This is a genomic window from Actinomadura spongiicola, from assembly GCF_003432485.1.
Lineage (GTDB): Bacteria > Actinomycetota > Actinomycetes > Streptosporangiales > Streptosporangiaceae > Spirillospora > Spirillospora spongiicola.
The window spans coordinates 110,137-223,785 of sequence record NZ_QVNQ01000010.1 but is presented as its reverse complement, the minus strand read 5'-3'; the positions used below and the strand labels follow the sequence as shown (position 1 = coordinate 223,785).

The following is a 113,649-nucleotide window of genomic DNA, read 5'->3' as shown; positions in this document are numbered from 1 at the left end:
TCTAGCTGCTCCCTCATCGTCTCCGCGGTACCGACCTGACGATACAGCGCTTGCTCGTCCACCAGAAACGTGATCGTAGGGGCGTCATCCTTGTCGATGATCTTCTGGCGTTCGAGGCGCGCAGCTACGGCATCTTCGTTGCCGTCGAGAATCGCGGCAGCGTAGGACGGCGATTGCGCCATCCCCGCTATCACGCAGAGCTGGTAGTAGGTCATCTCACTTGCGTCGCCTTCTATCTGTGGCCAGTCGAACCAGATTGGGACCGGGTGCCCGTCCTTGTTCAGGTCCTCCCACAGGCTGATGAGGGCGCCGCCTGCCGCGAGGTGGTCGTCCACGAGTTCCACGAATGTTCGGGTAGCTCGCCTCTTCCCTCCTTCGATCCTGCTTACTTGCGCTCCGCTCAAGTTCGTCAGGTGCGCGATGGTCTCCTGCTTGGTTCCCTGGGCTTCGCGCATTCGCCGTAATTGGCGACCGAAAGCGATGAGTGCGGGGGACTCGCGGGGGCGTTGTCGGCGTCGGGGCACGCTCTTACCTCTTCTTGGCATCTACCCAGTACGGACATCGCTTACCCGCACTGGCCAACCTTGTCGGGCAACACAAATTCTAGTGCGGGTAGTGGCTCAATGTGTGCTGTTCGACACACAACGTGAGGAGTGATCATGGGCCAGGTGACGGCGGAGAACGCGATGGTGGTGAAGCAGGATCTCAGGGTGGTCGGGGAGGTGCGGCGGTTCGTGCGGCTGGTCACCGGACAGTGGGGCATGGACGACTTCGTCCCGTGCCTGGTGGCGAGCGAGCTCGTCACCAACGCACTCCAACACGCGTCCGTGTCGGACGACGACGTGACCCTACGGCTGGGCCGCACCGACGACGGCGCCCTCTGGATGGAAGTCCAGGACACCACTCCCGACGTCCCCCACATGCCGGAAACGGACCCGCTCAGCGAAGCAGGCCGCGGCCTGCTCATCGTTGACCAGTTCTGCCGCTGCTGGGGCGTCCGCCCCCTGGCCGACAACACCGGCAAAGTCGTCTTCGCCGTCATCGACGCGCCTTGAAGACCAGCGGAGGGGCGGTCGGAGGGGGCCGCCTCTCCGCACCTTCACACCCCTCTTCCCACCCCTGCCGAGGACCCGGCGTCCCGTTCCGCTTCCCCCCAGACGGAACGGACGCCACTGGGGAGGAGGTCGCGCGGACGAGATTCCCCCTAACTGCTCGCCCGCGCGACCTCACTCCCGGCAACTGCTGCGAACGCCGTCCGAACTCCACGAACCGGTGACCGAAAGGACCACGTGCGTAACGTGCTCACAAAAGTCTGGGAGCGCTGGCAGCTCGAAGTGTTGCGGATGCGCTTCCCAAGCTGGGACATCGCCCGCATCGACCACGATGTCTGGCGCGTCACCCGACCACCGGTCACCCGCATCATCGTGGGCCGCATCAACACGGCACGAGAAGAAATGGCCTGGCTCGACGACCTCTTCGCCAACGGCCTCCTCCTCCACCACCCCCGCCGCCCCTGAACCACCCCACCCCCACGCCCCACTGGACGGCTTGCCAGAGCGGCGGCACGGCGGCCGTCGCTCCTGCCGCGTCCACGCCGACCCACCCACTGATCCAGCGTCCTCATCCCCGAGGCGTCCGCCGCGATCCGCGTGACCGTCCGGCGATGGTGCGATGCTGAGTCCAAGAAAAGCGCGGCCCACGAAGGATTCGAATGAGCTCACTCGACCGAGCCGAAGCCGCGGTACGGGTAAACGAGGACGGCTGGTATCGGGTCTCGACTGGTGACCTCGTTCCTGACGCTCCCGACTGGACCATGCGCAACTTCGGCACGTTCGATTCGTCCGAGGGAGACCTTTTCATCGGTACGGGCACCACCACCCATGTCGTCGACATCGCCGTCGAGCCATGGAGTGAGCCCCCACCGCTGCGCCTTTCCGGCGGCGGAGGTTGGGCGGAGGTCGCGGAGGTCTCCGTCTCTTTCACGGTCGCGCGGTTACGGATCCTGGACGCCGAGGGCTACCGAGCACTGGCCTTGGACCTTGACGGGGGGGGCGGGCGACTATCAGCTGCGCCTCTACGCTCGGTACCTCAACGTCCGGCATCAACGGCACCTGCTACGGCTCTGGCCGTCGCCCAAGGCGCCGATGTGGACTTACCAGCTCGACGATGAGGCTCAGCCGATCGAGCGTCCCGACCGCACCGGCACCGAAACCCTCCAGGTGACGATGACCGCCGACCAGTTGGACACACTCCGCCTCGAAGTCGAGCAGATGGCGCTCCTGGAAACGTGGTCCGGGGACATCGATGACATCGTGGAGGACTGCCGCCAGATCACCGACGCCACCGAGCCGCTCACCGCAACGTCCGACGACGTGACGGTCGCGCTGACCGTCCGCCAGTGGAAAGTCGTCCTCGCGGTACTGGAACAGCGAGGCCCGGAGGTGCCCAAACAAGACCGCGCACGGTGCATCCGGCAGACCCACAAGGTCATCGACACACAGATACGCCACCGCCTCCCGCCGGGCAGAGTTCTCGGCATCTGAACAGCATGAAGACATCGCCCAGTTCGGCGCTCTATCGCCCGGAAAGGTGTCATGTGGCCGGAGGCTCTCTGCAGCCAGCGGCTCGTCCTCGCCCGCGCCAGGCGCGCTCGTCGAATCCATACGACAAGCGCGCTCTCCACGTACGTGATCACGTGCACTTCAAAAGAAAAGGAAATGCGATGCGCCCGAGCTTCGCGAAAGAAACCCGCACGGATCTGACCAAGGTTCCGAGCGCTTCAGCGAAAATTTCGACGGGAAACCTCGATCCTGCTGAAGCGCCAGGGCCCCCGGAGCGGAGCGTGTAAAGAAGTGCTGGGCGATATCCCCCGGAACGATCTGCAAGATAAATAGGATAGCGGCGGTGTCGTTGCGGTTCTCGTCTCTGGTGAGGCGCGATGTAGTTGTTGATCTCGGCGAGGATCTGAGTCAAGCGTTCGAGCCTGACCACCCGGTTGTTGCGCGTGCCGTCCAGTGCCTCGGCACCGGCATCCTCCAGTTCACTGATGCCATGCGGTGGTAGCGGGCCATGACGATCGCGTCCAGACCGAAGCTGTGGGTTGGAAGCGCGGCGTGGTAGTGAAGAGATAGCGTCGACCCTGGTAAGAATTCATGTCGGCGATTCCATGTATCAGTGGACGCAAGGATCATTGAGAGTCGAGATATCTGCACCCGGGTAGTCGTTGTACTCTTCAACGTTCCATATGGCTGGTGGCAGCAAAACAACTGCTAAGCAGAAAGTGAAAGCACTGACTCCCTTAGTCCAAGTGGAAGACTTTCGCCCGGCGATCAGCGCGGCCGAGGCCAAGAGCGCCGACACTGTCAATGCTGCCAGCGAGCACACTGCTACTGTAAATGGGTAGCCTTTTGTCCATTGCGCTGAGGATGGATCAACTTCACATGCTCGCCATGTAGCACGGGTTGCCCGATCTGCCAGAACATCCATTGCCCAAAGAGTGAAGGCGGCCAGGGCGCTGAAGGTCACCGCGGCTATGCAAAGCCCTCGCGGAATGCGATGATCCCTTTTCTTCCCCTGACTTCGTTCTTTCACGATCTATTATCCTTGATTTGAAACTCAAGCGTGAGTGTGAGCGGCGAGCAGTATGACCTGGTATCTGTTCCGGTAGCCCAATCAAGACCACCCCCTTGGGTGTGCCTCTAGAGGCACACCCAAGGGGAACACCGCAGGCCTTAGTTGCTTCGCCTCGGTGCCGAGTTCCTTCTGCTCACCAAAGCACGTAAGCGAAACCAACCTTGCTGTAGCTCCCGGACGCTAGCCCTTGCCACAGAGGCTTGTATGTATCGTGGTGCGGTGAGTTGTGCTGAGCATAGTAGATTCCGTACTGATCGGAGCCCGTAACCTCAGAAACAATGGATGCATGGGTAAGAATCTTCTTCCCCTTATTCTCCCAGTACATCGTGTCGCCGACGCTCACCTCGTTGTACGACTGCTCCCAGTAAACTCGACCTTGGCCGTTGAAGTGACGATGATGGTTCACTACCGCAGCCCAGGTGAACGAGTCCTTGTGCCAGAGAACTCGGACCCTTCTGTTCTGCCACCAGGCCTCGTCGCTCTTCCGGTCACCATCTATCTCCTTGGCGCCACCGCCATAATGAATTGCTTTGGAGATGAAGTTCGTGCAGTCTTGGGGATATTCGTGCTCCTCTGTTGGTGCGTTATTTGCGGCCCAGATTCCGATATTGTAATTATCGATGGGCCCTAGGCGAGTGGCGCGCTTCTTGGCCTCCGTCTTCTCGCCGCCAACGCTATCGAGGGGGAAAGACTGGCCGCTGCCCAACCCCTGAAGCTGCTTCGCCTGCTCGGTTGTATAGGCGTTGATGCGCTCGCTACCAGTAATATGGCCATCGGCTCCGATCGCCGCCATGAACTGCACGAGTGACGACTGGCCGCCAACCGATGAGCCGGACTTCTCGCTGGCTGGAAGAGCAAAGGTGAAGTCCCCGGTACGTGTGAACTTATTGGTGACACGCTTCTCGGCTAGGGTTCCATGGCCGTTGGAGTATACCGTCGTACCATGCAAGGTCGTACGTACTGTGACGGTCATCTCCTCGGGGGAGTAGCTGACTAAGGTGTCGGCCGGTTTCACCTTGGTGCTGATTTGAGCAGCCTTGCCGGCTGCTCCGTAGGCGCGGGTTGCGAGCAGATGTCCTGCATCGGTGTAGAGAGCGGCCCGGAACGCACTGCCTTGGGGATTGGCTTTGACGGCATGCTCTGCGTCACGATACTTGCCCTCCAACAGTCCCTCGCGGCTTAGCACATATTGGCTCATGCCATCGAGATAGCGCTGCATTCCACCAGGTACTGCCGCAGGGGTGAACACGTTGCTTTCAGTCCATTCGCCAACGCCGTAAGCGCTCCGCGCGCGTACCCGAAACTTATATGACTTGGCGTTGTGCAAACCGGTGACCACGGTACGAAGATTCTTCACGCGTACCGTTCGCACTATATTGCGGTAAAAATCCAGAACCTGAAGTTCGTAGTCTTCGACGACCTTTCGCTCCGCTGGCGGTGAAGCATGTGCAGGCGCATGAGCGCCGAGGTCTTCCGGGGGCGCCCAGACTGCGAGCGCACCGCAATCTCCAGCTCGGGCAGATATTTTAGACACTTTACCCGGGGCGCTGGCAGGAAGATACTCCAGTGTTATCGACATCTCCTTCGGCACGTCGTTAGCGCCGAACGTCACGGGGGCGGGTGTGTTCTTGGCGGTCAAGGCCAAACCGGTCGCGGTGCCTGGACTGTTCTGCCAATGGTTGGCCAGTCCACCGAGATCAATTTTTGCGTCGTGCAGGGGCGACTCCCCGACCGGCTTTGGCAGTGAACTCGTAAGAAGGTCGTGTCCTGTGGGGTTGTCCGGTAGTGACGACCTCACCTGGTGAGCCACAACACTGCCGTCGCCGGGACAGTTGGGCGCACACGACGGTGTGCCAAGGTGCAGCTTCGCCGATACGATCCTGGCTCCGGCGGGCAACGATCTCATGTCAACCTTGAGTAGGGAGATGAGCGCCTCGGTGCCACTACCGCCGATGTGGACTTGGGTATCCGGATTGAGAGGACAAGCCTTACCCGAGCAGGCGTCTGCTGCAGATTTTCCGGTAGCGAGGCTGAGCTTGTCCTTGCCCAGGGTCACAGTCCGGGTTGTGGGCGTGGGTGGGGTGACTGGAACGGTGAACTGCTGCTCAACAAGTGTCTCGTTGCACACCCACTGGACGCACGCTTGCATCTGCCAGCGATAGGTTTTTCCTTCTTTGATGACGTCGTCAGGCAGGCGCATTGAGACGCGTGGGCTTTCGCTGGACGAGGCGACACCTTCGCCGTACGGGCGTGGTCCGATCGGATTTCTGGCTTCGTCATAGAGAAAGAATTTCGCAGTGACAGGCCGCCCGGAAGGGCGTGAGACGACGCCGGACAAGACTGGGTTCTCTGGGTCGATTCGCTTCGTAATTGACTGCGGTGTGAGCCCCATCGGAGCCAGCGGTGCGTCCACGGCGAATTGTTTCCATGCGGACCAGTTGCTGGAGTCCTTTTCATCGGACGCGCGCGCCCGGAATTTGAATACCCCGGGATTGCGTATCCTCCCGGTCACGGATGTTTCCGCTTCCTGTCCGGAGGGGACTCCCTCGACGGTGAAGGTTCGCACCGCCCCGCTGGCTTCATCCAGGAGTTCGAAGGTGTAGTTCAGCGCGTCGCCGTCTGGATCGGTGGCAATCGCTCCGAGCGTTGGCTTATCACTGAATACAACGTGGCCGCTGTCCTCTGACTCTACCGGTTCGACCTTGAGATTCGAGGGTGTCTGCGGTGGTGCTTCGGCAACCGCGGTGCTCGGCACGGCGACGAGCACCAGCAGGCTGGACATGACCACCGCTAACAGGGTTAAGACGCGACGTTTGTTTTTGGGAGGGAGCATGCTTTTCCCGACGCCATCTGGGAGTATTGATGATGCGAATCGACTTATTGTCACGGATCGTCGCTCCTTTTGTTTGGTTGCTGGCTGCTTAGAATCGTCAGTTTGGGTCGCCCCTGCCGTGTGGTTTCTTGGTTTTCTCCTACGACACCTCCTTTTTTTACTTCTGAGATCCGCGGGGTTGCAGGTGTTCGTCACTATGCCGGCAGCGGACGTGTATAACAACTCGCAGAGAACACTGTCTAAACGTTTGCCATCGCCGAGGAAGAGCGCGCGGCCAGTACCTCGACCCAATGCGCTGAGTGCGAAGAATATTCCAAGAAGACGGGTGGTGGACGGTATCTGTCTCGAGGGTGAGTCGGGTATGCACAGTCTGTTAAGGTTTAGCTCGCAAGCGGCATAGCGAAAACGATCACATTTTCAACGTTACAAAGGTTGACTCGGGTGATCAAGGCGTCGGTCCGCCGAAATCGTCACTGATCATGTGACTCGCAGTGGAACAGGCTGTCTATGCTATGGCCGAATCCGGCCAGTACTAGGCGTAAACGAGAACGCCTTGCTAACCGTCTGTTTGGCGTTTCGATCACAAGGACGCCATCGGCCTCGGGTGTGGCGACGACAACCCTTACCGATGACCCATCCCGCCTGGTGACTACCCCGGCCCCTCGCCCTCCCTGCGGACGAGGGGCCGCTCCAGTACGTTTCCAGGGTGACTGGACGAGTTTTCTGGCATGCGGTGCAGGGCCTGATCGAGCAGCACACGGGGCCCTTGGTCAGTGCCCGCCAAGTCACCGAGGGGTTCAACTCTGAAATCTCCGTCGTCATCAACGACAGCACATTCGTCAAGGGCTTGCGCACAGATCATCCTCGCGCCTGGACCCAGGAACGCGAACGCCAGATCAACCCGTACGTCCGGCACGTCACGGCTCCGTTGCGCTGGTCACGGACCGAGGACGGGTGGGACCTCAACGGCTTCGATTTCCTGGACGGTCGCGCCGCGTCCTACAAACCGTCCAGCCCCGACCTGCAACCCATCGCGGCCATGATGATCCAGTGGCCGACAGCACCGGACGGCGTCGAACTGAAGCAGGCTTCGCAACGCTGGTCGGCCTACAGCGACCGACCGGAGTTGTTCGACGGCGCCTGGCTCTCGCACACCGACTGGTCGCCTGGCAACGTCCTCATCACCGGCGACCGCGCATACATGCTCGACTGGGCGTGGCCCACACGCGGAGCCCGCTGGATCGACCCGGCCTGCTGGGTCGTCTGGCTGATCGCTGAGGGGCACCACCCAGCACATGCGGAAGCTCGAGCCGCCAGGGTCCAAGCGTTCGCCGCCGCGCCCGACCTCGCGGTGACGGCCTTCGCAAGGGCACAGGCCGCAATGTGGGAGGACATCGCCGAGAACGCACCCCATCCCGCACTGGATTCCGCTGCGACGACGTGGGTCGGACACCGAACCGCCTAGCGCCGCTTCCACCCGCGGGAGGAGCGTTCGCCTTATCGGCACCATGCACCCGCATCAAGGGCCTCGAATACCAGAACATGATCATCGCGGGAGTCGGGGAGGGCCTCGTCCCGGCCGCGCGGATCACCCGTTTCGCCGCCGAGGACCCGCTGCGCTTCCGCCGCGACCTCCGTACCGCTCGGTCACTGCTGTTCGTCGCCGTCACCCGCGCCCGCGACAACGCCGTCATTTCCTGGCACGGCACGAAAAGCCGCTTCCTCCCCTTGAGCGACGAGTGGACCTGTCAGGAGTTTCCAGTCGGCTGAGGCGGCCGGTTTCCAGGTGCAAATGGCGCTCCACGCGCGGGGTCAGTTGTTGAGGAGGCGCCAGGCGGTGAGGGCGAGTCTGGCTCGGGTCAGGCCGGTGGGGTCGGTGAGGTCGGTGCCCAGAGTCTTGCCGATCTGCTCGACTCGGCGGGCGACGCTGCTGTGGTGCAGGTGGAGGAGGTCGGCGGCCTGGCGTAGGGAGCCGGTGGTGCAGTAGGCGTCCAGTGTTTCCAGGGTTTCTGGGGTGTCGGCGATGAGGGCGATCGCGGCCACGTCGGGGTTGTCGCGCAGGGCGCTGTGGGGGAGTTGGGCGAGCAGCGCCATCGCCCCGAGGTCGTTGTGGTGGACGACGGGTCGGCGGGGTGTGGTGAAGCGGAGGGCGGTGCGGGCCTGTCGCCAGGAGAGGTCGGGGGCGTGGGAGGCGCCGATGCCCGCGTGGACGCCGGGTGGGAAGCGGGACGGGTCGATGGTGGTGGCCAGGATGACGCCCACGTCGTCGAGCGGCGCGGCCTTCACCGGGCGGGCCGGGCAGATCATCCCGGCTACCTCGTCGAGGGGAAGGCGTGACCGGACCGCGGCGACGCGGACCGGCAGGTCGGCGGCGAAGCCCAGCAGGCGCAGCGCGCGGGCCCTGGCGGCCTGGTCGCAATCGGCGGCGATCACCAGTTCGGCGAGGGCGGGGTCGGTCATCGTGGTGCGGGCCGGGCCGTACTTCTCCAGGACCGCCGCGGCGGCGATGGCGAGCCGGTCCAGGAGCACCTCGTCGAGCGGGACGGCAGGGCCGGGGCGTTCCAGCCACACCGTGCCGACCTCCTCGTCGTCGAGGGTGATGGGCGTGGACGTGGAGGCGGGCGGCGCCGGTTCTTGGGGACGGGCGCCGTCGGGTGCGGCGCGGAGTACCCGTCCGGAGCCGTGGATACGGATACCGGCCACGCATTCGGCCAGGCCCGCCGAGGCGCGGGCGAGTGCCGGGAGGTCGACGCGGCGGCGCATCAGAGTGTCGTAGAACGTGACGACGCGGATCGCTCCCTCGGCATAGGAGTCCAGTCCCGACAGGCGTATGGCGAGTGCCTCCATGGCGGCAGGATAAAGGCCGCCGGTCGGCGCGTTACCAGGGCGGGACGCGCGACGCCTGGCGGATGATCGTGGGGGAGCCGGGGGTGAGGATGGGCGTCATGGACCCCGAACTCGAAGCTTTCGTTCCGCTGATACCGAAGGTCGACCTGGCCGACGCGGCCGTCGCGCGGAAGGAACTCGCCGCGCTGGCCGCGGCGGCGTCGGACGTGGTCGCCGCGAATCCCGACGTCGAGGACATGGTGGTCGAGGACCGCACGGTACGGGGTGTGCCGGTGCGGATCTACCGTCCGGACGGCGCGCACGGTGCCGTCATCTGGTTGCGCGGCGGCGGCTGGATCATCGGTGACCTGGACACCGAGCACCGGATGGCGGGCAGCATCGCGAGCGGCTCCGGTGCGGTGGTGATCTCCGTGGACTACCGCAGGTCGCCCGAACATCGGTTCCCGGCCGCCCTGGACGACCTGTACACCGTGCTGACCTGGGCGTCCGAGCACGCGTCCGAACTCGGCGTCACCCCGGACCGGATCGCGGTCGGCGGGCACAGTGCCGGTGCGGGGCTCGCGGCGGCAGGGGCGTTGCGGGCACGTGACCAGCAGGGGCCGCCGATCTGTTTCCAGGTGTTGAACCAGCCTGTGCTGGACGACCGGCAACAGACGTGGTCGCAGCGGAACTTCACCGATACGCCCTGGGTAACGCGCGACAACATCGCTGCGGCGTGGCGGCATTACCTGGGTGCCGAGGCCGCCACGCCGTACGCCGCCCCGGCTCGTGCCGGTGACCTTTCCGGTCTGCCACCGGCCTATGTCGCCACCGCGGAGTTCGATCCGGTGCGTGACGAGGGCATCGCCTATGCGTCCCGCCTGTTGGAGGCGGGTGTGCCGGTCGAACTGCACCAGTGGTCCGGTACGTTTCACGGTTCGCAGGCGATCCCGTCCGGTGTGTCGCAGCGGCAGGTCGCCGAACTCGGCTCCGTCCTGCGCCGTGCCCTGGCCGAGTGATGTCAGGTCGGGGTGGCTCGGGTCAGGAGGCCGTTGACGAAGATGTGGAGGACTTCGGGGTAGATGTCGGAGGCGGCGCGCTCGGGCCACTGGTCGCCGATGGTGCGCAGGGTCGGGTAGCGGGACGGGTCCAGGCGGCTGAGGCTGAACTCGCGGTCGATGTCGGCGAAGTCTTCCCGGCGGTGGGCGGTGTGGGCGCGGACGAGGATTTCGCCGACCGTGTAGTACCAGAGGCTGCGGAAGACGTCGACGGCCTGGAGGTGGGTGCAGCCGTGGTCGACCGCGGCGGCCACGATCGTTTCGATGAACCACAGGGCCGAGTCGCCGAGGCGGCCGAGGAAGCCGTCGGCGGTGAGGACCTCCGCGCCCCAGGGCCAGGCCGTGAGGGCCTCGTGGATCGCCAGCCAGGCGACCACGATCCGTTCGCCGGGGTCGTCGGGCAGGTCGGGGCGCGGGATCTTGTCGACGTGATCGTTTATTAGCTGGACGATCAGGTCGTCCTTGTCCCGGACGTGGTGGTACAGGGTCGTCGGGCCGACGCCGATCTCGGCGGCCAGGCGGCGCATCGTCAGGCTGTCCCAGCCGTCCCGGTCGATGAGGCGGCGGGCGCCCGCCAGGATCTCGGCGCGGGACGTCGCGGGTGGCCGCCCGGTGCGGCCGGACGGCGCTGGCATCAGGTCGGGTTCTCGTTGTCCGGGCACCGTCCCATCATGCTGCCCCTCCGGGCTTGCGTTGGCCCCGGGCTCTCGTGTTGTACTTTAGGAACATGTTCCGAAAGTAGCAGGCTCATGGAGGCCGTTGTGACGAGACACAGTGGGGAGGTCGTCCGGCCGGGGCTCATCCTCGCCACGGTGGCGGTGGTGCAGTTCCTCGTGTCGCTGGACCTGTCGGTGGTGAACGTCGGGCTGCCGGAGATCGGCTCGGCGCTCGGCTTCAGCGCCGTAGGGCTGACCTGGGTGATCCACGCGTACGCGCTGACCTTTGGTGGGCTGCTGCTGCTCGGGGGCAAGGCGGCCGACCGGTACGGGCAGCGGCGGATGTTGATGGGCGGGCTCGGATTGTTCGGGCTCGCGTCGTTGGCCGGTGGGTTCGCCACTGAGCCTTGGCAACTTGTTGCGGCGCGTGCCGCTCAGGGGGTGGGCGCGGCGGCTCTGGCTCCGGCCGCGTTGGCGCTGTTGACCGCGACGTTTCCCACCGGGAAGGCGCGCGTTCGGGCCTTCGGGATCTGGAGCGCTACGAACGCGGCGGGCGGTGCTCTCGGTGTGCTGGTCGGGGGGCTGCTGACCGAGTTCGCGGGCTGGCGGTGGGTGATGTTCGTGAACGCGCCCATGGCGTTGTTCGCCCTGGCCATGGCCTGGCGGGGTGTCGCCGCCGATCCGGTGCGGCGTCGGGCCGGGCGGCCGGACGTGCTCGGTGGGGTGCTCGCCACGGCGGGCATGAGCCTGCTGGTGTTCGGCATCGTCCGCACTGACGAGCATGCGTGGACGTCCGTGGTGACCGTCTCCACCCTGGCCGTCGCGGTGTTGCTGCTGGTGCTGTTCGTTGTCGTTGAACGGACCACCAGCCGTGACCCGCTCGTCCGGCTGGGGCTGTTCGCCAACCGGTCGGTGCTCGGCGCCAACGCCTACATGTTGGTCGTCGGTGGGGGCATGGCGTCGGCGTTCTACTTTCTGTCGCTTTATGTGCAGGGGGTGCTGGGGAACGGGCCAGCCCTCGCCGGGGTCCAGTTCCTGCCGCTGGCCCTCGGGGTGATCGTCGGTTCCGTGGTCGCCATCAAGGTCGGTTACCGGTTCGCGCCCCGGGTGCTGCTGGTGAGCGGCGCGCTGCTGACCGCGGCCGGGTTCGCCTGGTTCGGCCTGATCAGTGTGGACGGTTCATTCCTGGCGGACGTTCTCGGGCCGTCGCTGCTGGTGGGCGTCGGGTTCGGGCTTTGTCTCGGGCCGATCGTGTCCGTTGCCACGGCCGGGGTCGCGTCGCATGAGGCCGGGACCGCGTCCGGGCTGCTCAACAGTTCGCGTCAGATCGGTGCCGCGCTGGGGCTCGCGGCTCTTGGTACCGCGGCTCAGGATCGGGCCGGGTCGGCGGGGACGCCCGGTGCGCTGAACGAGGGCTACGCGTTCGGGCTGACGTTGTGCGCCGGGCTTCTCGTGGCGGCCGCCCTGATCGCCCTTGTCGTTCCGCGCCGCACGGCCGCGCCGGAGCCGGAAGTCGTTGTCGAGCCGCGTCGGCCGCAGTCGGCGGGCATGAAGGGAAGTGCGCGATGACCATCGCCGACGTCGAGCGGCCGGGGATGGTGGGGCTGCTGCGGCCCCATCTCGGGGGTTTCGCCGCCGTGGTGATCTTCCAGGTCGTGGGGGCCGTCGCGGGGCTGGCGCCGCTGCTGGCGGTCGTCGAGCTGGGACGTGAGCTGCTGGCGCCCGGCCCCGTGGACGAGGGGCGTGTCTGGACGGTCGTGGCCTTCGGCGCGGTCGGGCTGTTCGTCCGGCTGGTGTTCACGGCCGCGTCGTCCGGCATCGGGCATCTCCTGGACGACCGGGTGCAGTTGTCGTTCCGGCGGCTGCTGGCCGAGCGGCTCGGGCGGGTCCCGCTCGGGTGGTTCTCCCGGCGCCGGACGGGTGAGCTGGCAAAGGTGGTCGGGGAGGACGTCAGCGCCGTCCACCCGTTCATCGCGCACGCGCCAGGCGAACTCGTCGCCGCGTTCGTGGTGCCGCTGGTGTCGCTCGTCTACCTGTTCACGGTCGACTGGCGGCTCACGCTGATCACGCTGATTCCGGTGGTGCTGGCGGTGGCGCTGGTCCCGCTGATGATGACGAAGTCCCGGCTGCGCGAACAGAAGGAGTTCGACGAGGCCATGGGCCGGATCGCGAGTTCGGCCGTCGAGTTCGTGCAGGGCATCTCCGTGGTCAAGGCGTTCGGCGGGTCCGGGCGCGTCCATCGCCGCTTCATCACGGCCGTCGACGATTTCGTCACCGCCTTCTACCGGATGGTGCGTGGGCTCGCCGGGATCGCGGCGGGGATGCAGCTGGCGCTGTCGCCGCCGTTCGTGCTGCTGGTGGTGCTCGTCGGCGGCACGGTCCTGATCACGTCCGGGGACATGGCCCCGGCCGATCTGCTGCCGTTCCTGCTGCTGGGGCTCGGCCTGACCGCCCCGGTAGCGGCCCTCGGCCACGGCTTCGACGACATGCAGGCCGCGCAGCGGGCGGTCGGCCGCATTCAGGACGTGCTCGCGGTGCAATCGCTGCCTGAGCCCGCGCGTCCGGTCGCGCCGCGAGGGCACCGTGTTGAACTGCGTGACGTTCGGTTCGGGTACGAAGCCGATCACGAGGTGTTGCGCGGCGTCAATCTGGTGCTCGAACCGGGGACGGTGACGGCGGTCGTCGGGCCGTCCGGGAGCGGCAAGTCGACGCTGGTGCAACTGCTGCCCCGGTTCTTCGACCCGACCGGCGGGTCGGTCGTCCTCGGCGGAGTCGACCTCCGTGACATCGGCGGCCGGGAGCTGTACCGGACGGTGTCGTTCGTTTTCCAGGACGTCCACCTGCTGCGTGCGTCGGTCGCCGACAACATCGCGTTGGCGGTGCCGGACGCCGACCGCGACGCCGTGGTCCGCGCCGCGCGGCTGGCGAACATCCATGACCGCGTCCTCGAACTGCCCCGCGGATACGACACGGTGATCGGTGACGAGGCCGGGCTGTCGGGCGGCGAGGCGCAGCGGATCTCGATCGCGCGGGCGCTGCTCGCCGACACACCCGTGCTGGTGCTCGACGAGGCGACCGCGTTCACCGACCCGCAGACCGAACAGGCGGTACGGCACGCCCTGAAGACGCTGGAGGGCGACCGGACGATCCTCGTCATCGCCCACCGCCTGGAGACGATCGCCGACGCCGACACCGTCGTGATGCTGGACGGCGGGTCGATCGTCGAGCGCGGCAGCCCCACCGAACTCCTGGCAAGAGGCGGCAGGTTCGCCGCGTTCTGGCAGGCCCAACGGGCGGCGGTCGCCGATGAGATGGAGGAGTCGCGATGATCCGGACGCTGCTGCGTGTTCTGGGAAACGAGTACGCCGGGCCGGTGCGCCGCACCGTCGTGTTGATGACGGTGACGGCGGTGGCGGAGGGCCTGTCCTACGCCCTGCTGGTCCCGGTTCTGCGGGAACTGTTGGGCGACACGCCCTCGGACGCCTGGCCGTGGCTGATCTGGTTCGGCGCGGCGGTCGCCGTCTACGCGGTGCTGCGCTACGTCAGTGACCTGTCCGGGTTCCGGGCCGGGACGACGCTGCTGCACGGCATGTACTACCGGCTCGGAGATCACCTGGCTCGGCTGCCGCTCGGTTGGTACGGACCCGCACGCGTCGGGCAGGTGTCCAAACTGGCGAGCCGGGGCGTTCTCGACGCCATGGGCGTGATCGCGCATCTGCTGGCGCCGTTCATCTCCGCGTGCGTGACGCCCCTGACGGTCGTGGTCGTGATACTCGCCTTCAACTGGCAGCTGGGGCTCGCCGCGCTGGTCGCCGTCCCGATCGTGGCGGTGATCCAGAGTTGGACGGGACGCGCCATGACCGCCGCCGACGCCGAACGCGCCGAACGCGACCAAGAGGCGACCGGACGGGTCATCGAGTTCCTCCAGGCTCAGCCGGTGCTCCGTACCGGCGGCCGGACCGCCGAACGGTTCCGGCTCCTCGACGACTCGCTGCGGGAACTCCAGCGAGCGTCCCGCCGCACGGTTCTGTCGGCGCTGCCCGGCGTGGTCGGGTCGGCGCTGACGGTGCAGGCCATGTTCACCGTGCTGCTGGCCCTCGGCGCCTACCTCGCGGTCGGTGGGGACGTCGGCGCCGCCGAGATCCTGGCGATCCTGGTGCTGGCGGCCCGCTGCGCCGACCCGCTGCTGTCGCTGTCCGACCTCAGCGGCAAACTGCGCGGGGCACGCTCCGAACTGGCGAGGCTCGACGGGCTGTTGAGCACCGAGCCGCTGCCGGAGCCGTCCGAGCCGGTCGAGCCGCAGAGCCACCACGTGGAGTTCGACTCCGTCACCTTCCGGCATGGCGACCGTACGGTCATCGACGGGGTGACGCTGTCGGTTCCCCAGGGTGGGCGGCTCGCCGTCGTCGGACCGTCCGGGGCGGGCAAGAGCACCTTCCTGCAACTGCTCGCGCGCTTCTACGACGTGGACGCGGGCGGGGTGCGCGTGGGCGGCCTGGACGTGCGCGACATCAGCACCGACGTGTTGATGAAGCAGCTCGCCATCGTGTTCCAGGACGTCTACCTCTTCGACGGCACCATCGAGGAGAACATCCGGCTCGGCCGTCCGGACGCCTCCGACGCCGAGGTGCGGGCCGCCGCGACCGCGGCGCGCCTCGACGAGGTGATCGAACGGTTGCCCGGCGGCTGGGACGCGAACGTCGGCGAGGGCGGTGCGCTCCTGTCGGGCGGCGAGCGCCAGCGCGTCTCGATCGCGCGTGCGCTGCTGAAGGACGCGCCCATCGTGCTGCTGGACGAGGTGACCTCAGCCCTGGACCCGGTGAACGAGGCCGCCGTCCACGACGGCATCGACCGTCTGATGGCCGGCCGGACGGTGGTGATGGTGGCGCACCGGCTGCGGACCGTGCAGCGCGCCGACCACATCGTCTTCCTGGACGGAGGGCGCGTCGTCGAGCAGGGCACCCACGCCGAGCTGCTCCGCCGCGGCGGCCGCTACGCCGACTTCTGGACCGTCTCCATGGCCTCCACCGCGAACGACTGAGCCGGATCGATCTTCCCGGCCGGACGGTTTCCGAGAGCATTATCGTTCATCGTGACGTCGTCCGGCCGGAACGGAGACCAGCCATGGGAGCCCCGCGAACCATTCGCGTCGCCACCTACAACCTGTTCCAGGGCGGACTCGACCGTGACCCCGGCCCCGGACAGGGGAAGGACGACTCCCGCCTTCAGGAACAGGTCGCCATCCTCGGATCCCTTGGCCTGGACCTGATCGGCCTTCAGGAGGCCCAGTGGGGAATCGGCGGGTGGGATCGGGCGCGGGAAATCGCGCGGCGACTCGGTATGTCGTACTGTTTCGTCGGTCCCTCGAACTTCTACAACTTCGACCTCGCCGTGTTCGTGCGGGAAAGCGACGACGTCACCGTCGCGGGGACGGAACATCTGCTCGGCCCGCCGTGGGTCCATGGGCTCACCAACGTCAAGCTGGAAGTCGCCGGACGTCCTGAGCCGCTGCATTTCCTCGTCGGTCATTCGGCTCCGAGCAGCCCGACCACCCGCCTCGCCGAAGCCGAGATGGCGACCGTCCACCGGCATCTGGACGCCATCTACGTGGCGGACTTCAACGCCGCCGCCATCGGCGAGGAACCCGGTGCCACGGGAACCCTCTCGCACAAGGCGGCCCAGAAGTTCGACACCCGTCCCGCCGAGGAACTCGGCGCCGCCGGTTTCCATGACGTCGGCGCGCACTGGGGCGACTCGACGCCGACCGTGGGGTACACCGGACGCGGGCTCGCCTACCGGTGTGACCGGATTCATACGACCCTTCCCACCGAGTGGATCACCGGATACGGCGTCGTCCTGGAAGGCGACGGACTCAGCGACCATCGTGCGGTCTGGGCGGAGTTCACGGTCGGCGACTGACAGACATGGCGGGGGCCGGGTTCGATGAACCCGGCCCCCGCCACAGTGGTCTATGAAAACTGGTGAAGAATAGTCTTGATGGCATCACCAATGGGCGAAGCCCACATGAAAATCTTCACTATTGCAGTCAAGTGTTGAGCCTCTCGCGGAGTAAAATGGGCAGCGCGCAACAAAGCACCACATAGTGATCGCGCCGGGATTCACCCTAGCAGAAAGGGTGCGTCCGAAAAGTCTGTCGCTATCGAGAGAATTCGGGCAAACCTCAGGATTCGGCGGCGTCGTCCCGCTCCGCGAGGCGGGCGCGGACGGCCTCCGCCTCCGGCACGCCGAGATTCTCGTACAACCGGAGGGCCTGCCGGTCGTAGGGCGTGGCCTGGGCGAGGCCGCGGGTTCGGGCCGTGACCTGGCCCATTCCGTCCAGCGCGCGGGCCTCCTGGTAGGTGTCGCCGATCGAACGCGCGGTGCTCAGGGCCTCCTCGTAATGTTCGAGCGCCGACCGGTGTCGACCCGACCGGTGATAGGTCTCCGCGATGTTCAACAGCGCGGCGGTGGCCTCGAAACGTTCGGAGATTTCCCGGGAGACCGACAGGGAATTCTGGAAATGGATGAGGGCTTCGCGCTCCCGTCCGGTCTCCGCGTACCAGCGGCCTATGTTGTTCAGGCAGGCCGCTTCGCAGCGCCGGTCGCCGATCTCCTGGTAGATGGTGAGCGCCTCCCGGTACAGATCGATCACCTCGGCGGTCTGCCCGACCTTGAGGCGAGCGGTGGCGACGTTGTTCAGCCACACGGCCCGGTGTAGGCGGCCCATCTCCATGGCCTCGGCCGCCTTCTCGAAGTACTGGAGGGCGGCGGTGTCGTGCCCGAGCCGGAGTTCGAATTCACCGAGGTTGTTGAGCGCCATCTGCTGCCCCGCGCGATTTCCGGCCTCCTCGTGGAGGGAAAGGGCCTTCCGCAGCGCCTCGTTCGCCTCGGCATAGCGTCCCTGATGCCAGATGATGATCGCTAGATGGCTGAGGACCTCCGCTTCGCCCTGCCGGTCGTCGATCGAACGCCAGAGTTCGAGTGCCTGCTCGTAGTAGCCGAGAGCGACGTCGTAGTCCGAACGATGCCAATGAATCAGACCGAGCTGGTCGAGAACGGTCGCGACGGCTCCGGGAACCGCCGCGTCCCGGGCGACTTCCCGTCCCCTGTTGGCGGCCTCAAGCGCTTCTTCGAGTCGGCCCGCCCGGAGAAGCAACCTGCTCAGATCGGCCAGCGCGTACGTCGTTCCCGTGGTGTCGTCCAACGCGATCCACGCCTGTACCGCCTGTTCGTGGATCGCGACCGCCTCGGGCCAATGCCCCTGCTTTTCGAGATACTCCCCGAGCGCCTTCGCCAGTAAGGCGGCATGGCGGGGGCGGCCGAACTCAGAAGCCACACGCGCGACCCGCAGAACATTGTCGAGTTCGGTGCGCATCCACGCCCGCGCCTGTTCCTCGTCCTCGAAGAACGCCTCCGACACGGTCGGAACCGGACGGGCGCGATAGGGGAACAGCAGCCGGTCCGCGTGCGACGCGGCGACCAGATAGTGATCCAGAAGACGGTCGAGGGCCGCGTCACGAATCGAGGGTGGATCGTGCTCGGCGACCAACCGCCGCGCGTACTCGCGGATGAGGTCGTGGAACCGGTACCGGGCCGGTCGCGTCTCGGCGATCAGATGACGGTCGTGGAGACCGTCCAGCAGCGATTCGGCCTCGGCCGGTTCGGTGTCCAGCAGGATCGCGGCGTCGAACGCGGACAGCTCCATGCCCGGATGCAGGCCGAGGAGCCGGAAGGCGCGGCGGCCGTCGGTGTCGAGATCCAGGTACGACAGCTCGAACGCGACATGCAGCCGACGGTTCTCCGCCCGGATCTCGGTCAGCAACCGCCCACCGGCGCCGAGCCGTTCGGCCAGATCCGACACCGTCCAGCTCGTCCGGTGCCGCAGCCGGTTGCCGATCAACTGGACCGCCAGCGGAAGATGACCGCAGAGCCGGACCACGGTACGGACGGCCGCCGGATCGACGTCCGGGCTCAGCTCGGCCGACTTGATCAGCAGGTCGGCCGCGTCGACGGGATCGAGCACGTCGAGTTGGAGGGTCCGCGCGGCGTCCAGTCCGGCGAGACGGCGCCGACTCGTGACCAGGACGAGACAGCCCGGCGTTCCGGGCAACAGTGGACCCACCTGGTCGTGGCCGAGCGCGTTGTCGAGGATGAGCAGGACGCGGCGTCCGGCCAGCTCGGTCCGCCACAGCGCGGCCCGCCCGTCGAGGTCCTGCGGGATCCGCTCGGGGACCACGCCGATCGCCCGCAACAACCGGTCGAGCGCCGACGCCGGATCGAGCGGCTCGCGTTCCGGATCGTACGCGCACAGGTCGATGAAACTCTGACCGTCGGGATAGCGCGGCGCCAGCGCGTGCGCGAGGTGGATCGCCAGCGTGGACTTGCCGACCCCGGGCATCCCGTCGATGGCCAGGACGGTCACGGCGGTGCCGCCCTCCTCGGCCATCGCCGTGAGCCGCGCGAGTTCCGTCTCCCGGCCGGTGAAGGTGTGCAGGTCGCGGGGAAGGTCGCTGGGCGAGGCGGTCCGCGTCGCCTGCCGCGGCGGCATCAGTGCCGGATCTCCGGTGAGGATCCGCCGGTGCAGTTCGCGCAGCTCGGCGTGGGGGACGGCGCCGAGTTCCACGGCCATCCGTTGCCGGGCGTGCTCGAACACGCGCAGCGCCTCTCCCGACCGTCCGCTGCGGTGCAACGCCAGCATCAGCAGTTCGACGGGCTTCTCCGCGTCCGGGAACCGGTCGACGAGCTCGGTCAGCTCCGGGATCAGCAGCGCGTGGTCGCCGCGGTCGAGCCGCAGCCTCGCCAGTTCGAGCTTGGCGCCGAGGAACTCCTCCTGCATGCCGTGCCGCCGCCGCGCCGCCCACCGCCCGGCGACGCCGCCGAGCGGCTCGGCCCGCCACAGGCGCAGCCCCTCGTCGAGAAGCCGCACCGCCTCGTCCCGCCGACCGCTCTCGGCGATGGCGCGGGCCTGGTCGCGCAGCGACAGGAACCGGTGGTAGTCGATCGAGTCCGGGTCGACGTCGAGGACGTAGGCGCCCGACCGTTGCTCCAGCCGCGCCTCGCCGAGGGCGTGGAGGGTGCGGCGGAGCCTCGTCATGTGCGGGTAGAGGAGGTCTCGCGCCTTGGGCGGCGCGTCACCGTCCCAGACGCGGTCGATCAGCACGTCGATGGTCACCGGTCGGCCAGGGGTCATCAACAGCGCGGCGAGGACGCAGCGTTCTTTCGCCCAGCCCAAGTGCTGACGCTGCCCACCCGACCACACTTCCATCTGACCGAGGATGCGGAATTCCATCCGCACTCCCTAGGGAAGCCGATCTTGACATCTATTATCTTCGCATTGTCAAGTGACTATTTCCACTAGTAAGCACGTTCTGCCCTGGCCACGATGGGTCTCCCGGACGGGGAAACTGCAAGCCTTCCGCAAGGGTTCGGCAAGGTGTGCCGCAAGGACGGCCGCCGATGCTCGGTGTGGGGTCGCGAAGTCGGACAACACTGAGCAGAGGGGCAGTGAAACGGAAATGTCCGAAAATCAATGGCGCCCGGTCCCAATAGGGCTCGGCGCCGAGAAGTGGGCCACCCGACGCGAATGCAAGACCGTGCTGGTGGTCGTCCACACCGTCACCTCGGGCCAGCGGGTCCTGGAGGCCGCGCGGCTCCTGGAGAACGACCTGCGCGTCCAGGTCGTCTTCACCCAGGCGCCGGACGTGTTCGGCGACGGGGTGGCGGACCTGCTCACCTCCATCGGCGCGGCCCAGGTCCCCTGGGAACAGGCCAGGCAGACGCGGTTCGACCTGGCCATGGCCGCGAGCCTCCACGGGCTCCACGAGATCCACGCGCCGCTGATCGTCATGCCGCACGGGGCCGGGCACAACAAGCTCGTCGTCCGCCGCGCGGGACGAGCGGTCGGCGGACGCGCCGCCTACGACCTCGACTCCCAGCGGCTCGTGCACGACGGGGCGCTGGTGCCCACGTCCATCGTCCTCGCCCACAGCGAGGACCTCGGCCATCTGGGCAGATCGTGCCCGGAGGCGGTCCCCGCCGCGGTGGTGTGCGGCGATCCCTGCTACGACACGCTCGTCGCCAGCCTGGCCTGCCGGTCGTCCTACCAGGTGGCGCTGGGCGCGGGCGACGGACGCAAACTCGTCGTCGTCACCTCGACCTGGGGGACGAAGTCGCTCCTCGGACGGAACGCGGAACTGTGGCCGCGGCTCCTGACCGAACTCCCCAAGGACGAGTTCCACGTCGTCACGCTGCTGCACCCGAACGTCTGGTACGGCCACGGGACATGGCAGGTCCGCACCTGGCTCGCCGACCTGCTGAGACGCGGCCTCAGCCTCGTGCCGCCGGAGGCCGACTGGCGGGCCGTGCTCGCCGCCGCCGACTGGGTCATCGGCGACCACGGCTCGGTCACCGCCTACGCGGCCGTCACGGGCGTGCCGGTGCTGCTGGGCAACTTCGCGTCCCGTGACTGCCAGCCGGGCTCCGCCCAGTCCCTGCTCTCCGAGGTCGCGCCGCGCGTCTCCAAACGCGGCTCGCTGCGCCGCCAGCTCCTCCAGGCGGCCGCGGACTTCGACGGCGAACGGTACCGGGCGGTGATCGAGCGGCTCAGCTCCGAGCCGGGCCGGTTCAACCACAACATGCGACAACTGATCTACCGGCGGCTCCGGCTGCGGGTCCCCGCCACCGTGCCGGTCACGCTGCCCGCCGTTCCGCCGTACCTCGCCACCGAGAGGAGGCATCGTGTCTGACGGGCTTGTCGTCACGCACGTGTTCGGGCTGGACCAGGTGCTCTGCCTGACCCGTCCCGGAAACGACACCGCCGACCGGACGGACGGCACTCCGGCGGTGCTGACCATTCCGAGGGGCGGCTGCCCCCACGAGCCGCGGCTGGTGCTGTTCGGCGACCTCGGCGCGTGCGGCGCCGCCAAGCTGGGTTCGCTCCTGTTCAGCGACTCGCACGCCGTCGCGTCGTGCGACGACCGCGATGACGACGGACTGCGTGAGCTGGCCGACGTCCTGACCGGCGGGGCGTTCCGCGTGTCGGTCGGCGTCCAGGAACGGCTCCGTCGACGGCTGCACCGGTATCCGGGGTGCAGCGTCGCCGTGGTCCGGCGCCGCAACGACCACCTGGCCGTGGTCAGGGGCGAATCGACGCTCGTGACGCGCAGCTCGCCCGGCGCGGCCGAGATGTGGGACGCGATCTGCGGGTCGTTCCTCTACTGCTGGTGGGGCGCCGGGCTCCCCCTGGCGGAGCTGCCCCGGGCGGCGCTCGTCGTCGGGCGGTTCACCGTGCCGTCCGGCGGACGTCCAGGGTCCCTGGAAACCGTGGGGCGGGCACAGGTCACGGCGGTGCCCACCGACGCGGCGTCGAGGAGGGCGGCCTCATGACCGTCCGGACCGTGGTGGCCGGTGCCGCCAGCTGCTACACGACCGTGCGCGTGGACGCGTTCCCGCTGTCGTACGAGCCGACGGCACCGCCGACCTGGGCGCACTTCAGCGTGTCCGGGGCCGCCACGCACATCGCGAGGGTTCAGGCCGGTCTGGGATGCGACGTCCGCCTGTGCACCGCCGTCGGGGAGGACGTCGCCGGGCAGGCGATCCGCTCGGAACTGTGCCGCGGGGGCCTGCTCGGAGCCGGAGTCGTCGCCTCGGAGACGTCCTCCCTGGGGATCGTGCTGGTGGACCGGAACGGCCGGAGGATGGGGATGCCGTACCTCGCTCCCGTCGACGGGTTCGCCTACCCCTTTCCCCTGCTGCGCGAACAGGCGCGGGACGCCGACCTGCTGGTTCTGACGAACGCGCGGTTCGTCCGACCGCTGGTCGAGCCCGCCGCCACGCTCGGGATCCCGATCGCGGTCGACGTCCACCTGATCGCCGAGCTGGACGACGAGTACGGCCGACCCTGGCTGGAGCACGCCCGGATCGTCTTCTGTAGCCACGAACGGCTCCCCGGTCCCCGCGCGTGGATCGCGGGAATGTTCGCCCGGTACAAGCGGTGCGAGATGGTCGGCATCGGGCTGGGCCCCGGCGGCGCCATGCTCGGCCTCCGGGACGGAACGCTCATCAGGGTCGCCGCCGCGCCACCACCCCGGATCGTCAACACCTCCGGCGCCGGTGACGCCCTCTTCGGGACGTTCCTCGCGGAATGGCTCCGGGACGGCGACCCGGTGGCGGCGCTCCAGGGCGCCGTCCTGCACGCGGGTTGGAAGATCGGCCACCGAGTGACCGCCACGGCCTCGTTGACGGCGACCCGGTTGGCCGCCCTGCGTGAGCGGACCCCACCGGTTACCCGTGTGGGCCGTTGGGACCGCTGGGACGGTTGACCGGCTGGGAGTCGTCGTCCTGCACGCGGGTTGGAAGATCGGCCACCGAGTGACCGCCACGGCCTCGTTGACGGCGACCCGGTTGGCCGCCCTGCGTGAGCGGACCCCACCGGCCACCCGCGTGGGCCGTTGGGACCGCTGGGACGGTTGACCGGCTAGGGGGCGCGGTCCAGCTCGGTCAGGCGTTCGTCGAGGATTCTGGTCGGGGCTCCGGTCCCGGCCAGGATCGTTCGGGCGGTGGTGTAGAGGTGGCGCGCGTCGTCGGTTCGCCCGTCCTCGCGGGCCAGGTCGCCCAGGACGTGCAGCGCGTCGCCCTCGCCGATGGCCGACCCGATCCGGCGCATCATGGCGAGGCCCTCGTCCACGGCGCCCGTCGCCGCGGCGGTGTCGCCGCCCAGCGCGTGCGCCTGACCGAGCAGGACCAGCGCCCTGGCCCGGTTGTAGGCGTCGGGCTCGGCCGCGAGGAGCGTCGCGGCCCGGGCCAGCGCGTCCACGGCCTCACCCGCGCGTCCGGACCTGATGAGGGCGGTTCCGAGGTCGCACAGCGTGAGCGCCGTACGGCGCTGCTCGCCCTCGGCGCGGAACACCTCAAGCGCGGCCGTGAACTGGGCCGCCGCGGCGTCTACGGCTCCGCGGTCGAGTTCGAGCAGCCCCAACCGGCGGCGCGTGCTCGCGACCCGTACCGGGACGTCGAGTCGCAGCCACAGGTCCAGGGCGGCGGTGAAGTCGTTCGCCGCCTGGTCGAGGTGGCCGAGTTGTCGCAGGGCCAGGCCGGTGCGGTTCAGCATTTTCGCCTCGGCGACGGGATCGTCCGCCGCGCGTGCCGCCGCGAGCCCGACCCGGTCGAAGTCGAGCCTCTCGACGTGGTGGCCGCGATGCATGAACAGGGGCCAGCTCGCGTCGACCAGAAGCCAGACCTGACGGTGTAACCCCTGGTCCAGCGCGTGACGGGCCACCGCGCGGAAGTTGCCGAACTCGTCGTCCAGCCAGTCGAGGGCGTCCGCCGCGTCGTCGAACTCCGGCGGTTCGTGCACGAGGAGGCCGGGGTCGGCGAGCCGCCGGTACGGCGCTACGGCCCGGCTCGCCGCGAGCGTGGCGGTGACGAGCCACTCCGTCAGGCGGCGTAACCCCTCGCGGCGTTCGGGCTCCGGGTCGTGCTCCTCGGCCAACTCGACGGCGTGCAGCCGGACCAGGCTTTGGAAGCGGTACCGATCTCGGGGAAGGTCGTCCAGGAGGTTGGCCTCGACGAGAAGGTCCAGCGCCTCCTCGGCGGCGAGAACCGGGACACCGGCCAGGGAGGCCGCCATCCGGCTGTCGAACGTTCCGCCCGGGTGCAGTCCGAGGAACCGGTACAGGCGTCGCGCCGGGTCGGGGAGGTTCTGGTAGGACAGCATCAGGGTGGCTCTGATCGTCATCTCGTTTCCGGCGTCCTGGGTCGACAGCACCCGGAGCCGCTGCCGTTCGTGGGCGAGGGCCCGCACCAGCCGCGCGAGCGGCCAGCGTGGTCTCGTGGCGAGTCGCGCGGCCGCGATGCTCAACGCCAGCGGCGAGCGGCCGCACTGTTCCACCAGCTCCTCCGCCATGCCGCGTTCGGGACGGACGCGTTCGGCGCCCAGCGAGACGTCGAGGAGTTCGAGCGCCGCGGCATGGCTGAGCGGGTGCAGTTGGACGGCGCGGGCGCCGCGCATCAGCAGACCCGCCAGCCGCCACCGGCTGGTCACCACGACGACGCTGTCGCCCGTGCCCGGCAGGATCGGGCTCACCTGCGCGGCGGAATGGGCGTCGTCCAGGACGATCAGCAGGCGGCGCTCGGCCGTCATGGAACGAAAGAGCGCGGACCGCTCGGCCAGTTCGGCGGGAACGGCTTCCTCGGGGACGCCGAGCGCACGAATGAAGCGGCCGAGCGCCTCCACCGGACGGACGGGACCGGCGGCGGAATGCCCCTGGAGATCCAGGAACAACTGGCCGTCGGGAAAGTTCTCCTTTTCGCCGTGCGCCCAATGCAGCGCGACGGCCGTCTTGCCGATTCCGGCGGGGCCGCTGACGACGACCACATCGTCTTCCGCCGCCCCCTGTCCGAGCGCGGCGAGGGCGCCCGCGCGGTCGACCAGGAGCCCGGCGGCGGGGAGTTGCCGTGGCACGGGCGGTGTGGTCCGACGCTGGTGGAAATGGATATCGCCGAGTACGTCCCGTGTTTGGACGACCGTCCCGGAGACCGGTGTGCTCAGTTCGTTGACGTGCCCACGCGGCTGTCCGGACGCACCGGGATTTCCGATCATTTCCCTGGCAGAGTAGAGAGCACGGACCTCAAATTCTCGGCCGCGAGAACGTAAAAGTCAAGTGCGCACCGCCATTTTCGGCAGTTCCTTACAAATCCACTGAATCGGCACGAACAAATACGGGAATTGATATCTGACGAAAAGGTGTGGCTGGCAATGTCGTACCGCTGCAAGGACGGCGAAACTCACATACTCGTCCACCATCGGACAATAGTGGTTCAGGGGAGGGGGACGGGTCAGGCGTGGGTGAAGGTGTGGGTCTGACCCCGGTCGATGTAGGTGACGTCCCCTGACATGCCGCGCCTGTCGAGTTCGCGGCGGAAGTCGTCCAGCGACGACGTGAAGACGGTGTAGTCGTCGTGATGGATCGGGACGGCGTTCGCCGGACGGATCGCCGCCAACAGGTCCGCGCCCTGCGTCGCGTCCATCGTGACGAGGAGCCCACCGGGCAGTTTGGTGCCGCCCAGGTGCAGGACGGCGAGGTCGATGTCGCGGTTGCGGCGCGCTATCTGGTGGATACCGTCGAACATCAGGGTGTCGCCGGTGATGTAGAGGCGGAACTGCACGTCGCCGGTGGCCGGACTGAACTCCAGCAGGCTGCCCATCACGGGCGGGAGGAGCCTCTGGACGGGGCCGGGGGCGTGGCGGCCCGGCATCGAGATGATGCGCAGCAGCGCCCCGTTCTTGGCCAGCGTGTGCGACTCCCACGTGCGCAGGCCGACGGCGTGACGGAAGCCGTGCCAACCCTGGAGGCGGCGCGCCGCGTGCGGTGTCGTGACGATCGGCAGGCCGCGGTCGAGTTTCGCGCGGGCCACCCGGTCCCAGTGGTCGCCGTGCAGGTGGGACAGGACGACGGCGTCCAGGCGGGGCAGTTCGTCGATGTCGAGGGCCGGGTCCGTCAGCCGCCGCGTCGACAGCCCGAACCCGAGGTAGGCGCGCTGCCCGCGGTGCAGGAAATTGGGGTCGGTCAACAGCGTGAACGGGCCGCAGCGCAGAATCGTCGTCGCGTTGCCGACGAACTGCATCGTGCACTGCCTGAGCGCGAGTTCCGGCGCGGTCTTCATGGTCGTCCCCCCTTCCGGCCGGTGTGATCCCCCCGTCATGCCCGGCGGAATCGGAACGAACCATCGCCGCATGAGGCAGGCTGTTTCATAATTCGTGCATCACAAGTCGCGGCAAGGGAGACCAATCGGTGAGCGAGATCGAGCAGGCTCCACCCGGGGTGGACACCACCGTTCCGAGTGCGGCCCGGTTGTACGACTACTACCTCGGCGGAACCGACAATTACGAGGTCGACCGTAAGGCCGCGGAAATGATCCGTGCGAAGATGCCCGAGTTGGAGGACGCGGCATGGGCGAACCGTGGCTTCCTGCAACGTTCGGTGCGGTGGTTGGCCGAGCAGGGAATCCGGCAGTTCATCGACATCGGCGCCGGACTGCCGACGCGGAACAACACCCATGAGGCGGCGCAGGCGGTCGCCCCCGACGCGCGGGTCCTCTACGCCGACAACGATCCGATGGTGCGGGTGCACGCGGACTCCCTGCTGGCCGGGTCGGCGGGCACCGCGTTCATCACGGCCGACTTCCGTGACCCGGAAGGCCTGCTCGGTCACCCGACGACCCGCGCGACCATCGACTTCGCGGAGCCCGTGGCGCTGCTGGTGGTGGCGCTGACCCACTTCGTCCCGGCGGAGGACGACCCGTGGGGGATCGTCCGGCGCTACATGGCCGAGCTGGTTCCGGGCAGTTACCTCGTGCTGTCCGCGGGCACCGGCGACCGGCAGTCACCCCAGGCGATCGCCGCGATCGAGGGGGTGTACGCCAACGCGAGCGCCAAGGCCCACCTGCGGAACCGGGCGGAGATCGCACGGTTCTTCGAGGGGCTGGAGATCGTCCCGCCGTACGAGGGGGCGGCGGCGGAGCTCGCCTTCGTCGGCGAATGGGGCGCCGAGGACCCGGACGCCGCCGATAGTGATGGATCACGCTGGGGTTATTGCGCAGTGGCGAGGAGGCCATGATGAGAAAGCCGTCCGTCGAGGAACTGGGCGTCGATCCCGAGGCGCTGGAATGGAAGCGGTCCGGGACCGGCGAGAGCGCCGTCGAAGTGGCCTTCGTCGGCGCGTGGACACTGCTGCGCACCACGGGCGGCGACCTCGTCTCGGTGTTCGACGAGCACGAATGGGCGTGCTTCCTGGACGGCGTGAAGAACGGCGAGTTCGATCACGCGGCCTCATGACTCCCCGGTCAGATCTGTGATTCACAAATCCCGAAGGCGTATGCTGATGGCGGTCGTCTCACCAGGCGTCTCTCAAGGGAGGTGGTTCCGTTGAGTGAGGCCTACGGGGCCACCGTCGCCAAGCGGCGGTTGGCGCGCCGCCTGAAGGAACTGCGCGTCGAGGCGGGCTACACGGCCAACCAGGTGTGCGACCGGCTGAACTGGGGCCGGGGCAAGGTCGGCCGCTTCGAGGCCAACAGCTGGGTCCGGCCCGAGCTGAGCGACATCCGCGACCTGGCGCGGGTCTACGAGGGCAGTGAACTCGCCGAACTGGAGGAACTGGCGGCTCAGGCGCGGCAACGGGCCTGGTGGCGCGAGTACCCCGACGTCTTCGACAACGAGTTCCCCGGCTATGAGGGCGACGCGACCCACATCCGGGTGATCATGCCGTTGGTGCTGCCGGGACTGCTCCAGACGTTGCCGTACATGCAGGCGCTGCTCGCGTCCGGGTCGAAGTCGCCCGAATGGCGCGAGCGGGCCCTGCGGGCGCGGCTGAGACGGCAGCAGATCCTGGACAGGGACGACGGAACGGCGCCCCAACTGGTCGCCCTCATCACCGAGGCGTCCCTGATGTACGAGTGGGGCGATCCGGGCGACCGTCGCACGCAGCTCCGACACCTGCTGGCGGCGTCCGCCCGTCCAGGGGTCGAGCTGCGGCTGCTACGACTGGCGGACGGCCTGCACCCGGGCATGTCCACGCTGGTCAACATCTTCCGGTTCCCCGGTGACGAGCCGCCCGTGGTCTTCCTGGAGAACGACGCCGACATCCAGGAGATCGACACCCCCGGCAGTGTGGAGGCGTATGACCAGATCTTCGAGCAGATTCGCGGGGCGGCGCTGAGCCCCGCCGACACGGCGGAACACCTGAAGAAGCTGATCTCTGCAATGGAGTAAGACTTATCTGAAGCTGGAGCGATATGGACCTCTCTCAGGCACGCTGGTTCAAGGCCCGCGCGAGCGCGAGCAGCAACGGTGGCTGCGTCGAGGTCGCCGACCTTGAGACGGCCACCGGGCTGCGCGACAGCAAGACCCCCGAGGCGGGCGCGCACATCATCCCCCGGCCCGTCTTCGCGGCGTTCCTCGACGACGTACGAACCGGACGATACGACCGCTGACCAGGCGATTTTCCGTCCGGGAACGCGCCGCGGACGGTGCTGACCGGGCCGCACACGGGATCCCCCAGGGCTGCATCCCCGGGGGATCCTCACGTGTGCGGCCCTCTCTCAGGCGCCGTCAACGGTACAGCGGCGGCGCCGACCCGTCCGTGATCCGCCGGTACACGCTTCGATCACCAGGGGTGAACGCGTTATGACGGTTATCGGGCGCCCACGTGAACGACTCAATCGAGTACGGACCAGCTTTGTCGTGCATTGGGCTTCCGGAGCTGGAATGTGCGAAGCTTAGATCTGTGATTCACACATAGCGACTCGCGAACCCATCAACTTCATGTCCCGACTGTGATCTGCACAGCTGAGCTCCGCGAGACCTCCGAGGGTGGGCGTCATGACGAAGGCCGCGCCGGTGTGCGGGAACCCCTGGAACCTGGAACACGGCGGCTGCGCGGCCCTCTCCCTGCCCGCGGACGAGTCCATCGCCGCCGTCGCGCGAGCCCAGGTCCGCGGCCTGCTCAACTCGCTCGGCCTCGCCGTCCACAACGTCCACGACCTCGCCGTCATGGTCAGCGAACTGGCGACCAACGTGCTCCAGCACGCCACGGCCGGCCCCGACGTCCCCGGCGCCGAACTGTGGGTGTACCAGCGCGGCGGCGAATGCGGACGCGACGAACTGGTCGTCAAGGCGTTCGACACGGTCCGGCAGTGGCACCCACGCACGCACACGCCCGATGACCTGCTCGAACACGGCCGCGGTCTGCAACTCATCGAGATCCTCGCGAACGGCAGGTGGGGGCACCACCCGTCCCGGTCCCGGCTCAGCTCCCCGTCCGTCCGCGGCAAGGCCACCTGGTTCGCCGTCCCGGTGTCCCGCGCCTCACACGGTCGCCGCCACCCCGCGCCCGTCGACGAGCCACACGCGATGAGAAACCTCCAGGCGCTGCTCGTGCAGCGCGGCGTCGACCGCCTCGCGCCCCGGGAGGAACTCGGCGTCACCGTCCTCTCCAGCCCCGGCGACCTGACGGTGTGGTGCGAGACGTCGACGTTCCGCTGGTGCGCCCGCTCCGGCGAAACCGGCAAACTCCCGGTCACCGACATCACAGAGGTGTGCGAGCAGCTCGTACGCCTCCACGAGGCGATGGACGATCGCGGTTAGAGGAGGGGGTCGTATGGCCTGACCGCAACGAGAGCGGCGGTCAGGCCATACGACACCGTGAATCAACCGATCACGTCGGCGCGCACGCGCCGCGCGGCGATGACCAGGTTCCGCAGGGACACCCACGTCTCCAGGTAGGCGCAGGTCTTGAGACCGCAGTCGGGGTTGACCCAGAGCCGACCGGGTTCTACCGCTCGCAGCGCGCGTCGCGGGTTCTTCTCCATGGCGTGGATCAGTCGGTTACGTCGGCGCGGACGCGCCGCGCGGCGGTGACGAGGTTTCGTAGGGACGCTTCTGTCTCTGGGTAGGCGCGGGTTTTGAGGCCGCAGTCGGGGTTGGCCCAGAGTCGAGCGGGTTCCACCGCCCTCAGCGCGCGCCGCAGGTTCTCCTCCATCTCCTCGGCGGCCGGGACGCGCGGCGAGTGGATGTCGTAGACGCCGGGGCCGATGCCGTTCTCGTACCCGGCGGCGCGCAGGTCGGCGACCAGCTCCATGTGGGAACGCGCCGCCTCGACGCTGGTCACGTCGGCGTCCAGCGCGCCGATCGCGTCGATGATCTCGCCGAACTCCGAGTAGCACATGTGCGTGTGGATCTGCGTGCTGTCGGCGACGCCCGAGGTCGCGAGCCGGAACGCGCCGACCGCCCACCGCAGGTACGCCGGACGGTCGGCGTCGCGCAGCGGGAGCAGTTCGCGGAGCGCGGGCTCGTCGACCTGGATGACGCGGATCCCCGCGGCCTCCAGATCGGCGATCTCGTCCCGCAACGCGAGCGCGACCTGCCGGGCGGTGTCGGCGAGCGGCTGGTCGTCCCGGACGAACGACCAGGCCAGCATGGTCACCGGCCCGGTCAGCATCCCCTTGACCGGTTTGCTCGTCAGCGACTGTGCGTACGTCGCCCACTCCACCGTCATCGGACGTGGCCGCGCCACGTCACTGTGCAGAATCGGCGGACGCACGTACCGCGACCCGTACGACTGCACCCACCCGTGCTCGGTGGCGGCGTATCCGTCGAGTTGTTCGGCGAAGTACTGCACCATGTCGTTGCGTTCGGGTTCACCGTGTACGAGAACGTCCAGGCCGAGGTCCTCCTGAAGCGCGACGACCCGGGCGATCTCGTCCTTCATCAGCCGCGTGTAGGCCTCGTCGGTGATGCGCCCGGCGCGGCGGTCGGCGCGGGCCCGGCGGATCTCGCGGGTCTGCGGGAACGAGCCGATCGTCGTCGTCGCCAGCGGGGGCAGGCCCAGCGCGTCCCGCTGGACGGCGAACCTGGTGGCGCGGTCACCCCGGCGGGTTCCGTCGCCGAGCGCGTCGAGCCGGGCGCGAACGTCCGGGTCGACGCCCGCCGAGGGCGCCGGGATGTCGGCGGACGGCGGGACGTCCTCCCGCAACGCCCGCCCGAGCGCGACGACCTCGCCGACCTTCTGCCGCGCGAACGCGAGCCGCCCCCGGACGTCCGGGTCCAGCGGCGTCTCGGCGTCGAGGTCGATGGGCACGTGCATCAGCGAGCAGGACGTGCCGACGGCCACCCGGTCGACGAGCCCGAGCAGCGCGGCGCAGGTGGCCTTGGCGCGGCGCTGGTCGGTACGCCACACGTTTCGGCCGTCCACGACGCCCGCGACGAGGGTCTTGCGCGGCAGCCCGCCGACCGAGGCCAGCACGTCGAGATTGCCGGGGCCCGCCACGAAGTCGAGCCCGACGGCCTCCACACGGCTCGCGGCCAGCACCCGCAGCGCGTCCGCGCCGATCGTCCCGAAGTACGTGGCGACCATCAGCCGTGGTCTGCTGGTCAGCCGCCCGAGCCGCGCGTACGCCCGCGCGAGCGCGTCGATCTCCTCGTCCGTCCGGTCGGCGACCAGGGCGGGTTCGTCCAGTTGCACCCACTCCGCGCCCGACCCGGCCAACCGCTCCAGCACTTCGGCGTACACGTCGACGAGCCCGTCGAGAAGGTCGAGCGGCCGGAACCCGTTCGGCGCGTCCTCCGCTGGCTTCGCCAGCAGTAGATAGGTGAACGGCCCGACGAGAACGGGCCGCGTCTCGATACCGAGCGCCTTCGCCTCCCGGTACTCGGCCAGGGGCTTGGCCGCGGACCCGTCCGCCAGCCGGAACCGCGTCCCCGGCCCGATCTCGGGGACGATGTAGTGGTAATTCGTGTCGAACCACTTCGTCATTTCCAGCGGTGGCACGTCCTGCACGCCGCGCGCCATCGCGAAGTACCGGTCGAACCCGGTCAGATGCCGGTACCGCTCCGGGACGGCATCGACCAGCACACTCATGTCGAGCATGTGGTCGTAGAACGAGAACGTGTTGGACGGGATCGCGTCGAGGCCCGCCTCGCGCAGGCCCGTCCAGACCGCCGCGCGCAGTTCCGCGCCGGTCTTCGTGAGCGCGTCGGCGTCACCGCGTCCGGCCCAATAGTCCTCGGTGGCGAACTTCAGCTCCCGGCGCGCCCCGATTCGGGGATATCCGAGGATCGTGGTGTTCATGGCGGCATCCCTCGCTCTGCCACGGGCGACCCGCGGGCGCAGGGCACGCTGCACGCGCGCCGCAGACCTTCCCGCGAGGCCGCAGACCACCGCGCGCCGGTCGGCGCACGGGCGGAGGCAGGTCTTCGGACTCGCGGGCATCGCCTCTCCCGAGGCGTCTCCTACTGGCCGTCGCTTCCCAGGCCGTCCGGCCCAGTGCGTATGACGGCGGTCGTTCCCGCTCACCGCTGCGGGGCAGTCCCGGATTTCCACCGGGTTCCCTCTTACGACACTCGTCCCCGAGTGAACCATCCGCGCCCTAAAGTCTACCGGCGCCCCGCAATCGGTTTCCGAACAGCGACGCGATCACGGGGGTCAACCGCTTACGTCGCTCTTGGTTTCTGAGGGCGCCCGCCACGAGATCGAACATGGAGGCGGCTCGTTCCGTAGTCCACCCCTCCGACAGGACGGCCTGACCTAGCTGTGGGTCGAGGGCTCGAAGCCCTGTCGCGGATTCGATGATCTCGCAGATGGCAAGGATCCGTTCGGCGACACTCCTGGCCGCATCCCCTTCGGTCCAGTAGGGCACGGTCATGGACCATTCGCCCGAGATGCAGCTCACCAGGATCTTGGCTGGGCTGTGGTCTATCTCCCACGAAGGTGGGTTTTCCGCGACCGACACGTCCCCGAGAAGCTCTCGCGCCCTGGTGACGACCAGGTCCCAGTTCGGTGGACGAGTAAGGACGTCCGGGCCTTTGGTCCGTGCTTGCAAGACGTCCATGCCCTCCTCCCATGACTGGCCGGGCTTTCCCTCCACGAAATCGATGTCATAACCCATGGAGGCAACTTAGGTGCGACGTCGGACACTCCCTGACGACCTTAGGGCCGTTGGAAAAGAAGTTGTGGGGGGTGGTGGTGGTCGGTCAGGGTGGGCGGTATGGATGTCACGTTTCAGCGGTTGGGCGGGAATCGTTATTTCGCCAACGCGGCCCGCGCCGATGGCGTGACGGTGCAGGTTCCCGGGTACGACCGGACGAGCGCCATCCCGCATGACCTCGCGCATTTCGTCGCCGAGCGGGAGTTCGGCGTGACGCGGGGGTTCTGGGGGAGCGTCGCCGCGGGTGCGTTGTTCACCAATATGGTCGTGGTCTCGGGACGGCAGAAGCCGCACGCGGCCGAGCGGTCCAAGCAGATCATCAAGGCGCATGCGGACGACCTGGGGATCTCCGAGGCGCTCGCCGGGGTGGTCCACGACGCCGTCGAAGAGGATCTCGCGGTTGACGTGGTCTTGGAACGGTTGCGTGGGTACTGGGGGATCATCAGTGCGGCGCCGCTGCCGGTGGTGGCCGCCGACGTGGAGCCCGCGGTCAACGCGCTGCGCCGTGCCGCTGAGCGTTGGGCGGCGGTGCCCGTTGACGAGGGGCTGACCTTGACCTGGCCGTTGCCGGTGGAGAAGGTGCCGGTGCCGTGTGCGGGGAAGGCGCGGACCGGTCGCAGTCGCCGCGGTCGATGATCAGCGGAGGTCGAACTTGACCTCGTCGCCCTTCACCGAGGTGACCGTGATCTCCACCGCGCCGACCCGGGCGCGCCGGCCCACCGCGATCGTCGTCGGGGACGAGCCCTCCACCGAGATGGTCATGCCCTGAGCGGTGATCGTGGAGACGGTGAGGTCGATGTCGTTGACCTCGATGCTCTGATCCGACCCGGTCACGGTCACGTGACACTCGCCGTTCGAGCAGGCGTACGAGCTCGAGACGGTCTGGCAGCCGCTGAGCAACAGCGTGCCACCCAGCGCCACGACGGCCGCAAGCGAAACCCGACGGACCATGAACTCCTCCTCCAATGAGCACAACCTGGAGAAATAGATGATCCGAATCCCTGTCGGGTTCCGTGAGGCGCCTCACCCGGGGACGTCGAGAATGCCGGAGCCTCGGGCGGGTAGGGGAAGGAGGTCCGGATCGGCCCCGGCGCGTGGACGTGCCGGGTCAGGGTTGGAGGAGGAAGAGTCGGCGGTCGACGCGGTCCATCGCGCCGCCGCGGCCGAACACCAGGCCGGTGGCGAAGTCGACGATCTGCTTGGCCTCGGCGTCCGTCACGTCCGACAGGTCCATGAGGACGGGCACGCCCTTGCGGAAGAAGTGCCCGACATAGAGGACCTCGTTGTAGTTCTGCGGGCGCAGCGACTTGACCACCGCCCCAGTCTGCCGGTCCGGCGCCACGGGTCAAGGGGTCCGCGGTGCGCGAATTTCGCGTCGAATGGGTTTCGGCGCTGGTGGGCGCGTTTTTTCGGGGTCTGGAGTTTCCGTTGAGGACCAGCGGGAAATCTGGATGCTAGAGGAACGGAGGCGATTGGCATGGAGGTCGTTCTCGAAATGACCCTGCCGAGGAACGCCGAGAGCGCTCCGCTGGTGCGGCACACGCTCGATGCCTCTCTCCGCGGGCTCGGGGTCGCCTCCGAGATCCGTGCCGATATCGCGCTCGCGCTGGGAGAGGCGTGCGCGAACGTCATCCAGCACGCCGCTAACGGACTGGAGTACGAGGTCCGGGCGCGGATGGACGGGACGCGATGCGTCGTGGAGGTCATCGACGGGGGTGCGGCCGACGAACTCGGCACCGGTGAGCGGCGTGAGCGGGGCGCCGGGTGGGAGGCCCCGCGCGGGGCGCCGCTGGCCGAGCATGGGCGGGGGCTTCAACTGATACGGGCGTTCACGGAGGAACTGCACATCGCCGATCGCGTGCACCACGGCGGCGCGATCGTGCATTTCGAGAAGTCGTTGGCGCGCTGACCGCGACGGCCCGGGCCGCGGGGTGCTCGGCCGGGCCGCCGCGGGACGCCCGTCAGCCGGTGACGGGCAGGTCGCGCTTCACCGGGGTCGGGGCGGGCGCCTTCGGCGGGGCCGCCGCGCGGCCACAGGTGGCGGACGCGATCCGGATCGTGGCGGCGTCGCCCGGCACGGGCAGCCGGAGTTCCATCGCGGTGACGTCGAGACGGCCGTCGGCCCGGCGCTGCTGCTTGTTGAGGGTCAGGGAACCGCGGCCGAGGCCGGGCACGTCCACCGGGACGGTGGTGTTCGGGGGCGGGGAGACGTCCAGGGAACGGCCCGCCAGGGAGGCGCGGGCCAGGCTGGCGCTGCCCCGGCCGCCCCTGCACTCGGCGGAGACGGCGTCGGCCCGCAGCTTCGCGGACGGGACGGCGACCCGCGCGACGGCGGAGCGGGCACGGTCCGCGGCGGCGCTGACGTCCAGGGCGGACGCGTCGACCAGGTCGGTGTGATCCTCGCGGAGCAGGTGCTTGGTGACGTCCCCGGATCTGGACGACACGGCCGGTACCGGGGGTACGTCGAGCGGCCCGGTGACCGTGAGCCCGTACGCGGCCCCCTCGGCGTCGCGCGGGGCGGCGGCCGACGCGGTGGGCGCGGCGGCGACGAGGGCGGTGACCAGCAGGCCGGCGGCGGTGAGCCGTCCGGCGACATGGCTGTGAGACATGGGTGTGTTCTCCGGATTCTTGAGATTCTGAGGAGGAACCGGCGGGGCCGGGGCGTGTGCCGGGTCAGCCGGTGATGAACACCAGGGAGCCGAGCGGGACCCGTGACAGCGCCCTCAGCGCGTCCTCCGGCACCCGGACGCAGCCGTGGGTGACGGCCTTGCCGAACACGGAGGCGTCGGGCCAGCCGTGCAGGGCGACGGTGCCGGGACCGCCGCCGAAGGTGTCGAGGGTCGCCGAGTGCGTGCCGAGCGGCAGCACGATCGGGCTCGGTGTCCTCTTGGCCGGGGCGAGCGTGGCCATGAGGAACGTCCGGCCCGGCGGGGTCGGGGTCTTCGCGCCGCCGATCGCGACCGTCCACCGCCCGGTCTCCTTCGCGGACCGGAACAGCGTGAGCCGCCGGTGCGCGAGATCGACGCGGACCGTGTAGGGCGTGTGCGCGGCGCGCAGCCCGTCACCGGGGATCCAGCCGCTGGATCCGTTGGGCCGGGACGGCAGCAGCACGCGCCGCCAGCCGCCGGAGCTCTCCACCACCGGCACCCAGGTGGGGGCGCCGAGCTGCTCGGTGGGGAGCGTGGCGACGGGTCGTCCGCCCGGACGGTCGAACACGGGAACGGCCCGCTCCGGGTGGACGACGAGGCCGTCGGTGGCGCCGTCCGAGGACGCGTCCCTGGGCGCGCCGGAGACGGTGCCGAACGTCGTGGCCTGGGGGATCCTGGCCGGCGCCGGCGCGCCCGGGGCGGTCTGGCCCCCGGTCGCCGTCCCCGTGGGCGCCGTCCCCCCGGACGCCGTCCCGGCGGGGGTGGTGCCGCAGCCGCCGAGCAGCAGCAGCGCGGCCGTGGCCGCCGGCACCAGGCCGCCGGCGGACCTGCCGGCGCGGCGCGGATCCCGCACAATTCGAGTCGCCATGTGCCCGGATGTTAGTGACCGGGGAAGGGCGCGTATCGGATATGGCGAAAAATTGAACCGGGCGCCCGCGCATAAGGAAATGCAATATTCGCCGAATTTCCCGAAGGCTCGCCTTAAAGGCGGGCTACCGCCAAGAAATCGGATTTTCGGGACGGCTCAGGCGGGCAGCGAAAAGGTGCCGCCCCCGGCACCGGGCCTGGCGGCCGCCTCATGGAACTCCACGAGCCCCCACAGCAGCGCGGCGCGGGCGGACGTCGGCATCGAGGCGAGCACGCGGGTCAGCTCCTCGCGCCGCCGTCGGCGCAGCCGGTCGAGCAGCGCCCGGCCGTCGGCGCTCAGCCGGACGGTGACCTCGCGGCGGTCCCGCCCGTGGTCGCGTGTCAACAGCCCGGACGCCTCCAGCCGGTCGCAGAGCCGGCTCGCCGACGACACCAGCGCCCCCAACTCGCCCGCCAGGTGGCTGACGTTCACCGCCCCGCGCTCCAGGACGAACATCGCGCGAAGCTGCGCGGACGGAACCGGGACGTCCGGCGCGCTGTGGGCACGGGTCCAGATGTCCATCAGGGCGAACGCCGCGTCATCGAGCGCCGCCACGGAATCGGCGGCCTCCTCACCCGGCGTCTCCACCATGCCCCCCACTGTTACATACCGCACCGTCAACGGCATCCCGGGGCCCCCGCGGGCACGGGCCCCGGCCGGGGCGGCGCGTCAGCGGGGAAGTTTCACGACCGACACGAAGAAATCGTCGATCCGGCGGACGACGGAGATGAACCGGTCGAAGTCGACGGGTTTGGTGACGTAGGCGTTGGCGTGCAGGTTGTAGCTGCGCAGGATGTCCTCGTCGGCCTCGGACGTGGTGAGGATGACGACCGGGATGCGCCGCAGATCGTCGTCCGCCTTGATCTCGGCGAGCACCTCCATGCCGCTCTTGCGCGGCAGGTTGAGGTCGAGCAGCACCAGGTCGGGGCGCACGACGTCCGCGTACTCGCCCTCCCGGCGCAGGAACGCCATCGCCTGCTCACCGTCGCTGACGACGTGCAGCATGTTGTTGACCTTGTTGTGCTCGAGCGCCTCGACGGTCATGAGCACGTCGCCGGGGTCGTCCTCGACGAGCAGGACTTCGATCGGGTGCGAGGTTTCAGTCATGTCGGTCTCCGTCCCCGTCGTGGGGTCGCCGGACCAGGAGCGTCCAGTGGAACGTGGTCCCGGGGGCGTCCCCCTGGTCGTCATGGTCGCCGGTGTCGAGCCAGATCCGGCCGCCGTGATACTCGACGATCTTCTTGCAGAGGGCAAGGCCGATGCCGGTGCCCGTGTAGGCGTCCCGCGGATGGAGCCGCTGGAAGATCAGGAAGATCCGGTCGGCGTGCCGGGGCTCGATGCCGATGCCGTTGTCGGCGCAGCGGAACTCCCACTCGTCGCCTACGCGGCGGGCGTCGATGGTGACGCGGGGCGGCACGTCCGGACGGTGGAACTTGATCGCGTTGCCGAGCAGGTTCTGGAAGAGCCGGGTGAGCATGCCGGGGTCGCCGGGGACGCGCGGCAGGTCGCCGACGTCCACCTCGGCGCCCGTCTCCTCCCGGAGGGCCGCCAGGTCGTCCAGGGCGAGGTTCGCGGCCTCGTTCAGGTCGACCGAGTCCGTGAAGTCGGTCTCCCGGCCCACCCGGGAGAAGCCGAGCAGGTCGTTGATGAGGGTCTGCATGCGCTTGGCGCCGTCGACGGCGAAGTCGATGTACTGGCGGCCGCGTTCGTCGAGCTGGTCGCCGTACCGGTGCTCGATCAGCTGGCAGAAGCTCGCGACCTTGCGCAGCGGCTCCTGGAGGTCGTGGGACGCCACGTAGGCGAACTGTTCCAGTTCGGCGTTGGAGCGGCGCAGCTCCTCGGCCTGCGCGTCCAGCAGCCGGGTCTGCTCGACGGTGGCCCGCCACTCGTCGATGATGCGTTCGCGCATCGCGTCGATGATCACCGCGAGTTCGTTGATCTCGGACGGCCCGCCGACGTCCAGCGAGTGCCCGAGGTCGCCCTGCGCCACCGCCCGGACGCGGCTGGTCAGTGACGACACCGGCGCCAGCACGGTGCGCCGGATCAGCAGGGCCAGCCCGAGCGCGGCCAGCACGACCAGCCCGAGCGCGGCGCGCGTCGACCAGATGGCAGTCGTCGACCGGGACCGCAACGTGCTCGACGCCCGGTCGTGCAGCCGGGTGGTGTCGGCCTGCAACATGGTCAGCGCGTTGCGCGACCGGTGGAGCAGGTACCGCGCCTGCCGGGTCTGGTACGGCTGGAGGCCCTGCCCGCCGGGCCCGGCGGCGACACGGTCGGCGAACTCGGCACGCCAGGCCCGCGAGTCCGCCCCGGCGCTGTCGAGGCGGCGCAGGACGTCTCCGCCGCCGGACACCCCGTTCAGGAGCCGCCGTATCCGCGCCGCGGCCACCGCCTCCTGCGCGACCGCCTCGCGGTAGTCGGCGACCGGTGCCCGCCCGCCGTCCAGCGCGTAGTCGCGGATCGCGGTGTCCTGGCGGTTGATCGCCGACGAGAGGCGGTACTCCGCCAGGGCGGCTGGGTCGATCCGGTCGATCAGCACGGTCCGCGCCTTGGTGTGCTCGTGTTGCGCGTAAGCGGTCTGCGTGAAGGCGGCTATCAGGAGCAGCCCGAGGACGATCGAGCCGATCCGGTAGATCTGCCCGAGCCGGATCCGGCTCATGCCCCGCGCCACCGGGACGTCCGCCTCCGGCAGCACGATCGCCGGGCCGTGCCCCCGCTCGGCGGTGCCGGGTGTACGTGGATCGCCCGCGGTCATCAGCCGTCGCCTCTGCTCAGCAGCAGCACCGCCAGATCGTCGGCCAGGACGTCGCCGTTCAGCCGCTCCGCCTCGGCGATGAGACCGTCGACGAGCACGTCGCCGCGCTGCCCGGCGCCGTGCGCGGCCGTGGCCAGCTCCATCAGCCCGGACAGGTCGAGGTAGTCGCCGTCGTCGCCGACATGCCCCTCGATGAGGCCGTCGGTGTAGAGGAGCAGCCCCCAGGAGTCGCCGAGTTCGATGTCGAGGGACGGCCATCGCACGGCGGGGATCAGGCCGAGCGCGGGGCCGCGCGGCTCGTCCGGGACGGCCACCACGCCGTCCGGGCCGAAGAACAGCGGGCGCGGATGCCCCGCCCGGTGCAGCCGCGCGGTGCGCCGGTCCGGCGCGATCGTCATCATGCACACGGTCGTGAAGATCTCCTCGGCCCACCGCTCGTGCCGCAGGACGGCGTCGAGCGTGTCGAGGAGCCGTTCGCCGGTGTGCCCGGCCAGGACGAGGGTCCGCCACGCCATGCGCAGCCGGACGCCGAGGGACGCCTCGTCCGCGCCGTGCCCGCTGACATCGCCGATCACGACGTGCACGGAGCCGTCCGCGGTCTCCACGGTGTCGTGGAAGTCGCCGCCGAGCAGGGCCCGGTAGCGTCCGGGCCGGTACCGGGTGTGGTGCCGCAGCGTCGTGTCGTTGAGGATCGGGACGGGCAGCAGCCCGCGTTCCAGCCGCGCGTTCTCCCGGCTCAGCGCCCGCGCCTCCACGAGCTGCCGCTCCGACTCGTCGGCGCGCTTGCGCTCGATCGCGTAACTGATCGCGCGGGTGAGCAGCGCCCCGTCGACGTCCTGCTTGACCAGGTAGTCCTGCGCGCCCGCGGCGACGGCCTCCACGCCGACGTGCGCGTCGGCGAGCCCGGTCAGCACGAGGACGGCTGTGTTCGGCGCGTGGCTGCGGACCTGCCGCAGCGCGTCCAGGCCCTGCGCGTCGGGCAGCGCCAGGTCGACGATGACGCACTGGATCTCGGGCCGCAGCGCGTCGAGGGCCTCGGCGAGCGTCGTCGCGACGGTGATCCGCACATCGGGCTGCGCCTCGGACAGCAGCTCCTCGAACAGGAACGCGTCGCCCGGGTCGTCCTCGACGAGAAGGAGGTGCGGGGAACCGGCGACACCGAGGAGCCGTTCGGCGCCGCGACTGTGCATCGCGGTCATCTCTCAGCTCCCTTGGCCTGCATCGTGATCGCCCCGGCCAGGCGAGTCCTTGCTTGCCGCCAAGCAAATATACGGGCACCGGGCCGCAGCATCGCACACCAAGTGCCGAACTTTCCCCCGAAATGGAGCCCGCCTCGTTCCCACGGTACTTCTCTCGTTCGTCAGGATCTGAACGGCTCTCGCGTAACGATGGGCCTCCTCGGGCCACTACCCGGTGACGCGAACACCGGACGGACGGAGAAGCAGGCCGTGGCAGACGAAGCCGACGATGAACGACGCTTCACCGCGATCTATGACGCGTGCCGTCAGCGCGTGTGGGCGTACGCCGTCAGCCGCGCCGGGCGGCAGGTCGCCGACGAGGTGGTGAGCGAGACGTTCGCCATCGCGTGGCGGCGCCTCGCCGACATCCCCGATCCGGCGCTGCCGTGGTTGCTCGGCGTCGCGCGGAACGTGCTGCGCGACGGGCACCGGGCGGAGGTGCGGCACGAGGCGTTCGTCGCCGAACTCGGGCGGTGGACGGCTCGGCCCGCCGAGGACATCGCCGAGGACGTGGCGGAACGGTTCGCCGTCCTGCGCGCGATGGCGGCGCTGCCGGACGGCGACAGGGAGATCCTCATCCTCGTCGCCTGGCAGGGGCTGACCCCGCGCGAGGCCGCCCGGGTCGTCGGCTGCTCGCCCGCCGCGCTGCGGGTGCGGCTGCACCGGGCGCGGCGGCGTCTCACCCGGGCCGCCGGAGACGGCGGGCTCGGGGAGAGCGGCGGGGAGCCGGGGACGGGACGCGCTGGGACGCGTCAGCAGGTTCGGACCATGAGTAGGGAGATGTCATGAACGACGTGATGCGAACGCTGCGGAGGGCCCGTCCCGCGGAACTCGACCCGGACGCGCCCGTCGACGAGCGCCTCCGGCATGCCGAGCTGGCGCGCGCCATGGCCGCCGGTCCCGCACCGGACCGGCTCGTGGCGGCGACACGGACGACGCGGAAGCGGTTCCGCCCGATCTGGGGCGTCGGGCTGGCCGGGGCGGTGGCGGCCGGGACGCTGGCCGCGCTGATCCTCGTTCCCGGCGGTGAGGACGAGACCGGGCCGCCGAAGAACGAAGGCCCCGGGCGGACACAGCCCGTCGACGCGCGGACCGTCCTGCTCGCGGCGGCGGACAAGGCGGGTGGAAAGCCCAGCGGCCGGCGGGCGTACTGGTACCAGTCGTCGATCGAGTCGCACACGTCCATGGTGGGCGAGCCGGGTTCCAGCTACGCGGTGATCAGCCGGACCAAGTACGAGACCTGGACCCCGACCGACCCGAAGGGCAAGGTGCTGAACCGCCGCCAGGACCTCGGGACGAAGCCCGCGACGCCCAAGGACGCGGCGGCGTGGCGGCGCGCGGGGTCGCCGACCACCTTCACGGCCTACCTGGTCGCCCCTCCGGGGAGCAAGGCCCGTAAGAAGTTCGAGGGGACGACCGCTCCCGGGCCCGTCGAGATGGAGAGCAGCCGCCTGCACGAGGGCGCGGTGGCCTGGTTCGGCCGGAACATGACAATGAAGGAGCTCCAGGCTCTGCCGTCCGACCCGAAACGGCTCAAGGCCCGGCTGATGCGGTACTACGAGGGGCACGACACCGAAGGGGACCGGCCCATGAACGCCGACCGGTGGCTCTACGAGGTGGCCGGCGGCCTGCTGACGGGATTCCCGGTGAAGCCGGAGGTGCGGGCGGGCGCGTACCGGATGCTGGCGTCGCTCCCGCTGGTGAGGTCGCTCGGCCAGGTCAAGGACCCGGAGGGCAGGCCCGGACACGCCATCGCGATCGACCACAAGGAGGAGAAGGGCGTGGTCCGCGACCAACTGATCATCGATCTCGGCACCGGTGACGCGCTGGCCACCACGCTCACGCTGCTGAAGCCGGCGGCGGGGGTGGACTTCCCGGCGGGAGGGACGCTCGGCTCCGGTGTCACGCTCGCCGCGGAATGGACGGACTCGGTCCCGCGCTGACGACGGAGGGAAGGGACGGTGCCATGGAGGGCGGTGCCGTCCCTTCTTCGGTGCGCGCGGTTAGTGACCGGTATGTGATCAGGGTTTGCGATCAGGCGCTTTTGGGTGTTCGACGGGCGGTTTTCTGGGCGGCCCTGCGCTGCGCGGCGGCCGCTCTGGCTCGGTTGAGGCTTTCTCTGACCTTGGCGGCGCCGCGGGTCGCGGTCGCGGTGTCCTTGACGCGCCCGGCGTAAACCGCGAGCACATCGGCGACGGGCGGCGGCTGCCATTCCTCCTTCGGGGTGATCGGCAGGAGGGGAACCGGTGCGGCGGCGGAGTTCGCGGGCACGGGGACGAGCGCGAGATGCGATTGGCAGTGCGGGCACTGCACCCCCGGATGGGTGTCTCTGCTCATAACAAGAATGATTACCCAAGGGTCTGACAAAACGGGAGACCGACTTTTTACGAAGATCCTTGGGGAGGCGCGCCCGCCACATCACGAGGCGGTTATGAGTGGCCGCCGCTCATGTGGAGGATGCGGACGGCGTCGTGACGGTTGTCGTCGTGCAGGAGTGTCGCGCTTGAGCAGATGAGCGCGACGATGATCGCGATCCAGGCGATGGCGCGTCCGGTGCGAAGACCGTATCCGCAGGTTATCCACATCAAGTGCAGGACCCAGCGTCGCCACGGGACGGGTTCGCTGTGCCGGCGTTTCTCCAGTTCGCTGTACCGGAAGTCGCGGGCGAGACGGCCGCGGCCGGAGTCGGCGGAGGCGCGGGCCAGGTCGCCGTAGAGGGCCGCGAGACGGTCGTCGTCCTCGGGGGAGGGCCCGCCGGTGGCGGGCGGAAGGTCGTCGGCGAGGACCGCGTGCCCCCGGCCGTGGCGCCGCCAGGACCGGCGCGGCGCCGTCGCGAACGGGCAGTCGCCCGTGATGCGCAACGCGTCCGGATGCCGCAGGCCGAGGAAGCCGCACCCGCTGAGATCGACGTCGGACAGCTCGATCCATGCGGCGTCGACCCGCCGCAGGGACGTCACCCGCGCGGCCTGAGAGCCGCTCCCCGAGCGTTCTGGGACGTTCGTGGGGCCGGTCCAGGACGGTTCGGTGAGCCCCTGGAGCGGGCGGGGCAGCGAGCTGACCGACACCCTCCCGTCGAAGACGGCGCCCTCAAGGTCGAGTTCGGCGTGCCTCAACCGGAAGTCGGCCTCCCCGTGGACGACCGCGCCGCGCCCGGTCACCTGCCGTGCCGCCGCGCGGACGCGGAGGCCGCCGTACGCGGTGGCGTCCGTGAGGCCGATCCGGCCGCCCGCGACCAGCGGTCCGAGCCACAGGCCGCGGCGGAACCTGGCCCGTTCCAGGCGCGCGTGCCGGGCGACCTGCACCCGTTTGAAGGAGACGGGGCCGCCGAAGGACGCGGCCTGCATCGCCGCGTCCCGTCCGAACCGGGCGCGGTCGAAGCACGCCGCCCCCAGGAACACCGCGCGCCGGAACGACCCGTCGGCGTCCCAGCCGACCTCGCCGAACAGCGCGTCCCCGATGAAGACGGCCTCCTCGAACGAGGCGTGCCGGTGGAACCGCGCGCCGTGGAACGACACGTTGCGTCCGAACCGCACCCCACGGAACGAGACGTTGCCGAGGAACCGCGCGTCGTAGAACGACGCGCCGCCCAGGAAGCAGGCGCCGTCGAACGAGCTGTCGCCTTCGACGAGGATCCCGCGCAGCGCCGCGCCGGACGGCAGTACCGCCCGGTCGAAGCGCGCCCGGCCGAGGTGAGGCCGCTCGTCCGGGCCGGTGACGGCGCGCAGGACGGCGTCCAATAACCCGGGAGGGACGGTGACACCACGCAGGTCCATCTCGGCGCCCGGACGCAGCGAACCCACGAACCGGTCGAACTCGTCGGGAGCCAGGTGGGCGAGGCAGCCGCCCGATCCCTCCACAGCGCGGCCCGCGCACCCGTGGACGGCTGAACACCGCGGCCAGAACACCGTCGTCATGGCCGGTGGGGAAGGCTCGTGAGGGGTCACGCTCTCGTTGTACACACGGCACCTTCGGGAGTGAAGCCCTCCCGGTGGACACTTCGGTTGCTCCCTGTCCGACACCCTCCTTAAACGCGCGTTCTGGGCGTAGTGTGGGTGCTTGTGCGGGAGTGGAACCGGTGGGTCGCGGATGTCGAAGCCCACCAGGGAGACGCGCCAGACCTCGCCCGCGGGGTCCTTCGCTGGCTTGTGGACGCCGGGATCGTGGTCGCCGATCGGACCGACTGCGTGCTCGGCGACGTCCCCGGAGGGTACGCGCCGGGGCCGTCCGCCCGGACGATCGTGACCGGTGACGCCCTGACCGGTGACGCCCTGACCGGTGACGCCGGCGGGTTTCCGGACGTGTGGCCCAACGGCCTGGAGATCGACGTCGGCCGCAGCGCGTTCTACGGAGACGTCCACGAGGACGACCACGTGACCTGTCCACGATGCGGGGCCTGGTTGCCGTTCGAAGTCGTCCTGCCGGAGGTCGAGGAGTGGCTGGAGGGCGGCCCGGACTCGCTGGTCTGCGCCCGCTGCGGCGCCCGCACCGCCCTCAACGACTGGAACTGGCCGACCCCGTGCGCCTTCGCCGAGTTGGGCCTGCGCTTCTGGAACTGGCCTCCGCTCGCGGACGCGTTCGTGGCCGAACTGACCCGCAGACTGGGCCACCGCCTGGTCAGGGGCGAGTCCGGCTGCTGATCCGCCTCCGCTCCCGACCTCTCCCCCGGGGGTTCGCCGTGGCCTCGCATCCCACTGATCCGGTCGACGTTAGGCCGGGGGAACCTGGGGGATGTTCGAAGTGTCTGATACTTCGGTGAAACACCCAAGTTCGACTGTCGTTCATCTTGCTCAGGGAAAATTACGGTATGACCGTCAATCCAGGACAGATCCCCCATGCGGCCGAGGCGCTGCCCGACGACCGCTTCCTCGACCGGGAGGAGAGCTGGCTCCGCTTCAACCAGCGTGTCCTGGAGTTGGCCGAGGACCCGAAGCTGCCGCTGCTCGAACGCGTCAGGTTCCTGTCCATCTTCGCGAGCAATCTGGACGAGTTCTTCATGGTCCGCGTCGCCGGGCTCGCCCGCCGGATGGCGACCGGGCTCGCCGTCCAGTCCGCCAGCGGCCGCCAGCCGCGCGAGGTGCTCCAGCGGACCGGCGAGGTCGCGCACGAGCTGATGGAACGGCACGCGGCGTGCTTCCGCGACGAGATCCGGCCCGCGCTCGGCGACGAGGGCGTCGACATCCTGCGCTGGGACGAGCTGGCCGAGACGGAACAGGAACGGCTGCGGCGGCTGTTCCGCGACCGGATCTACCCCGTCCTCACCCCGCTCGTCGTCGACTCCGCGCACCCGTTCCCGTACATCTCGGGCCTGTCGCTCAACCTCGCGGTGATCGTCCGCGATCCGGAGACGGACGCGACGATGTTCGCGCGGGTCAAGGTGCCGCCGCTGCTGCCCCGGTTCATCGAGGCGTCCCCCGACCGGTTCACGCCGCTGGAGGACGTCATCGCCGCCCATCTCGGCCAGCTTTTCACCGGGATGGAGGTCGTGGAGCACCACGCGTTCCGCGTCACCCGCAACCAGGACCTGGAGATCGACGAGGACATCAGCGAGGGGCTCCTCCAGGCGTTGGAACGGGAACTGCTGCGCCGCCGGTTCGGCCCGGTCGTCCGGCTGGAGGTCGAGGAGTCGATCTCCAGTGGCGTGCTGGACCTGCTCACGTCCGAGCTGGGCGTGGACGAGGGCCAGATCTACAGCGTCGTCGGGCCGCTCGACCTCGGCGGCCTGGCGTCCATCGCCGACCTCGACCGCCCGGAGTTGAAGTACCCCCCTTTCGTCCCGTCGAAGGAGGCGCTGCCGCAGGATGCGAGCGTCTTCAGCGCGATCCGTGACCGGGACGTGCTCGTTCACCACCCATACGACTCGTTCACCACGACCGTCCAGCGGCTGATCGAGGACGCCGCGGTCGACCCGCGCGTTCTGGCGATCAAGCAGACGCTGTACCGGACCAGCGGCGACTCCCCGATCGTGGACGCGCTGATGAGCGCCGCCGAGGCGGGCAAGCAGGTCGTGGTCGTCGTCGAGCTGAAGGCCAGGTTCGACGAGCGCGCCAACATCGCGTGGGCGCGGAAGCTGGAGACGGCCGGGTGCCACGTCGTGTACGGGTTCGTCGGGCTGAAGACGCACTGCAAGCTGGCGCTGATCGTCCGGCAGGACGGTGACGGCCAACTGCGCCGCTACTGCCACATCGGCACCGGCAACTACCATCCGAAGACCGCGCGACTGTACGAGGACTTCGGGCTCCTCACCGCCGACCCGGAGGTCGGGGAGGACGTCAGCGCGCTGTTCAACCACCTCACCGGCTACTCCCGGCAGGGCTCCTACCACCGGCTGCTCGTGGCGCCGAACAGCCTGCGGGCCGGGCTCGTGCAGCGGATCGAGCACGAGATCGACAACCGGCGGGCCGGGCATCCCGCCCGTATCCGGATCAAGTGCAACTCCCTGGTGGACGAGGTGATCATCGACGCGCTGTACCGGGCGTCGCGGGCCGGGGTGCCGGTGGACGTCTGGGTCCGCGGCATCTGCGCGCTGCGTCCGGGTGTGCCCGGACTCTCCGAGCTGATCCGGGTGCGCAGCGTCCTCGGCCGGTTCCTGGAACATTCCCGGGTGTTCGCGTTCGAGAACGGCGGTGAACCCGAGGTGTGGATCGGCAGCGCCGACCTCATGCACCGCAACCTGGACCGGCGCGTCGAGGCCCTCGTCACCGTGACGGATCGGGCGCAGCGCGGCGACCTGCTCGCCCTGCTGGACCGGGCCATGGACGACGGCACCGACGCCTGGGCGCTCGCCGGGGACGGCACGTGGACGCGGCTCACCGCCCGTCCCGGCGAGACCTTGCAGGACATCCAGACGCATCTCGTGAAGAGCCGCCGGTGGAGGACGGTCGATAACCAATGACGCCCCTGGAAGGGACGGCGGCGTCACAGCCCGCCGTCCGGGCGGCCGGTGTGCTGTTGTGGCGGGACGGCCCGGAGATCGCGGTGATCCACCGCCCCCGCTACGACGACTGGTCGTTCCCCAAAGGCAAGATCGACAAGGGTGAGCACGTGGTGCGGGCGGCCGTCCGCGAGACCGAGGAGGAGACGGGCATCGTCCCCCGCCTCGGCCGCAGGCTGCCCACCACCACCTATCCCGTCCGCGACCGGACGAAACAGGTCCACTACTGGGCGGCCCGCCCCGTCGCGGAAAGCGTGTTCATCCCGAACGAGGAGGTCGACGAGCTCGTCTGGCTGCCGCCCGCCGACGCCGAGGCGAGGCTCAGCTACGGCCACGACGTCGACCTGCTCCACGAGTTCCTGAACGGCCCGATGACCACCTCGCCGTTCGTGATCCTGCGGCACGCGTGCGCGGGGGAGAAGCTCGACTGGCGGGAGGCCGACGAGCTGCGCCCGCTGGACGCCACCGGCCGGACGGAGGCCGCGAACCTCGCCGGCCTTCTACACGCCTACGGCCCCGCCCGCCTCGTCAGCTCCGCGACGGCCCGCTGCGTCGAGACCGTCCTGCCGTACGCGCGCCTCACCCACGAACCCGTCGTCACGGACGCGGCGTTCACCGTCGGCGACACGAGCCCGGATCGGGCCGTCGAGCGGCTTCTCTCCCTGGTCGCGGACGGCGTCCCGACCATCGTGTGCACCCATGGCGAGGTCGTCTCCGCACTCGTCACGGGGCTGTGCAAGGAAATGGGGGAGAAGAGCCCGGACGACCCGAGCCTGCGCAAAGCCGAGTTCTGGGTGGCGCACCTGAGCGGCGGATCAATGGCCGCCCTGGAGCGCCACAGTCTCAGAACGACGGCCCAAGCGTCTGCGACCACGTAGTCGGCAGCAGGTCACGCGCCGCCTCCGCCTCGCATTCCTCCCTGCCGTAGAGGACGCCGAGCGTGAACGCCTCCGCCGGAATCCTGGTGCGCCTTCCCGCCGCCGCGAGATGCTCCATGGCGATCACACCGTCCTGGTATCCGCCGAGCACCTCCTGGATGCGCTTGGCGTCCTTGACCAGCCTCTTCGCCTCCACGCCGAGCACCGGAACCGCCAGCTCCGCCGCGTACCGGGCCCGCTTGGCGGCCTTGCGGGTGTCGTGCCGCGCCAGGTCGGGATCGTCTGACGTCTGGATCCTCGCGTAGTCCTTGGCCATCCGGGTCCAGGCCCGCGTGACGAGACCCGGCAGCTCCTTCCGTGCCTTCCGCTCGCCCGTCCTGGTCACGGGCGGATCGAGGATCAACCTGTCGAGCTCGTCGAGCAGGGCGAAATACCGCGGCTCCTTAAGACTGGCGTTCATCCTTCGGTAGGCCGACCGTTCCTGCCGTTGCAGATCCTCCAAAACGAACGCCGGTGCCTCCGCGAAACGCATCCGCAGAACCTCGCGGTCGCGCACCTCCCCGAGGACGGCGGCCAGCCAGCGCAGCTCCGGGCCCAGCGGGACCGTCCGCTCCGCGTCCAGAACCGACCGGTAGCTGCGCAGCGCGCTCCGCAACCGCCGCACCGCCACCCGCATCCGGTGGACGGCGTCGTCCTCCCCCAACCGCGCCTTCGGATCGAACTCGAAGACGGCCTCGACCTGCGCCGCGAGATAGGCCAGCACCACCTCCCCGGTCGTCACCACCGGGCCCTTCCCGTTGCTGGTGGCCGCCGCGATCCGCGCCCGCGCCGCCGCCCGCGCGGCCACGGCCGGCGACGGTACGACCGCCTGCCCGAGCAGCCGCCCCAGCTTGGACGACGACGCGGCCCTGCGCGCCCCGCCCTTGCGCAGCCGCTTGCCCACCGCCTTCAACAGCTCAGGCGGGCCGCTGCCCAGTTCGACCTCGATCTCCCGCCACTGCTCCGTACGCGTTCCCACCTGCCCCGTCACCAGGTCGTCGGCGATCTCCACCAGCGTGGTGCCGTCCGCGCCGAGCAACCGGACGACCGTCCTCCGCGTCGCCAACGTCGCGACGGGGCGCAGCTCCTCCCCGCGCGTGTACGCCGCGACCAGCCCCGACAGCCGCGCCGGGACGATCAGCGGACGTCCCAGCGGCGCCCGCAGTTCCTGCTTGCTGTCCGGCCCGGCGGGCATCTTCAGGTGCCAGCCCGCGTCCACTCCGCCCCGCCGTCGCCGCAGCGTGATGCCGTGCGCCGCGAGCCGTAGATCCGCGGTGTCGAAGTAGCCGGCGTGCAACTCGTGCACCTCCGGGGCCGCGGCCGACACCACGCCCGGCAATCCGTCCAGTTCCGGTAGGACGAACTCCGCGGCCGCGTCGTACTTCTGCTCAACCTCTAGATGCCTTTCGGCCACGCTCGGCTCCTCCAGTCAGACAACGGCGCACACCCCGTTGACCAGGATTCCACGACCGGGTGAACGACAACAGAAAGCTTTGAGCTCCGTTTAGCATGCGTGAGTGCGCACACTGGTTCTGTGGGACATCGATCACACCATCGTCAACGCGGGCGGCATCAGCGCCGAGATTTACGGGACAGTGTTCCACCGGTTCATCGGCCGTCCGCCATCGACGGTGGCGGCCATGGCCGGGCGCACCGACCTGGCCATCACCGCGGAGACCCTCCGCCGCAACGGCGTCGAACCGACACCCGCCCTGATGTCGTCCTTCACCGAGGCGCTCGCCGACGCGTTCACGGCCCGGCGGAAAGAAATGGCCGACCGCGGCCACGTCCTTCCCGGCGCGCGGGCCGCGCTGAAAGCCCTCTCCACCCGACCCGACGTGATCCAGTCGGCACTCACCGGCAACATGCGCCGGATAGCCATGTGCAAACTCGCGGCATTCGCGCTCATCGACTTCTTCGATCTGGACGCCGGCGCCTACGGCACGGACGGTATCGAACGCCCGCCCCTCGTAAAACTCGCCCAGGAACGCGCCGCCGGAAAATACGACGAAGTGTTCACCGCGTCCAACACCGTCCTGATCGGCGACACGCCCCACGACGTCCGCGCGGGCCACGAGGGCGGCGCCCACGTCGTCGCCGTGGCGACCGGCGCCACCTCCGCCGCCGACCTCCGCCTCTCCGGCGCGGAGGTCGTCCTCCCCGACCTCACCGACACCCCCACGGTCGTCCAGGCCATCCTCCGCGCCTGATCAGCGCCGCTGCCCTTGCGTGCCGAGGACGGCCTGGCAGGTGGTGGTGATGAGGTCGTCCACCTGGGGTGGCGGTGGACGGCCGTCGGCCAGGTGGCGTCGGACGGCGCCGTAGGGGACGTCCACCGTGGCGAAGACGAGTCGTTCCCGGTCGATGTCGGGGTGGCGGGCGGCGAAGGCGGTCAGGGCGTCCGTGGCCCGGGTGTTCAGGTCTTCGGTGAGTTCGGCGGGCCAGGACGCGGCCAGGTCTTGACGCCGGTAGAGGAGCAGCACCGCGGCCTCGTCCATGTGTCGGCGACACCACCGGGGTGTATGCAGCGCAGCAGTTTCAGGGTCGTCGTCGTCCAGGGCCGCGGCGAAGCCCTCCTGGAAGCGGCGCACGGTACGGGTCCAGAGGGTCGCCAGGAGCAGGTCGCGTGAGGGGAACCGGTGGTAGAGGGAGCCGGACGGTGCGCCCAGCCGCCTGGCGATCGCGGAGATCGTGACCGCGCCGGGCCCGGTCTCGGCCGTGATCGCCAGGGCCGCGTCGAGGATCTGGTCCCGGCTGAACTTGGCGGGTCTCCCCACGCGGACTCCCCTCGGGTGGTGCTAGATTCATTCTAGAACGGCTTCTCTAAAAAGGTGGTGCCCATGAGTGCCGACTCGGACGTCGTCGCCCGTTTCTACAGTGCCGCGCAGGCGGACGACGCGGCGGGGATCCTGGAGGTTCTCCATCCGCGGTTCGAGGCGCACACCGCGCCCGGCCTGCCGTGCGGGGCCGGTGGATCATTCCGGGGGCCGCGCGAGACGCTCGCCCGGGTGTGGGGAGCGGTGTTCGCCGAGTACGACACGTCCCCCTATGCGGAGACCTGGCACGAGACGACCGACGGCATGGTCGTGGTCACCGGCCGGTATCGGGGCCAGGCGCGTGCCACCGGACGGGCGTACGAGGCCGAGTTCGTCCACCTGTGGCGGGTGACCGACGGTCGGATCTCCTGGCTGCACCAGTACACCGACACCGTCCCCTGGCACGAGGCGCGGGAACCGGCCGCCTGAGGTCGGATCCGGGGCCGAGCGTCAGACGGGACCCCGGAGAGTGGTCACGCCTGGGAGTTGCGCGATCTCCCTGGGGTGGTGGCGGCTGATGTTGCGTTCCAGAAGCGCCAGCGATTCCTTGACGCCGACCGCGCCGGGCGCCATCTCGGGCAGCCGACCGTCGTCGCGCTTGAGCCGGAGCATGGCCTCGTCCATGGCGGTCTGCGCCGCGAACAGGCACGGGGTGCTGTAGATCGCGACGTTCACGCCGAGTTCGGCCAGCTCCGGCAGCGAAAGACGCGGTGATTTGCCCCCCGCGATCTGGTTGAACAGCAACGGCTTGTCGCCGATGACCTCGCGGACCCGCCGGATCCACTCGACGCTGCGGACACCGTCGATCAGGACGACGTCCGCGTCGGTGTGCGCCAGCGCCTTGGCGCGCAGCAGGACCTCCTCCTCGTCGGTGGCGTCGGTGCGGGCGACCACGACGAGATCACGCCGGGTCTTCAGCACCATGTCGAGCTTGGTCAGGTACTCGTCCAGCGGCAGGATCCGCTTGCCGTCGACGTGGCCGCAGCGTCGAGGCCGCTGCTGGTCCTCCAGGATCACACCGGACGCGCCGATCATTTCGAGGTGTTCGACGACGTGGCAGGCGACCTCCGGGTCACCGTAGCCGTCGTCGATGTCCACCAGCAGATGCGTGCCGGGAAAGGCGAGCCGCAGCCGCTGCACGAACGCCACCATGTCGGGCCAGGCGATGAACCCGATGTCGGGCAGCCCGTAGTGGGACGCCGCGAACCCGAAGCCCGACACGAAGAGCCCGTCGTAGTGCTTCGCGGCGACGGAGGCGGAGAACATGTCGAACACTCCGATCAGCGGAGTGACCCCGTCCGACAGGACCTCTCGTCGTAGCTCGGCTCCGTACTCCACCTTCGCCCTCCACGTCTGCGCCTTACCGTCCGTGCACAGTCACTCACGGTACGGGTAAAGAGGAAGGCGGCCCCGGCGATTCCGAAACTAAAGACGGGAGCCGTCGCCGTCGCGTGACGCCGGACCCTTCAGCCGTCGGTCAGGTGGTACTTCCTCTACCCGTAACCGGCTGACCTGCGGCGATTCGATCGAAGTTGCCCCTGATCAGGCAATAAGATGTTTGCTCACGTTGAGGACGACCACGGAAAGGGGGGCCGCCCTGCACCTGGCCGGGCGGCTCCGTAGCCTCGTCGGGGACCTTCGCGGCCTCGCCGGTGAGGTCGGTGAGCCGCTCGCGTCCAGGATCCGTGCTATCCCGGTAGAGCCGTTCCCCGTCGACTACACCGGTTGACCCCTGAGTAAGACTGGCGCCCCGTCTCCCTCACGAAGAGGGGGACGGGGCGCCGGTGCATCGCAGGGTCAGCGTAGCCCGCTCAAGGCCGCTCGTCCCATCGATCCAGGAGTTTCCGCACCGCGGGCACGTCGCGGTACTGGGCGAATCGTGCGCGGACCACCGCGGCCCGCCTGTCTGTGCGGTCGCTGGCGACGTCGGCCGACAGTTCCAGCATTCGGGCGGCGACGTCGGCCGCCTGTTCGGGCTCGTTGGCATCTGTGAGGGCGACCGCCAGCCACGACAGGTACAGCGACAGTTCGCGGGAGTGTGTGACGTCGTAGCGACTGAGCACGTCGACCAACAACGGGACGGCGCGCAGGGGGCGGCGCAACTCGGTGTATGCCCGCGCCTCCATCACCTGGAGTTCCCCATGATCGACCCAGTACAGATACCCGGGGTCGCCTCCGCCGCCGTCGTCCTGGTCGAGCGCATCGCGTGCTTCGCCCAGCGCGGTCATCGCCTTCTGAGCGTCCTGAGCGCGCGCATGAGCCCACGCGATGCGGTCCCAGGCCAACGCTCGTGCCCGTGGCGGAGCATCCGGCCCGGCGGCCTTGAGCGCCTCGCAGGCCAGTTGAACACCCTGACCCGGGTCGCCGATGTTCGTGGTCTGGTAGGCCAGGGATCCGAGCAGGTTGGAGACGAGCGGCCCGTCTCCGGCCTCGCGTGCCGCGTCGATTCCGAGCCGGTACGTGGTGGCGGCGCGTTCGTGCTGGCCCGCGTCGCTGGCGACCCATCCCGCGATCTGAGCGAACTCGCCGATCACCGAGAGCAGCTTCCGGCCGGTCCGCTCGCCGTGCGCGGTGTTCCGGTAGATCCGTAGTGCGCTGTCCAACTCGCGGAACGCCGGGTTGATCAGGTCCCGCCCGGCGAGGACATCATCGGCGAGTCGCAGCCCATGCACCCGTGCGGCCAGATCCGCCACGATGCTTGAACCCATCTGCCGCCCGGTGACGGCAGCGAGAACCGCTTGCAGGTCTCCCGGGGGCATCTGCTCCGCCGCGCTCGGTTCCGCCTGCTCAGACTCCCGGAACAGTTCGTCTTCGGGAACCTCCAGGGCGGCGGCCCACAGCAGTCGGTAGCGGGGTCCTACCGCATGTTCGCCGGCCTCGTGCCCGCGGATGATTCGCTCGATGTCGCGCAGTTTGGGGAGGCGCGTAGCGATGCGTTCGGGTGCGACATCGCGGAACCTTTCGGCGAGATCTGCGACAACTAGCCCGCGCGCCTTTCGGGTGGCGCGCAGGCGCGCGCCGATACGGGCGTTTTCGGCTGACATGTTGCGATGCACCTCGGCCGGATATCCGCAGATACGAGGCTCGTATCTGCGCCTAGCCGTGATTATCACGCTGACGTGTGGCACCCGCCACAGATTCACTAACAGTGACCGAAGCACCGCCCAGCAGAACGGCCCCGGCCGGCGCGCGAACGCCGGGAGTTCCGGGGCCTAACCGGAAACGAGGTCCGGCTGTGAACACGGTACCGATGCCCGATCCACACCCGCACGCCTACAGCCGTTTGTACCAACTGCGAGAGGCCATGGCGGCCAAGGGCTTCGCGGTCGAGCTGTCCGGCTACGTGCTGACCGTCGTCGCGCCGGTGGACCACGGGCCGCGCTTCATGGAAGAGGTCACCTGTCGGCCTCGCAGGGACGACGGGAACCGGCCGTGGTTTTTCGACTCGCGAGGCAAGCCGATCGTCGAGGCCGACCACATCACCGATGCCATGGTCGCGCTCTCCGGGATGCTGAGGCCGACGCCATGAGGCTCACGCCCGACGAGCAGCGCGAGCACGACCGGGACCTGGGGAAGGCGGTCGCGGCATACATGCGCTGGCTGGACGAGATCGTCCCCGAGTCGCAGTACGGTCCGGACAAGCGTGAGGACACGGACCGGACCGCCCATCTCGACAACATCCTCAACGACGCACTCGCCCGCCGCCGTGAGCGCGTGCGCCGGTCGGGCGCACCGTAGACCGGGGCGGCGCCCGGGTTCTGGGCGCCGTCCATGAGCCCGGACATGATCGCCCGCCCGGACGGCTCCAGCGGCTTGAGGTCGACGGCCATCGGCACCTGCCACAGCTACGGGCCGCCTCCGACGCCATGCCGCCCGATCGCGTGCAGCTTCGCCCAGGTCGGAGCTAGTTAGAGTTTTGACAAGCCGTGGACCCCTAGTTAGATTTCAGGTATGCCGCCACGGATGACGTTGCAGACCCAGCTGGTGCTGCAGGCGCTCCTGCGCAACCCGGCGCGGGAGCTGTACGGCCGGGAGTTGGCCGAGGAGACCGGGCTGATGCCCGGCACCACCCACCCGATCCTGCTACGACTGGAGAAGGAAGGGTGGATCACCTCCCGCAAGGAGGACATCGACCCGCACGTCGAAGGGCGCCCGGCCCGCCGCTACTACCGCTTCACCGCAGGTGGCGCCGCCCAGGCCAGCGCCGCGCTGGCCGTCGCCCGCCGCCCCCGCCGCGCCGCGCTGCGCGACCTGGCCGAAGAAGGCGGGGGAGCCTGATGTCCCCCAACGATCGAGGTGCCATCGTCGCCCTTTTCGGCAGCGTCGTCATCGGCAGCGTCGGTGTCGTCGTCTACGACGGTGTCGTCGGCGGCGTCGGTAGCAGCGTCGTCGGCTTCATGGTCGGCGTTCTTTTCGACAGCAGGTTAGGGAGAATCCCCAGCATCTTCTGTGCGGGGACGGGGCGTCGTCTGTGGGGGTGGTCGGGGCGGCGCCGGAAGGTGGTCGTGCCGGGCGGGCGGCTGGTGCGGGTCGCGGCGGCGTTGATGGCGCCGCAGGCCCGGCGGCGGTGGCTGGAGGACGTCGAGATCACGCTTCACGACTTTGCGCCCGAGCAGCACCGGGCGCTGCTGCGCGACTTCCTGGTTCACGCCCCGGCCGTCATCGTCGTCGGCTGGGCGGCCTGGGCGGGACGGTTGCCGTACGCGCTGGCAGGCATCCGGCGCCGTCCCGCGGGACCGCGCCGATGAGCGCCCGCGTCCCTGCCTCCGCCCCTGTCCACACGGCACCGTCCGGCGGTCCTCCCGATGGCCGTCGGCCCGGTCGACGGGCCTCGTTCGGACTGGCCGCCACCCTGCTGGCCGTCCCGGTCGCGGTGATGCTGCTCAACCCGCGGCTCGCCGTCGTCCTGTACGTCGCCGAGTTCGCGGTGATGCTGCTGATGCTGCTCACCGCGGTCTACGCCCCCTACCCGGTGTGCGAGCGCGCGTTCCGGCTGCTGCGCTGGATGACCGGGCAGCCCGAGCCGGCCCCGCCGACCGTGCCGTCCCCCCGTCCGGCACCTCGCGAGCCGCGGTCCTGACCCCGGGAGGACGCGCCCCCGGGCCGTCCAGAGCAGCGCGCCGGGGTGTCCGGTTTCGGGATTCTTCGTCTGGCGTGGCGGCCCGTTCCTAGAGGCTCGACAACCCTCAGCCGTCGGTCAGGTGGTACTTCATGCCCATGTGGGAGGGGCGGAAGCCGATCTTCTGGTAGAAGCGGATGGCGTCGGGGCGCTGGCGGTCGGTGGTGAGTTGGACGACGCGGCAGCCCCGGGCCCGCGCCCGGTCGATGGCCCAAGTGATCATTTTCTGGCCGAGGCCGATGCCGCGGTGGTCGGCGGCCACGCGGACGCCCTCGATCTGGGCGCGTTCGGCGCCGGTGTAGGTGAGGCCGGGGATGTAGGTCAGTTGCAGCGTGCCCGCGATCCGGCCGGCGACCTCGGCGACGATCACCGTGTTGTTGGGGTCCTTCGCGATCGTCGCGAAGGCGGAGAAGTAGGCGTCCGGAATCTCGTCGCCCGGAGTTTCGCGGGTCGCTCCGAGGGGATCGTCGGCGAGTAGCCGGACGATCTGGGGCAGGTCGTCGACCGTCGCCTCGCGGAAGGTCACTTCTTGATCACGCTGCACGCCTCACAGGCTATCCGGACGCTAACTTGCAAGGTTCACGAACGTCTTGTAGTACTACGGGTTGTAGTACTACGTTGAGTTCAGACGATCCGACCGATGGACTGCGGGTGGTCTCCTAGCCGCGCAGGGAGAAGCCAATGCACAACACCGAGAACGAGGAACACTGGAGCGACCACGCCATCTGTCGCGGTGCCGACCCCGACCTGTTCTTCCCGATCGGCTACTCCGCGCCCGTGCTCAAGGCGCAGGAGGACGCGGCCAAGGCGATCTGCGCCAACTGCCCGGTGAAGGCCGACTGCCTCGCCTGGGCGCTGCGGGTGGGCGAGCCCGACGGCATCTGGGGCGGCACCACGCCCGAGGAGCGCCGCTACCTGCGTCGGACGGCCGACGCCCCCGAGCGGCGGCCCCTCCCCGTCATCGTCGTCCGGGGTGACGCCTCGGAGTCGGAGCACGCGTCCGCCGCCTAGCAGGCACCTTCTGGACGTTCCACGCGTTGACCGTGCAGGGGAACCCAGAACTACGGTGGACTGATATGAGCTATCCCCCCGACAGGCAACGTTCCACAGGGCTGGCCAAGCACGGGGCGCGTGCGCTCTCGGCGGCCGTCCTGATCGGTTTCATGACCGTGGCCATGTGGGTCCTGGAGACGGTCGACTACTCGGCCAACGGGTGGTTGGACCGGTTCGGGATCCAGCCTAGGGACGTCGGCGACCTTCCGGACATCTTCACCGCGCCGTTCATGCACGGCGGGTTCGGGCACCTGATGGCCAACACGATCCCGTTCGTGATCCTCGGGTTCATCGCGGCGGCCCGGGGCGTGCCCAAGTTCCTGGCGGCGAGCTTGATCGTCATCGTGGTCGGCGGGCTCGGCGTGTGGTTCACCGGCTCCGCCAACACCCTCGGATCCAGCATCCTGATCTTCGGCTTCTTCGGTTACCTGCTGGGCCGCGGGATCTTCGAGCGGCGGGTCGCCGACCTCGTCATCGCCGTCGCGGTCGTCGCCGTGTACGGGACGATGCTGCTCGGCGTCCTGCCCGGCGAGCCCGGCATCTCCTGGCAGGGCCACCTGTTCGGGCTGATCGGCGGTGTCCTCGGCGCCTGGTTCCTGCGCCGCCGCGCTAGCTCGGCCTGACGGTCACGTCGGAGACCACGGCGTCGCGCGGCGTCTCCAGGGCGGAGACGAGGACGCGGGCCACCGTGGTCGGGGCGGCGAAGTCGTCCTCGGCATAGGGGTGGCCTTCCTGCGCGCGGACCTTCCGCTGCATCTCGGTGGCCGTCCGCCCCGGGTAGACGGTCGTGACACGCAGGGACGGCTCCTCGGCGCGCAACGAGTCGGCTAGGGCCCGCAGGCCGAACTTGCTCGCCGCGTACGCCGACCACTCCGGGTTGGCGCGCAGGCCCGCGGTCGAGTTGACGAAGACGACGTGTCCTTCGGCGGCGCGCAGAGCGGGCAGGAGCAGGCGGGTCATCTCGGCGGCGGACACCAGGTTCACCGAAAGGTGCTGGATCCACTCGACCGCCTCCATGTCGGCGACCGGCGCGAGGTGCACCATGCCCGCCGCGTGGACGACGCCGTCCAGCCGCGCCGGAAGCCCGGCCGCCGCGAGGGACGCCTCGATGCGCAGCGGCTCCGTCAGGTCCAGCGGGATCGTGGTGACGGACGCGTTCCGCCGCCCGGACATGACCGCGCCCGGATCGATGACCTGGGTGGGGGCGTGCGCGGCGCCGCGCAGCCGCGCGGCCAGCCGGTCGAGGCGTTCGGCGGAACGGCCGGTGAGGACGAGGTCATGCCCGCGTTCGCGGAGCAGCTCGGCGACGGCCGTTCCGATACCGCCGGTCGCCCCCGTGATCAGATACGTGCCCATGGCGTTCCATTCTGGTCGGTCCCCTATCGAAGTGGACGCCGGGGCCCGTCCGCGGGTTCAGATCAATTGGACGCGGGTCGCAGTACGCGCGTCGCGCCCGCGATGAGCGCGGTGGCGAGGACCCAGCCCGTCGTGACGAGCCCGTACGCCACCCACCGGGACCAGTTCACGGCGTCGTACGACAGTTGCTGCCCGAACGTGTCGAGCGGTATCAGCAGGTCCAGCGTGTAGATCAGCGCGTGGAAGGCGGGCAGCTCGTCCTTCGGTTTGACGGGACGCGGTTCCTCGATGGAGAACACGGTCGTCCCGATGGCGAGGAGCGCCGCGAACCAGGCCGCCGCGAGCCACGGCCGGTATCCGTACCCGACCGTCCAGTCGAGGAGCCGGTTGTACACCCGCCCGACCGGGTGCAGGCCGCGGCGCCGGGCGCGGAGCTTGGCGAGCTGCACCTTGCGGGCGAGGTCGTCGTGGCCGATGCCGTGATACCAGGCGGCGAGCTGCTCGTACGGCTGGAGGTGGAACTCGGGGTCGCGGGACACCCAGCTCAGCCGGTCCTTGAACTCCGCGCCGCGCAGCGTCTCGTACGTCATGCCGTTCAGGTAGAGCTCGTCCGGCCATACGTGCGCCCGGTCCATGATCAGGGAGATGCGGGAGTACGACAGCGACACCCGGCCATTGATCTTCTCCGTGGGCATCAGCAGCAGTTCGTCGGCCTGCATGTGGCTGGCGTGCAGCGCCATGCGGGCGGGGTCGCCGGAGTCGAGACGCGCCCGGGAGAACGACAGGATGCCGTTGAACCGGCTGCTGCGCAGCCGCATGGTCCCGACCGCGGTGAAGCCCCGGCTGAACTCGGCGGCGTCCTCGACGACCATGTTCTGCCCGTCGAGGGCGATGCGGCCGGGGTTGCTGAGCGTCGTGCCCTCCATGAACAGCCCGCCGTTGATCCGCGCCCCCACGAGCCGGACCCCGCCAGTGATCCGCGCGTCGCGGACGAACGCGCCGACGTCCACGACGAGACCACCGCTGAAGAAGGCCCACTTGTCCGGGTCGGTCACGGTGATCTCGATGCCGTTCATCCGCAGCCCACCGCTGATCTGGGCGCGCGGCAGCCGTACCTCGCCGTCGACGACCGAGCCCGACAGGCTGACATAGCCGTCGGCGCGGAGGCCGCCGCCGTCGAACCCCGGCATCCGGCAGTCGGAGAACCGGAGCTGGCGGGTCTCGGCGTTGGAGAAGTCGGGTTCCTCGACGAGCCGGCACTGTTCCAGCCGTAGCTCGTGCTCGACCGTCCCGCCTGAGACGTCGATCCGTCCCAGCACGTAGGCGCCGCGCAGGCGGACCGCGGCCACGCAGCCGGGGCGCGCCTCGCCCGCGCCGAGGAGCAGTTGGGTGATGATCTCGGCGCGGATCATCCGTTCGGGGAGCGGCCCGGCGGGACGGTCCTCGCCGAGGACGACGGTGGTGCCGGTCGAGAACGCGGCCCAGAGGCGACGTTCGGCGTTGTTGAGGCCGGGGGGCTGGGGCACGGACCCTCTCTCCAGATGGAGGTCCCCTCCACGATCGACCTCGCGGAGGGGACCTCACGGACGGTCAGAAGAAGCCGCGGCGGCGTCCGGCGGCCTGGAGGAAGCCGTCGAGCTCCTGCTCCCAGTTGGTGTTCTCGACGGTCGCGTAGTCGACGGTGAACCGGCTGAACGCGTCCTGGCCCTCGGTGAACGCGCCACCCCGCTTGTCCAGCTCCAGCACGACCTCCATCGACTGCGGGTACGACACGAACGTCACTTCAAGCTGCTTGATGCCGCGTGCGTACCTGCTCGGCGGATAGAACTCGATCTCCTGGTAGAAGGGCAGTTCCTGGTGGACGCCCCAGATGCGGCCCTTCTCGCAGTCGGCGTTGCGGAACTGGAAGCCGAGGTTGGAGAACGCCGCCAGGATGCGCTCCTGCGCGGGCAGCGGGTGGATGGCGATCGGGTCGAGGTCGCCCGGGTCGAGCGCGCCCGCGACCTCCAGGTCGGTGGCGAGCCCGACCGTGGTGCCGTGCAACGGGTGCCCGTACATGTGCGTGAGAGGCGCCTCCCACGGGATGGGGAACTGGAACGGGATGCTGTACCGGGCGCCGTCGTCGAGCTCGAAGGCTCCCGCCACCTGGAGCTTCGAGTACTCCAGGTTGGTGGTGTACTCGTTGTCGCCGGACTCGATCTCGACTTTGGTGCGCAGCGCGAGGTTGACCGCCTTGATGTCGGAGTCGTGCTGGCCGCCGATGATGGCGATCTCACCGGTGATGACACCACCGGGCGTGGTGTTGGGGTCGTGCAACGTCGTTTCGATCGATGGGCCGCCGATGCCCATCGCCTTGCGGATCTTCTTGAAGACCAAGGTCCGTCCTCCCGTGTCCGAGCACCTCGGGCGCTCTCTCGTCCCATAGACGCTGTTACGGGAGATTACGTTCCTCAATCCGCTTCTGACCTGCGAAACGCCGGGCCGACCGGTGTTCGGTGTCCGGTGTTCAGTGTCCGCCGCCCGCGAGATTGAGGCCGACGACGCCGATGACGATGAACGCCAGCGCGGCGATCCTGAGGGCGGAGACCTGGTCGCCGAGGACGAGCATGCCCAGCGTCGCCGTCCCGACCGCGCCGATGCCGACCCACACCGCGTAGGCGGTGCCGACGTCGAGGTTCTTCAACGCCAGGCTGAGGAGGCCGAAACTGGTCACGGCGAAGACGAGGAAACCGACGGACGGCAGGGGCTCGGTGAAGCCCCTGGCGCCCTTCAGGCACAGGGCCATCGCGACCTCGAAGAGGCCGGCGGCGATGACGAGGATCCAGGCCATGGTGCTCTCCCGGTGAACGAGACGACTGCTGTCACGCGCCGTCTTCGCCTACCGGGTACGACGCACCTCGTCCGGGAGGGCCGACCATGGCCCTCGTCCGCCTCAACGGCCCTGTGCCACGGGGGAATTCCCCCGAACGGTCAGGACCTGCCGAGCGCGCGGTACTCCCAGCCCGCCGCGCGCCACTGCTCGGCGTCGAGGGCGTGGCGTCCGTCCACGATCCGCTTGTGCTTGACGACCTTGGCCAGCGCCTCCGGGTCGATCTCCCGGAAGTCCGACCACTCGGTGAGCAGCACGACGACGTCGGCGTCCTGGGCCACGTCGAACGCGCTGTCGCCGTACCGCAGCTCGGGGAACGCCCGGCGCGCGTTGTCGAGCGCCGCCGGGTCGAAGACCCGTACCCGGCCGCCGAGCCCGTGCATGGTGCGCGCCACGTCCAGCGCCGGCGCGTCCCGGATGTCGTCGGAGTTCGGCTTGAACGCCGCGCCCCAGGCCGCGATCCGCTTGCCGGAGATCCCGCCGAGCATCTCCCGGACCAGGTCGACGGTGCGGGCCCGGCGGCGCCGGTTGATGTCGTCGACCTCGCGCAGGAACGACACCGCCTGCCCGACGCCGATCTCCTCGGCGCGGTGCGCGAACGCGCGGATGTCCTTGGGCAGGCAGCCGCCGCCGAAGCCGAGACCCGGCTTGAGGAACTTGCCGCCGATCCGGTCGTCGAGGGCGAGGGAGTCGGCGAGGTCCTTGATGTCGGCGCCGACCGCCTCGCACACCTCCGCCATGGCGTTGATGTAGGAGATCTTGGTGGCGAGGAAGGAGTTGGCGGCGACCTTCACCAGCTCGGCGGTGGCGAGGTCGGTCCGCACCACCGGGGTGCCGAGGTCAAGGACGGGCTGGTAAGCGGCCCGCAGCTGCTCCTCGGCCCACGCGGACGCGACACCGAACACCAACCGGTCGGGACGCATCGTGTCGTCGACGGCGAAGCCCTCGCGGAGGAACTCGGGGTTCCACGCCAGCTCCACCTCGTCGCCCGCGGGCGCCAGGCTCTGGACCACCTCGGTGAGCCGTTTGGCCGTGCCGACCGGCACCGTCGATTTGCCGACGACCAGCGCGCGGCGGTTCAGGTGGGGCGCCAGGGAACGGAAGGCGGCGTCGACGTAGGTGAGGTCCGCGGCGTCCGAACCCGCCATCTGCGGGGTGCCCACGCAGACGAAATGGACGTCGCCGAACTCGCCGGCCTCCTCGAAGGAGGTGCCGAAACGCAGCCGTCCCGACTCCAGGGCCTTGGTGAGCAACTCCGGAAGTCCGGGCTCGAAGAACGGGACCTCACCGGACGCCAACTTGTCGATCTTGCCCTGGTCGACGTCCACACCGAGTACTTCATAACCGAGCACGGCCATGCAGATGGCGTGCGTGGCGCCGAGGTACCCCGTTCCGATGACGGTCAGCCTCGGAAGCTCCGTCGTGTTCATTGCTCCTCCTTGCACCTTGACGGACGTGCTGGCTTCTGCGGCTTCGGGAGCCGTCATGAACAGGCGCCCTTCTTCGTGAGCTTCCCGTCAGTGACCTTGTTGTCGCAGTCGATGGTGTTGCCGCCCCTGACGTCGTTGATGCCGACGCCGGAGCCACCCGCGAGGGTGATGGTGTTGTTGCGGAAGACGTTGCCCTTGCCCCAGCCGTCGAGGATCTCGTGGGTCTGGAACCCGTCCACCGGTGTCTTGGTGCCCTTGTTGCCTTCGAGCAGGTAGTTGTTGCCCTTGACGTCGACCCAGGAGTCGTTGTGCTTGCTGCCGCCGATCTTCGACCCGTCGAACACGTTGTTCAGGATCTTCCCGCCGGTCGTGCCCTCCTTGATGTCGATCGCCTCGGCGGTCGCGCGGATGACGTTGCCGCGCACCACGTTGTTGTCGCTCTTGTCGGGCTTGCCGCCGGTGATGGATCCCCAGTTGGACTCGGCGGTGCCGAGGTAGATGCCCTCGCCGAACTTCTCCCGCCGCAGCCCCGTGTTGTAGATCTTGTTGTACTGGACGATGTTGCCGGTGGAGAACTTCCGCAGGTGGATGGCCTCGTCGCCGACGTCGTGCACGGTCAGGCCCTGGATGATGGACCCGTTCGTGGTGTCGCCGATCACGCCCTTCTGGCAGTTGCGGACCGTGAAGCCGACGAGCCGCCAGTAGTTGGCCCCGTTCAGGTGGAACCCGTAGCCCTTCTTCACGCCGCCGCCGTCGATGATCGCCTGCGCGTCACCGCACAGGAAGATGGGCTTGGACCGGGTGCCGGACTTCTTCGCGACGAACTTGCCCGCGTAGGTGCCGGGGTTCATCTTGATGACGTCGCCGGGCTTCGCCTGCGCCAGCGCCGCCGAGAGCGACCCGGCGTCGTCGACCGTCTTGGTCGGACTCGGGCACCGGACCTTGCCCCCGCCCTCGGGGACGGGCAGCGACAACCCCTCGGTCGGGGCGGCGCCGCCGGGGTCGTCGCCGCCCCCGTCCTCGTCGCCCTTGTCGTCGCCCTTGTCGGGCTCCACCGGCTCGATCGTCTGGCCGTCGGACGCGTTCTCGGACTTCTTGCCGTCGTCGCCGCCGCTGGTCAACATGAACACCGTCACTCCCACGACGACCGCGCCGACCAGCAGGCCCGCGAGGAACTTGATATCGATCTTGACCGTCATCGGTGGATGGGCTCCTTCTGAGCGTCATGGCGGAGCAGGCGCACGGGGCGCTCCTCGAGCTGGCGCTGCTGCTCGTACGGATGGACGCCGATGCGCCCGATGCGCAGCCCGGCGTTGCGTGACCGGAACACCGAGATGATCACGAGCGTGAACACACCGCCCCAGATGACGTTCATCGGCTTGAAGATCCGCTTGAGCCAGGTCTTGAGGCCCACGGTCTCGTTCCAGTTCATGGTGTTGTTGTCCTTGCTCTGGTAGGAGCCGACGGCACGGTCGAGGTCCGTGGCGCCCCTACCGGAGCCGCTGAAGGTGTTGCCGGTGATGACAGCGCCTTCGACCTTCCCCTTGAGCGTGATCGCGTGCCGTGTCGCGGACTGCACCGTGTTGCCCCTGATGGCGCCGCTGGAGTCGCGGATGTACAGCGCCGTCCGGCTGTCGGTGATGATATTCCCCGAGACCGTGGCGTTCTGGACGCCGTCGCGCAGGACGATGCCCTGCCGGTCGGCGTCCCGCACCTGGTTGCCCGCGATATGGACGCGCATCGCCTTCTCGCGCGCCACAATGCCCATCTGGCCACCGACGACGCGGCTGTTCTGGATGGCGATGTCGTCGCCGCCGAGCACCTCGAACCCGTAGTGCCCGTTGTTCTTGGCGATGCTGCTGCTCACCAGGTTCTGTCCGAACGCCTTCGTCGCCTCACCGGACGCGGAGGGCCCCTCGGCGAACGGCTGCCCGTTCAGCGTGAAGCCGTTGCCGCCGTTGTCGTCGGACGTGCAGTTGGTGATGCGGACGCCCTCGGTGCCGCGCGACAGCACGAACCCGTCGCCGCGGCTGCCGCTGACCTTCGTGTTCTCGATCGTGGCGTTCTTGGCGAACCGGTGCAGCAGCACCCCGTGGACGAGGCTGCCGGTGATGGTGCTGTTGGTGAGCCGGGTCTGGTTCGCCGCCGTGACGAACACGCCGTAGGCGTTGTTCCGGAACGTCGACTGGTCGATCGTCCCGGTCACCAGGCTCGCCGCCGGCACGGAGAAGGTCATGGTGCGGCCCGCCTTGCCCGCGAGGCCGACCTCGACCTCGTCCCGGCCGCCGCGGGTCGGTTCGCGGGTCCCGTTCGGCAGCGCCACCGCCCGCGGCGGCACCGCCGCGACGCTCCGCTCGGCCGTGGAGTCGGGCCGGTCGGAGCCGGTCAGCGCGATGCCGCCCGTCCGGCCGCTCCAGAACCCGAGGTCGGAGATCTCCGCGTGCGTCATGCTGAACGAGCCGCCGATCGCGCGGATGTAGGCGCGGCCGTCCTCGACCCTCGTGTCGGGCTTGTGGGTGCCCTCGTTCCAGCTCGTGATGTGCACCGGGTTCTGCGCCGAACCGTTGATCTTGACGTTGCCGCCGGTGCTGACGATCGAGGTGAACGAGCCGGGCACGCTGCGCATCCGGATGGTCAGCGGCCCGGTGGAGCTCTGCAGGATCAGCTTGCCTCCGCCGGCGACCACGACGTTGACCCGCAGCAGGTACGACCCGTCGCTCTGCTTCTGGAAGTCCTCGCCCGCCAGCTTCGCGAGCTCCGCGACGTAGTACGGCTCGCGCCGCTGCGGGAGCATCAGGGTCCGGCCGTTCGCGGAGTTGAGCATCCGCGGCGAACGCGCCTGCTGGGCCGCCGCGCCGCCGCCCGCGAGGTCGGACTCCTGCTTCGCGCGGATCTGCATGATCCGCATGTCCTCCTGGTCGACGAGCTCGGACTGCTGGCGCGCCGAGGCCGCGGAGACGTCGTTGACGTCCGGCGGCTCGGCCGTCCGCTCGCTGTAGAGGCGGTAGCCGTAGACCCCGCCGCCCGCCAGGCCGAGAACGAGGATGGTCGTGAAGATCCGGCCGCCGCGGCCCTTCTTCCGCTTGGGCGGCGGCGCGTCGTGCGGGAGCGCCGGGACGTTCTGATGTGGCCCGCTGATCTCAGACACCTCCTCGTTCGGGTTGGGGCAGACCCTGTCGCGGCGGCTGCCCGGCGGACCAGGCCCCGTTCGACGGGGCGCCGTTCGACGGGGCGCCGTTCGGGGCGCCGTTGGGCTGGGCCCCGTTCGGTCGTGGAGCGCGCGGCTGGGCGCCGTGCGGTTGGGCCCCGTGCGGTTGTGGACCGTGCTGCGGGTGCGGCTGCGGACGGCGCGGCTGGCCGCCGTTCGCCTGAGCACCGTTCGGGACGCCGTTCGATTGGACGCCGTTCGCGTGTGCGCCGTTCGCCTGTGCGCCCTGCGGGTTCGGACGGCGCGCGGGCACCGGAATCTGCGGCACCGTCACCGTCGTCGACCTGCGCACACCGCCGGAACCGCCGGCCGGACCGCCCACGGATCCGCCCACGGGGGCGGCCGGGGGCCTGGCCCGCTGCCGGTCGCCGCGGTGCGGAAGCCGCCACACCTTGCGCTCCTCCATCGGCATCTGGAGGGCGTAGGGGTGCCGTCCGAGGCGGGCGAAGCGGCGGCGGTTGTTCCGCGACCGGATCATCGAGACGATCACGACGGTGAAGACGCACGCCCAGATGAAGTTCATCGGCTTGAGGTAGCGCCGGGCCTTCATCCACAGGGAGGCGGTGTCCTTCCACCGGTCGGTGTTGTTGTCCTGCTTCTTGATCTTTCCGTCGGAGCGGGACGTGCTGATGGCGCTGGTGCCCGACCCCTCGAAGGTGTTGCTGCGGATCTCGGTGCCGTCGGAGTTCCCGAGCAGGGTGATGGCGTGGGCGTTGGCGCCCTTGATGACGTTCCCGGTGAGCTTCCCGGACGAGTTCCTGAGGTAGATGCCGGTGCGGGCGCCGACGATGGAGTTGCCGGCCAGGCTCGCGTCCTTGACGCCGTCGCGCAGCGAGATGCCCTGCCGGGTCTGCTTGGACAGCCTGTTGCCGGAGATCTGCACCCGGGTTGCGGCCGCCCGCACGACGATGCCCATGTCACCGCCGACGATCTTGGTGTTCTGCACCGACAGCTTGTCCCCGCCGAGCAGCTCGACGCCGTAGTGGCCGTTGTTCTCGGCCCGGCTGTTGTTGATGGAGCTGTCGCCGAAGGTCTCCAGGGACTCACCGGACGCCGAGGGGCCCTCCGCCAGCGCGGTGCCGTTGACGGTGAACCCGTTGTGCCCGTTGTTCAGCGCGGCGGATCCGGTGACCCGGATCTTCTCGGTGGCGCGGGCCAGCACGAACCCGTCCCCGCGGCTGCCGGACACCGTGACGTTCTCGATCGTGGCGTTCTTGGTGAACCGGTGCATGACCAGCCCGTCCACCAGACTGTTCGCGATCTTGACGTTGGTGACCTTGGACTGGTTGGAGCCGGACACGAACAGGCCGTAGGCGTTGCCGTTGAACGTGCTGTGGTCGATGGACCCGGTGACCAGGTCGGCCGCCGGGACGTGCGTCGCGGTGCCACCCGGCTTCTCGACCTCGATGTCGCCGGGTCCGCCGCCGCCGGAGCCCCTGTTCTGGTTCTCCTGCTGCCGCTTCTGCTTGTTGGCGTGCCGCTGTTCCTTCGTGAGGTGCTTCTGCTCGCTCGACGGACGGTCGGTTCCGGTCAGGGCGACGCCCCCGGTCCGGCCGCCCCAGAAGCCGAGGTTGCCGGTGGCGGCGTACTTCATGTGGAACTCGCCGCCGACCGCGCGGATGTAGGCGCGCCCGTCGTTGGGGTCGGTGTCCGGCTTGCCGGCCCTGAAGTCCCAGCTCGTGATCCGCACCGGGTTCTGCTTGGTGCCCTGGACGGTCACCTTGCCGCCGAAGCTGACGATCGAGCTGAACGCGCCCGGGATGCTCCCCATGCGGAGCGTGAGCGGGCCGGACGAGCTCTGCAGGAGCAGGCTGGCGCCGTCCGACAGGAACACGTGGATGCCGAGCAGGTACGAACCGTCGGGCAGCTTCCTGACGTACTTGCCGCCGTACTTGATCAGGTCGGCCATGGTGTACGGCTGGTCGGTGTTCAGCGCCGGCAGCACGAGCGTCTTGCCGTGGCTGGAGCCGTAGATCTGCGGCGTCTTCCACGCCACCGCGGTCACACCACCGCTCTGCAGGATCGCGGCCAGGACGGCGCGGGTCTGCAACAGCCTCTGGTCCTCCTGGTCGACCAGCGCGGCCTGCCGGTCCCCCTCCGGCGACGGGGCCGCGTGCGCGGGAGCGGTGGGGAGCAGTGCCAGGGGGAGCGTCAGGGGAAGCAGGCCGAACGTCAGCGCCAGTCCGGCGACTAGGGAGCGGCGAATCGTGCCACCCACCGGCGGGGAGGAGGGTTGGGCATCTGACACCTCATCCCACCCCCTGGAGCGAGCTCGCGCTCTGGCCGGCGCCACCGACCTGGTCGGCGGAGCGCGTCAGCCAGCCCTGCTTGTTCATCGTGATGAACGCGTACAGCTTGATGGGCAGCGAGATGAGGATGACGACCAGCACGGTCAGGGGGAGCAACAGGATCTCTCCGGGGTGGCGCTTGAGGTGGGACCAGCCGCGGATGGCGCGGCCGAGCAGTACCCAACCGAGCGCCAGGCCGATGCCGAGCGGGGTCAGGTTGCCCAGGATCCGGCTGAAGATCAGGTAGCCGAGCGTGACGCCCATGGTCACCGGGGTCAGCAGGATCTGCAGCACGGTGACCTTGGTGACGAACGGCGTCTTCCACAGCCAGCCCTTCCACAGGGCGGTCAGGTAGCAGCGGTAGGAGTTCCGGCTCCAGCGGATGCGCTGCTTGAAGAAGGCGCGGAACGAGTCGGGGAACATCGAGATCGCGCGGGCCGACGACTGGTGGACGGTCTTGTACCCCTGGGACAGGGTCAGCCAGGTGAGCCGGCCGTCGTCCCCGGCGATGCACCGGCGGCCGAGGAAGAACTCGTTTTCCAGGTTCTCGACCACGGGCTGGATCACCGAACGGCGGTAGGCGGCGGTGCGGCCGGACAGGCACGCGACGCCGCCCTTGGAGCCCATGGCGGGGACGTAGTCGTAGTAGCGCAGGTTGACCAGCCAGTCGGCGATGCGACGCCAGACGCTGGTGTGGCGCTGGTAGACGTTCTGCTGGGTGCCGACGCCGCCGACCTGCGGGTCCTCGAACGGCATCTGCACGGCGGCGAGCAGCCCGGGCTGCCACCAGGTGTCGGAGTCGGCGAACACGACGATCTCGCCGCGGGCTGCGCGGATGCCGACGCCGAGCGCGGAACGCTTGCCGGAGTGCTCGTAGACGAGGATGTGCAACCGCGGGTCGGTGACCTGCGTGAGCCGACGCTGGCCCTCGGTGTCGCCGACGTCGATCACGATGATGACCTCGTTGGGGTCCTGGGCGAGCCAGCTCTCCAGGCAACGGATCATGATCTCCGGGTCCTCGCGGTAGGAGGGGACCACCACGGAGGTGGTCGCCCGGAAGTTGTTGACCACCGGCTTGTACATGCGGGACAAGATGATGCGGTAGATCCACAGACCCCAGACGAGAAGTCCCGCGAACCCTAGGGGGACGAAGGATCGCCAGTCGCCCGACGACACGGACCCCGTGATCGAACTCCAGGCATCACTCAACCACCCCGTAACAGACGACAAGATCGAACCTTCCTCTGCATGGGGCGAGGGGAAAGGATCGGTGGTGGCTCCCCCCGCGCTACCTCCGTTAAGAGTGAGCAGATCAGATGATGGTTCAGATTCGTCGGGTTCGGCCACATACGGCCTGAAGGGTCCGGCTCATTATCGGATCATCCGAGATCTTGTCAAGAGATAGAGCGGAATCGCCCTGAAATGGGCCGATTGGTCACCCCTCCTTAGGACGCATGTCACGTCTTCAGCGATCAAAGTCACAGGCGAGGCATGATGTTTGCAGCCATAAGTCCCAAATGTCTTATTTGTCCCTATTGGTCTACCGCTTAGTAGTGCTACACCTGAGAAGGACGTGATTTGTGTCACAAGAGGGGACCGAGCGGCGTTCAATGTGATCCGCGTCCATTTCTGAGTGAAATCTGGATGTCCAACCGCGGTTACCAGCGGGTAGCATGAGGGTGAGTTACCCACCAGTACGCGATGCGGCCGGTCGTCCAGACCGCCACGGGATCCAACGGAGGCTCGCATGGGCCACTACAAGAGCAACGTCCGGGACCTGGAGTTCAACCTCTTCGAGGTGTTCAGGCGCCAGGACCTCCTCGGCGCCGGCCCGTACGAGGAGATCGACGAGGAGACCGCGCGCAGCGTCCTCGCCGAGGTCACCCGCCTCGCCGAGGGGCCGATCGCCGACTCCTTCGCCGACGCCGACCGCCGTCCACCGGAGTTCGACCCCGCCACCGGCGCCGTCACCGTCCCGGACGGCTTCAAGAAGTCCTACCGGGCCTGGATGGACGCCGAGTGGTACCGGCTCGACCTCGCGCCCGAGTTCGGCGGTAGCCTCGCCCCGCGCTCCCTCACCTGGGCGGTCGCGGAACAGGTCCTCGGCGCGAACCCGGCCGTCTACATCTACTCGTCCGGCCCCGGCTTCGCGCAGATCCTCTGGCGCATCGGCACACCTGAGCAGAAGCGGTTCGCCGAGCTGGCCAGGGAACGGAAGTGGGGCGCCACGATGGTGCTGACCGAGCCGGACGCCGGATCGGACGTCGGCGCGGGCCGCGCGAAGGCCGTCCGGCAGGACGACGGCACCTGGCACATCGAGGGCGTCAAGCGCTTCATCTCCTCCGCCGAGCACGACATGGCGGAGAACATCTTCCACCTGGTGCTGGCCCGTCCCGAGGGCGCCGGGCCCGGCACCAAGGGCCTGTCGATGTTCCTCGTCCCCAAGTACATGGTCGACCTCGACACCGGTGAACTCGGCGAACGCAACGGCGTGTACGTGACGAACGTCGAGAAGAAGATGGGCCTCAAGGTCTCCACGACCTGCGAGCTGACGTTCGGTGAGAGGCACCCGGCGGTCGGTTACCTGGTCGGCGACGTCCACGAGGGCATCAAGCAGATGTTCCTCGTCATCGAGTACGCGCGGATGATGGTCGGGACGAAGGCCATCGCCACGCTGTCCACCGGCTACCTCAACGCGCTGGAGTACGCGAAGGAGCGCGTCCAGGGGCCGGACATGACCCAGATGACCGACAAGAGCGCCCCGAGGGTGCCGATCACCCGTCATCCGGACGTCCGCCGCAGCCTGCTGACGCAGAAGGCGTACGCGGAGGGCATGCGGGCGCTCGTGCTGCTCACCGCGTCCTACCAGGACGCCGTGCAGGTCGCCGAGTACGAGGGCCGCCGGGACGAGACCGCGGAGAAGCTCAACGACCTGCTGCTGCCGATCGTGAAGGGCTTCGGCTCCGAACGCGCGTACGCGCTGCTCGGCGCCGAGTCGCTCCAGACGCTCGGCGGGTCCGGCTACCTCCAGGACTATCCGGTCGAGCAGTACATCCGCGACGCCAAGATCGACACCCTGTACGAGGGCACCACCGCGATCCAGGGCCAGGATCTGTTCTTCCGCAAGATCCTCCGGGACCACGGCGCGGCGCTCCAGGTCCTCGTGGGGGAGATCAGGGCGTTCGCCGAGTCCGACGCGGGCAACGGGCGGCTGAAGAACGAGCGGGTCCTGCTCGGCCGGGCCCTGGACGACGTGCAGGGCATCCTCGACCCGATGGTCGGGTGGGCGCTCGCCTCGATGGAGAACCCGAGGGAGCTGTACAAGGTCGGGCTGAACACGTCCCGGCTGCTGCTCGCCCTCGGCGACCTCATCGTCGGCTGGCTGCTGTGCCGCCAGGCCGAGGTCGCGCTCACCGCGCTCGGCGGCGCGGACGGGCGGCCCCCCGTGTCCGACTCCGACGAGGCGTTCTACACCGGGAAGGTCGCGGCGGCGCAGTTCTTCTGCCGGACCGTGCTGCCCCGGCTGGGGTCGGAACGTGCCATCGCCGAGGCCACCGACCTCGACGTCATGGAGTTGCCCGAAGCGGCGTTCTGAGCGTCCCGCCCGCGCGAACCCCGTCGTGATCATTTCGTGTCGCGGGTCCCTGGTCGGGATGTTGGCGGGGGCCCGCGGCGGGTGGCTACTGTTGGCCGCGTCCTTTCGCCAGTCTCCCCGACCGGATGACCGATGCGCGCCTTGCCTCCCGCTGTCTCCCTTTCCGGCTCCCTCGTCGGGCTCCTTCTGGTCGCCGGTTGTACCGCCGCCGACAGGGCCGAGCCGAAGGATCCGCCCACGGTGGGCGTGGGCGGCTCCCACGCCGCCACGTCCGGATACGCGAAGGAGGGCTGGTTCGGGGGTGCGGACGGACTGCACGCACGCGTCGAGATCAAGGGCGTCGAACGGCAGGGCGCCAAGTCGGTGCTGCGCTACAGCGTGACGTCGCTGGACTCGGCGACGAAGTCGGTGACGTTCGCCATCGACCTCCTCGACCCGGTCGGACGGAAGCTCTACCGCCCCACCGGGTCGACGAGCGGAGACCATTTCGCGCCCGGCGCGTCCCGCGAGATGGCGGCCGAGTATCCGGCGCTTCCGCCGGACGTCCAGAAGCTCACGGCGCTGACGCCGGGCACGGCCGGTGAGTTCACCGGCATCCCCGTGTCCGCCTCATCGCCCAGCCCGCCCAACGGAGGGTCCGGGCCGCTGCCGGGCTTCACGCCGCCGTCCGGTCCGGGCTCGTCGGCCACGCCCGGGGGCGGGCTTCCCCCCGGCTTCTCCCCACCGCCGGGCTTCTCCCCGCCCCCCGGCTTCTCGCTTCCGCCCGGGTTCTCGCTTCCGCCGGGCTTCTCGCCTCCGACGGGCGGGCGGCCCGGCGCGGCCGAGCCGATGGCCGCGCCGTCACGCTCGCCCTCGTCCACGCGCTCGCGCTCGACCACCCGGAACACGACATCGCCCACGCCGTCGCCGACCCGTTCCGGGACGGGACCGTTCCCCGAGCTGACACCGCCGGGGACCGTGACGGGCGCCAACCCCGCGGACCTGTACGACATCGTCGAGGGCGAGACCAAGGACGTCAGCGCCAGCGGAACCAGCGTGACGGTCGGCCTGCGCACCGACGTCCTGTTCGACACCGACTCGGCGAAGGTGTCGGGCCGCGCGAAGGCCGTCCTGGACGAGGCCGCGCGGCAGATCAAGGCGAAGGCGTCCGGACCGCTGACCTTCACCGGGCACACCGACACCAAGGGCGGCGACTCGCACAACCTGCGGCTGTCGAAGGAACGTGCCGAGGCCGTGCTGAAGGAGATGCGGTCACGGCTCGGCCGCGGCTTCGCCTACACCGCGAGCGGCAAGGGCGAGACGGATCCGGTCGCCAAGGAGGGCGGCGCCGACGACGCCAAGGCCCGCGCCCGCAACCGCCGGGTCGAGGTCTCCTACCAGGTCAAGCGGTCGGCGACCGACGCGCCCGGCGACACGCCCGGCTCGGCGGACCCGTCCACCGGTGCGGGCGGCGCCCCCGGTGAGCCCGCCGCGTTCCGGCCACAGGACGGCAAGACCGTCGCGAGCCGGTACGGACGCTTCGGCGCGGCGAAACGTCGCCTGGACGTCAAACCGTTCTACCGGGACGGCGCCTACATCGTCGCCGTGTTCGACATCGTGAACGAGGGCCCCGGGCCGACCCCGCCGTACGCCTCATACCCGCACAAGGACTACCCGGGCGGCGTGTTCACGTCCTTCTCCCTCCAGGTGCCAGGTGCCAAGGAGATCTACCGCGCCGTCCGCGTCGGGCCGCGGACGCCCGGCGCCCCCGCGCCCTACGTCGGTCCCGGACGCGCCGTCTTCCGCACCGGCGTGGACGAGCCCGTCCGCGGCTTCGTCTACCTGCCCGCGCCGCCCGGGAACGTCACGTCGATCACCTTCGACGGCGGTCCCTTCGGGAAGGTCGACAAGGTGCCCGTCTCGTAGGTGATCGTTTCGACGTGTGACGGACGAGCCGAACGGATAGTTAAAGAGCACGGACACGGATCGTCTGGCGGAGGTCATCGCATGGGTCTGGGCGTCAGTGTTTTCACGATCACTCTCGGGCTGATTCTGAAGTTCGCGATCAAACCGGACGCGATGACCGACCCGGTGGACATTCACATCATCGGCGTCATCCTGATCATCGTCGGCGGGGTGACCTTCGTGTTGCAGATGCTGATGATGTCCCGGATGCAGCAGCGCGGGCCGCGGTTCCAGTCGAGACGCGACGAGCGCCTGTACGACGGCGACAACCCGCCCGGCCCCTGAACCGCGCCCCCGACCCCCGCCTCCGAACGCCGCCCCTGAACAGGGCTCGCGGGGCCGGTGCCGCCCTGTGGCGCGGCACCGGCCCCGCGAGCGTGCGATCAGCTCCAGGCCAGCATGCGGACGGGGTCCTCCAGCATGTCGCCGACGTCGCGCAGGACCCGCGACCCCAGCTCGCCGTCCACGATCCGGTGGTCGAACGACAGCGACAGCGTGGTGACCTTCCGGATCGCCAGCTCGCCCTCGTGCACCCACGGCATGTCGCGGATCTGGCCGAACGCGAGGATCGCCGCCTCACCGGGCGTGAGGATCGGGGTTCCGGCGTCCACGCCGAACACGCCGACGTTCGTGATCGTGATCGTGCCGTCGGACAGGTCGGCCGGGGACGCCTTGCCCGCGCGGGCCTTGGCGGCCAGCTCGTGCAGGGCGCGGGCGAGGCCGGGCAGGTCGAGGTTTTGCGCGTCCTTCACCTTGGGGACGATCAGGCCCCGGTCGGTGGCCGCCGCGATCCCGAGGTTCACATAGCGTTTCACGACGATCTCGGCGCCGGACGGGCCGTCCACCCAGGTGGCGTTCACCCGCGGGTTCCGGGCCACGGCCGTGATCAGCGCACGCGCCACCAGCAGCAGCGGGGAGACCTTCACGTCCGCGAACTCGGGCAGTTCGCGGAGCCGTCTCACGGTCTCCATCGTCCGGGTCACGTCCACCTGGAGGAACTCGGTGACGTGCGGCGCGGTGAACGCCGACTGGGACATGGCCGCCGCGGTCGCCTTGCGGACGCCCTTGACCGGTGTCCGCTCCTCACGCGGACCGGCCTGGGCGGCGGGCGCGGCGGGCGCGGACTGCGCGGCGAGAACGTCCTCCCGCGTGATCGAGCCGCGCGGGCCGGAACCGGTGATGGTCGCGAGGTCCACGCCGAGGTCCTTCGCCATCTTCCGGACCGGCGGCTTCGCCAGCGGCATCCCGTTTTCCACAGGCTGTGGACGAGGTGCGGGCGGTGCGGTGACCGCCGCCTCACGAGCGGGCGGCGCGGACGGGGGCACGGGTGGTGGTGCTCCGTTCGGCGCCTTGCGCGGGCGGCGTTTGGTCGCCCCCTCCTTAACGCCGTAGCCGACGAGGACGGGCTGGCGTTTCGGCTGCTCCTTCGGCGGCGCCGACACGATGCCGGGCTCGTCGGCGACCGGGACGGCCTCCTTCGCCGGAGGTGCCGCGGTCTCCGAGGCGGGGGCCGCCGCGCCGTCCCCGCCCTCCGCGGTCACGGCGATGATCGGGGCGCCGACCTCCACGGTCGCGCCCTCGGCGACCATCAGGTCCGTCACCACGCCCTCGAACGGACAGGGCAGTTCCACGATCGCCTTCGCGGTCTCGATCTCCACGATGGTGTCGTTGATCTCGACCGTGTCGCCCACCTGGACATGCCACTTGACGATCTCGGCCTCGGTCAGGCCCTCGCCCACGTCCGGCAGGTTGAAGATTTTCGGCTGGCTCACCGGCGTCACCACGCGAAGGTCCGGTCGACCGCGTCCAGGATGCGGTCGAGGTCGGGCAGGTAGTCGTCCTCGTTGCGGGACGGCGGGTACGGCGTGGAGAACCCGCCGACGCGGAGTACCGGCGACTCCAGCCGGTAGAAGCACCGCTCGGTGATCCGCGCGGCGAGTTCGGCGCCGAACCCGTTGAACACCGGCGCCTCGTGCACGACGACGCACCGTCCCGTCCGGTTCACGGACTCGACGACGGTGTCGATGTCGAGCGGGCTGAGCGAGCGCAGGTCGATGACCTCAAGGGAACGTCCCTCGTCGGCGGCCGCGGCCTCCAGGCACGTCTTCACCGAGGGGCCGTACGCCAGCAGCGTCGCGTGCTCGCCCGGGTGGACGATCCGGGCCTGGTGCAGCGGCGTCCAGTCGCTCGGCGCCGACTCGACGTCGACCTCGGCCTTGTCCCAGTAGCGCCGCTTCGGCTCGAAGAAGATCACCGGGTCGGGGGACAGCACCGACTGCTGGATCATCGTGTACGCGTCCACCGGGTTGGAGCACGTCACGACCCGCAGGCCGGGCGTGTGCGTGAAGTACGCCTCGGGCGACTCCGAGTGGTGCTCCACCGCGCCGATGCCGCCGCCGCACGGAATTCGGATCACGACCGGCAGCGACAGCGCGCCGAGCGACCGCATCCGCATCTTCGCGAGCTGGGTGATGATCTGGTCGGCGGCGGGGAACACGAACCCGTCGAACTGGATCTCGACGATGGGCCGGTAGCCGCGCAGCGCGAGCCCGATCGCGGTTCCGACGATGCCGGACTCCGCCAGCGGCGTGTCGATGACGCGTTCCTCGCCGAAGTCCTTCTGGAGGCCGTCCGTGACCCGGAAGACGCCGCCGAGCTTGCCGACGTCCTCGCCCATGACGAGGACCTTCGGGTCGTTCTCCAGGGCCTTGCGCAGGCCCTCGTTCATGGCCTTACCGAGGGTGAGCGTGGTCACTTCGCCTCCTCCTCGAACGACGCCAGGTAGGCGGCGAACTGCTCCTGCTCCTCGGTCATCAATGGATGATGCTCCGCATAGACGTGGTCGAACATCGTCAGGGGCTTCGGGTCGGGCAGGGACAGGCATCTGTTGCGCAGGTCCCGCGCCAGCTGCTTGGCCTCGTCCTCGACCTTGTCGAAGTAGCCCGTGTCCGCGTAGTCGTTGCGGACCAGGTACGCCTTGACCCGCTCGATCGGGTCCTTGAGCTTCCACGCCTCCTCTTCGGCCTTCAGCCGGTAGCGCGTGGGATCGTCCGTGGTCGTGTGGGCGCCCATCCGGTACGTGAACGCCTCGATGAGCGTCGGGCCCTGCCCCTCCCTGGCGTTCTCCAGGGCCTTCCTCGTCACGGCCAGACAGGCGAACACGTCGTTGCCGTCCACACGCAGGCCCGGGAACCCGTACCCCTGCGCCCTCTGGTAGAGCGGGATCCGCGACTGCCGTTCGAGCGGTTCGGAGATGGCCCACTGGTTGTTCTGGCAGAAGAACACGATCGGCGCGTTGAACACGGAGGCGAACACGAACGACTCGTTCACGTCGCCCTGGGAGGTCGCCCCGTCACCGAAGTAGGCGATGGTCGCGGTCGCCGACGGTGTGCCGACGACGCCGTCCCGCTGGACGCCCATCGCGTAGCCCGTCGCGTGCAGCGTCTGCGCGCCGATCACGACCGTGTACAGGTGGAAGTTGTGCTCGGCCGGGTCCCAGCCGCCGTGGCTGACGCCGCGGAACAGCCCGACCATGTTGAGGTGGTCGACGCCCCTGCACCAGGCGACGCCGTGTTCCCGGTAGGTGGGGAACGCCATGTCGTTCTCGGACAGGGCGCGTCCCGACCCGATCTGCGCGGCCTCCTGGCCGAGCAGCGACGGCCACAGGCCCAGTTCGCCCTGCCGGGTGAGCGCCACGGACTCCAGGTCGAGGCGCCGGACGATCACCAGATCGCGATAGAGGTCGCGTACCTCCTCGGCACTGAGGTCCAGGGGGTAGTCGGGATGCTCGACGCGCTCTCCTTCGGGGGTGAGCAGTTGGACGAGCTCAGGTTCGGCGAGCTCGGGGGTGTCGGGCGCGCCGCGCACGGAGTCGATCGTCATCGATGACACTCCTCGTTCGGGGCCGGCGCACGGGATCGCCGTGCGGTGGCCGATGCCAACGGCTCCCGGCCCCGGTAAGGGACGAAAGCCGCTTATGCCATCGTGGCAGACATCACACCCTGTGATGCAAGTCCCGCCACCCGGGTCTCTACCCCCGGCTCACTTCCCTGACGCAAACGTGACGCATCCCACTCGTTTCCCCGGGGACGCACTGGTTATTCGCGGGAAAGGGCCCTGGTCACGCCCGCGGCGACGGTCAGGCCGAGGACGAGCCCGCCCGCGACGATGAAGTTGGCGATCCACTGGTAGACGCCCTTGGGCGCGAACGCCATCTCCTGCCCCAGGGTGCCGATGGGGAGAAGAAGGTCCAGTGTGTAGAAGAACGCATTGAAATGCGGCTTCTGACCGGTGTCCAGTACATCCGGCTTGTGCAGGGAGAAGACGATCGTTCCGAACGCGAGCAGGCCGATCAGCCAGCTCGCCGCGCGGAACGGACGGTAGCCGTAGCCGACCAGACCGTCCTGCAAGAAGCCGATGACCTTGCGGGACATGCCCTGCGTCTTGCGCCGGTCCCGGGCCTTGGCCAGCAGGACGGACCGTCCGTCGGCGTCCAGGCCGAGGGACCGGTACGTCTGCGCGAGCCGCTCGTAGGGCTGCGGCGCGTAACCGTCGGTGTCGCGGCGCAGCCAGGCGAGGCGCTCGCGGGCGGTGAGCGGCGGATCGAGGGTCTCGTACTGGAGGCCGTCGAGCTGGAGCCGCTCCGGCCAGGAGGACGCGTCGTCCCGCAACAGGTTGATCCGGGCGTAGGACAGGTCGGCGGTGCCGTGGATCGGCTCGGCGGTGCGCAGCAGCAGCTCCTCGGCCTGGACGCGCTGGAGGCTGAGGGCCGTCCCCTGGTCGTGTCGCAGGTGGGCGTCCCGGAAGCTGAGCTGCCCGGTGACGCGGGCGCCGGAGAAGCTGACGGTGCCGACGGCCGAGAAGCCGTCCGAACAGTAGATGTCGGTCTCGACGGTCAGGTCGTCGGCGTTCAGGGCCGTGCGCTGCGGCGCCGACAGCCGCGCGCCGACGAACGACAGGTACCCGCCGACCGTGGCACCGCGCAGCCGCACCTCGCCCTCGGCGCTGAACCCGCCGTCGCAGAACACGTTCGCCGCCACGTTCAGGCGGCTGGCGTACAGGGCCGCGCCGGACGGGTTGTGCAGCCGCGCCCCCCGGAAGATCAGCTGGCCGCCGACCGTGGCGCCGGGCAACCGGACCTCGCCGGTGGAGCTGAAGCCCTGGTCGCAGTACACGTTGGCCTCGACGGTGAGGCGGTCGGCGAGCAGCGCGTCCCCGCCCGGGTTGCTCAACTGGACGCCCGACATGTTCAGGATGCCGGTGATGTTCGCGCCGTCCAGCCACAGGCCGCCGCTGATCCGGCTGCCCTCCAGCCACAGATGCCCGTCGACGCGCGTCCCGGACGCGATCAGACCCGGCAGGCGGCAGCGCATCAGATGGACGCTGTTCATGCTCGCCCAGTACAGGTGCGGCGCCTCGTCGAACGAGCAGCCGGTGAGCGCCAGCGGAACGCTGACCTCCGCGTGACCGAGGTTCAACGAGCCGGTGATGCGGGCGCCGCCGAGCCGGACGGCCGCGACCTGCCCCGGCTCGGACTCCACGGCCCCGACGAGCAACGCGACAAGGACCTCCGCCCTGACCACCCGCTCGTGTCCCCACTGGTCGGACTGGCCGATGTCGTCGTAGGCGGGGTCACCGGACGACAGGTCGACCGATTCGCCCTTCGGAAACGCCGCCCAGAGACGGCGCTCCGCGGGGGTCAGGTCCTCGATGTTCATCGGGCGGCTCCGGGGGGTGCGGCTGGTTCGTGATGGGCAAATGGTGCCGTACGCTTCAGGATCGTAAGGAAAAGCGCTGATCATAGAGGGGGCGGCCATGGCGCGTGTCGTCGTCGACGTCATGCTCAAGCCGGAGATCCTCGACCCGCAAGGGCAGGCGATCGCCCGGAAGTTGCCGCAGATGGGCTTTGACGGGGTCGTCGCCGTCCGCCAGGGCAAGCGGTTCGAGGTGGAGCTGGAGGGCGAGGCCGACGAGGCGGCCCTGGAGCGGGTCGGCAAGATCGCCGAGACGTTGCTGGCCAACCCCGTCATCGAGAACTACGAAGTTCGCGTTATCTGACCGTCTTGACCAGAAATAGCAAGGAATAGCGTTCGGCGATAACCCGCATTGGCGCGTTCCAAGCGGCGCCGCCCGTGAGCCGGCCGGCGACGAGTCCTCTGCGGAGGGCCCGGGAGTATAGCGATTACGGAACATTCCGCGGGGGAAGTGTTAGCTGCGTCGAAGTCGTCGAGCACGCTCCGGGGTCGGGGGACCGTCGGGAACATTTCCGGAGCTGACACGAGGTGTCCGGGTGGATATGAGATTCTCGCTCTCGCTGCCGCGCGAGGAGCCGAGCATCCCGGTGGTCCGACGGGTGGTGGGACACGCGCTCCGGGGAATGGGCGTCGCCACCGACTGCGTCGACGACGTTCTGGTCGCCCTCTCCGAGGCCTGCACGAACGCCGTCCAGCACGCCCGCGCGACCGGCGAGTACGTGGTGGTCGGACGGGTCGACGAGGGCGTCTGCACACTGAAGATCATGGACTGGGGTCGCGGCGGCCCCCGGCCGGCCCCCGGAGAACGGGGGATTTTGAGCGAATCCGGCCGCGGCATTAAGATCATGCGTGCTCTGGTGGACGACCTGGACATCGACTCATCACCCGACCGGGGCACCATCGTCCACCTGCGGAAGCGCCTGACCTGGCGTGATGAGGCACTGGTCCGGCGCCTCGACCGCCGACTCAGCCGTAGCGCCGGGTAGATTGGTTGCGCGCGGGGGATGTGACGCGCATCGGGGTGATCGGCGGTACGACCCGCCCGTCCCGGCCGCCCCTCATTTCGGAGGAACAGACAGATGGACGCTGCCCGGGTGGGGATCATCACCTTCCCCGGTTCGCTCGACGACAAGGACGCCGCACGCGCCGTCCGGTTGGCCGGCGCGGAACCGGTCGTGCTCTGGCACGGCGACCACGACCTGCGTGGAGTCGACGCCGTCGTTCTCCCCGGTGGGTTCTCCTACGGTGACTACCTGCGGGCCGGAGCGATCGCCCGCTTCGCGCCGCTGATGACCGAACTGACCGCCGCCGCCGGCGCCGGCCTGCCGATCCTCGGCATCTGCAACGGCTTCCAGGTGCTGTGCGAGTCGCACCTGCTGCCCGGGGCGCTGCTGCCGAACGCGGGCCTGCACTTCGTGTGCCGTGACCAGCGTCTCAGGGTGGAGAACGCCGACACCGCGTGGACGAGCGAATATCGGGAAGGCCAGGAGCTGGTGATCCCGATCAAGAACCGGGACGGCCGCTACACCGCCGATCGGGAGACCCTGACGGAGCTGGCCGACACCGGCCGCATCGTCGCCCGGTACGTCGACCTCAACCCCAACGGATCCCTCGACGACATCGCCGGCATCTGCAACGAAGCCGGCAATGTGGTCGGTCTCATGCCCCACCCGGAGCACGCCGTGGAGTCACTGACGGGCCCGTCCACGGACGGTCTCGGCTTCTTCACGTCTGTGGTCAAGAAACTGGTGGCAGCATGAGCGCAGTGAACCGGGGGACGTGGGGGGTCGTCCCCCACAAGGAGAACGCATGAGCGAGCAACGGTCCCACCCTGCCGGGCGAGCGACCCAGGAGTCCTCGGACGAGCCCTCGATGGAGTGGCTCGGCGAACTGAAGTCCGACGCCGACGATCCGGAGCTTCAGCCGGTCGACCCCTCGGTGACCCAGGCATTCGAGGCCATGCTCGAAGAGGCCAAGCCCGCCCCCCCGGGCGCCGCGCAGCCGCAGCCGGTGCCGCAGCCGGTGCCGGTCGCCCCCGCGGAGCCGGTCATCCAGGTCGACCCGGCCGTCCAGGCGGCGCTCAACGCGGCGGCGGCCCTGGCCCTCCCGCCCCTTCCCGGCGGCACCGTTGAGCGGCCCGACCAGGAGTTCGCCCGCGCCCTCGCCGAGGAACGCGCCTCCGGCGACCCGTCGTCCACCGTTGCGGACGCGGCGCCCACCCCTCCCGACACGAACGGCTTCACCACACCGCCGGTGCCTCCGCCCGCTCCCCAATCCCCCCTGGACCCGAACACGGGCCCACAGCCTCCGGTCGGCCCGAACACCGGCCCGCAACCCCAGGTCGGACACGGAACGGGCCCGCTGCCCACCGTCCCCCCGGGCACGGGTCCGCTCCCGGTGGTCGGCCCTAACACGGGCCCGCAACCCACTGTGGGCTTGGGCACGGGCCCACTCCCCACCGTCGGCCCGAACACCGGCCCGCAACCTCAGGTCGGGCCTGGCACAGGCCCGCAGCCCGCCGTCGGCCCGAAACCTCAGGTCGCCCCGAACACCGGGCCGCAGCCTCAGGTCGGCCCCGGCACGGGTCCGCAGCCCACCGTGGGGTTGGGCACGGGCCCACTACCCACCGTGGGCCCCAACACCGGCCCGCAGCCGCAGGTCGGGCCGCACACCGGCCCGCAGCCCCCGGTCGGCCCCGGCACGGGTCCGCTGCCGGCCGTGTCCCCCGGTACGGGCCCACAGCCCCAGGTCGGCCCGAATACCGGCCCGCAGCCTCCGGTCGGACGTGGGACGGGTCCGCTGCCCGCCGTGCCGCCCGGCACGGGGCCGCTACAGGTGGTCGGCCCTGGCACGGGCCCGCAGCCCACCGTCGGCCCGAACACCGGCCCGCAACCGTTCGTCCCGCCCGAGCGGCCCGGTACCGGTCCGCTGCCCGCGATCGGGCGCGGCACAGGCCCCCAGCACGCTCTGGGCCAGGGGACGGGGCCTCAGCCCACCGTCCACCTCGGCACGGGACCGCAGCCCGCCCTCGGCCCCGGCGACGGCCCCCGGCCCGCGGTCGGGTCCGGCGCGGGGCAGCGGCCCGCGATCGGCGCCGGACCGGGTTCGCAGCCCGCGATCGGCGCGGGCGCGCCGGCCTACTCCGGCACGGACACCGTCGCGATCGCCGCGGCGTCTCCGGAGCGTCCGCTGCCGTACGTCGAGCTGGGCATGAACGACGAGGAGTACCAGCGCGTCCGCAACATCCTCGGGCGCCGTCCGACGTCGTCGGAGCTGGCGATCTACTCGGTGATGTGGAGCGAGCACTGCTCGTACAAGAGCTCCAAGGTGCATCTGCGCCAGTTCGGCGACAAGGCCCCGAAGACCGACAAGCTGCTGGTCGGCATGGGGGAGAACGCCGGGGTCGTGGACATCGGCCAGGGCTGGGCGGTCACCTTCAAGGTGGAGTCGCACAACCACCCGTCGTACGTGGAGCCCTACCAGGGCGCGGCGACCGGCGTCGGCGGGATCGTCCGCGACATCATGTCGATGGGCGCGCGGCCGATCGCCGTCATGGACTCGCTGCGGTTCGGCCCGGCGGACGCGCCGGACACCCAGCGCGTCCTGCCGGGTGTCGTCGCGGGCATCGGCGGCTACGGCAACTCGCTCGGCCTGCCCAACATCGGCGGTGAGACGGCCTTCGACGCCTGCTACGAACAGAACCCGCTGGTGAACGCGCTGTGCGTCGGTGTGATGAAGCACGAGGACATCAAGCGCGCCGTGGCCCCCGGCCCCGGCAACAAGGTGATCCTCTTCGGCGCGACCACCGGCCCTGACGGCATCGGCGGCGCGTCCGTCCTCGCGTCGGCGACGTTCGACGAGGAGTCGCAGAAGAAGCGGCCGTCCGTTCAGGTCGGCGACCCGTTCATGGAGAAGCTGCTGATCGAGTGTTGTCTGGAGCTGTTCGGCGAGGACCTCGTCGTCGGCATCCAGGACCTCGGCGCGGCCGGGGTGTCGTGCGCGACGACGGAGCTGGCCGCGGCCGGTACGGGCGGCATGCACATCGACCTCGACCTCGTTCCGCTTCGCGACGAGACGCTCCTCCCCGAGGAGATCCTCATGAGCGAGTCGCAGGAGCGGATGATGGCGGTGGTGGAGCCGGGCAAGGTCGACCGCTTCCTGGAGATCTGCGCCCGCTGGGAGATCCCGGCGACCGTCATCGGGTCGGTCACCGACACGCGCAGGCTGGTCATGACGTGGCGCGGTGAGACGATCGTCGACATCCCGCCGGTGACCGCCGTCGACGAGGGTCCGGTGTACCAGCGTCCGCTGGAGCCGCCGCAGGACCTCGGGGCCCTCCAGTCGGACACGCCGGGGCGCCTCACCCGTCCGTCCAACGGCGACGAGCTGCGCCGCACCGTGCTGTGGCTGGCCGGGTCGCCGAACCTCGCGAGCAAGACGTGGGTGACCTCCCAGTACGACCGCTACGTACTGGGCAACACCGTGCTCGCGATGCCGGAGAACGCGGGCGTGGTCCGCATCGACGACGAGTCGGGGCTGGGCATCGCGCTGTCCCTGGACGGGAACGGCCGGTACACCCGGCTCGACCCGTACGCGGGCGCGCAGCTCGCGCTGTCCGAGGCGTTCCGGAACGTCGCCGCCACCGGCGCGCGGCCCCTGGCCGTGACCAACTGCCTCAACTTCGGCTCCCCGGAGGACCCGGGCGTCATGTGGCAGTTCGCCCGCGCGGTCGAGGGCCTGGCGGACGGCTGCCAGTACCTCGGCATCCCCGTCACGGGCGGCAACGTCAGCTTCTACAACCAGACCGGCACCACGGCGATCAACCCGACCCCGGTCGTCGGCGTCCTCGGCGTCCACGACGACGTGCGCCGCCGCGTGAACATGTCCCTCACCACCGACGGCGCGACGATCGCGCTGCTCGGCGAGACCCGCGAGGAGTTCGGCGGGTCGGAGTGGGCGCATGTCGTCTACGGGCACCTGGGCGGCCTGCCGCCGCTGGTGGACCTGAAGGCGGAGGCGGCGCTGGCGTCGGTGATGGTGAGCGCCATCCGGGACGGGCTGGTCACCGCCGTCCACGACCTGTCGGACGGCGGCCTGTCGCAGACGCTGGTGGAGTCGTGCCTGCGCGGCGGGCTCGGCGCCAGGATCACGCTGCCGGGCGACCCGTTCACGGCGCTGTTCAGCGAGTCGGTGGCCCGCGCCATGGTCGTCGTCACCCCGGGCGCGGAGGCGCGCCTGGCGGCGCTGTGCGAGTCGGCGGGCGTCCCCGTCGCGCAGCTCGGCGTGGCGGGCGGCGACGCGCTGACCGTCACGGGCCGCGCCCCGGAGGGCGACCAGCAGGAGCTGTTCAGCATCCCGCTGCACGAGCTCCGCGAGGCCCACGAGCGCATGCTCCCCAGCTACGCCGACTGACCCCCAACGTCCGCGCTCACCAAATCGACGCGGCGACCACGCAAGAACGCGAAAGGGCGTCCTCAACCCTGAGGGACGCCCTTCGCGCAGGCATATGCCGACCCGAGAACCGAGCTCCGAACCGCCCCGATTGTCCGGGCGCATGCCGGTCAGTGGACCGAGTTCTGATAGCGAAATCACGGCCTGCGGAAAGTCCGCCGTTCCGGCGCTGTCCCGGGCCGTTCTCCGCCGGACGAGACGGTGGGGGCCGTCCCAGCTTGAGGTGGCCGTTCCAGTCCTCCATGGCCATCGAACACAGTGGCCTCAGCCCCCGCCGAACGCGTTACCCGCCCGGCGCAGCGAAGCCGAAGGCGAGCGTAGCCGGGTGGATCGCGAAGCGATGCGCGTTCGCCCAGGGACGGTCACGTTGCGAGCCGCCAGGCGAGCGGAGTGGGCCGGGTCTGCGATCAACACAGCCGGGTGGATCGCGAAGCGATGCGCGTTCGCCCAGGGACGGTCACGTAGCGAGCCGCCAGGCGAGCGGAGTGGGCCGGGCCGCAAAAAATACAGCTAGAAGACCGAGATGTGGACGTGGTCGTAGTGGTTCGCGGTCGTTCCGCCGCGGTTCTCCATCATGCGCCAGCCGGGGCTGCGCATGTCGTAGATGCGCTGCCGCCAGATGACGTACTTGATGCCGAGGGAACGCGCGTGGGTGATCGCGTACTGGGCGGCCGCGTCGCCCTTTGACTGGGCGCTGCCCGTGGCCATCGCGCCGCCGGTCGTGACCATGAAGTCGCAGGCGCGGCCGGTGCCGTGGTCCTGCGGGTCGCCGGGGCGGGTGCAGCCGATCACGGGGAACGGGCCGGTCTCCAGGTCGATGGTGTTCTTGGCCCGGAGCATGCGGGGGGTGACGCCGCCCATGCCGATGCTCGGCGACTCGGGCTTGTAGCGCTTGACCAGGGCCTTGATCTCGGCCTTCCGGCTGAGCAGGTCCTTGATCTCCTTCTTCAGCTGCGCCATCTTCTGCTCGGCCTGCCTGCGGGCCTGGAGTTCGTCCTGGACGAGCTTCTGAATCTGCTTGACCCGTCCGGCCTTGTTCTGGGCCAGATGGCTGACCAGGGTGGCGTTGCTGAGCAGGTCGCTCGGGTTCGCGTCGGTCACGAACGTGACCGTGGGGTCCTCGCCGTTCATCATGTACTGGGTCGCGGCGAGCTGGGCGACGAGGTCGCGTGCTTCGAGGAGGTCCTGCTGGAGGTCCTGGGACTTCTGGAGCGACTTCCTCGCGGCGTACTGGGCGTCCTTCAGCTTGGCCAGGTCGCCGCCGTACTCCTTGTCGAGCTTCTCGATCTGCCGGTTGAGCTGCTGGAACTTCTTGCTGTCACCCGGGTCGGCGGCGTAGGCGGAGAGGGCGGCGAGGGCGGGTGGAGCCGCGGCGGACGGGGTGGCGGTGCCGATGAACGGCAGTGCCGTGGCGAAGGCCACGAGAGCCAGACCGGCGCGTCTGCCACGGCGCCGGCGTGCGGAGGCGGGGGTCTCCACGTGTACTCCTCTCGTCACTGCCGTAGGTCAATGGACATCAAAGTGCCGTTTGTGCCTCGCCAAGGTTAAACCCCAGAGATCAGTGGGACGGGGCGAAGCGCGAGAAGCCCGGTCGCTTCCTGGGAGCCGAGCCATCTTACGTGACGCGACTCACAGCGTCCCCTTGTGGACAAGGCGGTTCAGCCACTTCTTCTGTACGGGACCGGTTCAGCCTCGGTTCAGACGGCCTCCGTAACCGAGGTTCGTGCCGGGCCTGCTCCATGTGTACTGGACGGTCCCGTCCGGTTGCCGGGTGATCTCGACGACCCCGGACGTGCACGGCTTCCCTACGGACAGGGACATCTTCAGCGCGCTCTCGGTACCCCGGGTCAGTGTGACCGTGCCGTTGCACCGCTCTCTCGGGTAGAACACGCGGCCCGTGGTTCCGCCGGACGTGAACGTGACTTCCAGGGGGAAGGAGACGTTGCGGTTGGTGTTGACCATCGTCCCCTTCCATGTCCCTTCGAACGCTGACGGGATGGTCGTCACCGGACGGTTGTCCGAGGCGTTCGCGTGGTCGGGCGGTGGGTCGTCGTCGGCGCGGAGTTGGGGCCACAGCACCAGCGCGATGATGGCGATGCCGACACCGACGCCGATGAACAGGGACAGCGCCACACCGAGCACGTGGTTGCTGGGGCGCCGCATCCGCGCGAGGGACGCGAACGGCGACTGGCTCTGCCCGTCGTCGTCGTGGCCGGGTACGAGTCCTGGGATGAGGTGCGGTGCCGATTCGGTGCTGTTGTTCTCGTTCAGGTCGACGGCGTCGAACGTGGCCGTTCGGTCGACGGCGATCGGGTCGAGCTTCGTGGTCTCGTCGATCCGGTCTGGCTGGGCGGGGCGGGGCGGGTCGTTCTCGCCCAGTGCATGGAAGGCCGCGGTTTCCTCGAAGGCCGTCGGGTCCAGGTCGGCGGGGGACGGCCCGGGTTCCGGCCTAGGTTCAGGGCGCGGCCGCCGCATGCGGGAAAGCTTCCCCAGCAGTGGGATGGACGGCGTGGAGGCGGCCCCCGGATCAGGTGGCGTGCCCGGGGCGGGTCCTGACGGGCTCGGCGGGCTCGGGGTGAACGCGTGCGGCGTGGACGGCGCGGGCCCCGGACCGGCGGGCGTCGGGTGGGGCGGAGCTCCCATCGGCGTTCGCGGCAGTTGCGTCGGCGGAATCGTTGGCGCGGGGTTCGGTGCGGTCTGTGGTGCGGGTTGCCCGGACGCGAGCGCGCGGCCTTCGTCGACCATGGTGGGCGGCATGCGACCGGCGAGCGGAGCTTTCTCGTCCAAGAGCCGTTCGAGGAGCTGCCTTGCCGTCGGACGGTCGTCCGGGTCCTTGGCCAGAGCACCGGCCAGAATGTCCCGGAGCGTATCGGGGACCTTCGACAGGTCCGCGTCGTCGTATACGATCCGCTGCATCACCTCGGACGGCGAACCGTCGCCGAACGGTGGGGCGCCGGTGGCGGCGAACAGAAGCGTCGACGCCCAGGCGAACACGTCCACGGCCTGGCCGCTTCCCGAGCCGCGCAGCTGCTCGGGTGCCTTGTAGGACGGGTCCTCGGTCATGTGCCCGCTGAAGGAGGCGTTCACGGCCTCCAGCGCTTGGGCGATGCCGAAATCGCACAGCCGCGGCCCGTCCCGTCCCAGAAGGATGTTTCCGGGCTTCAGGCTGTGATGGAGCGCGCCCGCACGGTGAACGGCGGCGAGAGCGACCGCTGTACCGACGGCCACACGTTCGACGACGGCGCCGCCGCGTGGGCCTTCCTCGTCCACGAGTTGCTGGAGGGACGGTCCGTCCACCCACTGGCTCACCACGTAGGGACGGTCGCCTTCCACATCGGCGTGAACGATGGCGGCCGTGCAGAAGCCGGAGACCTTCCGGGCGGAGGCGAACGCGTCCGCGAACCGTGATCTGGCGGCGGGCTCGCCGCTGAGCCGCACATGCAGGACCTTCACGGCGACGGGGCCGCCCGACGGGTCCCTGCCGAGGAAGACGGTGCCCTGCTCGCCCACGCCGAGCCGCCCCGTGACCTCGAAGGCGCCGAGTCTTCGCGGGTCACCCGGCTGCAGAGGCAGCGCCTCGGGCATCTGACGAACCTCCGTGTTCTCCGGGACGGCGTCCACGGCCTCCCCGTTCTCCTCTACTTCCCGAGGCCGCCCCCTGGCCTGGCACCGGGGTCCCTTTCTACCGTCTGCGCGGTATCACGGGGGCAATGGTGGCACCGGCCCGCTCCATCACCGCGACCGGGTAGCGTCGGGACGTGTCGCGAACACCGCTCACCCTCTCCGTTCTGAACGAACAGCGCGCCGCGCTCGGACTGCCGCCGTACACGGGCGCCGACGAACCCGCCGAGCTGCGTCGCGCGGCCCTGGACACCGTCCTAGCCGGAATGGAGGCGGGCGAGGCCGAACCGTCCCGTCCGGTCGTGAAGGGAGCGGTGCGGTTCCTGCTCGACCGGCTCGCCGAGCTGGCGCCCGGCCGTTCGGTGGAGGTTCGCGTTCCTCCTTACGCCGCCGTCCAATGCATCGACGGGCCGCACCATACCCGGGGCACACCCCCGAATGTGGTGGAGATGGACGCCGCGACGTGGATCGGGCTGGCCACGGGCCGCCTGTACTGGAACGACGCCGTCGAGGACGGCCGGGTCCGTGCCAGCGGAGCCCGCGCGGACCTGTCAGGCCATCTCCCACTGCCCGTCGACCGAGCAGTCGCCGAACCCACCTGACGCTCTAGGTCCTGTCAGCCTGGGCGAAGGGGAACTCGCGCTCGACGCAGTTGCGGCGGGACGTGTCGTCCGGGTACCGGGTCTCGTCCCCACACTGGGCCGCCTTGCTCAACAGCACGAAGAGCGCCGCCGCGCCGACGGCGAGAGCCAAGGACGAACAGACGACGCCCACGATCGCGGGACGCCGATCCCCCTCCCGCCGCACCAGGGACACCGCCCCGAGCACGACCCCGACCAGAGCCGGGATCATTCCCACCAGGCACAGGACGAGCCCCACCAGCCCGGCGATTCCGAGCACCTGAGATGACCTCGCCAGCGTGCTCCGCCTGGGCGGAGCGGGAGGCGAATACGTCTGGTACCCGGGCAGCGTCATGTGGTCCTCCACGTGTCGGTCACCAGAGTCCCCCGCGTCCCCTGATGCGCGTGGTTCCGCGGGGTAAAGGTCCGTTAAGGAGATACCGCCGATTCGAGCAGGTGAACCCGGCATCTAGACTGAAGCACGTGCCTCTCCGCGACGGACGTCTGAGCCACGACATCGATCCCACCGATCGCCCCCCGCAAGACGCTTGCGGGGTCTTCGGCGTTTGGGTCCCCGCGGACCAGGCGTCCCGGGCAGAAGTGAGCAAGCTCACATACTACGGTCTGTACGCACTCCAGCACCGCGGGCAGGAGTCCGCCGGGATCGCCGTCAGCGACGGCTCCCGCATCGTCGTGTTCAAGGACATGGGCCTCGTCGCCCAGGTCTTCGACGAGTCCGTGCTGAACACACTCCGCGGCCACATCGCCGTGGGCCACTGCCGCTACTCCACGACGGGCTCGTCCACGTGGGAGAACGCGCAGCCCACCTTCCGGTCGTCGGACGCGGGCGGGCTGGCGCTCGTCCACAACGGCAACCTGATCAACACCCCGGAACTGGCGGAACGGCTCGAACCGGGCGTGCTCACCGCGACGACCGACACCGAGGTCCTCACGGCCCTGCTCGCCACCCACGGCGACGGCGGCGCCCTGGCCGCCGCGCGGCAGATCCTCCCCGCCACCCGCGGCGCGTTCTCGCTGGCCTTCATGGACGAGGGAACGCTGTACGCGGCCCGCGACCCGGAGGGCATCCGCCCGCTCGTCCTCGGCTCCCTGGAGGACCGCGGCTGGGTCGTGGCGTCCGAGACCGCCGGTCTCGACATCGTCGGCGCCCGCTTCGTCCGCGAGATCGAGCCGGGCGAACTGGTCGCGATCGACGGCGACGGGGTGCGGTCCGAACGGTTCGCCGAAGCCCGTCCGAAGGGCTGCCTGTTCGAGTACGTCTACCTGGCGCGACCCGACACGACGATCGCCGGACGCAGCGTCCAGGCCACCCGCGTCGAGGTCGGCCGCCGCCTGGCCCGCGAGCATCCAGTCGAGGCCGACATGGTCATCCCGACGCCGGAGTCCGGGACACCGGCCGCGATCGGCTACGCGGAGGCGTCCGGCATCCCCTACGGCCAGGGCTTGGTGAAGAACTCCTACGTCGGCCGGACGTTCATCCAGCCGTCCCAGACTATCCGCCAGCTCGGCATCCGCCTCAAACTGAACCCGCTCCGCGAGGCGATCGAGGGCAAACGGCTGGTCGTGGTGGACGACTCGATCGTCCGCGGCAACACCCAGCGCGCGATCGTCGCGATGCTGCGGGACGCCGGGGCCACCGAGGTCCATGTGCGGATCTCCAGCCCGCCCGTCTCCTGGCCCTGCTTCTACGGCATCGACTTCGCCACCCGCGCCGAACTGATCGCCGGGAACCTGTCGGTGGAGGGGATCCGCGACTCCATCGGCGCCGACTCCCTCGGCTTCATCTCCCTGGACGAACTGATCTCCGCGTCCCACATCGCCAAGGACAACCTGTGCCGGGCGTGCTTCGACGGCGTCTACCCCATCCCGGTGGAGCGGGACGCCCGCGGCAAGCACCTCCTGGAGGTCACTCGATGACGTCCTACGAGGACGCCGGCGTCGACATCGCGGCGGGCGAACGCGCCGTCGAACTGATGAAGTCGCGGGTGGCCCGTGCGAGGCGCCCCGAGGTGGTCGACGACGCCAGCGGATTCGCGGGCCTCTTCGACGCCTCAGCCCTTCGCGACTACAGGCGTCCGCTCCTCGCCACGTCCACCGACGGCGTCGGCACCAAGGTGGACCTGGCCCGCCGCCTCGGCGTCTACGACACGGTCGGGCACGACCTGGTCGGCATGGTCATCGACGACCTCGCCGTCTGCGGCGCGGAACCGCTGTTCATGACGGACTACATCGCCTGCGGCAAGGTCGTCCCGGAACGGATCGCCGACATCGTCGGGGGCATCGCGGACGCCTGCGCCCTCGCCGGCTGCGCGCTCGTCGGCGGCGAGACCGCCGAGCACCCCGGCCTCCTGGACGCCGACGAGTTCGACCTCGCGGGCGCCGGCACCGGCGTGGTCGAGGCCGACGCCATCCTCGGCCCTGACCGTGTCCGCCCCGGCGACGTGGTCCTCGCCATGGCGTCGTCGGGCATCCACTCCAACGGGTACTCCCTCGTACGCCGCATCCTCGCCACCACGGACCTGACCCTCGACTCCCATCCGGCGGACCTCGACCGTCCCCTGGGCGAGGCACTCCTCACCCCGACCCGGATCTATGCCAGGAACTGCCTCGAACTGGCCCGCTCCGGCCACGTCCGCGCGTTCGCCCACATCACGGGCGGCGGCCTGGCCGCGAACCTCGCCCGCTCCCTGCCCCCGACCGTGGACGCGGTGCTGAACCGCTCGTCCTGGCAGGTCCCGCCCCTGTTCCGCGTCCTACAGTCCTTCGGAGAGGTCCCCCAATCCGAAATGGACAAGACGTTCAACCTGGGCGTGGGAATGGCCGCCATCGTCGCCCCGGACACGGCCGACGAGGCCCTCCGCCTCCTGACGTCCCGCGGCGTCCCCGCCTGGCACCTCGGCGACATCACACCCGGCACCGGCCAGGCCACCCTGACCTAAGGGTCCCCTGTGATCATCCCCACACCTCTTAGACGCCGCTGAGCACCCCCCTAAGCCCCTCCAACGCCCCACAGGCCACAGAGGGAGGCTCCCCACTCCCCATTGCCCCACCGCGCCACTCAGCGCCACGCCGACCAACCCTCACCTTCCGCTCGCACCTCTACACGGACGGTCATCTCCCGAGCCCTTGATGAATCGGTCAGGGCGTTAGCAGGTGACCTACGTCACTGTGGCGGGTTGAGGTGGCCGAAATATGACGAACGCCACTGCCCCGCGTAGGGGCAGTGGCGCGATGTCAGCCGGTCAACCGGAGGTGCCGTCCTTGCGGTCGTCCGTACCGTAGTCGTCGGCGTAGTCGGCGTACTTCTCGGCGAGATCGTCGTAGGAGTCGTCCCCCGAGTCGTTGACTCCCAATTCGCTCTTCAGGCGGTCGAGGTCCGTGTTGCCGCTGTTGTACTTGAGCTGTCGGGCAACCTTCACCTGCTTGGCCTTGGCTCGGCCGCGACCCATTGGCTCGACCCCCTCGATGGTCAGGGCTTTTGTGGGCCCATCAACCGCGTGTACCACACGAACCGGTGCCTGATGAGCCATGCGTCAGTCACGGGTACAACCGTACCCGTTTTGCGCCCGGCTCGGTACATCGACGGTACGTGGCGGCGCTTCTGTTGCTGATAACAACAGTGTATCTGGTGGTCACGTGTGCACGCCAAGGCCGCCGTGGGGCGGGGCACGGCGGCCTCGGGACGGTGTTCGGACCGTGTTCAGAGCCAGATGCCGCGCAGTCTGCCCACCTCGGACATCCGGCGTTCCGCGAGCCGGTCGGCGGCCACGGCCGGGGGGACGCCCTCGTCGGCGGCCAGCGCGAAGATCTTCAGGGTGGTGCCGTAGATGCCGGTGGCGCGGGACTTGGCGCGGTCGAAGTCGAAGCCGCCGATCTCGTCCGCGACCTGGATCACGCCCCCGGAGTTGACCACGTAGTCGGGCGCGTACAGGACGCCGCGGTCGGCGAGGCTCTTCTCCACGCCGGTGTGGGCGAGCTGGTTGTTCGCGGCCCCGCAGACCACCTTGGCGGTCAGTACGGGCACGGTGTCGTCGTTCAGGGAGCCGCCGAGCGCGCAGGGCGCGTAGACGTCCAGCTCGGTGCGGACCAGCGCGTCCGTGTCGGCGACGACCTCGACCTCAGGGTGCGCCGCCCGGACCCGGTCGACGGCGGGCTGGTTGACGTCACAGATCACGACGCTCGCGCCGTCCTCGACGAGGTGCTCCACCAGGCGGTGGCCGACCTTCCCGACGCCTTCGACCCCGACCCGCCTGCCGCGGAGCGTGGGCGAACCCCACGCGGTCTCGGCCGCCGCGCGCATGCCCTGGAACACGCCGAAAGCGGTCAGGATGGACGAGTCACCGGCGCCGCCGTACGCGACCGTCCTGCCGGTGACGTACTGGCTCTCCCTCGCTACGACGTCCATGTCCTCGCTGAACGTGCCCACGTCGCACGCCGTGTAGTACCGGCCGTTCAGTGACTGGACGAACCGCCCGTACGCCCTCAGCTTCGCCTCGGTCTTGTCGGTGGACGGGTCGCCGATGATGACGGCCTTGCCGCCGCCGAGGTCCAGCCCGGCCAGGGCGTTCTTGTACGCCATGCCCTTGGACAGGTTCAGCACGTCGGCGAGCGCCTCGTCCTCCGTCCGGTACGGGTAGAAGCGGGTGCCTCCCAGGGACGGGCCGAGCGCGGTCGAGTAGATGGCGATGATGGCGCGCAGGCCACTGGCCTCGTCCTGGCAGAAGACGACCTGTTCGTGGCTTCCGAACCGGGATGTGGAGGGAGGTGGGGAGGGATTTCCTCCCGGGGCGGCTGCGGGGGGTGTGGACGGGTTCTCCCCCTGGGTGGCATGGTCGGCGCCCTTGTGAGGCGCACCGAAGACATTAGGCACGGTAGTGCCCTCCTCTCTGTCTCTGTGATCAGCCTAGGCCGCGTGATGCCGCCGCGCCCGGGCGAATCTCATGTCACGATGCGGTGGTGCTTCCGTACGCCGCCTACCTACGGGTTTATGAGCCGGTGACCGCCTTTCCCGAGCCCGCGAGGACCCTGTGGACGGTCTACGCCGACTCCCGGCGGCGCCCACGGCGGATCCACGCGCTGGGTGTCGAGCACCGGGCCGCGGCGCTCCGGTTGACGGGTTCGCCGCCCGAGGTCGTGCCGGAGCGGGAGAGCAGGGACGCCTACGTCCGCCGCCTCGACGACATGATCTACGTGTGCCCGTGGGAGACGCGGCTGCGTTCGTGGCTGGCGTTCGAACGCTTCAGGGACCGGCACGCCGCCGATGTCGCGGCCGCGTTCGTCCCGCCGCGGGTGGCGGAGCGGGTGACGGGCGACTTCGAGCAGTGGAAGCGGTCGGGGAAGCGCCTGCGGCCGCACATCCTGACGAGTACCTGGCATGTGCCGTTGGACTGGTTCGTCCCGTTCGCGCGTGAGGAGCGGTGCCTGATGCTCGGTACGCCGGGAACCGGGTACGGCGGCTCGGGGCCGTCCGAGGAACACGCCGAACCGCCGGTCCCCGGTCAGGGGTCGGCGACGGCCGCGCCCGCGCGTACCCTCATCTACGTCACCTCGATGGGCGAGGCGCGCAGGCGGGTGGCGGACGCGCTGCCGGTCGTGCGGGAGAACCTCGGCGACGGGACGGGCGACGTCTACCTGCTGTCGGCGGGCCGGTTGGACACGCTCAGCCGGTGGCTCGGCGGGTTTCACCCACAGGCGCTCGTCGAGCTCGACTATGGAGGACTCGTTCATCTCCTGGACGACCGGACGCTCAGCACCGACGACTCCGTGGCCGAGATGGCCGTGGCCCTCACCGGGATGGGGCGCGGCGAGGCCGAGCTGACCGTCGCGATGTACAAGCGGCTGCTGGCCCGCTGGAGGCCCGTCCGGGCGCTCGAAGCGGCGAACTAAAACAAATTTCCCGAATCAGCGCGCGATACGACTATACGTGTCGCTAGAATCACGCAGCGTGACCCACTGTCCACTGGATAGGCGCCGCTCACGGGGAGGTTTCCGCGCAACTACCGCCAGGAACTTGCTTGTAGCGCTGAGTGGTGGCAAGGTTACACGTTGTGATGTCATAGTGGCTCAACTCGGGCCATAGGGGACATCAGTGACCACGCGAGGATCAATCGCAGGATCGCTGTCATCGGTCCATGGAGGAGAGGCCGCAAACATGTCAGCACGTACGCCAGAGGCCGAGCCCCTGCTGACGCCGGCGGAGGTGGCGACGATGTTCCGCGTCGACCCCAAGACCGTCACGCGGTGGGCGAAGGCGGGGAAGCTCACGTCCATCCGGACGCTGGGGGGCCACCGCCGCTACCGCGAGGCGGAGGTGCGGGCGCTGCTCGCGGGCATCCCGCAGCAGCGTTCGGAGTAGCGCTCGCGGCACGGAGCGCGGCTCGCTGCGCGATCAGGTTCTCGTCTCGTGCGAACCTGACTCCGCACGCGATCGCCATGGCCGATGGCGGTGCCGGCTGACGCCGGTGGCCGACGTCGGCGATGGCTTGGGGGGACGGCCGTCGTCGCCGTGCTCAGTTTCGCGTCGCCCTCGGGCCGGGCGCCACCGGCGCCCGCCCCGGGGGCGGCGGGGTAGGCCTCGACGGTCGCCCGGCGATCACTCAGAGTGACGATCGACGGCCGTTCGACGGTCATTCGACGATCGGTCGACCCGCCATCCGACGCCGAAATGCCCGCTGACGTGCGCGGAATTTGGGACATGAGTGATTTTTTGTCCACATGAGGACACAGTCAGCAAATGGGGTGCAGTCCGTAAAGTCTAGATAAATCGCCTAAGGATACGGATCGGTAGGACGGGCCCGCGGCCTCGACCGCGATGTCATCCCGTCACTTCCCGGACCATCCCTTCCTGGACAAACCGGTCGAACAGTTCGCCGGTGTCCGGGTCGTGGCGTCCGGCCGCGTGGAACATGGCCACAAGCTGGTCGATCAGCAGTCCTTCCAGTTGAGGACGGGGCACATCGCGGTGTTCCAGCCACTCCAACCCGGCGGTCTCGACGGCGGCCATCCACGCGCGAAGCGTGACGCGCAGGATTGGCCGCGGTGTGGCGACGTCCAGCGACCGAAGAATCCGGTCCGGCAACAGTTGCCGGATACCGTCGATGATCTCCCCGACCTCGCTCGAACGGTCGGCCGGGCCACCCCGCGACAGCGCGGTGTAACCGGCCGCGTGGCTCTCCACGAAGTCGAAGTAGCGGCGCGGGGAGACGCGCGAACGTTCGAGCGGTTCGCCGTCGGTCGCCGCTTCGAGCAGTGCCGACAGCCGTTTCGCCGCGCTGCCGAGCGCCGCCAGGTAAAGCTCGTGCGTGCCGCCGAAATAGTGGTACACCAGCGCGCGGGACGCACGCGCCGTCGCCGCCACGTCGTCGATCGAGACGTCCTCAGGCGACCGGGTGCCGAACAGTTCCAGTGCCGTCGCGATCAGTTCGTCCCGACGCTGGTCCACGCTGAGCCTGCGACGGCCTCGTCCGCCGCTCCGCCGGGCCCGTGGCGGGTCGGCCACCGCGCGATCTTCCACGGGGCAGGGTATCCAAGCGCCGGTGCCGTATTGCGACGACAAAAGGGGATAGAACCGCCTTTTCGTCGTCTCCCGATCACCGTCCGGCGGGCTGTGATCCAGAACACCACAGGCCCGAACCACCATTGTCGGATGCCCGTTACTCACTGTTGCGGCGGTTTGGGGGGAAGGCGCGGCATCATGGCATCTCCTCCCCGAGTGGAGGACGGCGCGTTCCAACCCCACCGCGCGCCGGTCGCGGCAGGTCCTGCAGGTCCCCCTGGACGGAGTGCCATGTCAGCTGATCAAGCGAACCCCCTGCACAACATGCGGGAAGAGGGTGTTGTGCCACAACCGCGCAGCGAGCCCTCTCCCGCCAGACGCGACGAGGGGAGGGCCGTCCCCGCGCCGAAACCGACGATCCGGAACGTCGCGGAGCGCGCCGGTGTTTCCAAATCACTGGTCTCCCTCGTGATGCGAGGCTCACCCCATGTGAGCGAACGGAGAAGACAGGCGGTCCTGCAAGCCGCCCGCGAACTCGGCTACCGCCCGAACGCCGTGGCGAGAAGCCTCGTCGAAGGACGGACCCGGCTGATCGGCGCGATCGTCGCCGATCTGCACAATCCCTTCTTCGCCGAGTTCCTCGACGGCCTTCAGGAAAGCCTGCACGGAGCGGGCCTGCGGATGCTCGTCGGCAGCGGCCGCTGGGACCCGCTGTTCGAGGCGGAGGCGGTCGAGGCGTTCCTGGAGATGCGCGTGGACGGGCTGGTCTTGCTCAGCGTCGTCCCCGAGTCCCTCAAGGAGGCCGCGGCCAGCGTCCCGGTCGTCGTCGTAGGCGAACGCGATGTCGTCGGAGTCGACATCGTCGTGGACGACGACGAACTCGGCGCCAGCCTCGCCGTCGACCATCTGGTCGAGCTCGGGCACCGGCGGATCGCGCACATCGAGGGGGCACGTTCCACCACGGCGCGTTACCGCCGCGCCGGATACGAGAAGGCGATGCGCCGGCACGGACTCGCCGACGAGATCGTCGTCGAGGCCGGTGACTTCACCGAGGACGGCGGATACCGGGCCGCCCGCGCGCTGCTGCGCCGCGACCCGCGCCCCACCGCCATCTTCGCTCCCAACGACCTGGTCGCGACCGGCGCGCTGTCGGCGGCCGACGAACTCGGGATGCGGGTACCGTCGCAGCTGTCGATCGTCGGGTACGACAACACCCATCTCGCGGCGATCCGGCACATCTCGCTGACCAGCGTGGACCAGCCCCGCCGGGACATGGGCCGCGTGGCCGCCGAGATGCTGACCGCCCGCATCGGCGACCCGGCCCGCACGGCCCGCCAGAACCTCGTCGTCCCGCACCTGGTTGTCAGATCGACGACGGGCCCCGCTCCGGTCCTGTGAGCCCCGGTCACAGGAACGTCCCCCCCGCCTCGGCTCCCTCCCGCAGGTCCGACCCACCCCGACGTTCGGTGCGGCCCTGCCTGGCCATGCCTCCGGACACCTGTCCGGGCCCGCGCATGGCCAGGCGCCCGGTCGTGTGACCCGCGCTGACCCCACCGTGTCCCGTCGCGTGCACGGCCGGATGACGGCCTGTTGTCCCTCGAAGCGGTGTACACCGGGTAAGAGCCCGGCCAAGACTGCCGTATTCACCGGTCCGTGACCCGCCGTCGGCGGGTTAATGGACTCCATGGTCCGGCGGGTGCCCCGGGTGGCCTCGGTTGGGCCGCCCGGACGGGGAACCCCGCCGGGGCGGACACGAGAAAGTCCACTGGGGGGTTCAGCTCGTGCGTGATCCGGAACTGGTGTCGTGCGCGCAGCGTGCGGCGAGCGAATTGGAACGCGCGTGGTCGGAGTGGCGGCACGCGCGGGGCATGGCGGAGCAGGTCGCGGAGTCCGTCGCCAGCTACGTCGCCCATTCGATCGACCATCCGTGGGGCCGTCCCCGCGTGGTCCTCGGCCTGGACGCCGACGAGGCGCGCGCCCTCGCCGCGCTGCTGGGCAAGGACGACCCGCTCAGCTGACGGGTTTCGCGGACTTCGTTTGACGAACCCTCGGCGGCGTGCAGACTGTCAGGGTCGATAACGAAGACATCACGGAGGAGCGGTCGGTGCGAATTCAGCGAGGCGGCCATCGAGGTGGCACCGCATCCGCCCGGCACGTCGTCGCTGGTCTCGCGCTGTGCCTCGGCGCGCTGACCGCGTGCAGCGCCTTCGCCGAGCCGTCCGCGGACGAGAAGCGAACGGCGGACCCGCCGACGACCGACGCGCGGGAGGCGCCGCTCCCCGGGGAGGACCCCGCGTCCGGTGACGGCACGTCCTCGCTGGACGGCAAGGTGATCGTCATCGATCCCGGGCACAACGGCGGCAACGCCGACCATCCGTCCGAGATCAACAAGCAGGTCAAGATCGGCAACGGCAGCAAGGCGTGCGACACGACCGGCACCAGTACCGGTGACGGCTACAGCGAACACGCCTTCACCTGGGACGTCTCCAACCGGCTGGCGAAGATCCTGCGCGCCCGCGGCGCCAAGGTCACGCTGACGCGCAAGGACGACAAGGGCGTCGGCCCGTGCATCGACGAGCGCGCGGCGGTCGGCAACCGGCTCAAGGCCGACGCCGCCGTGTCGATCCACGCCGACGGCGCGGCCGCGTCCGGCCACGGCTTCCACATCATCCAACCGATCGCCGTCGGAAAGAACGCCGGGATGGTGCCGCGGGCCGCCAGGCTCGGCAGGGCGCTGCGGGACGCCTACCGCGACGGCACCGGCATCGCCTACTCCACCTACCTCGGCGAGGACGGCATCGACAGGCGCAAGGACCTCGGCGGGCTCAACCTGTCGACGGTCCCCAAGGTCTTCATCGAATGCGGCAACATGCGCAACAAGGGCGATGCCGCGAAGCTGTCCAGCGCGTCGTTCCGCCAGCGCATCGCCGAGTCGCTGGCCAAGGGCTTCGCGAGCTACCTCACCTGACCGTGGCCGATCTTCGTCGCGTTCGCGACCTACTGCTCGACGCCGGATACACGGTCGCCGGTGTGCGGGAACTGCTCGGCCCCGTGGCGGGCGCCGCGCTGGCGCGGGACGAGATCGTCCCGGCGCTGCGGGCGACCGGCGGCGGCTCCCCGCTGGAGACCCTGACGCGCCTGTTCTGGTTGCAGGTCCCGGTGGACGCGTCGGCGATCCCGGTGGACGCCCTCGTCGCCGCGGGCCTCGCCGAGACGTCCGGCGGCGAGGCGCGGCCCCGGCTGCGGGTCGAGCCGCTGGAGGCCGTCGACAGCGACGGACATGCCGGGTATGTCGTATCCGATGTGAAGGTACGGCCGGGTTCAGGGACCGTTCCCGCGGCCGATCACGTCGTGGGTGCGGGCGGCGCGTCGGGAAATCTGGCCCGCCTGGTTGTCCACAGGCCTGTGGATAACGTGCTCGATATCGGAACGGGCTGCGGGGTCCAGGCGGTGCACCTCGCGAGCCGCGATCCCGGCGCGCACATCACCGTCACGGACGTCAATCGCCGCGCGCTCGACCTCGCCGCGATGAGCTTCGCCCTCTCCGGCGTGGACGATGTCGAACCGCTCAAGGGCCCGCTGCTGGAGCCCGTCCAGGGACGCCGGTTCGACCTGATCGTGTCCAATCCGCCGTTCGTGGTCGCGCCACCCGGCGGACGACACTTCACGTATCGGGAGTCCGGCCTGCCGGGAGACGACTTCTGCCGCCGACTGGTCGCCGGGGCGCCGGAGCACCTCAACGACGGCGGCTACTGCCAACTCCTGGCGAATTGGCTGCATATCGACGGTGTCCCCTGGGAGGATCGGGTCGCCTCGTGGGTGGACGGGTGCGACGCGTGGATCGTCCAGCGCGACGTTCAGGACCCGGCGGAGTACGCCGAGTTGTGGCTCCGGGACTCCTGCGAGGCGGGCACCCCCGAGTACCGCGCCCGCTACGACGCGTGGCTGGATCATCTCGACCGGCACGGCGTCACCGGAATCGGCTTCGGCTGGATCACACTCAGACGCGCCGCGCATCCCACCGTCCGGGTCGAAGAACTCCGCCATGCCGTCGAGGAGCCCGTAGGCGCCTACGTCCGCGACGTCCTGGACGGGTTCGTCCGCGCCGAAAAGTTTTCCACAGCCTGTGGACGGAAGTTGGGGGTCGCGCCCGGCCTCGTTCAGGAACAGATCGGCCCGCCCGGCGCGGAGGACCCCGAACGCATCGTCCTCCGCCAGACCGCCCGCCTGCGCCGCGCCGCCGGAGTCGGCACGGTCGAAGCCGCCCTCGCCGGTGTCTGCGACGGCGAACTGCCCCTCGACCCCCTCCTGGACGCCATCGCCCAACTAACCGGAACCGACCCCGCACAGGTGCGAGCCCACGCCGAAACCGTCCTCCCCGAACTGATAGCCGACGGCTTCTTCACCTAAGCCCAACCGACAAGGCCCGGTCACGTCGCCGAGACCAGCCTGCTGGACGCGGTTCTTCAGCCGCGGGCGTCGTCGAGGGTGGTGAAGGTGCTTTCGTGGAGGCGGCGGGAGAGGGCTCGGTTGACGTGGTGGGCCCAGAGCGGGCCGCCGTAGATCATGCCGGTGTACGCCTGGACGAGGGTGGCGCCCGCGCGGACGCGTTCCCACACGTCGTCGGCGGACTCGACGCCGCCGACCGAGATCAGTGCCAACCGGCCGTCCGTGCGGGAGCGGAGGCGCCGCAGGACGTCCAGCGAGCGGTCCTTCAGCGGCGCGCCGGACAGCCCGCCGGTCTCCTTCACCAGGCCGGGCGGGGACAGCAGGGCGTCCCGGGCGATGGTGGTGTTGGTCGCGATGATGCCGTCCAGGCCGAGTTCGACGGCGAGGTCCGCGACCGCGTCGATGTCGTCGTCCGCCAGGTCCGGCGCGATTTTGACGAGCAGCGGGACGCGGCGTTCGGACGACCGGTCCGCGGCCTCGCGCACCACCGTCAGCAGCGGACGCAGGTGCTCCACGGCCTGAAGGTTCCGCAGGCCCGGCGTGTTGGGCGAGCTGACGTTCACGACGAGGTAGTCGGCGTGCGGGGCGAGACGTTCGGCGCTGGTGACGTAGTCGGCGGCGGCCTCGCTCTCCGGGACGACCTTCGTCTTGCCGATGTTGGCCCCGACGATCGTCCGGCGGACCCGGCCGCGCAGGCGGCGCGCGGCGGCCTCCGAACCCTGGTTGTTGAACCCCATCCGGTTGATGACCGCCCGGTCACGCGGGAGGCGGAACAGCCGGGGACGCGGATTGCCGGGCTGCGGGCGTCCCGTCACCGTGCCGATCTCGACATGGCCGAACCCGAACGCGCCGAGCGCCTCGTACGCGACGGCGTCCTTGTCGAACCCGGCCGCGAGCCCGAGAGGTGACGGGAACTCCAGTCCCAGCGCGTGGACGGCCAGGGCCCGATCGCGCGGAGCGAGCAGCCGCCGCAGCAGCGGCGCGACGCCGGGCACGGCTTGAACCGCACGGAGCCCACGCAGTGTCAGGTGGTGGACGGTCTCCGCCGGAACCCGCGCGATGACCAGTGAGAAGAGGAGTCGGTACATCGTCCCCGAGTATCCCAGTCGCCCACAGCGGTCGAACGCTCAGTGTCCACGGAAGGCGCGGCGAAGGAACAACCGGACGTCGCGGCCCGCCTCCCGCATCGTCCGGCGGACGGCCCGCATGGGGTCGCCCACACAGATCCGCCAGGTCGCCCGGACGCCGCGCCCGACAGGACGCAGCACGTTCGCCCCGAACCAGCGCATCGGCACCACGACCAGCACCCGCACCGGAACGACGACCAGCACGTTCCACAGCCACCGCAGGATTCGAGCCGCGAGCCGCCACGTCCCCACGACGGCCGCGCCGATCGGCGCCAGAACGTACCGCCACAGCGCCTGAGCGGGCAGCACGATCACGTAGCGCGCCAGCCAGGCGAGGCACCGGCCGATCAGCCGCCATGACCACACCATGGCCGCCGCGAACGCGCGCCACCCGGTCAACAGCAGCCCACCGACCGCGCGGAGGACGGCGAGCACACCCCGGCCGAGCCAGGCGAGCACCAGCAACGGCGGTCGCAGAACGTACCGCCACAGGAACTTCCCGGGCAGAACCACGAGCACGGTGAGCAGCAGCCCGACCACCGTGACGAGGGCGCCCAGCAGCCAGGCCAGCCCCCGCCCCAGCCCCCGCAGCGGCACCATCAGCATCCGGCCGAGCCACCGTAGCGGCGGGACGAGCACGGCCGCGAGCGCGCGTCCGACGGCCGCGAGCAGCCGACCGAACGGAGCGAGGACGAACCGGTAGAGCAGGCGACCGAACCACACCGGCGCCCGCATCAGACCGTTCCACACCGCCCGAACGCCACGGCCCAGCGCCACGACCAGCTCGTAGACGAGCCGCAGCGGCACCACCACGATCACCGCGACCACGCGCACCGGTACCACGATCCACGCCGGGCCAGAAGGCGCCGGTGGGACCGGCTTGCCCAGATTGACCGGAGCTTCGTCGGAGCTCACTTCCACCGCCTAGCGAAACCGTCAAATGCCATACAACAGTGCATTTGACTCGGAGCGGGGGTGACCGGTTCCGAGGGGTTGAACCCGTTCCGTGAGGTTCACCGTACTGCTCCACGATCCGGGAGAGCAGTGCGGGCAGCTCCACCCCGATCGGCGGAAGGGACCAGGAACCGGAGCCGGGCCCAGACGACACGGAGGACACAGACGATGAAGATCCCACGTTGGGCGATTCCCGCCGCGGCCGCCCTGACCGCGTCCGGGCTGCTGCTCACCGCCTGCGGGCAGGAGAGCCCCCGCGGTCAGCAGAACGCCGCGGGCACCCAGCCGCAGGCCGAGCCCTCGGCGGAAGCGCCCTCGGCGGAACCGTCCCCGTCACCGGTGCCCGAACCCACCACGCTCGAGGTCGCCAACGTCACGAGGCTCGGCAAGGTCGTCACGGACGGCGACGGCAGGACGCTGTACCGCTTCGACAACGACACGGCCCGCCCGCCCGCGTCGACCTGCGCCGACGCGTGCGCCAAGGCGTGGCCGCCGGTGTCGGCGAGCGAGGCGGCGACGCGGGTCGACGGCGTCGACCAGTCCCTGGTCGGCAAGATCAAACGCCCCGACGGCACGTGGCAGGTCACGCTCGGCGGCTGGCCCCTGTACCGGTACGCCAAGGACGACGGCCCCGGCGACGTGAACGGCCAGGGCGTGGGCGGCACCTGGTACGCCGCGTCCCCGACCGGCAAGAAGGCCCTCGCGAAACGCACGGATACCGGCGACCGCTGGAAGGGCTGGACGGTCGTCAAGGCCAGGAACGACCCGAAGCTCGGCCTCATCCTGACGGACGGCAAGGGGCGGACCATGTACCGCTTCGACAAGGACACCGCCAAGCCACCGACGACGAACTGCTTCGGCGCGTGCAAGAAGGCATGGCCGCCCGTCACCTTCACCACCTGGAAGAAGCTCAAGCTCGAAGGCGTCGACCGGAAGCTCGTCAACTTCATCGAACGCAAGGACGACGGCACCTGCCAGCTCACCGTCAACGGCTGGCCCATGTACTACTACGAGAAGGACGAACAACCCGGCGACGTGAAGGGCCAGGGCGTAGGCGGCGTCTGGTGGGCCACCACCCCCACAGGCACAAGAGCCGCGACCACAGGAACCGGCGGCGGCTACGGAACGGGCGGAGGCTACTGACCAGCCACTGCCACACGGACGAAGGCGCGGAGGCGTCGCGGGTCGGTCGGGGTCCGCACTCCTCCGCGCCTTCCTTCGCTGCCATGTCCCGACTCTCGATTCTGCCCGGATGAGCGAAGATAATAAAACAGTGGCGAGACAGTTAGCCGTCAGCATAGGTCACTTTGCTAGGTGGCAACCCGTCACGTGGCTTGGCCGCCCATGGTTCTCATCAGGGCATTTACCCATAGAGCGCCCACGAACCAGCCAAGCTGCATCATGGCTGTAGGCCGTGTGGCTGACTGCAACCTGTCGTTTCGCCCTCTTCGGTCATATAGGTAGCTGTCTGCATCCTGTCTGCCATGCCAGACTGGAGGTCAAGCTAGCCGACCGTGCCGCAAGGCCGCGGGCCCAATCGGGGCGAGGGCACTATGTCGATCATTCCGGCGGCGTCGGGCGAGTCCGACTCGTCCGTTCGCCTCCTCTTCCGGCCGCTGCTCGCGGTCGACATTCAGAAGTACAGTGCTCGGTCGCCGCGCATGCAACTGCAGGCCCAGTTGGACTTGTTGGCGGCAATGGAGATCGCCGCCAAGGATGCCGGGCTGGACCGAGGTCGGTGGCTCCAGCAGGTCAGTGGTGATGGAGAGTTGGCGGTGCTGCCCGGCGACGCGGACATCGTGACGGTCGCCGGCCTGTTCGCCCCCGCCCTCGAACGCGCGCTCGTGGGGATGCGACGGCAGGCCGCCGCCGACCAGCGGCTGCGCGTGCGACTCGCGCTTCACCATGGGGCGCTCATTATGGGACCGCAAGCCTCCTTCGGTCCGGCGGGGGACGCGCCCGTGGTCGTGAGCCGCTTACTCGATGCCCGGCCGCTGCACCGTTATCTGGCCCTCCACCCAGAACGGAACGTGGCGCTCATCGTGTCCGACGGAATCTTTCGCGAGGTGGTCTGCAGCGGATTTTGTGCACTTCCCCCCGAACATTTCCAACCGATTCGCACCACGATAAAAGGGGTGATCTATCACGGTCACGTTTACGATCCAGATCGGGAGGCTGGTGTGGGCCAAGGTGGTGCGAACAACCTGCTGGTAGATGATGGAAACTCGGCCCGGCCAGGTGGGGTCCGACTTACACGCGACTGCGGATCGCACTGAGAAGATTGATCCAGTCATTGTAAGTAATGATCAGTGTGGGGCCGGCGCGATCCGTCGAATCTCGAAGATAGAAGGTACCCCGGTGTTCTCCGACTTCGACACAGTTAGCCCCGTCGCTGGTGTGAGTGCTGGTTCGCCATTGCACGTCTGCGGGTATCGGGCGCGGCAAGTCCGGTCTCCCTCCATGCGCTGTTCAGGCCGGCTCGGGGCTCGCCGAAACACGCGAGGGAGCAGGTTGCTCTGGCTGTGATGGTGTCAGGGTTTCACCGATCGCCTCGGCGTCGTTGCCGAAGAAGCCATACCTCGCCGATCGACGGGTAGGACACGAAGATCTCGCCGGACCTGTCAGATCTCATTGTAAACCGCCGGTTGAGGCGGGGCCATGAGCGATCGATACACCCTGCTCATCGCAGAGCGGGGAGAAAAACAGCCTTTTCGGATGATCTTAAATTGGGGTCTAGAGGCTGTCCGCCAGGCGGTTGAGTAGCACGGCGGTGCCCTCGGGTTTGAGTGAGACCTCGCGTAGCCTCTCGAAGCGTTCCCGGTAGGTCACCACTGCGTCCTGGAGGTCACGGGTCACCCGCATGAATCCGGGGCTTTCCAGGTGAAGCACGTCGTCGTCCTCGGCAGACGGAAACTCCAGGATCGTGAAAGAGCCGCGCAGCCCGGGGTTGGCTCCGGCGGTGAATGGGACGACCTCGATGGTGATATGCGAACGATTGGTCATTTCGATGAGATGGCGCAACTGGTCGCGCATTACCCCAGGTCCGCCGATCTGTCGGTGTACGACCGCCTCGTCAAGGACGAAGAAAACCTTCGGACCCTCATCGATTTCCAGAATCTCCTGTCGGCGCATTCGCACATCAACGAGCGCTTCGGCATCCGTGGAATGTTCCGGGGGCAGGTCGTTCTTGAGGTACTCTTGCGCGTATTCCTGCGTTTGGAGCAGTCCCGGAATGATGAGATTCTCGTACTGTCGAATGATGCCGGCTGCGGATTCGTAGCCGATCAGGTCGTAATATTGCTGGGAGAGGATTTTCTTGTAACCACTCCACCAGGTCCGTTCACGTGCGGCTTTGGCCAACTGCACGAGTTCGTTGATCCGCTCTTCCGCGACGCCGTAAAAGGCGAGCATGGCCCTGAGGTCGGTCGTCGATATATTGACCGCCCCGGACTCAATTCTGATCACCTTGGAGAGGGACCAATCGAGCCTCTCGGCGACCTGCTCCTGGGTGAGGGACGCTTCGTCGCGGGCCTTGCGGAGTTCGACACGCAGGCGTCGCTGGCGCACCGTAGGACTGATCGCCGCAGGCACCGGCAGCTCCCTTACAGATCACGTCTGTGCGACTCGGACACAGCTACATCGCAATATGCCCTGTAGCGTACCGCCAACCCTCAGTATGCCAGGCAGCCACCGGGCGACATGGCCCGATAGGGTCAGGCTCGCGTCAAGGTTGATCACGTGCGTTCGCCGTGGCGGATGCTCTACAAGCTTGAAGCGCCGATGGCCGGTAGCGGGGTTCTCGATCACTCTTTGGATCTCGACAGTTACCGGATCCGGTGATCGAATAGAGTTCGAACCGCCACGGATGCGGCCCGCCGGAGTGTCGCACCCGGGTGGGTGGCTTCGGGAGGTCCGATGGTCGAGCGAATCGAGCAGGCCGGACGAGCGGAACCGGACGTGCCGGGACGTGCCCGTTCCCCGCGGGGGAGGGCGACCGGACGGCACGGGCCAGGGGGACGACGGCGGACGGGGCTGCTCAGAGCCGGGGTCGCGCTGACGCTGGTGGCCGGGGGATTGACGGCCTGCGGCGGCGGCGGGGGAACTCCCACCCTCAACTGGTACATCAACCCGGACAACGGGGGGCAGGCGACGATCGCCGCGTCGTGCACGAAGGCCGCGGGCGGGAAGTACCGGATCAAGACGGCGTTGCTTCCCAGCGACGCGACCCAGCAGCGCGAGCAGCTGATCAGGCGGCTGGCGGCCCAGGATTCCGGTGTCGACCTGATGAGCCTGGACCCCGTGTTCGTCCCCGAGGCCGCCAACGCCGGGTTCCTGCGGCCGTTCACCGCGAGCGAGGCCGCGCCGTTGACGCAGGGGGTGTTCGACAGCGCGGTGCGGAGTTCGACGTGGGAGGGCAAGCTCTACGCGGCGCCGTTCTGGGCGAACACGCAGTTGCTCTGGTACCGGAAGTCGGTCGCGAACAAGGCGGGCATCGACCCGACGGCCGCCGACTTCACCTGGGACAAGCTGATCGACGCGGCCGTCCGGACCAACACCACGATCGGTGTGCAGGGCAACCGCTACGAGGGCTACGTGGTGTGGATCAACGCGCTGATCGCTTCCGCCGGGGGACGGATCATCAGCGACGCGGAGCAGGGCGACGAGGCGAAGATCGAGATCGACTCTCCGGCGGGACGGCAGGCCGCGGCGATCATCCAGAAGCTGGCCAGGTCGCGGGCGGCGAGCCCGACGTTGTCCACCGACATCGAGGAGCCGTCCCGGGCGACGATCAACGGTCCGCGCGGCGGTTTCCTGCTCAACTGGGGATATGTCTGGCGGGCCGAGCAGGGTGACGCCGAGGCCGGGGCCATCAACAAGAACATTCCCGCCGACCTGGGGTGGGCGCGCTACCCGAGGGTGAGTCCGGGGCAGGAGAGTCGGCCGCCGTTCGGTGGCATCGAGATCGGCGTCAGCGCGTACGGCAAGTACCGAGACGATCTGGCGATCGAGGCGGTCCGCTGCATCACCTCGCCCGCGAACATGAAGCGGTACATGCTCGACGAGGGCAATGTCGCCGCACGTCCCGCGATCTTCACCGATCCGGACATCCTCAAGGAGTTCCCGATGGCCCCGCTGATGCGGGACTCCATCGCCGCCGCGACGCCGCGTCCGGCCACGCCCTACTACGCGGACGTCTCCGGGGCCATCCAGAGCCGCTGGCATCCGCCCGCGTCGGTGAACCCGAGCACGACGCCGCGCGAGTCCGCCGAGTTCATCCGCGCGGTCCTGCGCGGCCAGGCCCTGCTCTAATCGGAGGTGTTCGGATGACATCCGTCGACACGGCCCCCGTACGCGGGGAGATCTCCGACCGCGGCCGGGCCGAGCGCAGGCTGGGACTGCTGCTGTCCACCCCGGCGGTGGTCGTGATGCTGCTGGTCACCGCGTATCCGCTGGGCAACGCCCTGTACCAGTCCTTGTTCAGTTACCGGCTCACCGCGCCGGACGACCGGCGTTTCGTCGGTCTCGACAACTACGCGACCGCGCTGACCGACGGCCTGTTCTGGCAGACGGTGCTCACCACGCTGGTCATCACGGTGGTCACGGTGGGCGTGGAGCTGGTCATCGGGTTCGCGCTGGCCATGGTCATGCACCGGGCGGTGTTCGGACGCCGGACGGTGCGGACCGCGATCCTGCTGCCGTACGGCATCGTCACGGTGATCTCGGCGTTCGCATGGAAGTACGCCTTCGACGTCCAGTCGGGGTTCGTCAACTCGTGGTTCGGGCTCGGCGACTACGCGTGGTTCTCCGACCGGTGGGCCGCGCTGTTCGTGATCGTCCTGTCGGAGATCTGGAAGACGACGCCGTTCGTGTCGCTGCTGCTGCTCGCCGGGCTCGCGCAGGTGCCGCGCGACCTGGGGGAGGCGGCGACGGTGGACGGCGCCACCGCGTGGCAGCGGCTGAAACGCGTGACGATCCCGAACATGAAGGCCGCCATCCTCGTCGCGCTGCTGTTCCGCACCCTGGACGCGTGGCGGATCTTCGACAACGTGTTCATCATGACCGCGGGCCAGGAGAAGACCCAGGTGCTGTCGTTCCTGACCTACCAGCAGATCATCACGCGGACCGAACTCGGCCTCGGCAACGCGGTCGGGGTGCTGCTGTTCCTGTCGGTGGTGCTGATCGCGGCCGTGTTCATCAAGGGGTTCAGAGTGGATCTCTCCCAGGTGCGAGGTGATCGGTGATGGAGTCGACGCGTTCGAGGGCGCTGTGGATCGTCGTCTCCCTGCTGATCCTGGTGTGGACGGCGTTCCCGATCCTGTGGATCGTGATGCTGTCGTTCAAGACGCCCAGCGAGATCGGCAACGTCCAGGGGTTCTTCCCGCAGGACTGGACGTGGGAGAACTACGAGACCGTCTTCAAGACCGACCTGTTCACCTCGGCGCTGATCAACTCGATCGGCATCTCGCTGATCGCGACGTTCGTCGGGGTGACGTTCGCGACGCTGGTGGCGTACGCGATCGCGCGGCTGGACTTCCCCGGCAAGCGGCTGATCCTGTCGTTCGCGCTCGCGATCGCGATGTTCCCGGTGGTGTCGCTGGTCGGGCCGCTGTTCGACCTGTGGCGCGACATCGGCCTGTACGACACCTGGCCCGGTCTGATCATCCCGTACATCTCGTTCGCGCTGCCGCTGGCGATCTGGACGCTGTCGGCGTTCTTCCGCGAGATCCCGTGGGAGATGGAGCAGGCGGCGCAGGTGGACGGGGCCACGTCCTGGCAGGCGTTCCGCAAGGTGATCGTGCCGCTGGCCGCGCCGGGGGTGTTCACCGCCGCGATCCTGACCTTCTTCTTCTGCTGGAACGACTTCGTGTTCGGGATCTCGCTGACCTCGACCGACAACGCCCGGCCGGTTCCGGCGGCGTTGGCGTTCTTCACCGGGGAGTCATATTTCGAGCAGCCCACGACCGCGATCTGTGCCGCCGCGGTGGTCGTCACGATCCCGGTCGTGATCGTCGTCCTGCTGTTCCAGCGTCGCATCGTGGCCGGGCTGACGTCCGGCGCCGTCAAGGGCTGAGGGGAAATCATGGCCGCCATCACCATGAAGAACATCGTCAAGCGGTACGGCGACGGTTTCCCGGCCGTGCAGGAGGTGTCCCTGGACGTCCGGGACGGCGAGTTCATGATCCTCGTCGGGCCGTCCGGGTGCGGGAAGTCCACGCTGCTCCGGATGATCGTCGGACTGGAGGACATCACGTCCGGGGAGATGCTCATCGGCGGGAAGGTCGTCAACAAGGTCGCGCCGCGCGAGCGGAACCTGTCGATGGTGTTCCAGAACTACGCGCTGTACCCGCACCTCACCGTGTTCGAGAACATCGCTTTCCCGCTGCGGCTCGCCAAGACACCGAACGAAGAGGTGAACCGCCGTGTGAAGGAGACGGCGGAGCTGCTGGAGCTGACGGAGCATCTGGACCGTAAGCCCTCGCACCTGTCCGGTGGTCAGCGGCAGCGCGTCGCGATGGGACGCGCGATCGTCCGGGAGGCGGACGCGTTCCTGTTCGACGAGCCGCTGTCGAACCTGGACGCGAAACTCCGCGGTCAGATGCGCACCGAGATCTCACGCCTCCAGCGACGCCTCGGTGTCACGACCGTGTACGTCACGCACGACCAGACGGAGGCGATGACGCTAGGCGACCGTGTCGCGGTGCTGCGCAAGGGCGTCCTGCAACAAGTAGGAAGCCCACGCGCACTGTACGAAGAACCCGTCAACCTGTTCGTGGCCGGGTTCATCGGGTCGCCGTCGATGAACTTCCTTCCCGCGTCCGTGGACGGTTCGTTCCTCGAAACCCCACTCGGACGGTTCGAGGTACAGGACGAACGCAAGCTCGCCGCAGTAGGCGACCGTGACGTGGTGCTCGTCGGCATCCGTCCGGAGCATTTCGAGGACGCGTCGCTCGTCGGGGATGAGAAGAAGTCGCAGGGCAGCATCATCCGGGCGCGTGTGGACGTGACCGAGTGGCTCGGCAACGAGCAGTACGCGTACGTCCCGTACGAGGCGCCCGCCGACCTCGCCGCGCAGCTTCGCGACCTGTCCCGGGAGCTGGACAGCGACCAGCTCCGCACCCAGGCCGTCGTCTCGCTGGACGCCGCCAGCACGATCACGCCCGGCAGGGAGGCGGAGCTGTGGATCGACACGAAGAGACTGCACCTCTTCGACCCGGCCACCAGCGACAACCTCACCCGTGACGAGGAGCACGTGGCCGAGCTCGACCGTGTCGCGGAGGAGTCGCGTGCCGCCCAGCGCGAGGCCCAACGGGAACCGGCGGAAGGCCCCGGCGCGACCGTGGCGGAGCCGTGAGCCACGAGCCTGACTGGTGGCGAAGGCCTCCTGACACTCCGACTTGACAGGCTTGAAACGATCAGTGCATGTACGAGCGCTTCGCCCACGAATACGCCGCCCATGCCGAGGACAACTCCCACAACGCCCTCTACGATCGTCCGGCCGTGCTCGGCCTCGCCGGTGACGTCGCCGGTCTCGCCGTGTTCGACGCGGCCTGCGGCCCCGGCCTGTACGCCCGCGAACTGCTGGACCGCGGCGCCCGCGTCACCGGCTGCGATGTGAGCCCCACCTTCGTGGACCTCGCCCGCGCCCGCTGCGACGGCCGCGCCGACCTGCGCGTCCACGACCTGACCGAGCCGTTGACCTGGGTCCCGGACGGCTCGGCCGACCTGGTCGTGTTCGCGTTGGCGCTGCACTACTTCGACGACCGGGTGACCCTGCTCGAAGAGTTCCGCCGCATTTTGCGCCCGTCCGGCGCGCTCGTCCTGTCGACCGAGCACCCGACCATGAGCTGGACGCGGCTGGGCGGCTCGTACTTCACCGAGGAGCCCGTGGAGGAGTCGCTGAGCCCGGACCGGGACTGGCCGATCCGGGCGTGGCGGCGTCCGTTGACGTCCATCTGCGCGGAGTTCCGTGCCGCCGGGTTCTTCATCGACGAGCTGCTGGAGCCGCGTCCCGTGCCGGAAATGGCCGAACGCTACCCGGACGACCACGCGAAGCTGGAGCTGCTCCCCGCCTTCCTCGCATTCCGCCTCATTCCGGCGGCGCCTCCCCCGAGTCGGTGATGTGCCACCGGCCGACCTCGCTGTAACCGGAGTCATAGATGACCGAGGTGTCGCCGGGCTTCAACCCGTAGTGGCGGAGGTTCCCGCCCCAGTACCGCAGGATGCGCTCCAACTCGCGGACGGTCTCCTCACCCACGACGCCTCGGTCCATGTCGACTTCCAGAACGAACTTCACGCCCTCACCTCCTGCTATCGCCTCCTTCAACCATGTCATTGAAATAGGTAGTGAAGGTTTCCCGTGAAGAGCAGCTGGATGTCAAGGTAGGAACCCTGGAGAGTCTCAAACAGCAGAGCAAGGCTGGGTCAGGCGCGGTGGAGCTTCTTCGTCAGGAGTTCGAAGGTGAGGTCGTCGCGTTTGGGTAGGCCGTAGCGTTCGTCGCCGTAGGGGAACGGGCGCAGGTCGCCCGTGCGGACGTAGCCGCGCCGGACGTACCAGGCGATCAGGTCCTCGCGAAGGCTGATCACCGTCATGTGCATCT

Annotated in this window: 107 protein-coding genes and 2 riboswitches (2 of these 109 cut by a window edge); of the genes, 57 read left to right on the top strand and 50 right to left on the bottom strand. The window is 69.3% G+C overall.

All coding sequences use genetic code 11. The annotated features are described in order from the left end of the window. Positions 1 to 545 carry the 5' portion of a helix-turn-helix domain-containing protein gene (locus D0T12_RS28645; RefSeq protein ID WP_117403372.1) on the bottom strand. Its footprint begins 277 nt before the window's first position, so only the first 545 of its 822 coding nucleotides appear in the window; it begins with the start codon at positions 543 to 545; its stop codon lies off the left edge, out of view. A 114-nt stretch (positions 546 to 659) separates the two neighbouring features. On the opposite strand from D0T12_RS28645, the gene D0T12_RS28640 reads away from it, so the two are divergent. From D0T12_RS28640 to D0T12_RS28635, 3 genes are all read left to right on the top strand, one after another. Further along, positions 660 to 1,055, top strand: a complete 396-nt coding sequence (locus tag D0T12_RS28640; RefSeq protein ID WP_117403370.1) for an ATP-binding protein — start codon at positions 660 to 662, stop codon at positions 1,053 to 1,055. A gap of 234 nt (positions 1,056 to 1,289) precedes the next feature. Next, the gene (locus D0T12_RS35035; RefSeq protein ID WP_147339671.1) at positions 1,290 to 1,517 is read left to right on the top strand and encodes a hypothetical protein; all 228 of its coding nucleotides are present in this window, start codon (positions 1,290 to 1,292) and stop codon (positions 1,515 to 1,517) included. Between the two features lie 522 nt (positions 1,518 to 2,039). Then, positions 2,040 to 2,543 (top strand): hypothetical protein, encoded by a 504-nt coding sequence (locus D0T12_RS28635; protein ID WP_117403368.1) that lies wholly within the window; start codon positions 2,040 to 2,042, stop codon positions 2,541 to 2,543. 1,223 nt (positions 2,544 to 3,766) lie between these two features. On the opposite strand, the gene D0T12_RS28630 is transcribed toward D0T12_RS28635, so the two are convergent. Beyond that, a complete protein-coding gene (locus tag D0T12_RS28630) occupies positions 3,767 to 6,415 on the bottom strand; it encodes an amidase domain-containing protein (protein WP_158581662.1) in 2,649 nt (882 codons plus the stop codon). Positions 6,416 to 7,199: 784 nt separating this feature from the next. Here D0T12_RS28630 and D0T12_RS28625 point away from each other — a divergent pair. Together D0T12_RS28625 and D0T12_RS28620 are read left to right on the top strand one after the other, a co-directional pair. Next, entirely contained in the window at positions 7,200 to 7,931 is a 732-nt protein-coding gene (locus tag D0T12_RS28625; RefSeq protein WP_117403364.1) for a phosphotransferase, read from the top strand. Then, positions 7,850 to 8,236, top strand: coding sequence for a 3'-5' exonuclease (locus tag D0T12_RS28620; RefSeq protein WP_325050848.1), 387 nt, complete (start codon positions 7,850 to 7,852; stop codon positions 8,234 to 8,236). Before D0T12_RS28625 ends, D0T12_RS28620 begins: the two co-directional genes overlap by 82 nt. A 42-nt stretch (positions 8,237 to 8,278) precedes the next feature. Here D0T12_RS28620 and D0T12_RS28615 read toward each other — a convergent pair whose 3' ends face one another. After that, on the bottom strand, positions 8,279 to 9,313 hold the full coding sequence (locus tag D0T12_RS28615) for a PucR family transcriptional regulator (RefSeq protein ID WP_117403360.1): 1,035 nt from the start codon (positions 9,311 to 9,313) through the stop codon (positions 8,279 to 8,281). Positions 9,314 to 9,411: 98 nt separating this feature from the next. Between D0T12_RS28615 and D0T12_RS28610 the strand changes: the two genes are divergently transcribed. Beyond that, the gene (locus D0T12_RS28610; RefSeq protein ID WP_117403518.1) at positions 9,412 to 10,311 is read left to right on the top strand and encodes an alpha/beta hydrolase; all 900 of its coding nucleotides are present in this window, start codon (positions 9,412 to 9,414) and stop codon (positions 10,309 to 10,311) included. Positions 10,312 to 10,313: 2 nt separating this feature from the next. On the opposite strand, the gene D0T12_RS28605 is transcribed toward D0T12_RS28610, so the two are convergent. Continuing rightward, positions 10,314 to 11,012, bottom strand: a complete 699-nt coding sequence (locus D0T12_RS28605) for a TetR/AcrR family transcriptional regulator (protein WP_117403359.1) — start codon at positions 11,010 to 11,012, stop codon at positions 10,314 to 10,316. 99 nt (positions 11,013 to 11,111) lie between these two features. Between D0T12_RS28605 and D0T12_RS28600 the strand changes: the two genes are divergently transcribed. The 4 genes from D0T12_RS28600 (at position 11,112) to D0T12_RS28585 (ending at position 16,925) form a co-directional block, all read left to right on the top strand. Then, positions 11,112 to 12,575 (top strand): MFS transporter, encoded by a 1,464-nt coding sequence (locus D0T12_RS28600; protein ID WP_233526339.1) that lies wholly within the window; start codon positions 11,112 to 11,114, stop codon positions 12,573 to 12,575. After that, positions 12,572 to 14,335: an ABC transporter ATP-binding protein gene (locus D0T12_RS28595; protein ID WP_199487754.1), complete on the top strand. Its 1,764-nt coding sequence runs from the start codon at positions 12,572 to 12,574 to the stop codon at positions 14,333 to 14,335. Before D0T12_RS28600 ends, D0T12_RS28595 begins: the two co-directional genes overlap by 4 nt. Next, the gene (locus D0T12_RS28590) at positions 14,332 to 16,047 is read left to right on the top strand and encodes an ABC transporter ATP-binding protein (RefSeq protein WP_117403357.1); all 1,716 of its coding nucleotides are present in this window, start codon (positions 14,332 to 14,334) and stop codon (positions 16,045 to 16,047) included. Before D0T12_RS28595 ends, D0T12_RS28590 begins: the two co-directional genes overlap by 4 nt. An 83-nt stretch (positions 16,048 to 16,130) precedes the next feature. Next, positions 16,131 to 16,925 carry an exonuclease/endonuclease/phosphatase family protein gene (locus D0T12_RS28585; RefSeq protein WP_117403356.1) on the top strand — a complete coding sequence of 265 codons (795 nt, stop codon included), beginning with the start codon at positions 16,131 to 16,133 and terminating at the stop codon, positions 16,923 to 16,925. Positions 16,926 to 17,187: 262 nt separating this feature from the next. Here D0T12_RS28585 and D0T12_RS28580 read toward each other — a convergent pair whose 3' ends face one another. After that, a complete protein-coding gene (locus D0T12_RS28580; protein WP_117403355.1) occupies positions 17,188 to 20,295 on the bottom strand; it encodes an AfsR/SARP family transcriptional regulator in 3,108 nt (1,035 codons plus the stop codon). A 226-nt stretch (positions 20,296 to 20,521) separates the two neighbouring features. On the opposite strand from D0T12_RS28580, the gene D0T12_RS28575 reads away from it, so the two are divergent. The 3 genes from D0T12_RS28575 to D0T12_RS28565 are packed head-to-tail and all read left to right on the top strand — an operon-like array spanning position 20,522 to position 23,326. Next, entirely contained in the window at positions 20,522 to 21,751 is a 1,230-nt protein-coding gene (locus D0T12_RS28575; RefSeq protein ID WP_233526338.1) for a hypothetical protein, read from the top strand. Then, a complete protein-coding gene (locus D0T12_RS28570) occupies positions 21,744 to 22,391 on the top strand; it encodes a hypothetical protein (protein WP_117403353.1) in 648 nt (215 codons plus the stop codon). Before D0T12_RS28575 ends, D0T12_RS28570 begins: the two co-directional genes overlap by 8 nt. Beyond that, positions 22,388 to 23,326 (top strand): carbohydrate kinase family protein, encoded by a 939-nt coding sequence (locus tag D0T12_RS28565; RefSeq protein ID WP_117403351.1) that lies wholly within the window; start codon positions 22,388 to 22,390, stop codon positions 23,324 to 23,326. Before D0T12_RS28570 ends, D0T12_RS28565 begins: the two co-directional genes overlap by 4 nt. 155 nt (positions 23,327 to 23,481) lie before the next feature. On the opposite strand, the gene D0T12_RS28560 is transcribed toward D0T12_RS28565, so the two are convergent. After that, positions 23,482 to 25,605 (bottom strand): ATP-binding protein, encoded by a 2,124-nt coding sequence (locus D0T12_RS28560; protein ID WP_117403349.1) that lies wholly within the window; start codon positions 25,603 to 25,605, stop codon positions 23,482 to 23,484. Between the two features lie 236 nt (positions 25,606 to 25,841). Then, entirely contained in the window at positions 25,842 to 26,669 is an 828-nt protein-coding gene (locus D0T12_RS28555; RefSeq protein ID WP_117403347.1) for an MBL fold metallo-hydrolase, read from the bottom strand. A gap of 128 nt (positions 26,670 to 26,797) precedes the next feature. Here D0T12_RS28555 and D0T12_RS28550 point away from each other — a divergent pair, with 128 nt between their 5' ends. From D0T12_RS28550 to D0T12_RS28530, 5 genes are all read left to right on the top strand, one after another. Further along, positions 26,798 to 27,622, top strand: a complete 825-nt coding sequence (locus tag D0T12_RS28550) for an SAM-dependent methyltransferase (protein ID WP_117403345.1) — start codon at positions 26,798 to 26,800, stop codon at positions 27,620 to 27,622. Beyond that, entirely contained in the window at positions 27,622 to 27,840 is a 219-nt protein-coding gene (locus tag D0T12_RS28545) for a DUF397 domain-containing protein (RefSeq protein WP_199487753.1), read from the top strand. The genes D0T12_RS28550 and D0T12_RS28545 overlap by 1 nt, the downstream gene beginning before the upstream one ends. Positions 27,841 to 27,930: 90 nt before the next feature. After that, entirely contained in the window at positions 27,931 to 28,773 is an 843-nt protein-coding gene (locus D0T12_RS28540) for a helix-turn-helix domain-containing protein (RefSeq protein WP_158581661.1), read from the top strand. A gap of 23 nt (positions 28,774 to 28,796) precedes the next feature. Then, complete coding sequence (locus D0T12_RS28535; RefSeq protein ID WP_117403339.1) at positions 28,797 to 28,994, top strand: DUF397 domain-containing protein; 198 nt, start codon at positions 28,797 to 28,799, stop codon at positions 28,992 to 28,994. 388 nt (positions 28,995 to 29,382) lie between these two features. Next, positions 29,383 to 30,147, top strand: a complete 765-nt coding sequence (locus tag D0T12_RS28530) for an ATP-binding protein (protein WP_147339669.1) — start codon at positions 29,383 to 29,385, stop codon at positions 30,145 to 30,147. 62 nt (positions 30,148 to 30,209) lie between these two features. Here D0T12_RS28530 and D0T12_RS28525 read toward each other — a convergent pair whose 3' ends face one another. From D0T12_RS28525 to D0T12_RS28515, 3 genes are all read right to left on the bottom strand, one after another. Then, a complete protein-coding gene (locus tag D0T12_RS28525; protein WP_117403335.1) occupies positions 30,210 to 30,371 on the bottom strand; it encodes a hypothetical protein in 162 nt (53 codons plus the stop codon). 8 nt (positions 30,372 to 30,379) lie between these two features. Beyond that, positions 30,380 to 32,629 (bottom strand): 5-methyltetrahydropteroyltriglutamate--homocysteine S-methyltransferase, encoded by a 2,250-nt coding sequence (gene metE, locus D0T12_RS28520; RefSeq protein ID WP_117403333.1) that lies wholly within the window; start codon positions 32,627 to 32,629, stop codon positions 30,380 to 30,382. A gap of 99 nt (positions 32,630 to 32,728) precedes the next feature. Next, positions 32,729 to 32,937, bottom strand: a riboswitch (cobalamin riboswitch). Continuing rightward, complete coding sequence (locus tag D0T12_RS28515; RefSeq protein WP_117403331.1) at positions 32,928 to 33,446, bottom strand: hypothetical protein; 519 nt, start codon at positions 33,444 to 33,446, stop codon at positions 32,928 to 32,930. It overlaps the preceding riboswitch by 10 nt. Positions 33,447 to 33,536: 90 nt before the next feature. Here D0T12_RS28515 and D0T12_RS28510 point away from each other — a divergent pair, with 90 nt between their 5' ends. After that, a complete protein-coding gene (locus D0T12_RS28510; RefSeq protein ID WP_117403329.1) occupies positions 33,537 to 34,121 on the top strand; it encodes a hypothetical protein in 585 nt (194 codons plus the stop codon). Here D0T12_RS28510 and D0T12_RS28505 read toward each other — a convergent pair whose 3' ends face one another. Both D0T12_RS28505 and sepF read right to left on the bottom strand, forming a co-directional pair. Then, positions 34,122 to 34,436, bottom strand: coding sequence for an LPS-assembly lipoprotein LptE (locus D0T12_RS28505; RefSeq protein WP_147339668.1), 315 nt, complete (start codon positions 34,434 to 34,436; stop codon positions 34,122 to 34,124). 157 nt (positions 34,437 to 34,593) lie between these two features. Continuing rightward, on the bottom strand, positions 34,594 to 34,800 hold the full coding sequence (gene sepF, locus D0T12_RS28500; RefSeq protein ID WP_158581660.1) for a cell division protein SepF: 207 nt from the start codon (positions 34,798 to 34,800) through the stop codon (positions 34,594 to 34,596). Positions 34,801 to 34,962: 162 nt separating this feature from the next. Between sepF and D0T12_RS28495 the strand changes: the two genes are divergently transcribed. Continuing rightward, entirely contained in the window at positions 34,963 to 35,394 is a 432-nt protein-coding gene (locus tag D0T12_RS28495) for an ATP-binding protein (RefSeq protein ID WP_117403323.1), read from the top strand. Positions 35,395 to 35,446: 52 nt separating this feature from the next. Here D0T12_RS28495 and D0T12_RS28490 read toward each other — a convergent pair whose 3' ends face one another. The 6 genes from D0T12_RS28490 to D0T12_RS28465 form a co-directional block, all read right to left on the bottom strand. Beyond that, positions 35,447 to 36,094, bottom strand: coding sequence for a choice-of-anchor P family protein (locus D0T12_RS28490; protein ID WP_117403321.1), 648 nt, complete (start codon positions 36,092 to 36,094; stop codon positions 35,447 to 35,449). A gap of 64 nt (positions 36,095 to 36,158) precedes the next feature. Further along, entirely contained in the window at positions 36,159 to 37,001 is an 843-nt protein-coding gene (locus D0T12_RS28485) for a L,D-transpeptidase (protein WP_117403320.1), read from the bottom strand. A 156-nt stretch (positions 37,002 to 37,157) separates the two neighbouring features. Continuing rightward, positions 37,158 to 37,631: a MarR family winged helix-turn-helix transcriptional regulator gene (locus D0T12_RS28480; RefSeq protein WP_117403319.1), complete on the bottom strand. Its 474-nt coding sequence runs from the start codon at positions 37,629 to 37,631 to the stop codon at positions 37,158 to 37,160. Between the two features lie 78 nt (positions 37,632 to 37,709). Then, a complete protein-coding gene (locus tag D0T12_RS28475; RefSeq protein ID WP_117403318.1) occupies positions 37,710 to 38,147 on the bottom strand; it encodes a response regulator in 438 nt (145 codons plus the stop codon). Continuing rightward, positions 38,140 to 39,795 (bottom strand): sensor histidine kinase, encoded by a 1,656-nt coding sequence (locus D0T12_RS28470; RefSeq protein WP_233526336.1) that lies wholly within the window; start codon positions 39,793 to 39,795, stop codon positions 38,140 to 38,142. Before D0T12_RS28470 ends, D0T12_RS28475 begins: the two co-directional genes overlap by 8 nt. Beyond that, a complete protein-coding gene (locus D0T12_RS28465) occupies positions 39,795 to 40,994 on the bottom strand; it encodes a PP2C family protein-serine/threonine phosphatase (protein ID WP_233526335.1) in 1,200 nt (399 codons plus the stop codon). The genes D0T12_RS28470 and D0T12_RS28465 overlap by 1 nt, the downstream gene beginning before the upstream one ends. Positions 40,995 to 41,243: 249 nt before the next feature. Here D0T12_RS28465 and D0T12_RS28460 point away from each other — a divergent pair, with 249 nt between their 5' ends. Next, complete coding sequence (locus D0T12_RS28460) at positions 41,244 to 41,822, top strand: RNA polymerase sigma factor (RefSeq protein ID WP_233526334.1); 579 nt, start codon at positions 41,244 to 41,246, stop codon at positions 41,820 to 41,822. Next, the gene (locus D0T12_RS28455; RefSeq protein WP_117403316.1) at positions 41,819 to 42,976 is read left to right on the top strand and encodes a CU044_5270 family protein; all 1,158 of its coding nucleotides are present in this window, start codon (positions 41,819 to 41,821) and stop codon (positions 42,974 to 42,976) included. Before D0T12_RS28460 ends, D0T12_RS28455 begins: the two co-directional genes overlap by 4 nt. A 91-nt stretch (positions 42,977 to 43,067) precedes the next feature. Here the strand turns inward: D0T12_RS28455 and D0T12_RS28450 are convergent, their stop codons facing one another. Beyond that, positions 43,068 to 43,370, bottom strand: coding sequence for a hypothetical protein (locus D0T12_RS28450; protein WP_117403315.1), 303 nt, complete (start codon positions 43,368 to 43,370; stop codon positions 43,068 to 43,070). A 92-nt stretch (positions 43,371 to 43,462) separates the two neighbouring features. Further along, the gene (locus D0T12_RS28445) at positions 43,463 to 44,947 is read right to left on the bottom strand and encodes a pentapeptide repeat-containing protein (RefSeq protein WP_117403314.1); all 1,485 of its coding nucleotides are present in this window, start codon (positions 44,945 to 44,947) and stop codon (positions 43,463 to 43,465) included. 144 nt (positions 44,948 to 45,091) lie between these two features. On the opposite strand from D0T12_RS28445, the gene D0T12_RS28440 reads away from it, so the two are divergent. From D0T12_RS28440 to D0T12_RS28430, 3 genes are all read left to right on the top strand, one after another. Next, positions 45,092 to 45,670, top strand: coding sequence for a hypothetical protein (locus D0T12_RS28440; protein ID WP_117403312.1), 579 nt, complete (start codon positions 45,092 to 45,094; stop codon positions 45,668 to 45,670). Positions 45,671 to 45,837: 167 nt separating this feature from the next. Next, on the top strand, positions 45,838 to 47,925 hold the full coding sequence (locus tag D0T12_RS28435; protein ID WP_117403310.1) for an RNA degradosome polyphosphate kinase: 2,088 nt from the start codon (positions 45,838 to 45,840) through the stop codon (positions 47,923 to 47,925). Then, positions 47,922 to 48,842, top strand: coding sequence for an NUDIX hydrolase (locus D0T12_RS28430; protein WP_117403308.1), 921 nt, complete (start codon positions 47,922 to 47,924; stop codon positions 48,840 to 48,842). Before D0T12_RS28435 ends, D0T12_RS28430 begins: the two co-directional genes overlap by 4 nt. Here D0T12_RS28430 and D0T12_RS28425 read toward each other — a convergent pair. Further along, positions 48,808 to 50,295 (bottom strand): CYTH and CHAD domain-containing protein, encoded by a 1,488-nt coding sequence (locus tag D0T12_RS28425; RefSeq protein WP_117403306.1) that lies wholly within the window; start codon positions 50,293 to 50,295, stop codon positions 48,808 to 48,810. The two genes, D0T12_RS28430 and D0T12_RS28425, sit on opposite strands and share 35 nt — an antisense overlap. A gap of 103 nt (positions 50,296 to 50,398) precedes the next feature. Between D0T12_RS28425 and D0T12_RS28420 the strand changes: the two genes are divergently transcribed. Then, positions 50,399 to 51,091, top strand: a complete 693-nt coding sequence (locus D0T12_RS28420; protein ID WP_117403304.1) for an HAD family hydrolase — start codon at positions 50,399 to 50,401, stop codon at positions 51,089 to 51,091. Here the strand turns inward: D0T12_RS28420 and D0T12_RS28415 are convergent, their stop codons facing one another. After that, positions 51,092 to 51,658 (bottom strand): TetR/AcrR family transcriptional regulator, encoded by a 567-nt coding sequence (locus tag D0T12_RS28415; protein ID WP_117403302.1) that lies wholly within the window; start codon positions 51,656 to 51,658, stop codon positions 51,092 to 51,094. A gap of 63 nt (positions 51,659 to 51,721) precedes the next feature. Between D0T12_RS28415 and D0T12_RS28410 the strand changes: the two genes are divergently transcribed. After that, on the top strand, positions 51,722 to 52,126 hold the full coding sequence (locus D0T12_RS28410) for a nuclear transport factor 2 family protein (protein ID WP_117403300.1): 405 nt from the start codon (positions 51,722 to 51,724) through the stop codon (positions 52,124 to 52,126). 21 nt (positions 52,127 to 52,147) lie between these two features. On the opposite strand, the gene D0T12_RS28405 is transcribed toward D0T12_RS28410, so the two are convergent. Together D0T12_RS28405 and D0T12_RS28400 are read right to left on the bottom strand one after the other, a co-directional pair. Continuing rightward, positions 52,148 to 53,035, bottom strand: a complete 888-nt coding sequence (locus D0T12_RS28405) for an isocitrate lyase/PEP mutase family protein (protein WP_117403298.1) — start codon at positions 53,033 to 53,035, stop codon at positions 52,148 to 52,150. Between the two features lie 473 nt (positions 53,036 to 53,508). Further along, positions 53,509 to 54,741 carry a helix-turn-helix domain-containing protein gene (locus D0T12_RS28400; RefSeq protein ID WP_117403513.1) on the bottom strand — a complete coding sequence of 411 codons (1,233 nt, stop codon included), beginning with the start codon at positions 54,739 to 54,741 and terminating at the stop codon, positions 53,509 to 53,511. A 260-nt stretch (positions 54,742 to 55,001) separates the two neighbouring features. Here D0T12_RS28400 and D0T12_RS28395 point away from each other — a divergent pair, with 260 nt between their 5' ends. From D0T12_RS28395 to D0T12_RS28375, 5 genes are all read left to right on the top strand, one after another. After that, on the top strand, positions 55,002 to 55,226 hold the full coding sequence (locus D0T12_RS28395) for a hypothetical protein (protein WP_147339667.1): 225 nt from the start codon (positions 55,002 to 55,004) through the stop codon (positions 55,224 to 55,226). Next, positions 55,223 to 55,435 (top strand): hypothetical protein, encoded by a 213-nt coding sequence (locus D0T12_RS28390; RefSeq protein WP_117403295.1) that lies wholly within the window; start codon positions 55,223 to 55,225, stop codon positions 55,433 to 55,435. The genes D0T12_RS28395 and D0T12_RS28390 overlap by 4 nt, the downstream gene beginning before the upstream one ends. A gap of 225 nt (positions 55,436 to 55,660) precedes the next feature. Then, positions 55,661 to 55,975 carry a PadR family transcriptional regulator gene (locus tag D0T12_RS28385; RefSeq protein WP_117403293.1) on the top strand — a complete coding sequence of 105 codons (315 nt, stop codon included), beginning with the start codon at positions 55,661 to 55,663 and terminating at the stop codon, positions 55,973 to 55,975. Then, complete coding sequence (locus tag D0T12_RS28380) at positions 55,975 to 56,445, top strand: hypothetical protein (protein ID WP_117403291.1); 471 nt, start codon at positions 55,975 to 55,977, stop codon at positions 56,443 to 56,445. The genes D0T12_RS28385 and D0T12_RS28380 overlap by 1 nt, the downstream gene beginning before the upstream one ends. Beyond that, a complete protein-coding gene (locus D0T12_RS28375; protein ID WP_117403288.1) occupies positions 56,442 to 56,777 on the top strand; it encodes a hypothetical protein in 336 nt (111 codons plus the stop codon). The genes D0T12_RS28380 and D0T12_RS28375 overlap by 4 nt, the downstream gene beginning before the upstream one ends. Positions 56,778 to 56,883: 106 nt before the next feature. Here the strand turns inward: D0T12_RS28375 and D0T12_RS28370 are convergent, their stop codons facing one another. Then, positions 56,884 to 57,342 (bottom strand): GNAT family N-acetyltransferase, encoded by a 459-nt coding sequence (locus D0T12_RS28370; protein ID WP_117403286.1) that lies wholly within the window; start codon positions 57,340 to 57,342, stop codon positions 56,884 to 56,886. A 155-nt stretch (positions 57,343 to 57,497) separates the two neighbouring features. Between D0T12_RS28370 and D0T12_RS28365 the strand changes: the two genes are divergently transcribed. Beyond that, complete coding sequence (locus D0T12_RS28365; RefSeq protein WP_117403284.1) at positions 57,498 to 57,827, top strand: WhiB family transcriptional regulator; 330 nt, start codon at positions 57,498 to 57,500, stop codon at positions 57,825 to 57,827. A 65-nt stretch (positions 57,828 to 57,892) separates the two neighbouring features. Continuing rightward, entirely contained in the window at positions 57,893 to 58,492 is a 600-nt protein-coding gene (locus tag D0T12_RS28360; RefSeq protein ID WP_117403282.1) for a rhomboid family intramembrane serine protease, read from the top strand. On the opposite strand, the gene D0T12_RS28355 is transcribed toward D0T12_RS28360, so the two are convergent. The 9 genes from D0T12_RS28355 to D0T12_RS28315 all read right to left on the bottom strand — a co-directional run bounded on the left by D0T12_RS28355 (position 58,479) and on the right by D0T12_RS28315 (position 70,103). Continuing rightward, complete coding sequence (locus tag D0T12_RS28355) at positions 58,479 to 59,225, bottom strand: SDR family oxidoreductase (protein WP_117403280.1); 747 nt, start codon at positions 59,223 to 59,225, stop codon at positions 58,479 to 58,481. The two genes, D0T12_RS28360 and D0T12_RS28355, sit on opposite strands and share 14 nt — an antisense overlap. Before the next feature lie 62 nt (positions 59,226 to 59,287). Continuing rightward, positions 59,288 to 60,751 carry a translocation/assembly module TamB domain-containing protein gene (locus tag D0T12_RS28350; RefSeq protein WP_117403278.1) on the bottom strand — a complete coding sequence of 488 codons (1,464 nt, stop codon included), beginning with the start codon at positions 60,749 to 60,751 and terminating at the stop codon, positions 59,288 to 59,290. A gap of 64 nt (positions 60,752 to 60,815) precedes the next feature. After that, positions 60,816 to 61,601 carry a sporulation protein gene (locus D0T12_RS28345; RefSeq protein ID WP_117403276.1) on the bottom strand — a complete coding sequence of 262 codons (786 nt, stop codon included), beginning with the start codon at positions 61,599 to 61,601 and terminating at the stop codon, positions 60,816 to 60,818. Positions 61,602 to 61,731: 130 nt separating this feature from the next. Further along, a complete protein-coding gene (locus tag D0T12_RS28340; RefSeq protein WP_117403275.1) occupies positions 61,732 to 62,055 on the bottom strand; it encodes a DMT family transporter in 324 nt (107 codons plus the stop codon). Positions 62,056 to 62,087: 32 nt separating this feature from the next. Further along, positions 62,088 to 62,153, bottom strand: a riboswitch (guanidine-III (ykkC-III) riboswitch). A 42-nt stretch (positions 62,154 to 62,195) separates the two neighbouring features. Continuing rightward, entirely contained in the window at positions 62,196 to 63,524 is a 1,329-nt protein-coding gene (locus D0T12_RS28335) for a UDP-glucose dehydrogenase family protein (protein ID WP_117403274.1), read from the bottom strand. Positions 63,525 to 63,577: 53 nt separating this feature from the next. Further along, positions 63,578 to 64,723, bottom strand: coding sequence for a right-handed parallel beta-helix repeat-containing protein (locus D0T12_RS28330; protein ID WP_199487752.1), 1,146 nt, complete (start codon positions 64,721 to 64,723; stop codon positions 63,578 to 63,580). Then, positions 64,720 to 66,672, bottom strand: a complete 1,953-nt coding sequence (locus D0T12_RS28325) for a right-handed parallel beta-helix repeat-containing protein (protein WP_117403273.1) — start codon at positions 66,670 to 66,672, stop codon at positions 64,720 to 64,722. Before D0T12_RS28325 ends, D0T12_RS28330 begins: the two co-directional genes overlap by 4 nt. Further along, a complete protein-coding gene (locus D0T12_RS28320) occupies positions 66,665 to 68,950 on the bottom strand; it encodes a right-handed parallel beta-helix repeat-containing protein (RefSeq protein WP_117403272.1) in 2,286 nt (761 codons plus the stop codon). Before D0T12_RS28320 ends, D0T12_RS28325 begins: the two co-directional genes overlap by 8 nt. A 31-nt stretch (positions 68,951 to 68,981) precedes the next feature. Next, positions 68,982 to 70,103, bottom strand: coding sequence for a glycosyltransferase family 2 protein (locus tag D0T12_RS28315; protein ID WP_117403510.1), 1,122 nt, complete (start codon positions 70,101 to 70,103; stop codon positions 68,982 to 68,984). A gap of 664 nt (positions 70,104 to 70,767) precedes the next feature. On the opposite strand from D0T12_RS28315, the gene D0T12_RS28310 reads away from it, so the two are divergent. The 3 genes from D0T12_RS28310 (at position 70,768) to D0T12_RS28300 (ending at position 74,844) form a co-directional block, all read left to right on the top strand. Beyond that, the gene (locus D0T12_RS28310; RefSeq protein ID WP_117403271.1) at positions 70,768 to 72,615 is read left to right on the top strand and encodes an acyl-CoA dehydrogenase; all 1,848 of its coding nucleotides are present in this window, start codon (positions 70,768 to 70,770) and stop codon (positions 72,613 to 72,615) included. 132 nt (positions 72,616 to 72,747) lie between these two features. Next, positions 72,748 to 74,520: an OmpA family protein gene (locus tag D0T12_RS35585; RefSeq protein ID WP_158581659.1), complete on the top strand. Its 1,773-nt coding sequence runs from the start codon at positions 72,748 to 72,750 to the stop codon at positions 74,518 to 74,520. Between the two features lie 81 nt (positions 74,521 to 74,601). Further along, the gene (locus tag D0T12_RS28300; RefSeq protein ID WP_117403269.1) at positions 74,602 to 74,844 is read left to right on the top strand and encodes a DUF6458 family protein; all 243 of its coding nucleotides are present in this window, start codon (positions 74,602 to 74,604) and stop codon (positions 74,842 to 74,844) included. Between the two features lie 98 nt (positions 74,845 to 74,942). Here the strand turns inward: D0T12_RS28300 and D0T12_RS28295 are convergent, their stop codons facing one another. From D0T12_RS28295 to D0T12_RS28280, 4 genes are all read right to left on the bottom strand, one after another. Further along, on the bottom strand, positions 74,943 to 76,331 hold the full coding sequence (locus D0T12_RS28295; protein WP_117403508.1) for a dihydrolipoamide acetyltransferase family protein: 1,389 nt from the start codon (positions 76,329 to 76,331) through the stop codon (positions 74,943 to 74,945). 5 nt (positions 76,332 to 76,336) lie between these two features. Continuing rightward, positions 76,337 to 77,314, bottom strand: a complete 978-nt coding sequence (locus tag D0T12_RS28290; RefSeq protein WP_117403268.1) for an alpha-ketoacid dehydrogenase subunit beta — start codon at positions 77,312 to 77,314, stop codon at positions 76,337 to 76,339. Next, positions 77,311 to 78,441, bottom strand: a complete 1,131-nt coding sequence (gene pdhA / locus D0T12_RS28285; RefSeq protein ID WP_117403266.1) for a pyruvate dehydrogenase (acetyl-transferring) E1 component subunit alpha — start codon at positions 78,439 to 78,441, stop codon at positions 77,311 to 77,313. Before pdhA ends, D0T12_RS28290 begins: the two co-directional genes overlap by 4 nt. Positions 78,442 to 78,656: 215 nt before the next feature. Next, complete coding sequence (locus tag D0T12_RS28280; RefSeq protein ID WP_117403265.1) at positions 78,657 to 80,276, bottom strand: hypothetical protein; 1,620 nt, start codon at positions 80,274 to 80,276, stop codon at positions 78,657 to 78,659. A gap of 97 nt (positions 80,277 to 80,373) precedes the next feature. On the opposite strand from D0T12_RS28280, the gene purS reads away from it, so the two are divergent. The 4 genes from purS to purL all read left to right on the top strand — a co-directional run bounded on the left by purS (position 80,374) and on the right by purL (position 85,724). Further along, on the top strand, positions 80,374 to 80,616 hold the full coding sequence (purS, locus tag D0T12_RS28275; RefSeq protein ID WP_117403263.1) for a phosphoribosylformylglycinamidine synthase subunit PurS: 243 nt from the start codon (positions 80,374 to 80,376) through the stop codon (positions 80,614 to 80,616). A 238-nt stretch (positions 80,617 to 80,854) separates the two neighbouring features. Then, positions 80,855 to 81,298 (top strand): ATP-binding protein, encoded by a 444-nt coding sequence (locus D0T12_RS28270; RefSeq protein WP_233526333.1) that lies wholly within the window; start codon positions 80,855 to 80,857, stop codon positions 81,296 to 81,298. A gap of 93 nt (positions 81,299 to 81,391) precedes the next feature. Next, on the top strand, positions 81,392 to 82,072 hold the full coding sequence (purQ, locus tag D0T12_RS28265) for a phosphoribosylformylglycinamidine synthase subunit PurQ (protein WP_117403259.1): 681 nt from the start codon (positions 81,392 to 81,394) through the stop codon (positions 82,070 to 82,072). Positions 82,073 to 83,522: 1,450 nt separating this feature from the next. Continuing rightward, complete coding sequence (gene purL / locus D0T12_RS28255) at positions 83,523 to 85,724, top strand: phosphoribosylformylglycinamidine synthase subunit PurL (protein WP_199487765.1); 2,202 nt, start codon at positions 83,523 to 83,525, stop codon at positions 85,722 to 85,724. Positions 85,725 to 86,273: 549 nt separating this feature from the next. On the opposite strand, the gene D0T12_RS28250 is transcribed toward purL, so the two are convergent. Both D0T12_RS28250 and D0T12_RS28245 read right to left on the bottom strand, forming a co-directional pair. Continuing rightward, positions 86,274 to 87,242, bottom strand: a complete 969-nt coding sequence (locus D0T12_RS28250) for a coiled-coil domain-containing protein (RefSeq protein WP_117403257.1) — start codon at positions 87,240 to 87,242, stop codon at positions 86,274 to 86,276. Positions 87,243 to 87,449: 207 nt separating this feature from the next. Then, positions 87,450 to 89,348, bottom strand: coding sequence for a serine/threonine protein kinase (locus tag D0T12_RS28245; RefSeq protein WP_147339664.1), 1,899 nt, complete (start codon positions 89,346 to 89,348; stop codon positions 87,450 to 87,452). A gap of 173 nt (positions 89,349 to 89,521) precedes the next feature. Here D0T12_RS28245 and D0T12_RS28240 point away from each other — a divergent pair, with 173 nt between their 5' ends. Then, entirely contained in the window at positions 89,522 to 89,986 is a 465-nt protein-coding gene (locus D0T12_RS28240; RefSeq protein ID WP_117403253.1) for a sterol carrier family protein, read from the top strand. Between the two features lie 4 nt (positions 89,987 to 89,990). Here D0T12_RS28240 and D0T12_RS28235 read toward each other — a convergent pair whose 3' ends face one another. Next, complete coding sequence (locus tag D0T12_RS28235; protein WP_117403504.1) at positions 89,991 to 90,359, bottom strand: DUF4190 domain-containing protein; 369 nt, start codon at positions 90,357 to 90,359, stop codon at positions 89,991 to 89,993. A gap of 128 nt (positions 90,360 to 90,487) precedes the next feature. Here D0T12_RS28235 and purF point away from each other — a divergent pair, with 128 nt between their 5' ends. Then, entirely contained in the window at positions 90,488 to 91,942 is a 1,455-nt protein-coding gene (gene purF, locus D0T12_RS28230) for an amidophosphoribosyltransferase (RefSeq protein ID WP_117403251.1), read from the top strand. Continuing rightward, on the top strand, positions 91,939 to 92,964 hold the full coding sequence (gene purM / locus D0T12_RS28225; protein ID WP_117403249.1) for a phosphoribosylformylglycinamidine cyclo-ligase: 1,026 nt from the start codon (positions 91,939 to 91,941) through the stop codon (positions 92,962 to 92,964). The genes purF and purM overlap by 4 nt, the downstream gene beginning before the upstream one ends. A 303-nt stretch (positions 92,965 to 93,267) precedes the next feature. Here purM and D0T12_RS28220 read toward each other — a convergent pair whose 3' ends face one another. Both D0T12_RS28220 and D0T12_RS28215 read right to left on the bottom strand, forming a co-directional pair. Further along, a complete protein-coding gene (locus D0T12_RS28220; RefSeq protein ID WP_117403247.1) occupies positions 93,268 to 93,474 on the bottom strand; it encodes a DUF3073 domain-containing protein in 207 nt (68 codons plus the stop codon). 251 nt (positions 93,475 to 93,725) lie between these two features. Further along, positions 93,726 to 94,895, bottom strand: coding sequence for a Leu/Phe/Val dehydrogenase (locus tag D0T12_RS28215; protein WP_117403245.1), 1,170 nt, complete (start codon positions 94,893 to 94,895; stop codon positions 93,726 to 93,728). 86 nt (positions 94,896 to 94,981) lie between these two features. Here D0T12_RS28215 and D0T12_RS28210 point away from each other — a divergent pair, with 86 nt between their 5' ends. Both D0T12_RS28210 and bldC read left to right on the top strand, forming a co-directional pair. Then, positions 94,982 to 95,911, top strand: a complete 930-nt coding sequence (locus D0T12_RS28210; RefSeq protein WP_117403503.1) for a hypothetical protein — start codon at positions 94,982 to 94,984, stop codon at positions 95,909 to 95,911. A 265-nt stretch (positions 95,912 to 96,176) separates the two neighbouring features. Next, complete coding sequence (gene bldC, locus D0T12_RS28205; protein WP_012850682.1) at positions 96,177 to 96,380, top strand: developmental transcriptional regulator BldC; 204 nt, start codon at positions 96,177 to 96,179, stop codon at positions 96,378 to 96,380. 459 nt (positions 96,381 to 96,839) lie between these two features. On the opposite strand, the gene D0T12_RS28200 is transcribed toward bldC, so the two are convergent. After that, positions 96,840 to 97,664, bottom strand: coding sequence for a TetR/AcrR family transcriptional regulator (locus tag D0T12_RS28200; RefSeq protein WP_117403243.1), 825 nt, complete (start codon positions 97,662 to 97,664; stop codon positions 96,840 to 96,842). Positions 97,665 to 97,811: 147 nt separating this feature from the next. Between D0T12_RS28200 and D0T12_RS28195 the strand changes: the two genes are divergently transcribed. From D0T12_RS28195 to D0T12_RS28180, 4 genes are all read left to right on the top strand, one after another. After that, the gene (locus D0T12_RS28195; protein ID WP_407642121.1) at positions 97,812 to 98,918 is read left to right on the top strand and encodes a LacI family DNA-binding transcriptional regulator; all 1,107 of its coding nucleotides are present in this window, start codon (positions 97,812 to 97,814) and stop codon (positions 98,916 to 98,918) included. A 383-nt stretch (positions 98,919 to 99,301) separates the two neighbouring features. After that, positions 99,302 to 99,538 (top strand): hypothetical protein, encoded by a 237-nt coding sequence (locus tag D0T12_RS28190; protein WP_117403240.1) that lies wholly within the window; start codon positions 99,302 to 99,304, stop codon positions 99,536 to 99,538. Positions 99,539 to 99,624: 86 nt separating this feature from the next. Next, positions 99,625 to 100,488: an N-acetylmuramoyl-L-alanine amidase gene (locus D0T12_RS28185; RefSeq protein WP_233526331.1), complete on the top strand. Its 864-nt coding sequence runs from the start codon at positions 99,625 to 99,627 to the stop codon at positions 100,486 to 100,488. Positions 100,489 to 100,490: 2 nt separating this feature from the next. Continuing rightward, positions 100,491 to 101,930 carry a DUF7059 domain-containing protein gene (locus D0T12_RS28180; protein WP_233526330.1) on the top strand — a complete coding sequence of 480 codons (1,440 nt, stop codon included), beginning with the start codon at positions 100,491 to 100,493 and terminating at the stop codon, positions 101,928 to 101,930. A 56-nt stretch (positions 101,931 to 101,986) separates the two neighbouring features. Here the strand turns inward: D0T12_RS28180 and D0T12_RS28175 are convergent, their stop codons facing one another. Together D0T12_RS28175 and D0T12_RS28170 are read right to left on the bottom strand one after the other, a co-directional pair. Further along, positions 101,987 to 103,057: a quinone-dependent dihydroorotate dehydrogenase gene (locus D0T12_RS28175; RefSeq protein WP_117403237.1), complete on the bottom strand. Its 1,071-nt coding sequence runs from the start codon at positions 103,055 to 103,057 to the stop codon at positions 101,987 to 101,989. Positions 103,058 to 103,096: 39 nt separating this feature from the next. Next, entirely contained in the window at positions 103,097 to 103,930 is an 834-nt protein-coding gene (locus D0T12_RS28170; RefSeq protein WP_117403236.1) for a hypothetical protein, read from the bottom strand. A 288-nt stretch (positions 103,931 to 104,218) separates the two neighbouring features. On the opposite strand from D0T12_RS28170, the gene D0T12_RS28165 reads away from it, so the two are divergent. Then, positions 104,219 to 105,193, top strand: a complete 975-nt coding sequence (locus tag D0T12_RS28165; protein WP_117403235.1) for a hypothetical protein — start codon at positions 104,219 to 104,221, stop codon at positions 105,191 to 105,193. A gap of 410 nt (positions 105,194 to 105,603) precedes the next feature. Continuing rightward, a complete protein-coding gene (locus tag D0T12_RS28160) occupies positions 105,604 to 106,326 on the top strand; it encodes a hypothetical protein (protein WP_199487751.1) in 723 nt (240 codons plus the stop codon). Here the strand turns inward: D0T12_RS28160 and D0T12_RS37470 are convergent. Then, entirely contained in the window at positions 106,301 to 106,471 is a 171-nt protein-coding gene (locus D0T12_RS37470) for a DUF397 domain-containing protein (protein ID WP_158581658.1), read from the bottom strand. The genes D0T12_RS28160 and D0T12_RS37470 overlap by 26 nt on opposite strands. Positions 106,472 to 106,783: 312 nt before the next feature. Then, positions 106,784 to 107,641 carry a helix-turn-helix domain-containing protein gene (locus D0T12_RS28150; RefSeq protein ID WP_158581657.1) on the bottom strand — a complete coding sequence of 286 codons (858 nt, stop codon included), beginning with the start codon at positions 107,639 to 107,641 and terminating at the stop codon, positions 106,784 to 106,786. Between the two features lie 324 nt (positions 107,642 to 107,965). On the opposite strand from D0T12_RS28150, the gene D0T12_RS28145 reads away from it, so the two are divergent. From D0T12_RS28145 to D0T12_RS28125, 5 genes are all read left to right on the top strand, one after another. Beyond that, the gene (locus D0T12_RS28145) at positions 107,966 to 109,360 is read left to right on the top strand and encodes an extracellular solute-binding protein (RefSeq protein WP_117403232.1); all 1,395 of its coding nucleotides are present in this window, start codon (positions 107,966 to 107,968) and stop codon (positions 109,358 to 109,360) included. A gap of 14 nt (positions 109,361 to 109,374) precedes the next feature. After that, positions 109,375 to 110,292, top strand: a complete 918-nt coding sequence (locus D0T12_RS28140; RefSeq protein ID WP_117403231.1) for a carbohydrate ABC transporter permease — start codon at positions 109,375 to 109,377, stop codon at positions 110,290 to 110,292. After that, the gene (locus tag D0T12_RS28135) at positions 110,292 to 111,122 is read left to right on the top strand and encodes a carbohydrate ABC transporter permease (protein ID WP_117403230.1); all 831 of its coding nucleotides are present in this window, start codon (positions 110,292 to 110,294) and stop codon (positions 111,120 to 111,122) included. Before D0T12_RS28140 ends, D0T12_RS28135 begins: the two co-directional genes overlap by 1 nt. 9 nt (positions 111,123 to 111,131) lie before the next feature. Next, positions 111,132 to 112,403: an ABC transporter ATP-binding protein gene (locus D0T12_RS28130; protein ID WP_117403228.1), complete on the top strand. Its 1,272-nt coding sequence runs from the start codon at positions 111,132 to 111,134 to the stop codon at positions 112,401 to 112,403. A 68-nt stretch (positions 112,404 to 112,471) separates the two neighbouring features. Then, positions 112,472 to 113,170, top strand: coding sequence for a class I SAM-dependent methyltransferase (locus tag D0T12_RS28125; protein WP_117403226.1), 699 nt, complete (start codon positions 112,472 to 112,474; stop codon positions 113,168 to 113,170). On the opposite strand, the gene D0T12_RS28120 is transcribed toward D0T12_RS28125, so the two are convergent. Together D0T12_RS28120 and D0T12_RS28115 are read right to left on the bottom strand one after the other, a co-directional pair. Further along, complete coding sequence (locus tag D0T12_RS28120; RefSeq protein ID WP_117403224.1) at positions 113,139 to 113,345, bottom strand: hypothetical protein; 207 nt, start codon at positions 113,343 to 113,345, stop codon at positions 113,139 to 113,141. The two genes, D0T12_RS28125 and D0T12_RS28120, sit on opposite strands and share 32 nt — an antisense overlap. A 128-nt stretch (positions 113,346 to 113,473) precedes the next feature. Further along, on the bottom strand, positions 113,474 to 113,649 hold the final stretch of the coding sequence (locus tag D0T12_RS28115) for a GNAT family N-acetyltransferase (protein ID WP_117403222.1). The gene runs 364 nt beyond the window's last position; only the last 176 of its 540 coding nucleotides appear in the window; its start codon lies beyond the right edge, outside the window; it ends in the stop codon at positions 113,474 to 113,476.

Coding starts and splice junctions, on each gene's coding strand:
- D0T12_RS28505 (WP_147339668.1), bottom strand. CDS start 34,436: ATGGTCCGTCGGGTTTCGCTTGCGGCCGTCGTGGCGCTGGGTGGCACG.
- D0T12_RS28195 (WP_407642121.1), top strand. CDS start 97,812: ATGTCAGCTGATCAAGCGAACCCCCTGCACAACATGCGGGAAGAGGGT.
- D0T12_RS28610 (WP_117403518.1), top strand. CDS start 9,412: ATGGACCCCGAACTCGAAGCTTTCGTTCCGCTGATACCGAAGGTCGAC.
- D0T12_RS28565 (WP_117403351.1), top strand. CDS start 22,388: ATGACCGTCCGGACCGTGGTGGCCGGTGCCGCCAGCTGCTACACGACC.
- D0T12_RS28560 (WP_117403349.1), bottom strand. CDS start 25,605: ATGATCGGAAATCCCGGTGCGTCCGGACAGCCGCGTGGGCACGTCAAC.
- D0T12_RS28575 (WP_233526338.1), top strand. CDS start 20,522: ATGTCCGAAAATCAATGGCGCCCGGTCCCAATAGGGCTCGGCGCCGAG.
- D0T12_RS28335 (WP_117403274.1), bottom strand. CDS start 63,524: ATGAACACGACGGAGCTTCCGAGGCTGACCGTCATCGGAACGGGGTAC.
- D0T12_RS28595 (WP_199487754.1), top strand. CDS start 12,572: ATGACCATCGCCGACGTCGAGCGGCCGGGGATGGTGGGGCTGCTGCGG.
- D0T12_RS28135 (WP_117403230.1), top strand. CDS start 110,292: ATGGAGTCGACGCGTTCGAGGGCGCTGTGGATCGTCGTCTCCCTGCTG.
- D0T12_RS28535 (WP_117403339.1), top strand. CDS start 28,797: ATGGACCTCTCTCAGGCACGCTGGTTCAAGGCCCGCGCGAGCGCGAGC.
- D0T12_RS28545 (WP_199487753.1), top strand. CDS start 27,622: ATGAGAAAGCCGTCCGTCGAGGAACTGGGCGTCGATCCCGAGGCGCTG.
- D0T12_RS28410 (WP_117403300.1), top strand. CDS start 51,722: ATGAGTGCCGACTCGGACGTCGTCGCCCGTTTCTACAGTGCCGCGCAG.
- D0T12_RS28515 (WP_117403331.1), bottom strand. CDS start 33,446: ATGGGTTATGACATCGATTTCGTGGAGGGAAAGCCCGGCCAGTCATGG.
- D0T12_RS28365 (WP_117403284.1), top strand. CDS start 57,498: ATGCACAACACCGAGAACGAGGAACACTGGAGCGACCACGCCATCTGT.
- purM (WP_117403249.1), top strand. CDS start 91,939: ATGACGTCCTACGAGGACGCCGGCGTCGACATCGCGGCGGGCGAACGC.
- D0T12_RS28380 (WP_117403291.1), top strand. CDS start 55,975: ATGTCCCCCAACGATCGAGGTGCCATCGTCGCCCTTTTCGGCAGCGTC.
- D0T12_RS28555 (WP_117403347.1), bottom strand. CDS start 26,669: ATGAAGACCGCGCCGGAACTCGCGCTCAGGCAGTGCACGATGCAGTTC.
- D0T12_RS28580 (WP_117403355.1), bottom strand. CDS start 20,295: ATGGAATTCCGCATCCTCGGTCAGATGGAAGTGTGGTCGGGTGGGCAG.
- metE (WP_117403333.1), bottom strand. CDS start 32,629: ATGAACACCACGATCCTCGGATATCCCCGAATCGGGGCGCGCCGGGAG.
- D0T12_RS28125 (WP_117403226.1), top strand. CDS start 112,472: ATGTACGAGCGCTTCGCCCACGAATACGCCGCCCATGCCGAGGACAAC.
- D0T12_RS28245 (WP_147339664.1), bottom strand. CDS start 89,348: ATGCCCGAGGCGCTGCCTCTGCAGCCGGGTGACCCGCGAAGACTCGGC.
- D0T12_RS28235 (WP_117403504.1), bottom strand. CDS start 90,359: ATGACGCTGCCCGGGTACCAGACGTATTCGCCTCCCGCTCCGCCCAGG.
- D0T12_RS28395 (WP_147339667.1), top strand. CDS start 55,002: ATGGCGGCCAAGGGCTTCGCGGTCGAGCTGTCCGGCTACGTGCTGACC.
- D0T12_RS28590 (WP_117403357.1), top strand. CDS start 14,332: ATGATCCGGACGCTGCTGCGTGTTCTGGGAAACGAGTACGCCGGGCCG.
- D0T12_RS28485 (WP_117403320.1), bottom strand. CDS start 37,001: ATGGCGACTCGAATTGTGCGGGATCCGCGCCGCGCCGGCAGGTCCGCC.
- D0T12_RS28470 (WP_233526336.1), bottom strand. CDS start 39,795: ATGACCGCGGGCGATCCACGTACACCCGGCACCGCCGAGCGGGGGCAC.
- D0T12_RS28330 (WP_199487752.1), bottom strand. CDS start 64,723: ATGACGGTCAAGATCGATATCAAGTTCCTCGCGGGCCTGCTGGTCGGC.
- D0T12_RS28480 (WP_117403319.1), bottom strand. CDS start 37,631: ATGGTGGAGACGCCGGGTGAGGAGGCCGCCGATTCCGTGGCGGCGCTC.
- D0T12_RS28640 (WP_117403370.1), top strand. CDS start 660: ATGGGCCAGGTGACGGCGGAGAACGCGATGGTGGTGAAGCAGGATCTC.
- D0T12_RS28300 (WP_117403269.1), top strand. CDS start 74,602: ATGGGTCTGGGCGTCAGTGTTTTCACGATCACTCTCGGGCTGATTCTG.
- D0T12_RS28355 (WP_117403280.1), bottom strand. CDS start 59,225: ATGGGCACGTATCTGATCACGGGGGCGACCGGCGGTATCGGAACGGCC.
- D0T12_RS28130 (WP_117403228.1), top strand. CDS start 111,132: ATGGCCGCCATCACCATGAAGAACATCGTCAAGCGGTACGGCGACGGT.
- D0T12_RS28495 (WP_117403323.1), top strand. CDS start 34,963: ATGGAGGTCGTTCTCGAAATGACCCTGCCGAGGAACGCCGAGAGCGCT.
- D0T12_RS28455 (WP_117403316.1), top strand. CDS start 41,819: ATGAACGACGTGATGCGAACGCTGCGGAGGGCCCGTCCCGCGGAACTC.
- D0T12_RS28465 (WP_233526335.1), bottom strand. CDS start 40,994: ATGACCGCGATGCACAGTCGCGGCGCCGAACGGCTCCTCGGTGTCGCC.
- D0T12_RS35585 (WP_158581659.1), top strand. CDS start 72,748: ATGCGCGCCTTGCCTCCCGCTGTCTCCCTTTCCGGCTCCCTCGTCGGG.
- D0T12_RS28270 (WP_233526333.1), top strand. CDS start 80,855: ATGAGATTCTCGCTCTCGCTGCCGCGCGAGGAGCCGAGCATCCCGGTG.
- D0T12_RS28630 (WP_158581662.1), bottom strand. CDS start 6,415: ATGTCCAGCCTGCTGGTGCTCGTCGCCGTGCCGAGCACCGCGGTTGCC.
- D0T12_RS28140 (WP_117403231.1), top strand. CDS start 109,375: ATGACATCCGTCGACACGGCCCCCGTACGCGGGGAGATCTCCGACCGC.
- D0T12_RS28375 (WP_117403288.1), top strand. CDS start 56,442: ATGAGCGCCCGCGTCCCTGCCTCCGCCCCTGTCCACACGGCACCGTCC.
- D0T12_RS28145 (WP_117403232.1), top strand. CDS start 107,966: ATGGTCGAGCGAATCGAGCAGGCCGGACGAGCGGAACCGGACGTGCCG.
- D0T12_RS28490 (WP_117403321.1), bottom strand. CDS start 36,094: ATGTCTCACAGCCATGTCGCCGGACGGCTCACCGCCGCCGGCCTGCTG.
- D0T12_RS28220 (WP_117403247.1), bottom strand. CDS start 93,474: ATGGGTCGCGGCCGAGCCAAGGCCAAGCAGGTGAAGGTTGCCCGACAG.
- D0T12_RS28175 (WP_117403237.1), bottom strand. CDS start 103,057: ATGTACCGACTCCTCTTCTCACTGGTCATCGCGCGGGTTCCGGCGGAG.
- D0T12_RS28400 (WP_117403513.1), bottom strand. CDS start 54,741: ATGTCAGCCGAAAACGCCCGTATCGGCGCGCGCCTGCGCGCCACCCGA.
- purQ (WP_117403259.1), top strand. CDS start 81,392: ATGGACGCTGCCCGGGTGGGGATCATCACCTTCCCCGGTTCGCTCGAC.
- pdhA (WP_117403266.1), bottom strand. CDS start 78,441: ATGACGATCGACTCCGTGCGCGGCGCGCCCGACACCCCCGAGCTCGCC.
- D0T12_RS28385 (WP_117403293.1), top strand. CDS start 55,661: ATGACGTTGCAGACCCAGCTGGTGCTGCAGGCGCTCCTGCGCAACCCG.
- purL (WP_199487765.1), top strand. CDS start 83,523: ATGAACGACGAGGAGTACCAGCGCGTCCGCAACATCCTCGGGCGCCGT.
- D0T12_RS28445 (WP_117403314.1), bottom strand. CDS start 44,947: ATGACGACGGTGTTCTGGCCGCGGTGTTCAGCCGTCCACGGGTGCGCG.
- D0T12_RS28530 (WP_147339669.1), top strand. CDS start 29,383: ATGACGAAGGCCGCGCCGGTGTGCGGGAACCCCTGGAACCTGGAACAC.
- D0T12_RS28430 (WP_117403308.1), top strand. CDS start 47,922: ATGACGCCCCTGGAAGGGACGGCGGCGTCACAGCCCGCCGTCCGGGCG.
- D0T12_RS28340 (WP_117403275.1), bottom strand. CDS start 62,055: ATGGCCTGGATCCTCGTCATCGCCGCCGGCCTCTTCGAGGTCGCGATG.
- D0T12_RS28435 (WP_117403310.1), top strand. CDS start 45,838: ATGACCGTCAATCCAGGACAGATCCCCCATGCGGCCGAGGCGCTGCCC.
- D0T12_RS28450 (WP_117403315.1), bottom strand. CDS start 43,370: ATGAGCAGAGACACCCATCCGGGGGTGCAGTGCCCGCACTGCCAATCG.
- D0T12_RS28160 (WP_199487751.1), top strand. CDS start 105,604: ATGTCGATCATTCCGGCGGCGTCGGGCGAGTCCGACTCGTCCGTTCGC.
- D0T12_RS28525 (WP_117403335.1), bottom strand. CDS start 30,371: ATGGAGAAGAACCCGCGACGCGCGCTGCGAGCGGTAGAACCCGGTCGG.
- D0T12_RS28390 (WP_117403295.1), top strand. CDS start 55,223: ATGAGGCTCACGCCCGACGAGCAGCGCGAGCACGACCGGGACCTGGGG.
- D0T12_RS28165 (WP_117403235.1), top strand. CDS start 104,219: ATGAAGATCCCACGTTGGGCGATTCCCGCCGCGGCCGCCCTGACCGCG.
- D0T12_RS28360 (WP_117403282.1), top strand. CDS start 57,893: ATGAGCTATCCCCCCGACAGGCAACGTTCCACAGGGCTGGCCAAGCAC.
- D0T12_RS28315 (WP_117403510.1), bottom strand. CDS start 70,103: ATGTACAAGCCGGTGGTCAACAACTTCCGGGCGACCACCTCCGTGGTG.
- D0T12_RS28585 (WP_117403356.1), top strand. CDS start 16,131: ATGGGAGCCCCGCGAACCATTCGCGTCGCCACCTACAACCTGTTCCAG.
- purS (WP_117403263.1), top strand. CDS start 80,374: ATGGCGCGTGTCGTCGTCGACGTCATGCTCAAGCCGGAGATCCTCGAC.
- D0T12_RS28310 (WP_117403271.1), top strand. CDS start 70,768: ATGGGCCACTACAAGAGCAACGTCCGGGACCTGGAGTTCAACCTCTTC.
- D0T12_RS28200 (WP_117403243.1), bottom strand. CDS start 97,664: ATGGTGGTTCGGGCCTGTGGTGTTCTGGATCACAGCCCGCCGGACGGT.
- D0T12_RS28280 (WP_117403265.1), bottom strand. CDS start 80,276: ATGAACATCGAGGACCTGACCCCCGCGGAGCGCCGTCTCTGGGCGGCG.
- bldC (WP_012850682.1), top strand. CDS start 96,177: ATGTCAGCACGTACGCCAGAGGCCGAGCCCCTGCTGACGCCGGCGGAG.
- D0T12_RS28615 (WP_117403360.1), bottom strand. CDS start 9,313: ATGGAGGCACTCGCCATACGCCTGTCGGGACTGGACTCCTATGCCGAG.
- D0T12_RS28475 (WP_117403318.1), bottom strand. CDS start 38,147: ATGACTGAAACCTCGCACCCGATCGAAGTCCTGCTCGTCGAGGACGAC.